This is a genomic window from Sphingobium sp. WCS2017Hpa-17 (assembly GCF_031843765.1).
Lineage (GTDB): Bacteria > Pseudomonadota > Alphaproteobacteria > Sphingomonadales > Sphingomonadaceae > Sphingobium.
Genome location: NZ_JAVTIV010000008.1, coordinates 1 through 110,947 on the forward strand (window position 1 = coordinate 1; position 110,947 = coordinate 110,947).

General features: G+C 63.8%; 120 protein-coding genes and 1 tRNA gene (1 of these 121 cut by a window edge). 72 read left to right on the plus strand and 49 right to left on the minus strand.

The features are described 5' to 3' along the window. Positions 1-184 precede the first annotated feature (184 nt). Positions 185-568 carry a polymer-forming cytoskeletal protein gene (locus RQH62_RS12890; protein ID WP_311269160.1) on the minus strand — a complete coding sequence of 128 codons (384 nt, stop codon included), beginning with the start codon at positions 566-568 and terminating at the stop codon, positions 185-187. After that, positions 549-1,718 (minus strand): M23 family metallopeptidase, encoded by a 1,170-nt coding sequence (locus tag RQH62_RS12895; RefSeq protein WP_311269161.1) that lies wholly within the window; start codon positions 1,716-1,718, stop codon positions 549-551. Before RQH62_RS12895 ends, RQH62_RS12890 begins: the two co-directional genes overlap by 20 nt. A 525-nt stretch (positions 1,719-2,243) precedes the next feature. Here RQH62_RS12895 and rpsL point away from each other — a divergent pair. The 29 genes from rpsL to RQH62_RS13040 all read left to right on the plus strand — a co-directional run bounded on the left by rpsL (position 2,244) and on the right by RQH62_RS13040 (position 21,180). Next, entirely contained in the window at positions 2,244-2,615 is a 372-nt protein-coding gene (gene rpsL / locus RQH62_RS12900) for a 30S ribosomal protein S12 (RefSeq protein ID WP_311269162.1), read from the plus strand. A 13-nt stretch (positions 2,616-2,628) separates the two neighbouring features. Next, the gene (gene rpsG / locus RQH62_RS12905) at positions 2,629-3,099 is read left to right on the plus strand and encodes a 30S ribosomal protein S7 (RefSeq protein ID WP_184269396.1); all 471 of its coding nucleotides are present in this window, start codon (positions 2,629-2,631) and stop codon (positions 3,097-3,099) included. Positions 3,100-3,259: 160 nt separating this feature from the next. Beyond that, complete coding sequence (fusA, locus tag RQH62_RS12910; protein WP_311269163.1) at positions 3,260-5,353, plus strand: elongation factor G; 2,094 nt, start codon at positions 3,260-3,262, stop codon at positions 5,351-5,353. A 137-nt stretch (positions 5,354-5,490) separates the two neighbouring features. Continuing rightward, on the plus strand, positions 5,491-6,681 hold the full coding sequence (gene tuf / locus RQH62_RS12915) for an elongation factor Tu (RefSeq protein ID WP_311269164.1): 1,191 nt from the start codon (positions 5,491-5,493) through the stop codon (positions 6,679-6,681). Between the two features lie 208 nt (positions 6,682-6,889). Further along, entirely contained in the window at positions 6,890-7,198 is a 309-nt protein-coding gene (rpsJ, locus tag RQH62_RS12920) for a 30S ribosomal protein S10 (protein ID WP_007686587.1), read from the plus strand. 288 nt (positions 7,199-7,486) lie between these two features. Beyond that, positions 7,487-8,236 carry a 50S ribosomal protein L3 gene (gene rplC / locus RQH62_RS12925; RefSeq protein WP_184269402.1) on the plus strand — a complete coding sequence of 250 codons (750 nt, stop codon included), beginning with the start codon at positions 7,487-7,489 and terminating at the stop codon, positions 8,234-8,236. A gap of 2 nt (positions 8,237-8,238) precedes the next feature. After that, positions 8,239-8,862 (plus strand): 50S ribosomal protein L4, encoded by a 624-nt coding sequence (gene rplD, locus RQH62_RS12930; protein WP_311269165.1) that lies wholly within the window; start codon positions 8,239-8,241, stop codon positions 8,860-8,862. Then, complete coding sequence (locus RQH62_RS12935; protein WP_184269406.1) at positions 8,855-9,169, plus strand: 50S ribosomal protein L23; 315 nt, start codon at positions 8,855-8,857, stop codon at positions 9,167-9,169. The genes rplD and RQH62_RS12935 overlap by 8 nt, the downstream gene beginning before the upstream one ends. An 11-nt stretch (positions 9,170-9,180) precedes the next feature. Next, entirely contained in the window at positions 9,181-10,017 is an 837-nt protein-coding gene (gene rplB, locus RQH62_RS12940; protein WP_311269166.1) for a 50S ribosomal protein L2, read from the plus strand. 5 nt (positions 10,018-10,022) lie between these two features. Next, positions 10,023-10,298 carry a 30S ribosomal protein S19 gene (rpsS, locus tag RQH62_RS12945; protein WP_056691701.1) on the plus strand — a complete coding sequence of 92 codons (276 nt, stop codon included), beginning with the start codon at positions 10,023-10,025 and terminating at the stop codon, positions 10,296-10,298. After that, entirely contained in the window at positions 10,298-10,684 is a 387-nt protein-coding gene (gene rplV / locus RQH62_RS12950; protein ID WP_184269412.1) for a 50S ribosomal protein L22, read from the plus strand. The genes rpsS and rplV overlap by 1 nt, the downstream gene beginning before the upstream one ends. A gap of 4 nt (positions 10,685-10,688) precedes the next feature. Next, entirely contained in the window at positions 10,689-11,384 is a 696-nt protein-coding gene (rpsC, locus tag RQH62_RS12955; RefSeq protein WP_184269414.1) for a 30S ribosomal protein S3, read from the plus strand. A gap of 21 nt (positions 11,385-11,405) precedes the next feature. After that, positions 11,406-11,837 carry a 50S ribosomal protein L16 gene (gene rplP, locus RQH62_RS12960; protein ID WP_179043900.1) on the plus strand — a complete coding sequence of 144 codons (432 nt, stop codon included), beginning with the start codon at positions 11,406-11,408 and terminating at the stop codon, positions 11,835-11,837. Positions 11,838-11,840: 3 nt separating this feature from the next. Further along, complete coding sequence (gene rpmC / locus RQH62_RS12965) at positions 11,841-12,044, plus strand: 50S ribosomal protein L29 (protein ID WP_007707894.1); 204 nt, start codon at positions 11,841-11,843, stop codon at positions 12,042-12,044. Between the two features lie 13 nt (positions 12,045-12,057). Continuing rightward, positions 12,058-12,321: a 30S ribosomal protein S17 gene (gene rpsQ, locus RQH62_RS12970; RefSeq protein ID WP_006960320.1), complete on the plus strand. Its 264-nt coding sequence runs from the start codon at positions 12,058-12,060 to the stop codon at positions 12,319-12,321. A gap of 166 nt (positions 12,322-12,487) precedes the next feature. Continuing rightward, positions 12,488-12,856: a 50S ribosomal protein L14 gene (rplN, locus tag RQH62_RS12975; protein WP_056691686.1), complete on the plus strand. Its 369-nt coding sequence runs from the start codon at positions 12,488-12,490 to the stop codon at positions 12,854-12,856. Next, positions 12,856-13,167 carry a 50S ribosomal protein L24 gene (rplX, locus tag RQH62_RS12980; RefSeq protein ID WP_311269168.1) on the plus strand — a complete coding sequence of 104 codons (312 nt, stop codon included), beginning with the start codon at positions 12,856-12,858 and terminating at the stop codon, positions 13,165-13,167. Before rplN ends, rplX begins: the two co-directional genes overlap by 1 nt. Next, positions 13,167-13,739 (plus strand): 50S ribosomal protein L5, encoded by a 573-nt coding sequence (rplE, locus tag RQH62_RS12985; protein ID WP_120250987.1) that lies wholly within the window; start codon positions 13,167-13,169, stop codon positions 13,737-13,739. Before rplX ends, rplE begins: the two co-directional genes overlap by 1 nt. Positions 13,740-13,791: 52 nt before the next feature. Further along, positions 13,792-14,097 (plus strand): 30S ribosomal protein S14, encoded by a 306-nt coding sequence (gene rpsN, locus RQH62_RS12990; RefSeq protein WP_007707881.1) that lies wholly within the window; start codon positions 13,792-13,794, stop codon positions 14,095-14,097. A 12-nt stretch (positions 14,098-14,109) separates the two neighbouring features. Then, positions 14,110-14,505: a 30S ribosomal protein S8 gene (gene rpsH / locus RQH62_RS12995; protein WP_311269169.1), complete on the plus strand. Its 396-nt coding sequence runs from the start codon at positions 14,110-14,112 to the stop codon at positions 14,503-14,505. Beyond that, on the plus strand, positions 14,505-15,038 hold the full coding sequence (rplF, locus tag RQH62_RS13000) for a 50S ribosomal protein L6 (RefSeq protein WP_311269170.1): 534 nt from the start codon (positions 14,505-14,507) through the stop codon (positions 15,036-15,038). The genes rpsH and rplF overlap by 1 nt, the downstream gene beginning before the upstream one ends. 1 nt (position 15,039) lies before the next feature. Continuing rightward, positions 15,040-15,405 carry a 50S ribosomal protein L18 gene (gene rplR, locus RQH62_RS13005; RefSeq protein ID WP_311269171.1) on the plus strand — a complete coding sequence of 122 codons (366 nt, stop codon included), beginning with the start codon at positions 15,040-15,042 and terminating at the stop codon, positions 15,403-15,405. A 2-nt stretch (positions 15,406-15,407) separates the two neighbouring features. Next, a complete protein-coding gene (gene rpsE, locus RQH62_RS13010) occupies positions 15,408-16,124 on the plus strand; it encodes a 30S ribosomal protein S5 (protein WP_184269425.1) in 717 nt (238 codons plus the stop codon). Between the two features lie 5 nt (positions 16,125-16,129). Next, positions 16,130-16,309 carry a 50S ribosomal protein L30 gene (gene rpmD / locus RQH62_RS13015; RefSeq protein ID WP_056691667.1) on the plus strand — a complete coding sequence of 60 codons (180 nt, stop codon included), beginning with the start codon at positions 16,130-16,132 and terminating at the stop codon, positions 16,307-16,309. Between the two features lie 355 nt (positions 16,310-16,664). Further along, a complete protein-coding gene (rplO, locus tag RQH62_RS13020) occupies positions 16,665-17,204 on the plus strand; it encodes a 50S ribosomal protein L15 (RefSeq protein ID WP_311269172.1) in 540 nt (179 codons plus the stop codon). A gap of 193 nt (positions 17,205-17,397) precedes the next feature. Then, positions 17,398-18,762, plus strand: a complete 1,365-nt coding sequence (gene secY, locus RQH62_RS13025; protein ID WP_184269429.1) for a preprotein translocase subunit SecY — start codon at positions 17,398-17,400, stop codon at positions 18,760-18,762. A 53-nt stretch (positions 18,763-18,815) separates the two neighbouring features. Then, positions 18,816-19,472, plus strand: a complete 657-nt coding sequence (locus tag RQH62_RS13030; RefSeq protein WP_311269173.1) for an adenylate kinase — start codon at positions 18,816-18,818, stop codon at positions 19,470-19,472. A gap of 34 nt (positions 19,473-19,506) precedes the next feature. Continuing rightward, positions 19,507-20,037, plus strand: coding sequence for an ATPase (locus RQH62_RS13035; RefSeq protein ID WP_311269174.1), 531 nt, complete (start codon positions 19,507-19,509; stop codon positions 20,035-20,037). Between the two features lie 105 nt (positions 20,038-20,142). Further along, a complete protein-coding gene (locus RQH62_RS13040; RefSeq protein ID WP_311269175.1) occupies positions 20,143-21,180 on the plus strand; it encodes an acyltransferase in 1,038 nt (345 codons plus the stop codon). Positions 21,181-21,240: 60 nt separating this feature from the next. Here RQH62_RS13040 and RQH62_RS13045 read toward each other — a convergent pair whose 3' ends face one another. After that, entirely contained in the window at positions 21,241-22,002 is a 762-nt protein-coding gene (locus RQH62_RS13045) for a CsgG/HfaB family protein (protein WP_311269176.1), read from the minus strand. A 186-nt stretch (positions 22,003-22,188) separates the two neighbouring features. On the opposite strand from RQH62_RS13045, the gene lepA reads away from it, so the two are divergent. The 3 genes from lepA to RQH62_RS13060 all read left to right on the plus strand — a co-directional run bounded on the left by lepA (position 22,189) and on the right by RQH62_RS13060 (position 24,911). Next, positions 22,189-23,997 carry a translation elongation factor 4 gene (lepA, locus tag RQH62_RS13050; protein WP_311269315.1) on the plus strand — a complete coding sequence of 603 codons (1,809 nt, stop codon included), beginning with the start codon at positions 22,189-22,191 and terminating at the stop codon, positions 23,995-23,997. A 5-nt stretch (positions 23,998-24,002) separates the two neighbouring features. Beyond that, positions 24,003-24,506, plus strand: coding sequence for a hypothetical protein (locus tag RQH62_RS13055; protein WP_311269177.1), 504 nt, complete (start codon positions 24,003-24,005; stop codon positions 24,504-24,506). Between the two features lie 69 nt (positions 24,507-24,575). Next, a complete protein-coding gene (locus tag RQH62_RS13060) occupies positions 24,576-24,911 on the plus strand; it encodes a DUF2322 family protein (protein ID WP_311269178.1) in 336 nt (111 codons plus the stop codon). Between the two features lie 28 nt (positions 24,912-24,939). On the opposite strand, the gene RQH62_RS13065 is transcribed toward RQH62_RS13060, so the two are convergent. Next, positions 24,940-25,491, minus strand: coding sequence for a nuclease (locus RQH62_RS13065; protein ID WP_311269179.1), 552 nt, complete (start codon positions 25,489-25,491; stop codon positions 24,940-24,942). Positions 25,492-25,632: 141 nt separating this feature from the next. Here RQH62_RS13065 and RQH62_RS13070 point away from each other — a divergent pair, with 141 nt between their 5' ends. Together RQH62_RS13070 and RQH62_RS13075 are read left to right on the plus strand one after the other, a co-directional pair. After that, on the plus strand, positions 25,633-26,019 hold the full coding sequence (locus RQH62_RS13070; RefSeq protein ID WP_311269180.1) for a PH domain-containing protein: 387 nt from the start codon (positions 25,633-25,635) through the stop codon (positions 26,017-26,019). A 179-nt stretch (positions 26,020-26,198) separates the two neighbouring features. Continuing rightward, positions 26,199-26,882: a hypothetical protein gene (locus RQH62_RS13075; RefSeq protein ID WP_311269316.1), complete on the plus strand. Its 684-nt coding sequence runs from the start codon at positions 26,199-26,201 to the stop codon at positions 26,880-26,882. Between the two features lie 44 nt (positions 26,883-26,926). Here RQH62_RS13075 and RQH62_RS13080 read toward each other — a convergent pair whose 3' ends face one another. Genes RQH62_RS13080 through RQH62_RS13090 form a run of 3 tightly spaced genes read right to left on the minus strand, consistent with a single transcriptional unit; the run spans position 26,927 to position 29,146 of the window. Then, on the minus strand, positions 26,927-27,466 hold the full coding sequence (locus RQH62_RS13080; protein ID WP_311269181.1) for a GDYXXLXY domain-containing protein: 540 nt from the start codon (positions 27,464-27,466) through the stop codon (positions 26,927-26,929). Next, a complete protein-coding gene (locus RQH62_RS13085) occupies positions 27,463-28,614 on the minus strand; it encodes a DUF2157 domain-containing protein (protein WP_311269182.1) in 1,152 nt (383 codons plus the stop codon). The genes RQH62_RS13080 and RQH62_RS13085 overlap by 4 nt, the downstream gene beginning before the upstream one ends. Positions 28,615-28,660: 46 nt before the next feature. Continuing rightward, positions 28,661-29,146, minus strand: a complete 486-nt coding sequence (locus RQH62_RS13090; RefSeq protein WP_405053548.1) for an Lrp/AsnC family transcriptional regulator — start codon at positions 29,144-29,146, stop codon at positions 28,661-28,663. A gap of 117 nt (positions 29,147-29,263) precedes the next feature. On the opposite strand from RQH62_RS13090, the gene RQH62_RS13095 reads away from it, so the two are divergent. From RQH62_RS13095 to RQH62_RS13130, 8 genes are all read left to right on the plus strand, one after another. After that, positions 29,264-30,208, plus strand: a complete 945-nt coding sequence (locus RQH62_RS13095) for a DMT family transporter (protein ID WP_311269317.1) — start codon at positions 29,264-29,266, stop codon at positions 30,206-30,208. Between the two features lie 71 nt (positions 30,209-30,279). Next, a complete protein-coding gene (gene crcB, locus RQH62_RS13100; RefSeq protein ID WP_311269183.1) occupies positions 30,280-30,666 on the plus strand; it encodes a fluoride efflux transporter CrcB in 387 nt (128 codons plus the stop codon). Continuing rightward, positions 30,663-32,051, plus strand: coding sequence for an RluA family pseudouridine synthase (locus RQH62_RS13105; protein WP_311269184.1), 1,389 nt, complete (start codon positions 30,663-30,665; stop codon positions 32,049-32,051). Before crcB ends, RQH62_RS13105 begins: the two co-directional genes overlap by 4 nt. Beyond that, positions 32,048-32,659 (plus strand): FMN-binding negative transcriptional regulator, encoded by a 612-nt coding sequence (locus tag RQH62_RS13110; protein WP_311269185.1) that lies wholly within the window; start codon positions 32,048-32,050, stop codon positions 32,657-32,659. Before RQH62_RS13105 ends, RQH62_RS13110 begins: the two co-directional genes overlap by 4 nt. Beyond that, positions 32,656-33,315, plus strand: coding sequence for an HAD-IA family hydrolase (locus tag RQH62_RS13115; RefSeq protein ID WP_311269186.1), 660 nt, complete (start codon positions 32,656-32,658; stop codon positions 33,313-33,315). Before RQH62_RS13110 ends, RQH62_RS13115 begins: the two co-directional genes overlap by 4 nt. Continuing rightward, entirely contained in the window at positions 33,312-33,569 is a 258-nt protein-coding gene (locus RQH62_RS13120; protein ID WP_311269187.1) for a hypothetical protein, read from the plus strand. Before RQH62_RS13115 ends, RQH62_RS13120 begins: the two co-directional genes overlap by 4 nt. Continuing rightward, on the plus strand, positions 33,566-34,261 hold the full coding sequence (locus RQH62_RS13125) for an ATP12 family protein (protein ID WP_311269188.1): 696 nt from the start codon (positions 33,566-33,568) through the stop codon (positions 34,259-34,261). Before RQH62_RS13120 ends, RQH62_RS13125 begins: the two co-directional genes overlap by 4 nt. Positions 34,262-34,406: 145 nt before the next feature. Continuing rightward, a complete protein-coding gene (locus RQH62_RS13130) occupies positions 34,407-35,141 on the plus strand; it encodes a hypothetical protein (protein WP_405053550.1) in 735 nt (244 codons plus the stop codon). Positions 35,142-35,182: 41 nt separating this feature from the next. On the opposite strand, the gene RQH62_RS13135 is transcribed toward RQH62_RS13130, so the two are convergent. From RQH62_RS13135 to RQH62_RS13145, 3 genes are read right to left on the minus strand one after another with little or no spacing between them, the layout of a single operon-like run. Beyond that, positions 35,183-35,860, minus strand: coding sequence for a murein L,D-transpeptidase catalytic domain family protein (locus tag RQH62_RS13135; protein ID WP_311269190.1), 678 nt, complete (start codon positions 35,858-35,860; stop codon positions 35,183-35,185). Between the two features lie 52 nt (positions 35,861-35,912). After that, positions 35,913-36,227: a hypothetical protein gene (locus tag RQH62_RS13140; protein WP_311269191.1), complete on the minus strand. Its 315-nt coding sequence runs from the start codon at positions 36,225-36,227 to the stop codon at positions 35,913-35,915. 7 nt (positions 36,228-36,234) lie between these two features. Further along, the gene (locus RQH62_RS13145; RefSeq protein WP_311269192.1) at positions 36,235-37,683 is read right to left on the minus strand and encodes a L,D-transpeptidase family protein; all 1,449 of its coding nucleotides are present in this window, start codon (positions 37,681-37,683) and stop codon (positions 36,235-36,237) included. Between the two features lie 57 nt (positions 37,684-37,740). On the opposite strand from RQH62_RS13145, the gene RQH62_RS13150 reads away from it, so the two are divergent. Both RQH62_RS13150 and RQH62_RS13155 read left to right on the plus strand, forming a co-directional pair. Further along, positions 37,741-38,637: a histone deacetylase gene (locus tag RQH62_RS13150; RefSeq protein WP_311269193.1), complete on the plus strand. Its 897-nt coding sequence runs from the start codon at positions 37,741-37,743 to the stop codon at positions 38,635-38,637. Positions 38,638-38,725: 88 nt separating this feature from the next. Beyond that, entirely contained in the window at positions 38,726-41,989 is a 3,264-nt protein-coding gene (locus RQH62_RS13155; protein ID WP_311269194.1) for a DUF3857 domain-containing protein, read from the plus strand. Here RQH62_RS13155 and RQH62_RS13160 read toward each other — a convergent pair whose 3' ends face one another. From RQH62_RS13160 to hisB, 8 genes are all read right to left on the minus strand, one after another. Beyond that, entirely contained in the window at positions 41,990-42,565 is a 576-nt protein-coding gene (locus tag RQH62_RS13160) for a hypothetical protein (RefSeq protein ID WP_311269195.1), read from the minus strand. Positions 42,566-42,636: 71 nt separating this feature from the next. Then, a complete protein-coding gene (locus RQH62_RS13165) occupies positions 42,637-42,957 on the minus strand; it encodes a phosphoribosyl-ATP diphosphatase (protein WP_311269196.1) in 321 nt (106 codons plus the stop codon). Between the two features lie 40 nt (positions 42,958-42,997). Continuing rightward, positions 42,998-43,282 (minus strand): PEP-CTERM sorting domain-containing protein, encoded by a 285-nt coding sequence (locus RQH62_RS13170; protein WP_311269197.1) that lies wholly within the window; start codon positions 43,280-43,282, stop codon positions 42,998-43,000. 174 nt (positions 43,283-43,456) lie between these two features. Beyond that, entirely contained in the window at positions 43,457-44,221 is a 765-nt protein-coding gene (gene hisF / locus RQH62_RS13175) for an imidazole glycerol phosphate synthase subunit HisF (protein ID WP_311269198.1), read from the minus strand. Positions 44,222-44,360: 139 nt separating this feature from the next. Next, on the minus strand, positions 44,361-45,098 hold the full coding sequence (gene hisA / locus RQH62_RS13180; RefSeq protein ID WP_311269199.1) for a 1-(5-phosphoribosyl)-5-[(5-phosphoribosylamino)methylideneamino]imidazole-4-carboxamide isomerase: 738 nt from the start codon (positions 45,096-45,098) through the stop codon (positions 44,361-44,363). A 27-nt stretch (positions 45,099-45,125) separates the two neighbouring features. Beyond that, a complete protein-coding gene (gene hisH, locus RQH62_RS13185) occupies positions 45,126-45,740 on the minus strand; it encodes an imidazole glycerol phosphate synthase subunit HisH (RefSeq protein ID WP_311269200.1) in 615 nt (204 codons plus the stop codon). Further along, on the minus strand, positions 45,737-46,027 hold the full coding sequence (locus tag RQH62_RS13190) for a YciI family protein (protein ID WP_311269201.1): 291 nt from the start codon (positions 46,025-46,027) through the stop codon (positions 45,737-45,739). Before RQH62_RS13190 ends, hisH begins: the two co-directional genes overlap by 4 nt. Positions 46,028-46,048: 21 nt before the next feature. Next, entirely contained in the window at positions 46,049-46,636 is a 588-nt protein-coding gene (gene hisB / locus RQH62_RS13195; RefSeq protein ID WP_311269202.1) for an imidazoleglycerol-phosphate dehydratase HisB, read from the minus strand. An 85-nt stretch (positions 46,637-46,721) separates the two neighbouring features. Between hisB and RQH62_RS13200 the strand changes: the two genes are divergently transcribed. From RQH62_RS13200 to gmk, 5 genes are all read left to right on the plus strand, one after another. After that, positions 46,722-47,198: a ClpXP protease specificity-enhancing factor SspB gene (locus tag RQH62_RS13200; protein ID WP_311269203.1), complete on the plus strand. Its 477-nt coding sequence runs from the start codon at positions 46,722-46,724 to the stop codon at positions 47,196-47,198. Between the two features lie 86 nt (positions 47,199-47,284). Then, positions 47,285-47,506: a hypothetical protein gene (locus tag RQH62_RS13205; protein WP_311269204.1), complete on the plus strand. Its 222-nt coding sequence runs from the start codon at positions 47,285-47,287 to the stop codon at positions 47,504-47,506. A 99-nt stretch (positions 47,507-47,605) separates the two neighbouring features. Continuing rightward, positions 47,606-48,991 carry a class II fumarate hydratase gene (gene fumC, locus RQH62_RS13210; RefSeq protein ID WP_311269205.1) on the plus strand — a complete coding sequence of 462 codons (1,386 nt, stop codon included), beginning with the start codon at positions 47,606-47,608 and terminating at the stop codon, positions 48,989-48,991. A 49-nt stretch (positions 48,992-49,040) separates the two neighbouring features. Then, a complete protein-coding gene (locus RQH62_RS13215; RefSeq protein ID WP_311269206.1) occupies positions 49,041-49,400 on the plus strand; it encodes a hypothetical protein in 360 nt (119 codons plus the stop codon). 52 nt (positions 49,401-49,452) lie between these two features. Continuing rightward, the gene (gene gmk, locus RQH62_RS13220; protein WP_311269207.1) at positions 49,453-50,118 is read left to right on the plus strand and encodes a guanylate kinase; all 666 of its coding nucleotides are present in this window, start codon (positions 49,453-49,455) and stop codon (positions 50,116-50,118) included. 49 nt (positions 50,119-50,167) lie between these two features. On the opposite strand, the gene RQH62_RS13225 is transcribed toward gmk, so the two are convergent. The 9 genes from RQH62_RS13225 to RQH62_RS13265 form a co-directional block, all read right to left on the minus strand. Continuing rightward, on the minus strand, positions 50,168-51,229 hold the full coding sequence (locus RQH62_RS13225; RefSeq protein WP_311269208.1) for an SAM-dependent methyltransferase: 1,062 nt from the start codon (positions 51,227-51,229) through the stop codon (positions 50,168-50,170). Then, on the minus strand, positions 51,222-52,088 hold the full coding sequence (gene lgt, locus RQH62_RS13230; RefSeq protein WP_311269209.1) for a prolipoprotein diacylglyceryl transferase: 867 nt from the start codon (positions 52,086-52,088) through the stop codon (positions 51,222-51,224). The genes RQH62_RS13225 and lgt overlap by 8 nt, the downstream gene beginning before the upstream one ends. A 589-nt stretch (positions 52,089-52,677) precedes the next feature. Next, a complete protein-coding gene (locus tag RQH62_RS13235; RefSeq protein WP_311269210.1) occupies positions 52,678-53,085 on the minus strand; it encodes a hypothetical protein in 408 nt (135 codons plus the stop codon). A gap of 125 nt (positions 53,086-53,210) precedes the next feature. Further along, entirely contained in the window at positions 53,211-53,732 is a 522-nt protein-coding gene (locus tag RQH62_RS13240; protein WP_311269211.1) for a sterol desaturase family protein, read from the minus strand. A 123-nt stretch (positions 53,733-53,855) separates the two neighbouring features. After that, entirely contained in the window at positions 53,856-54,617 is a 762-nt protein-coding gene (locus tag RQH62_RS13245) for a TorF family putative porin (protein ID WP_311269212.1), read from the minus strand. 258 nt (positions 54,618-54,875) lie between these two features. Beyond that, positions 54,876-56,129 (minus strand): mechanosensitive ion channel domain-containing protein, encoded by a 1,254-nt coding sequence (locus tag RQH62_RS13250; protein WP_311269213.1) that lies wholly within the window; start codon positions 56,127-56,129, stop codon positions 54,876-54,878. Positions 56,130-56,132: 3 nt separating this feature from the next. Next, a complete protein-coding gene (gene metC / locus RQH62_RS13255) occupies positions 56,133-57,347 on the minus strand; it encodes a cystathionine beta-lyase (protein ID WP_311269214.1) in 1,215 nt (404 codons plus the stop codon). Next, entirely contained in the window at positions 57,344-58,192 is an 849-nt protein-coding gene (locus RQH62_RS13260; protein WP_311269215.1) for a sulfurtransferase, read from the minus strand. Before RQH62_RS13260 ends, metC begins: the two co-directional genes overlap by 4 nt. A gap of 73 nt (positions 58,193-58,265) precedes the next feature. Further along, a complete protein-coding gene (locus RQH62_RS13265; protein ID WP_311269216.1) occupies positions 58,266-59,543 on the minus strand; it encodes a hypothetical protein in 1,278 nt (425 codons plus the stop codon). A gap of 88 nt (positions 59,544-59,631) precedes the next feature. Here RQH62_RS13265 and queF point away from each other — a divergent pair, with 88 nt between their 5' ends. The 3 genes from queF (at position 59,632) to RQH62_RS13280 (ending at position 63,252) form a co-directional block, all read left to right on the plus strand. Continuing rightward, entirely contained in the window at positions 59,632-60,093 is a 462-nt protein-coding gene (gene queF / locus RQH62_RS13270) for a preQ(1) synthase (RefSeq protein WP_311269217.1), read from the plus strand. A gap of 65 nt (positions 60,094-60,158) precedes the next feature. Continuing rightward, on the plus strand, positions 60,159-60,422 hold the full coding sequence (locus RQH62_RS13275) for a hypothetical protein (protein WP_311269218.1): 264 nt from the start codon (positions 60,159-60,161) through the stop codon (positions 60,420-60,422). Positions 60,423-60,600: 178 nt separating this feature from the next. Continuing rightward, positions 60,601-63,252: a M1 family metallopeptidase gene (locus RQH62_RS13280; RefSeq protein WP_311269219.1), complete on the plus strand. Its 2,652-nt coding sequence runs from the start codon at positions 60,601-60,603 to the stop codon at positions 63,250-63,252. Between the two features lie 39 nt (positions 63,253-63,291). On the opposite strand, the gene RQH62_RS13285 is transcribed toward RQH62_RS13280, so the two are convergent. The 7 genes from RQH62_RS13285 to hspQ form a co-directional block, all read right to left on the minus strand. After that, positions 63,292-64,611, minus strand: a complete 1,320-nt coding sequence (locus RQH62_RS13285; RefSeq protein ID WP_311269220.1) for an acetyl-CoA hydrolase/transferase C-terminal domain-containing protein — start codon at positions 64,609-64,611, stop codon at positions 63,292-63,294. A gap of 71 nt (positions 64,612-64,682) precedes the next feature. Then, entirely contained in the window at positions 64,683-65,756 is a 1,074-nt protein-coding gene (locus RQH62_RS13290) for a phytase (protein ID WP_311269221.1), read from the minus strand. Positions 65,757-65,764: 8 nt separating this feature from the next. Next, positions 65,765-67,162 (minus strand): metallophosphoesterase family protein, encoded by a 1,398-nt coding sequence (locus RQH62_RS13295; protein WP_311269318.1) that lies wholly within the window; start codon positions 67,160-67,162, stop codon positions 65,765-65,767. A 71-nt stretch (positions 67,163-67,233) separates the two neighbouring features. Then, positions 67,234-70,059 carry a TonB-dependent receptor gene (locus tag RQH62_RS13300; protein WP_311269222.1) on the minus strand — a complete coding sequence of 942 codons (2,826 nt, stop codon included), beginning with the start codon at positions 70,057-70,059 and terminating at the stop codon, positions 67,234-67,236. A 140-nt stretch (positions 70,060-70,199) separates the two neighbouring features. After that, on the minus strand, positions 70,200-72,137 hold the full coding sequence (locus tag RQH62_RS13305) for an OPT family oligopeptide transporter (RefSeq protein WP_311269319.1): 1,938 nt from the start codon (positions 72,135-72,137) through the stop codon (positions 70,200-70,202). 121 nt (positions 72,138-72,258) lie between these two features. Beyond that, positions 72,259-73,041, minus strand: coding sequence for a GDSL-type esterase/lipase family protein (locus tag RQH62_RS13310; protein WP_311269223.1), 783 nt, complete (start codon positions 73,039-73,041; stop codon positions 72,259-72,261). Next, positions 72,998-73,369, minus strand: coding sequence for a heat shock protein HspQ (gene hspQ, locus RQH62_RS13315; RefSeq protein ID WP_311269224.1), 372 nt, complete (start codon positions 73,367-73,369; stop codon positions 72,998-73,000). Before hspQ ends, RQH62_RS13310 begins: the two co-directional genes overlap by 44 nt. 136 nt (positions 73,370-73,505) lie before the next feature. Between hspQ and RQH62_RS13320 the strand changes: the two genes are divergently transcribed. The 6 genes from RQH62_RS13320 to RQH62_RS13345 all read left to right on the plus strand — a co-directional run bounded on the left by RQH62_RS13320 (position 73,506) and on the right by RQH62_RS13345 (position 81,513). Then, positions 73,506-73,595: transfer RNA gene (locus RQH62_RS13320), tRNA-Ser, on the plus strand. A 535-nt stretch (positions 73,596-74,130) separates the two neighbouring features. After that, positions 74,131-74,643, plus strand: coding sequence for a sigma-70 family RNA polymerase sigma factor (locus RQH62_RS13325; RefSeq protein WP_311269225.1), 513 nt, complete (start codon positions 74,131-74,133; stop codon positions 74,641-74,643). 2 nt (positions 74,644-74,645) lie between these two features. Further along, on the plus strand, positions 74,646-75,611 hold the full coding sequence (locus RQH62_RS13330) for a FecR domain-containing protein (RefSeq protein WP_311269226.1): 966 nt from the start codon (positions 74,646-74,648) through the stop codon (positions 75,609-75,611). 76 nt (positions 75,612-75,687) lie between these two features. Next, positions 75,688-78,054 (plus strand): TonB-dependent receptor domain-containing protein, encoded by a 2,367-nt coding sequence (locus RQH62_RS13335; protein WP_311269227.1) that lies wholly within the window; start codon positions 75,688-75,690, stop codon positions 78,052-78,054. Positions 78,055-78,165: 111 nt separating this feature from the next. Next, the gene (locus tag RQH62_RS13340) at positions 78,166-78,732 is read left to right on the plus strand and encodes a DUF1993 domain-containing protein (RefSeq protein WP_311269228.1); all 567 of its coding nucleotides are present in this window, start codon (positions 78,166-78,168) and stop codon (positions 78,730-78,732) included. Between the two features lie 240 nt (positions 78,733-78,972). After that, positions 78,973-81,513, plus strand: a complete 2,541-nt coding sequence (locus RQH62_RS13345) for a TonB-dependent receptor (protein ID WP_311269320.1) — start codon at positions 78,973-78,975, stop codon at positions 81,511-81,513. Positions 81,514-81,579: 66 nt separating this feature from the next. On the opposite strand, the gene RQH62_RS13350 is transcribed toward RQH62_RS13345, so the two are convergent. Together RQH62_RS13350 and RQH62_RS13355 are read right to left on the minus strand one after the other, a co-directional pair. Then, positions 81,580-82,920 (minus strand): ATP-binding protein, encoded by a 1,341-nt coding sequence (locus RQH62_RS13350; RefSeq protein ID WP_311269229.1) that lies wholly within the window; start codon positions 82,918-82,920, stop codon positions 81,580-81,582. Further along, positions 82,917-83,594 carry a response regulator transcription factor gene (locus tag RQH62_RS13355; RefSeq protein ID WP_311269230.1) on the minus strand — a complete coding sequence of 226 codons (678 nt, stop codon included), beginning with the start codon at positions 83,592-83,594 and terminating at the stop codon, positions 82,917-82,919. The genes RQH62_RS13350 and RQH62_RS13355 overlap by 4 nt, the downstream gene beginning before the upstream one ends. A 266-nt stretch (positions 83,595-83,860) precedes the next feature. Between RQH62_RS13355 and RQH62_RS13360 the strand changes: the two genes are divergently transcribed. The 7 genes from RQH62_RS13360 to RQH62_RS13390 all read left to right on the plus strand — a co-directional run bounded on the left by RQH62_RS13360 (position 83,861) and on the right by RQH62_RS13390 (position 90,446). Continuing rightward, entirely contained in the window at positions 83,861-86,149 is a 2,289-nt protein-coding gene (locus RQH62_RS13360; protein ID WP_311269231.1) for a TonB-dependent receptor domain-containing protein, read from the plus strand. 168 nt (positions 86,150-86,317) lie between these two features. Continuing rightward, positions 86,318-86,494, plus strand: coding sequence for a hypothetical protein (locus tag RQH62_RS13365; protein WP_311269232.1), 177 nt, complete (start codon positions 86,318-86,320; stop codon positions 86,492-86,494). Positions 86,495-86,559: 65 nt separating this feature from the next. After that, positions 86,560-87,153, plus strand: coding sequence for a nitroreductase family protein (locus RQH62_RS13370; RefSeq protein ID WP_311269233.1), 594 nt, complete (start codon positions 86,560-86,562; stop codon positions 87,151-87,153). Between the two features lie 123 nt (positions 87,154-87,276). Continuing rightward, positions 87,277-87,840: a LuxR C-terminal-related transcriptional regulator gene (locus RQH62_RS13375; protein WP_311269234.1), complete on the plus strand. Its 564-nt coding sequence runs from the start codon at positions 87,277-87,279 to the stop codon at positions 87,838-87,840. Positions 87,841-87,859: 19 nt separating this feature from the next. Then, positions 87,860-88,531 (plus strand): DUF969 domain-containing protein, encoded by a 672-nt coding sequence (locus tag RQH62_RS13380; RefSeq protein WP_311269321.1) that lies wholly within the window; start codon positions 87,860-87,862, stop codon positions 88,529-88,531. After that, a complete protein-coding gene (locus tag RQH62_RS13385) occupies positions 88,528-89,463 on the plus strand; it encodes a DUF979 domain-containing protein (protein WP_311269235.1) in 936 nt (311 codons plus the stop codon). The genes RQH62_RS13380 and RQH62_RS13385 overlap by 4 nt, the downstream gene beginning before the upstream one ends. Continuing rightward, positions 89,460-90,446 carry a DUF2891 domain-containing protein gene (locus RQH62_RS13390; RefSeq protein WP_311269236.1) on the plus strand — a complete coding sequence of 329 codons (987 nt, stop codon included), beginning with the start codon at positions 89,460-89,462 and terminating at the stop codon, positions 90,444-90,446. Before RQH62_RS13385 ends, RQH62_RS13390 begins: the two co-directional genes overlap by 4 nt. 3 nt (positions 90,447-90,449) lie before the next feature. On the opposite strand, the gene RQH62_RS13395 is transcribed toward RQH62_RS13390, so the two are convergent. The 9 genes from RQH62_RS13395 to RQH62_RS13435 all read right to left on the minus strand — a co-directional run bounded on the left by RQH62_RS13395 (position 90,450) and on the right by RQH62_RS13435 (position 98,819). Then, positions 90,450-91,172: a response regulator transcription factor gene (locus tag RQH62_RS13395; RefSeq protein WP_311269237.1), complete on the minus strand. Its 723-nt coding sequence runs from the start codon at positions 91,170-91,172 to the stop codon at positions 90,450-90,452. Next, positions 91,138-92,127: a sulfotransferase gene (locus RQH62_RS13400; RefSeq protein WP_311269238.1), complete on the minus strand. Its 990-nt coding sequence runs from the start codon at positions 92,125-92,127 to the stop codon at positions 91,138-91,140. The genes RQH62_RS13395 and RQH62_RS13400 overlap by 35 nt, the downstream gene beginning before the upstream one ends. Next, positions 92,127-93,275, minus strand: a complete 1,149-nt coding sequence (locus RQH62_RS13405) for a glycosyltransferase family 4 protein (protein WP_311269239.1) — start codon at positions 93,273-93,275, stop codon at positions 92,127-92,129. The genes RQH62_RS13400 and RQH62_RS13405 overlap by 1 nt, the downstream gene beginning before the upstream one ends. Then, positions 93,268-94,512 (minus strand): glycosyl transferase, encoded by a 1,245-nt coding sequence (locus tag RQH62_RS13410; RefSeq protein WP_311269240.1) that lies wholly within the window; start codon positions 94,510-94,512, stop codon positions 93,268-93,270. The genes RQH62_RS13405 and RQH62_RS13410 overlap by 8 nt, the downstream gene beginning before the upstream one ends. 216 nt (positions 94,513-94,728) lie before the next feature. Then, the gene (gene dapD, locus RQH62_RS13415) at positions 94,729-95,568 is read right to left on the minus strand and encodes a 2,3,4,5-tetrahydropyridine-2,6-dicarboxylate N-succinyltransferase (RefSeq protein ID WP_311269241.1); all 840 of its coding nucleotides are present in this window, start codon (positions 95,566-95,568) and stop codon (positions 94,729-94,731) included. After that, the gene (locus RQH62_RS13420; protein ID WP_311269242.1) at positions 95,565-96,236 is read right to left on the minus strand and encodes a pyrimidine 5'-nucleotidase; all 672 of its coding nucleotides are present in this window, start codon (positions 96,234-96,236) and stop codon (positions 95,565-95,567) included. The genes dapD and RQH62_RS13420 overlap by 4 nt, the downstream gene beginning before the upstream one ends. A gap of 41 nt (positions 96,237-96,277) precedes the next feature. Continuing rightward, complete coding sequence (locus RQH62_RS13425) at positions 96,278-96,766, minus strand: hypothetical protein (RefSeq protein ID WP_311269243.1); 489 nt, start codon at positions 96,764-96,766, stop codon at positions 96,278-96,280. Positions 96,767-96,868: 102 nt separating this feature from the next. Further along, on the minus strand, positions 96,869-97,744 hold the full coding sequence (locus RQH62_RS13430; RefSeq protein ID WP_311269244.1) for a TIGR00730 family Rossman fold protein: 876 nt from the start codon (positions 97,742-97,744) through the stop codon (positions 96,869-96,871). Between the two features lie 385 nt (positions 97,745-98,129). Next, positions 98,130-98,819 carry an extensin family protein gene (locus tag RQH62_RS13435; RefSeq protein ID WP_311269322.1) on the minus strand — a complete coding sequence of 230 codons (690 nt, stop codon included), beginning with the start codon at positions 98,817-98,819 and terminating at the stop codon, positions 98,130-98,132. A 162-nt stretch (positions 98,820-98,981) separates the two neighbouring features. On the opposite strand from RQH62_RS13435, the gene RQH62_RS13440 reads away from it, so the two are divergent. From RQH62_RS13440 to RQH62_RS13465, 6 genes are all read left to right on the plus strand, one after another. Beyond that, positions 98,982-100,142 (plus strand): phosphoserine transaminase, encoded by a 1,161-nt coding sequence (locus RQH62_RS13440; protein WP_311269245.1) that lies wholly within the window; start codon positions 98,982-98,984, stop codon positions 100,140-100,142. A gap of 106 nt (positions 100,143-100,248) precedes the next feature. Then, on the plus strand, positions 100,249-101,829 hold the full coding sequence (gene serA, locus RQH62_RS13445) for a phosphoglycerate dehydrogenase (protein ID WP_311269246.1): 1,581 nt from the start codon (positions 100,249-100,251) through the stop codon (positions 101,827-101,829). A gap of 155 nt (positions 101,830-101,984) precedes the next feature. Beyond that, the gene (locus RQH62_RS13450; protein ID WP_311269247.1) at positions 101,985-103,115 is read left to right on the plus strand and encodes an ATP phosphoribosyltransferase regulatory subunit; all 1,131 of its coding nucleotides are present in this window, start codon (positions 101,985-101,987) and stop codon (positions 103,113-103,115) included. Between the two features lie 135 nt (positions 103,116-103,250). After that, positions 103,251-104,540 carry an adenylosuccinate synthase gene (locus tag RQH62_RS13455; protein WP_311269248.1) on the plus strand — a complete coding sequence of 430 codons (1,290 nt, stop codon included), beginning with the start codon at positions 103,251-103,253 and terminating at the stop codon, positions 104,538-104,540. A 4-nt stretch (positions 104,541-104,544) separates the two neighbouring features. Continuing rightward, positions 104,545-104,727, plus strand: a complete 183-nt coding sequence (locus RQH62_RS13460) for a hypothetical protein (RefSeq protein WP_120251698.1) — start codon at positions 104,545-104,547, stop codon at positions 104,725-104,727. A 61-nt stretch (positions 104,728-104,788) separates the two neighbouring features. Next, entirely contained in the window at positions 104,789-105,358 is a 570-nt protein-coding gene (locus RQH62_RS13465) for an NADPH-dependent FMN reductase (RefSeq protein ID WP_311269249.1), read from the plus strand. Here the strand turns inward: RQH62_RS13465 and RQH62_RS13470 are convergent. Both RQH62_RS13470 and RQH62_RS13475 read right to left on the minus strand, forming a co-directional pair. Then, positions 105,321-105,947 carry a Pr6Pr family membrane protein gene (locus RQH62_RS13470; RefSeq protein WP_311269250.1) on the minus strand — a complete coding sequence of 209 codons (627 nt, stop codon included), beginning with the start codon at positions 105,945-105,947 and terminating at the stop codon, positions 105,321-105,323. The genes RQH62_RS13465 and RQH62_RS13470 overlap by 38 nt on opposite strands. Then, a complete protein-coding gene (locus tag RQH62_RS13475; RefSeq protein WP_311269251.1) occupies positions 105,944-107,257 on the minus strand; it encodes a dicarboxylate/amino acid:cation symporter in 1,314 nt (437 codons plus the stop codon). The genes RQH62_RS13470 and RQH62_RS13475 overlap by 4 nt, the downstream gene beginning before the upstream one ends. A 155-nt stretch (positions 107,258-107,412) precedes the next feature. Between RQH62_RS13475 and RQH62_RS13480 the strand changes: the two genes are divergently transcribed. After that, a complete protein-coding gene (locus RQH62_RS13480; RefSeq protein WP_311269252.1) occupies positions 107,413-108,297 on the plus strand; it encodes a bestrophin family ion channel in 885 nt (294 codons plus the stop codon). 64 nt (positions 108,298-108,361) lie between these two features. On the opposite strand, the gene RQH62_RS13485 is transcribed toward RQH62_RS13480, so the two are convergent. Together RQH62_RS13485 and RQH62_RS13490 are read right to left on the minus strand one after the other, a co-directional pair. Further along, positions 108,362-109,330, minus strand: a complete 969-nt coding sequence (locus RQH62_RS13485; RefSeq protein ID WP_311269253.1) for a transporter — start codon at positions 109,328-109,330, stop codon at positions 108,362-108,364. A gap of 63 nt (positions 109,331-109,393) precedes the next feature. Then, on the minus strand, positions 109,394-110,947 hold the 3' portion of the coding sequence (locus RQH62_RS13490; protein ID WP_311269254.1) for an inorganic phosphate transporter. The gene runs 63 nt beyond the window's last position; the window shows 1,554 of its 1,617 coding nt (coding positions 64-1,617); its start codon lies beyond the right edge, outside the window; it ends in the stop codon at positions 109,394-109,396.

A 110,947-nucleotide genomic window follows, 5' to 3' on the forward strand; every position in this document is an offset into this window, starting at 1 on the left:
GGCCCCCCCCCCCCCCCCCCCCCAAGTCCGTTCGCCCTGAGCGAAGTCGAAGGGCTGGGCCGACCGGAGGGAGGCACTTCGCTACGCTCAGCGGAGGGCTTCGACTTGCCAGAGGCAAGTTTATCCTGAGCGCCTGCCTTGGCAGGCAAGCGAAGGGCTCAGCCTGAACGGGGGCTGGAAAGGTTCAACCCGCGCTGTCGTTGGCGATCAGCTTGAGTTCGGCTGCCGGGGCGTCGCTGTCCTTGGGGCGGAAGCGGCCTTCGATGCGGCTGCCCGGTTCGATCGTGATCCGTTCGTAGACGACGTCGCCAGTGATGCGCGCACTGCTTTCCACCACCAGTTCGCCCGCCGTGATCGACCCGTCGACAAGGCCTGCGAGGCGGGCGCTCTGCGCGGTGACATGGCCGGTGATGCGGCTGTCCGGTCCCTGCACCAGAGCGGCGCAGCTGATGTCGCCATCGATCACGCCATCGACATGCAGGTCCACGCTCGCGGTCAGATTGCCGGCGATGCTGACATCGCCGCCGATCAGCGAGAAGGGGATGGACTTACCCCCGGTCGCGGACATCGGCGAAACGGGCCGTGGCGATTTGCTGGACTTGGAGAACATCTTTGCGGGCCTCCAGGAAGGGGCGGGGATTGACGGCCTGACCGTTCAGCCGGACCTCGAAATGGAGATGGGTGCCGGTCGAGCGGCCCGTCGAGCCCATGCGGCCGATCGTGTCGCCGCGTGCGATCTTCTGACCCACGCGGCTGGCGAAGCCGGACAGGTGCGCATAGCGGGTCATGATGCCGTTGCCATGTTCGACCTCGACTACATTGCCATAGCCCTGGCGCTGGCCGACATAGCTGACCTTGCCATCGGCCGCCGCGTTGATCGGCTGGCCGTAGCGGCCGGGAAAGTCCAGCCCGGCATGGAAGGCGGCATGGCCGTTGAACGGGTCGCGGCGATAGCCGTAGCTGCTGGTCAGCATCGGCGATCCGGTGGGCTGGCCTGAGGGGATGGTGAGCAGGCTGCGCTCCAGAAATTCCATGCGCGACATGGCGTCGGCCAGATCTTCCAGTTCGCCGGTCATCGCGCCCTTGTCGCCCTTCCACGGGACGAAGGGGCCGCCCTGCGCGCGGGCGGCGCTGCGGGCGAGGGTATCGGGATTGAGGCCGAAGCTGCGGATGGCAGCGGCGGCCTTGTCGGCGCGACGCTCGACCGCATGGGTCAGCAGCAGGGCGAAGCGGCGCTGGCGCTGTTCCAGCTTGACCAGCGGCGCGGCTTCCGGCGCCATGCTGATCTTGGTATCGAGCTTTTCAGTCCCGGCGGCTTTTGCGTTGGCCTTCTCTTCGCCGACCAGATCGGCGCCGGCGGCATTGCCGTCCTCCGCCCCGAAATGGGTCTTGTAGAGGTCGTCCATGAAGTCCTGGCGGGTCTTCAGATCCTCCGCCAATTCCTCGACCGACTGGCGATAACCTTCCACCTTGCTGGCGGCGCTGGCGACGGACTTGCCCTGCTGGGCGAGCGCGGCGCGCTGCTGTTCGACCGAGGCGCTGCTGGCAAGCATGGAGACGGTGACGCCAGCCCAGCCGATCAAGGCGGCAGACAGGGCGCCGGCCGCTGCGAGTTGCGCGCGGCGGGAAATACGGATGAATTTGACCTGGCCACCGGAGCGCAGGAAAATCTCCCGCTCAGGGCAGAGGGCGTTGATCCGGTCCCGAAGGCCGGCCATTCCCTTCTTCTTCTGATGCGACAATGCGACCCCGCGACTCTAAACAATGCTTCTTTTGCCCGCGGGGGCCGGTAGCAAAGCTTTGCCTTGCGCGCGAATCCGCAGCGGCGGACTCGTGACGAGTCGAAGGTCGAATGGGACGAAACGAGGATCGGGCGCGTTGGTTCCGTGCACATGACGGAATTTTTCACTTCTTCGCCATGGTTTGTCAGCTCTGAAGCGGCATCGTTTAGGGGCTGGAAATCAGCCATCCGACGCGGCGCCCAAGTCATGGGGCGGCTTGCTTGACCGGATCGGCGCGCATCGCTATAGGCGCGGCTGCCCAGCGGCCCGGACGTGGGGAGACTCGCTCTCTTTCCGTCTTTTTCGCCGGGCACTTTTTAGAGCTGAACATTGCCGGGTGCTCTTGCGGCTCCAGGGGGCTTATGCCCACCGGGGCCTTTGCTGTTTGGTCGAATCTCTCGTCCGAACGGTGCAAAACGCGGGGACGTCCAGGTAAAGTAACTGAAAAAGGTGAAGGGCTTCATGCCAACAATCAACCAGCTGGTCCGCAAGGGCCGCGAGCTGCAGAAGGCCAAGAGCAAGGTCCCTGCAATGGATGCGAACCCGCAAAAGCGCGGCGTTTGCACCCGCGTCTATACGACGACCCCGAAGAAGCCGAACTCGGCGCTTCGTAAGGTGGCGAAGGTGCGTCTGGTCAACCAGCGCGAAGTCATCACCTACATTCCGGGTGAAGGCCACAACCTTCAGGAACACAGCGTTGTGCTGATCCGTGGCGGCCGCGTACGCGATCTTCCCGGTGTGCGTTACCACGTACTGCGCGGCGTTCTGGATACCCAGGGCGTCAAGGATCGTAAGCAGAGCCGTTCGAAGTACGGCGCGAAGCGTCCGAAGTAAGGGAGACTAGAATATGTCACGTCGTCGTCGCCCCGAAAAGCGCATCATCCTGCCCGATCCCAAGTTCGGTGATATCGTGCTGTCGAAGTTCATGAACAGCATCATGCAGGACGGCAAGAAGGCCGTTGCCGAATCGATCGTCTATGGTGCCCTCGACACTGTCGAGACCCGCGCTAAGAAGGATCCGATCGGTCTGTTCCATGACGCGCTGAACAATGTGAAGCCCGGCATCGAAGTCCGCAGCCGCCGCGTCGGCGGTGCGACCTATCAGGTGCCTGTCGAAGTTCGTCCCGAACGTTCGCAGGCTCTGGCGATCCGCTGGCTGATCACGGCCGCGCGCAACCGCAGCGAAACCACGATGGCCGCGCGCCTGTCGGGTGAGCTGCTGGACGCCGCCAACAACCGCGGCAATGCCGTGAAGAAGCGCGAAGATACGCACCGCATGGCGGAAGCGAACCGCGCCTTCTCGCACTACCGCTGGTAATATCGGACGGGCGCCGTTTCGGTGCCCGTTTCGACATTCGGCACTCAAAATCGGTCCGTTCGCCATGGGTGGCTACCCATGGCGAACGGATTGGTTTAGGGGCCACGCCCAGAATTCACGAATCCCCTCACCGCCGGTGCGCCGGCAACGGAGAAGCATCATGGCCCGCAGCCATCCGCTCGAACATTATCGTAACTTCGGTATCATGGCGCATATCGACGCCGGCAAGACCACCACGACCGAGCGTATCCTTTATTACACCGGCAAGTCCTACAAGATCGGCGAAGTCCATGACGGCGCCGCGACCATGGACTGGATGGAGCAGGAGCAGGAACGTGGTATCACCATCACGTCGGCTGCGACGACCTGCGTGTGGAAGGCGGCTGAGGGCAAGGGCCCCGAGCATCGCCTGAACATCATCGACACCCCCGGCCACGTCGACTTCACCATCGAAGTCGAACGCTCGCTGCGCGTGCTCGACGGTGCGGTTGCCGCGTTCGACGGCGTTGCCGGCGTTGAGCCGCAGTCGGAAACCGTGTGGCGCCAGGCGGACAAGTACAAGGTTCCGCGGATGTGCTTCATCAACAAGCTCGACCGCACCGGTGCCAATTTCTATTATTGCGTGCAGACGATCATCGACCGTCTGGGCGCGACCCCGGCCGTCCTGTATCTGCCCATCGGCGCCGAAGCCGATTTCAAGGGCCTGGTCGACCTGGTCGAAAACCGTGCGATCATCTGGAAGGATGAAAGCCTGGGCGCCGAATTCTCCTATGAGGAAATTCCGGCCGACCTGGCGGACAAGGCTGCCGAATATCGCGAAAAGCTGATCGAACTCGCCGTCGAACAGGACGACGAGGCGATGGAAGCCTATCTGGAAGGCAATGAGCCCGACACCGCGACCCTCAAGAAGCTGATCCGCAAGGGGACGCTGGGTCAGGCCTTCGTGCCGGTGCTGTGCGGTTCGGCCTTCAAGAACAAGGGCGTTCAGCCGCTGCTCGACGCGGTCGTCGACTATCTGCCTTCGCCGCTCGACATTGAAGACGTGCAGGGCATCAATCCCGACACCGAACAGCCTGACAGCCGTGCGACCGCCGACGACGCGCCCTTCTCGGGCCTGGCGTTCAAGATCATGAACGATCCGTTCGTCGGTTCGCTCACCTTCCTGCGCGTCTATTCGGGCACCCTGACCAAGGGCACGTACCTGAACTCGGTCAAGGACAAGAAGGAAAAGATCGGCCGCATGCTGCTGATGCATGCGAACAGCCGTGAAGATATCGATGCGGCCTATGCCGGCGACATCGTCGCGCTGGCTGGCATGAAGGAAACCACCACCGGTGATACGCTGTGCGCCGAGCGCCAGCCGATCATTCTGGAGCGGATGGAATTCCCCGAGCCGGTCATCGAACTGTCGGTGGAACCCAAGACCAAGGCCGACCAGGAAAAGATGGGCGTCGCGCTCAATCGTCTGGCTGCCGAAGATCCTTCGTTCCGCGTGTCGACCGATCACGAATCGGGCCAGACCATCATCAAGGGCATGGGCGAACTTCACCTCGAAATCCTGGTCGACCGCATGAAGCGCGAGTTCAAGGTCGAGGCGAATGTCGGTGCGCCGCAGGTGGCCTATCGCGAATATCTCAAGAAGGCCGTCGACGTCGACTACACCCACAAGAAGCAGTCGGGCGGCACCGGCCAGTTCGGCCGCATCAAGGTGAAGTTGACGCCGGGTGAACGCGGCGCGGGCATCATCTTCAAGGATGAGATCAAGGGCGGCAATATTCCCAAGGAATATATCCCCGCCATTGAAAAGGGCATGCGCGAAACGGCGGCCACCGGCTCGCTGATCGGCTTCCCGATCATCGACTTCGAAATCAACCTGTACGACGGCGCCTATCATGACGTCGACTCGTCGGCGCTGGCTTTCGAAATCACCGGTCGTGCAGCGATGCGCGAAGCGGCCCAGAAGTCGGGCATTACCCTGCTTGAGCCGGTCATGAAGGTTGAAGTCGTGACCCCGGAAGAATATCTGGGCGACGTCATTGGCGACATGAACAGCCGTCGTGGCCAGATCCAGGGCACCGACACGCGCGGTAACGCACAGATCGTCGAGGCCATGGTGCCGCTGGCGAACATGTTCGGCTATGTGAACTCGCTGCGTTCCTTCACCCAGGGGCGTGCGAACTACTCGATGACCTTCTCGCATTATGACGAAGTGCCGCAGAATGTGGCGGACGAAGTCAAGGCGAAGATGGCCTGATGATTTTCCCGCGCCGAGCCGTGCAAGCGGCTCGGTTAGGGGCTGGTAATCTGTAAATTTGCTGCTATGGACGCGCCTTCGCGAGGCGCGGCCGAGCGGTCAGACCCAAGCTGATTTTGATTAGAAGGTAGGATAAAATGGCTAAGGCTAAGTTTGAGCGGAATAAGCCGCACTGCAACATCGGCACCATCGGTCACGTCGACCATGGCAAGACCTCGCTGACCGCAGCGATCACCAAGGTGCTGGCCGAAACCGGCGGCGCGACCTTCACGTCGTACGACAACATCGACAAGGCCCCCGAAGAGCGTGAGCGCGGCATCACCATTTCGACCGCCCACGTCGAATATGAAACCGAAGCCCGCCACTATGCGCACGTCGACTGCCCGGGTCACGCTGACTATGTGAAGAACATGATCACCGGTGCGGCCCAGATGGACGGCGCGATCCTGGTCGTTTCGGCCACCGACGGCCCGATGCCCCAGACCCGTGAGCACATCCTGCTCGCCCGTCAGGTTGGCGTTCCGCAGCTCGTCGTGTTCATGAACAAGGTCGATCTGGTCGACGACGCCGAAATCCTCGAGCTGGTCGAACTGGAAATCCGCGAGCTGCTCAGCAGCTACGATTTCGACGGCGACAACATTCCCGTCATCCCCGGTTCGGCCGTTGCCGCCCTTCAGGACAAGACGCCTGAAATCGGCCATGACGCCGTTCTCAAGCTGATGGCTGCCGTCGACAGCTTCATCCCGCAGCCGGAGCGTCCGGTTGACAAGCCCTTCCTGATGCCGATCGAAGACGTGTTCTCGATCTCGGGTCGTGGTACGGTCGTGACCGGCCGCGTCGAAACCGGCATCATCAAGGTTGGTGAAGAAGTCGAGATCGTCGGCCTCAAGAACACCACCAAGACCACTGTCACCGGCGTGGAAATGTTCCGCAAGCTGCTCGACGAAGGTCGTGCAGGCGACAACATCGGTGCCTTGGTGCGCGGCACGAAGCGTGAAGAAGTTGAGCGTGGTCAGGTTCTGGCCAAGCCCGGCACCATCACCCCGCACACCGAATTCGACGCCGAAGTGTACGTGCTGTCGAAGGAAGAAGGCGGCCGTCACACCCCGTTCTTCGCGAACTATCGTCCGCAGTTCTACTTCCGCACCACCGACGTGACCGGCGAAGTGATCCTGCCCGAAGGCACCGAAATGGTCATGCCTGGCGACAACGTGAAGCTCGGCATCAAGCTGATCGCCCCGATCGCCATGGATCCGGGTCTGCGCTTCGCCATCCGTGAAGGCGGTCGTACCGTCGGCGCAGGGGTTGTCGGCACGATCTCGAAGTAATATAGGACCGCAGCGGCGCGAATCGCCTGATTCGCGCCGCTGAGGATTTTAACCGCCCCGGATCGCCTTTCTCCGGCTCGCATGAGCTAGAAGGGTAGTTTGCGGGGCGGATATTTTTTGGTTGGCGCATTTTTGTAAATCATCGGCTGCTCCGGCTGATTTTTGAAAACGCGCTGCGTTTTGGCTCTTTCGCATCGGTACAGGAACTATGGACAGCAATATCCGCATTCGTCTCAAGGCGTTCGATCATCGCGTGCTCGATCAGGCGACCGGCGACATCGCCGACACCGCCCGCCGCACCGGCGCCCTCATCCGCGGTCCGATTCCCCTTCCGACGCGCATCGAAAAGTTCACGGTCAACCGTGGTCCGCACATCGACAAGAAGTCGCGCGAGCAGTTCGAAGTCCGCACCTACAAGCGTATGCTTGACATTGTGCAGCCGACGCCGCAGACGGTCGACGCGCTGATGAAGCTGGACCTCGCGGCCGGCGTCAACGTCGAAATCAAGCTGGCCTAAGCGCCGGCAAGTCCCTGCCTTCCATCGGAGGGCAGGGTATCGGGTATTTTGCCTCTCTCTTTTGGATGAGGCGGAAGCTCACACGACACAGGGATACCGCACGGCCTCTCCGGTAAACCGGACAGGCTCGTGGTTCTGGTCCTCCGTCGCCGTTCCCGAGAGGGGGTGGCATCCAACCCGGACGGGGTGATCTATAATTTGGGTTGGGCCGCGAAGCAGAGATGCTGAGCGGTTTTTTCGTTGGATACGCCCGCTGCTAAGGCGGGCCTCTATGTGGAGTAACAAGTGATGCGCACTGGCGTGATCGCAAAGAAAGTCGGGATGACCCGTCTGTTCCAGGAGGACGGACGTCATATTCCCGTTACGGTTCTGGCCCTTGAGGGCAATCAGGTCGTGGCACGCAAGGATGTCGACAGCGATGGCTATGTGGCCGTCCAGCTCGGTGCCGGCGTTGCCAAGGTGAAGAATGTCGCCAAGCCGCAGCGTGGCCACTTCGCCAAGGCCGAAGTCGAGCCGAAGGCTCGCCTGGTCGAATTCCGCGTCGCCGAGGATGCGCTCCTCGACGTCGGCGCCGAAATCGCCGCTGACCATTTCATCGCCGGCCAGCTGGTCGACGTTGCCGGTCATACCCAGGGTAAGGGTTTTGCCGGTGCCATGAAGCGCTGGGGCTTCGGCGGTATGCGCGCCACGCACGGCGTGTCGATCAGCCACCGTGCCCATGGTTCGACTGGTAACCGTCAGGATCCGGGTCGCGTCTTCAAGAACAAGAAGATGGCCGGCCACATGGGTGACCGCGAACGTACGCAGCAGAACCTCGAAATCGTCCGCACGGACGTCGAGCGTGGCCTGCTGTTCGTCAAGGGTTCGGTCCCCGGTGCCAAGGGCACCTGGCTGACCGTCAGCGACGCCGTCAAGGTGAAGCGCCCGGCCGACGCGCCGTACCCGGCCAGCCTGAAGGCTGCCGCCAACAGCAACACCGCTGCGGAAACGCCTGCTGAAGCAGCCGCTCCCGAAGCGACCGAAGGCCAGGAGGGCTAATCATGAAGGTCAATGTACAGACCCTCGACGCGCAGGCCGCCGGCGAACTGGAGCTGAATGACGACGTGTTCGGTCTGGAACCGCGCGCCGACATCCTGCACCGCGTCGTCACCTGGCAGCTCGAAAAGCGTCGTGGCACCGCCCGCGGTACTCGCGAGCGTTCCGACGTCGCCCGCACCGGCAAGAAGTTCGGTCGCCAGAAGGGCGGCGGTACCGCTCGTCACGGCGATCGCCGCGCTCCGATCTTCATCGGCGGTGGTAAGGCTCACGGTGCCCGCGTCCGCGACTTCAACCCCTCGCTGAACAAGAAGGTTCGCGCGCTGGGTCTGAAGATGGCGCTGTCTTCGAAGGTGAAGGCCGGCACGCTGACGATCATCGACAGCCTGGACGTCGCCGAAGGCAAGACCAAGGCGCTGGTCGCCAACCTGGCCAAGCTGAACCTGAACAAGGTGCTGTTCATCGACGGCGACGCCGTGAACGTCAGCTTCGCGAAGGCTTCGGCGAACATCATCGGCGTGGACCTGCTCCCTGCCGTTGGCGCCAATGTCTATGACATCCTGAAGGCCGACTCGCTGGTGCTCACCCGCGCCGCGGTCGAAAAGCTGGAGGCCCGTTTCAATGGCTAAGAAAGAAGCCGCGGTCGTTGCCAACCGTCATTATGACGTCGTTGTCGCCCCGCACATCACCGAGAAGTCGACTCTTCTCAGCGAAAACAATGCCGTGGTTTTCAAGGTTGCGGGCGATGCGTCCAAGCCGGAAATCAAGGCTGCCGTTGAAGCCCTGTTCGGCGTGACCGTGAAGGCGGTCAACACGCTGGTGCAGAAGGGCAAGGTCAAGCGCTGGAAGGGCAAGCCCTACAAGCGCAACGACGTCAAGAAGGCGATTGTCACGCTGGCCGAAGGCCAGTCGATCGACATCACCACCGGTATCTGAGGGCAGGATAGATGGCACTCAAGCACTATAACCCGACGAGCCCGGCCCAGCGTGGCCTGATCCTCGTCGACAAGTCCAGCCTGCACAAGGGCAAGCCCGTCAAGGCGCTGACCGAAGGCAAGCGCAAGACCGGTGGTCGTAACAACAAGGGTCATGTGACCTCGCGTGGTATCGGTGGCGGTCATAAGCAGCGCTATCGTATCATCGACTTCAAGCGTCGCTTGTGGGATGTCGAAGGTACGGTCGAGCGTCTGGAATATGACCCCAACCGCACCGCCTTCATCGCGCTGGTGAACTATCCCGACGGTACGCAGGCCTATATCATCGCGCCGCAGCGTCTTGCCCCCGGTGACAAGGTCATCGCCGGCAAGAAGACCGACGTGAAGCCGGGCAACGCGATGGAACTGGGTCAGATGCCGGTCGGCACGATCATCCACAACATCGAAATGAAGCCGGGCAAGGGCGCGCAGCTCTGCCGTTCGGCAGGCACCTATGCCCAGCTGGTCGGTCGCGACCGTGGCATGGTCATGGTGCGTCTGTCGTCGGGTGAGCAGCGCTACATCCGTTCGGACTGCATGGGCACCATTGGCGCCGTGTCGAACCCCGACAACGGCAACACCAATCTTGCCAAGGCTGGCCGCAACCGTTGGAACGGCATCCGCCCTCTGACGCGCGGTGTTGCGAAGAACCCGGTCGATCACCCGCATGGTGGTGGTGAAGGCCGGACCTCGGGCGGCCGTCATCCGGTTACCCCCTGGGGCAAGCCGACCAAGGGTGCACGCACCCGCCACAACAAGGCGACGGACAAGTTCATCATCCGTAGCCGCCACGCGAAGAAGAAGAGGTAAGCGAGATGGCTCGTTCCGTCTGGAAAGGTCCGTTCGTGGACCTCAGCCTTCTGAAGAAGGCGGAAGCCGCGCAGGACGCGGGTGGCCGTGCGCCGATCAAGACCTGGTCGCGTCGTTCCACCATCCTGCCGCAGTTCGTCGGCCTGACGTTCAGCGTCTATAACGGCCGTAAGCATGTTCCGGTTTCCGTGAACGAGGATATGGTGGGTCACAAGCTGGGCGAATTCGCCCCGACCCGCTTCTTCCCCGGCCACGCCGCCGACAAGAAGGGCAAGCGCTAATGAGCAAGCCTAAGGCACCCCGTCGCGTCGCCGACAATGAGGCTCTGGCCGTCGGCACGCAGATCCGTGGTTCGGCCCAGAAGCTGAACCTGGTTGCTACGCTGATCCGTGGCCGCAAGGTCGAAGACGCGCTGAACATCCTGACCTTCTCGAAGAAGGCCATGGCTGTCGACGTGCGCAAGGTGCTGGCTTCGGCCATCGCCAATGCGGAAAACAACCACAATCTCGACGTCGACTCGCTGGTCGTCGCGGAAGCATCGGTGGGCAAGAGCTTCACCCTGAAGCGCTTCCACGCTCGCGGCCGCGGCAAGTCGACCCGTATCCTCAAGCCCTTCAGCCGCGTGCGCATCGTCGTGCGTGAAGCTGGCGAAGAAGCGGAGGCGTAAGCACATGGGTCACAAGAGCAATCCGATCGGTCTGCGTCTCCAGATCAACCGTACCTGGGACAGCCGCTGGTTCGCCGAAGGCGCCGACTATGGTCGCCTGCTGCTGGAGGATCTCAAGATCCGCCAGTTCATCTTCAAGAACCTGCCGCAGGCAGCGATCTCGAAGGTGGTCATCGAGCGTCCGGCCAAGCTGTGCCGCGTGTCGATCTATGCCGCCCGTCCGGGCGTCATCATCGGCAAGAAGGGCGCGGACATCGAAAAGCTGCGTCGCAAGCTCGGCGCGCTGACGTCGTCCGACGTGTCGCTGAACATCGTCGAAATCCGCAAGCCGGAAATCGATTCGAAGCTCGTCGCACAGGGCATCGCTGACCAGCTGGAACGCCGCGTCGCTTTCCGTCGCGCCATGAAACGTGCGGTGCAGTCGGCCCTACGTCTGGGCGCCGAAGGCATCAAGATCACCTGCGGCGGCCGTCTGGGCGGCGCAGAGATCGCCCGCGTCGAATGGTATCGCGAAGGCCGCGTTCCGCTGCACACGCTGCGTGCGAACGTCGACTATGCCGAAGCCACGGCACACACCGCCTATGGCGTGTGCGGCATCAAGGTCTGGATCTTCAAGGGCGAAATCCTTGGTCACGATCCGATGGCCACCGACCGGCTGATGCTGGAGGCTCAGACCTCCGGCGTGCGCCCGGCGCGCTGAAGATAAGAAGGTAATAGCGTCATGCTGCAACCGAAGAAAATGAAGTTCCGCAAGACCTTCAAGGGTCGGATCAAGGGCGATGCCAAGGGTGGCTCGGCTTTGAACTTCGGCTCCTATGGTCTGAAGGCTCTGGAACCCGAGCGCGTCACCGCCCGCCAGATCGAAGCGGCCCGCCGTGCGATCACCCGCCACATCCGCCGTCAGGGCCGGTTGTGGATCCGCGTGTTCCCCGACGTGCCGGTTTCGAAGAAGCCTGCCGAAGTCCGTCAGGGTAAGGGTAAGGGTTCGGTCGAATATTGGGCTGCTCGCGTCAAGCCGGGCCGCATCCTGTTCGAACTGGACGGCGTGCCCGGTCCGCTCGCAGCAGAGGCCTTCTCGCGCGCCGCGATGAAGCTGCCCATCAAGACGAAGGTTGTCGCCCGCCTCGGCGACACCTCGCACCTGGAGGGTTAAGCCGTGGCTAACGTCGCAGACCTCAAGACCAAGACGGACGACGAACTGTCGACCGAACTCAACAACCTGAAGCGTGAGCAGTTCAATCTGCGCTTCCAGGCGGCCACCAACCAGCTGGAAAAGCCCAGCCGCGTGAAGGAAGTCCGTCGGTCGATCGCTCAGATCAAGACCCTGCAGACCGAGCGTAACCGCTCGGCTGCGAAGTAAAGGAAACTACACGATGCCCAAGCGCGTGCTGACGGGAACGGTGGTTTCCGACAAGACCGACAAGACGGTGGTGGTTCGTGTGGAGCGCAAGGTAAAGCATGCGCTCTACGGCAAGATCATCCGCCGCTCGAAGAAGTACCATGCCCATGACGAGGGCAATGTCTACAAGGAAGGCGAAACGGTCCGAATCGAAGAGACCGCTCCGATTTCCAAGCTGAAGACCTGGAAGGTCATCGAGCGCGTGGACACCCACAAGTCGCCGGAAACGGCTGCTTAAGGGCAGGCTCGCTGAGCCTTCGGTGAAAAATGCGGCGCGGGGCTGGCCTTTTCCTTCGGAAAGGGTTACAGGCCCGCGCTTCGCGTAGAGTCACCGGGCTCTAGGCAGATGAATTCGGAACCGCCGGGAATTGCCCCGGTAGGCCAAATAAGAAGGAACCGGATCTATGATCCAGATGCAATCCAATCTTGACGTCGCTGACAACAGCGGCGCCAAGCGCGTCCAGTGCATCAAGGTGCTGGGCGGCTCGAAGCGTCGCTTCGCTGGCGTGGGCGACATCATCGTCGTCTCGATCAAGGAAGCTGCGCCTCGTGGTAAGGTGAAGAAGGGTGACGTGCATCGTGCCGTCATCGTGCGTACCGCCAAGGATATCCGCCGTGCAGACGGTTCGGTCATCCGTTTCGACGGTAACGCCGCTGTGCTCATCAACAAGAACGAGGAGCCGATCGGCACCCGTATCTTTGGCCCGGTCGTTCGCGAGCTGCGCGCCAAGAAGCACATGAAGATCATCAGCCTTGCTCCCGAGGTGCTGTAATGAGCGCTGCTAAGATCAAGAAGGGCGACAAGGTCGTCGTCCTGGCTGGCAAGGACAAGGGCCGTACCGGCGCTGTTCTTCAGGTGATGCCGAAGGACGACAAGGTCCTGGTGGAAGGCATCAATGTGCATGCCAAGCATCGCAAGCCCGACCAGGCGAACCCGCAGGGTGGCATCGAGCGCAAGCCTGCGCCGCTCCACATTTCGAACGTCGCTGTCGCCGATACGGATGGCAAGCCGACCCGCGTCCGTTTCGAGGATCGCGACGGCAAGAAGGTCCGCGTCGCCGTCAAGTCCGGTGAGGTGCTGTAATGGCCGAGAAGTTTACGCCGCGCTCGAAGGCGCAGTATGACGCCGAAATCGTCAAGGCGATGACCGAGAAGTTCGGTTACAAGAACGTCATGGAAATCCCCCGGATCGAAAAGATCACGCTCAACATGGGCGTGGGCGAAGCGACCCAGGACAAGAAGAAGGTCACCTCGGCCGCCGAAGAGATGGAGCTGATCGCTGGTCAGAAGCCCGTCATCACCAAGGCGAAGAAGTCGATCGCGCAGTTCAAGCTGCGTGAAGGCATGCCGATCGGTGCGAAGGTCACGCTGCGTCGTGAGCGTATGTACGAGTTCGTTGATCGCCTGATCAACATCGCTCTGCCGCGCGTGCGCGACTTCCGTGGTCTGAACCCGAAGAGCTTCGATGGCCGTGGCAACTATGCCTTCGGTATCAAGGAGCAGATCATCTTCCCGGAGATCAGCTATGACCGCGTCGACAAGGTGCGCGGCATGGATATCATCGTGACCACCTCGGCGAAGACGGACGATGAAGCGCGCGAACTGCTGCGCCTCTTCGGCTTCCCCTTCCCGATTGAAGAGAAGCAGGCGGCCTAATTTAGGCCCCGCTTCTCTCCCAACGCTTAAGCTAAGGAAGAGAACTTAAGTCATGGCGAAACTGAGTTCGATCAACAAGAACGAGCGCCGCAAGAAGCTGGTGAAGAAATATGCCGGCCGTTATGCAAAGCTCAAGGCGATCGCGAATGATACCGCGGCCGATGACAGCGATCGTCTGATCGCGCGTCTGAAGATGGCGGAGATCCCCCGCAACGGCAATCCGACCCGCGTTCGGAACCGCTGCGAACTGACGGGGCGTCCCCGCGCTTACTACCGCAAATTCCGCCTCTGCCGCGTGCAGCTGCGTGATCTGGCCAACAAGGGCCTGATCCCCGGCGTCACCAAGTCGAGCTGGTAAGGATCATTTGAGATGGCATTGACCGATCCCCTGGGTGATATGCTCACCCGCATCCGCAACGGGCAGCAGGCGAAGAAGGACAGCGTTGTGTCCCCCGCTTCCAAGCTGCGCGCCCGCGTGCTCGACGTGCTCCAGCGTGAAGGCTACATTCGTGGCTATTCCGAAGAGCTGCTTGGCCAGCATCCTGGCCTGCGCATCGAGCTGAAATATTTCGAAGGTCAGCCGGCGATCAAGCATGTCGCCCGCGTGTCCAAGCCTGGCCGCCGCGTATATTCGGGTTCGAAGGAACTTCCGGTGATTCGCAACGGTCTGGGCATCACCATTGTCTCGACGCCTCGCGGCGTTCTGTCCGACGCCGAAGCGCGTGAGCAGAATGTCGGCGGCGAAGTGCTGGCGGAGGTGTTCTGATGAGCCGTACTGGTAAGAAGCCGGTTGCCGTCCCTGCGGGCGTCACTGCGGCCATCGCCGACGGTCAGCTGTCGGTAAAGGGGCCCAAGGGCACCCTGTCGCTGCCGCTGGCCGACGAAGTCACCTACAGCATCGAAGACGGTGTGATCGCGGTGAAGCCTGCCAATGACAGCAAGCGCGCTCGCGCTTTCTGGGGCATGCAGCGCACCCTGGTTGCCAACCTGATCACTGGCGTGACCGAAGGCTACACCAAGAAACTGCTGATCACCGGTGTCGGTTATCGCGCGGATGCCAAGGGCAAGGTTCTGAACCTGAAGCTCGGCTATTCGCATGACGTCGACTTCGACGTGCCGGAAGGTATCGAGATCAAGACCCCGGATAACACCACGGTCGAGATCAGCGGCATCGACAAGCAGAAGGTGGGTCAGGTTGCTGCCGAGATCCGCCGCTGGCGCAAGCCCGAACCCTATAAGGGCAAGGGTATCAAGTACGCCGGCGAGTTCATCTTCCGCAAGGAAGGGAAGAAGAAGTAAGATGGCAAAGCTTTCCCTCTTCGCGCGGCGTCGTCGCCGCGTTCGCACCGCGCTCAAGGCTGTTTCGGGCACCCGTCCGCGCCTCAGCGTCCATCGTTCGGGCCAGCATATCTATGCCCAGGTCATCGACGACGTCGCCGGCAAGACCGTCGCCGCCGCTTCGACCCTGGACAAGGAAGTCGGTTCGAAGGCTCTGGGCAAGACCGGCGCCTCGTCTGAAGCCGCTGCCGATGTCGGCAAGCGCGTCGCCGCTGCGGCGACCGCCGCTGGCATCACCAAGGTCGTGTTCGATCGTGGTGGCTTCCTGTTCCATGGCCGCGTCAAGGCGCTGGCCGATGCGGCCCGTGAAGCCGGGCTGGAGTTCTGATCATGGCTGACGAAAACACCAACGAAGTCGTCGCACCCGTTGAGGGTGGCGAAGGCGCACCGACCGAAGGTCGTGGTCCCGGCCGTGGCCGTGGCAACCGTGGCGGTGGCGATCGCAACCGTGGCGAGCGTGGCGGCCGTGGTCGTCGCGACGACCGTCGCGGCAACCGCGACGAGGAGCAGGGCGAAGAGCTGATCGAGAAGCTGGTTCACATCAACCGCGTCTCGAAGACCGTCAAGGGCGGTAAGCGCTTCGGTTTCGCTGCTCTGGTCGTCGTCGGCGATGGCAAGGGCCGTGCAGGCTTCGGTCATGGCAAGGCGCGCGAAGTGCCTGAAGCCATCAGCAAGGCGACGGCCGCTGCCAAGAAGGCAATGGTTCGCGTTCCGCTGAAGGAAGGCCGCACCCTGCATCATGACGGTCTCGGCCACTTCGGTGCCGGCAAGGTGACTGTCCGTTCGGCCCCGGCCGGTACGGGTATCATCGCCGGTGGTCCGATGCGCGCTGTGTTCGAAAGCCTCGGCGTCGCTGACGTCGTGACCAAGTCGAACGGCACGTCGAACCCCTATAACATGATCCGTGCGACCTTCGCGGCTCTGGTCGAACAGACCAGCCCGAAGTCGGTGGCGCAGCGCCGTGGCAAGAAGGTCGCCGACCTTCTGCGTCGCGGTGGCGCCTCGGCCGACGTCGCGCAGGCTGATGCCGAAGCGATTGCGGAGTAACTGACATGGCGAAGATCAAGATCAAGCAGATCGGTTCGCCGATCCGTCGCCCCGCCGACCAGAAGAAGATTCTGATCGGCCTGGGCCTTGGCAAGATGAACCGCGTGGTTGAGCTGGAAGACACGGCGGAAGTCCGCGGTGCCATCAAGAAGCTGCCCCACATGGTGGCAGTGGTCGAAGGCTAAGCCTTCCCACTTCTGAAAAACAGCAAAGGGCCGATTCGCGCAGGCGAATCGGCCCTTTCTGCGTTCAGCGGTGGGGGGAGGGCGCGCTGTCCTACATGGCTCGTGCCGGATATACTGCCTCCGTTTTCTTCGAGCGAAGTCGAGAATTGGCCAGGGCAACCCAAGTCGTTGAAACATAGTTTCCAACATTGGATACGGAATGTCGGAATCAGCGGGAAATGTGCGAAGTTAAGCGGCAATTGTCCGCCATCATCGCGCAGGGGCATCCGCCGCTTTAGGGGGTGACAAGCACCCCGCATCCCGCTATGGGCGCCGCTTCCATTCAGCGCGAACCAAGCGAAAGCGAGTGCACATCATGACTTTCAAGCTCAACGACATCAACGACAATGCTGGCGCCCGCAAGGGGCGCATGCGCGTAGGCCGCGGCATTGGCTCGGGCAAGGGCAAGACCGCCGGTCGCGGTCAGAAGGGTGCCAAGGCGCGCTCGGGCGTCAGCATCAACGGCTTTGAGGGTGGCCAGATGCCGCTCCACATGCGCATCCCGAAGCGCGGCTTCAACAACATCTTCGCGAACGACTATGCGATCGTGAACCTGGGCGCCGTGCAGAAGGCGATTGACGCCGGCAAGCTGGACGCCAACGCAACCATCGACCAGGCCGCTCTGAACGCCGCCAACCTGACCCGCGGTGGCAAGGACGGCGTCCGTCTGCTCGCCAAGGGTGAACTGACCGCCAAGGTCAGCTTCCTGGTCGCCGGCGCGTCGAAGAGTGCCGTCGAAGCCGTCGCAAAGGCGGGTGGCAAGGTCGACGTGATCGAAGTCGTTCCGGCTGCCGAGAAGGCCAAGGCGAAGAAGGGCACCACCCTCGCCGCCAAGAAGGCCGCTGCGAAGGCCTGATTTAAGGTCTGACAGTCTTGCAAGCATGACCCCGCTGCCCGATATGGGTCGGCGGGGTCTTGTGCATCGGGGGACGCTGTTTGTCGCATAAGCGGCAATTCCCGGTTCGACAGCGCCCCACCTCCCCGTTAAGGGGAATCCGATTCCGGCCCGGTTCGATATCCGGGCAAGAGTGATTTGAAGGGCAGCCACCATGGCATCGAGAGCCGACCAGCTCGCATCCAATCTCAGCCTCGCGAAGTTCAGCCAGGCGACCGACCTCAAGAAGCGCCTGTGGTTCACGCTGGGCGCCTTGATCGTCTTCCGTTTCCTCAGCTTCGTGCCGCTGCCCGGCGTCGATCCGACCGCCCTGTCGCAGCTGTACAGCCAGACCAACGGCGGCATCCTCGACATCTTCAACACCTTCTCGGGTGGGTCGCTGTCGCGCATGAGCCTGATCGCGCTGGGCGTTATGCCTTATATTACCGCGTCGATCGTGGTGCAGCTCGCCTCCAGCCTTTCGCCGCAGCTTGCGGCGATCAAGAAGGAAGGCGAAAGCGGCCGCAAGAAGATGAATCAGTGGACGCGCTACGGCACCGTCGGCCTGACCGCGGTGCAGGGCTATTTCATCGCCGTGGGCCTGGAGGGCTTCGGTGCCCAGCAGGGCATGCAGGCGGTGATCGAGCCGGGCCTGCTGTTCCGCCTGACCGCGGTCGTCTCGCTGATCGGCGGCACCATGTTCCTGATGTGGCTGGGTGAGCAGATCACCTCGCGCGGCATCGGCAACGGCGTGTCGCTCATCATCATGGCGGGCATCGTCGCCCAGTTGCCGGTGACGCTCAGCAACCTGTTCAAGTCGGGCAGCGAAGGCTCGATCTCGGGCCTGCTGATCTTCCTGGTCATGGTGATGGCTGTCGGCCTCATCCTTTTGATCTGCTTCATGGAGCGTGCCCAGCGCCGCGTCCTGATCCAGTATCCCAAGCGCCAGACGCGTCAGGGCCTGATGCAGGCGGATCGCAGCCATCTTCCGCTCAAGGTCAACACCGCTGGCGTGATCCCGCCGATCTTTGCGTCGTCGCTGCTGCTGATGCCGCTGACCATCTCGCAGTTCGCCGGTCAGACGGTCGCGGGTGAAAGCAAGTGGGGCGACTTCGTCCTGACGCTGAACCAGTATCTGTCGCATGGCAGCCCGGTCTATATGGGCCTTTATGGCCTCGGCATCGTCTTCTTCTGCTTCTTCTACACCGCCGTGGTGTTCAATCCGGAAGAGACGGCCGACAATCTGAAGCGCAATGGTGGCTTCATTCCCGGCATTCGTCCGGGCAAGAATACCGAAAATTATCTGGATTATGTGCTGACGCGCATCACCGTCATCGGCGCGGCCTATCTGGCCTTCATCTGCCTGGTGCCGGAATTCGCCATCGCGCGGGCGGGCATTCCCTTCTACCTTGGTGGGACTAGCCTGCTGATCGTCGTCAATGTTACGGTCGACACCGTGACCCAGATTCAGAGCCATCTGCTCGCCCATCAATATGGCGATCTGATCAAGAAGGCGAAGCTCAAGGGTCGACTGCGCTGAGGGGCGTTTCGAGACTCTGATTACAGCGCAACGAACAGGGGAGTATGCGCGCAATGAATATCATTCTGCTTGGCCCTCCGGGTGCCGGGAAAGGTACCCAGGCGACTCGGCTGGTTGACGATCGTGGCATGGTGCAGCTGTCGACAGGGGACATGCTGCGCGCGGCGGTAAAGGCGGGAACACCCGTCGGTCTTCAGGCCAAGGCGCTGATGGAATCGGGTGCGCTGGTGCCCGACGAAGTCGTGTCGGGTATCATCGGCGAGGCGCTCGACGCGCTGGCACCGGATACCGGCGTGATCTTTGACGGCTATCCCCGGACGGAGGCGCAGGCCCATTCGCTCGATACGATTTTGGGCGACCGCAACCGCACGCTCGACCATGTGATCGAACTGGAAGTGGACGAGGACGCGCTGGTCGAGCGCATCACTGGCCGCTTCACCTGCGCCAGCTGTGGCGCGGGCTATCATGACACGTTCAAGACCCCCAAGGTCGAGGGCGAGTGCGACAAGTGCCACGGGCATGAGTTCAAGCGCCGCCCGGACGACAATGAGGAAACGGTGCGCACGCGCATGGCCGAATATCGCGCCAAGACGGCGCCGATCCTGCCGATCTATGAATCGCGGGACATCGTGGCGCGGGTGGACGGCATGGCGGACATGAACGACGTGACCGTCGCGATTGCCGCCATCTTGGACGGCGACGCGGCCTGAGCTAGTCTCCCTGCCCTAAGCGGGGAGGGGTGACATGCGCAGGATTGGACTATTGGCATGGGCTGGTGCGGCGATGGCTGTGCCGGCCCATGCTGCTGTTACGGCTAGTAGCGACGCGGGTTTCGTAACGGAAAGCAGCGTGGAGATCGCGACCGATGCGGCGACTGTCTATGCCTTGCTGATCGTGCCGGGGCGCTGGTGGAGCGACAGTCATACTTATAGCGGCGATTCGGCGAACATGGCGATCGATGCGCGGGCGGGCGGCTGTTTCTGCGAAGCGCTGCCGGCGCAGCAGGGATCGGTCGAACATGCCCGCGTCGTCCAGGCCATGCCGGGCAAGCGGCTGCGCCTGTCCGGCGCGCTGGGGCCGTTGCAGGCCGACGCAGCCGTCGGCACGCTGGATCTGGTCATCACGCCAGCGGGGAAGGGCGTGAAGGTCGCCATGACCTATGTGGTGGGCGGCTATCTGCGCGGTGAAGCGGCGGCCATCGCACCGGTGGTCGATCAGGTGCTGGCCGAACAGTTGCACGGGCTGAAGCGCGCCGCCGAAAGGCCGCCGTCCTGAACTGGCACGCCGCCGGAAAGAAAGCAGCAAAGAAAAAGCACGGCCAACCGGGACGTTAACCACGATCATAACGGATTCGTTGCTCCGTTGTTGCTATAGGGGGCCATGGTTGGATCATCCCGTGGCCGTTTGACGGAATTGGACGCTTTGCGGGGCATCGGCGCGCTGTGCGTGCTGATCTTCCATTATTCCACGCGCTTCCACGAATTGTTTCCGCAGGCGAGCCATGTGCCCTTCAGCTTTCCGGGCGGCAATTATCGCGTCCTGCTGTTTTTCACCATTTCGGGCTTCGCGATCTTCTTCACGCTGGATCGCATCCGCACGGTCGCCGATTTCGTGGTCAATCGTTTTGCCCGGCTCTATCCCGCCTATCTGGTGGCAATGCTGCTGACGCTGTCGATCGAATATCTGGCCCATGCGACCCAGTTGCTGATCGGACCGGTCGCGATTTTCGCCAATTTCACCATGTTGCAGGGCTTTGCCTTCATGCCGGAGGTGGACGGCGCCTATTGGACGCTGACGGTGGAGATCGCCTTCTATTTCTGCATGATTGCGATGTGGAAGTTCGTCGGCATCCGGCGGCTGGAGCCGATGCTGATCCTGTGGCTGGCGGCGCGCTGGCTCTACTGGCTGTGGCCCGACATGCCCGAACGGATCGTGATGCTGCTGGTGCTGCGCTACACGCCCTTCTTCGTCATCGGGATGCTGGCCTATCGGGTCTGGTCGGGACAGCGGACGTTGCGGCAGCAAATTCCCTATGCAGCGCTCGCCCTGCTCTCGATCGCGACGATGGAGACATGGGACGTGACCGTCGTGGGATGCGTGCTGGTGGCGAGCTTCGTGGCGCTGATCCACGGCCATCTGCGCTTCCTCAGCCTTCGGCCGCTCGTCTGGCTGGGCGGGATCAGCTACAGCTTTTACCTGATCCACCAGCATGTCGGTTTCGTCGTGATGCTGGAGTTCGCCAAGGCAGGCTACAGCCCCTGGATCGGTTTCGCCGCCGCTTTCTTGGTGGCGTTGACGCTGGGCACAGCGATCAACCGGCTGGTGGAACGTCCGGCGGGTGAAGCGATCATCAGCTGGTGGAAGCGCCGGCGCGAGACGCGGCTGGTGCCGATCGACATCGCGCCGAGTCAGGGCTGATACGAAAAAGGGCGCCGCCGTCACCGGCCGCGCCCTTTTCCTGATCGGATAGAGATTGCTTTACTGGGCGACCGGCGCCGCAGCGGCCGCATTTTCAGGCAGGCCGCCCATTTGCGTGACCATCTTCGTGTAAGCGTCGAGATAGGCCAGCACGATCACCTGACCGATATCCGTGTTCTGATAGCCGCCGCCGCCGACCGCCGCGAGGCCGCCCATCCAGCCAAGGCCGCCGCCACCGCCGAAGCTGAGGTCCGACTTGCGGAAATAGCCCTCGGCCATCACTTCTTCCTCGGTCGTGCGCGCGTTCACCACGGACAGCATGACATTGGCCTCGCTCTTCTTGATCGAGATGCCGCCGGCCAGCGCGCCCAGCGTGCGCCCGCCCAGGAAACCGCCGACCAGACCGCCGATGGCATTGCCACCGCTATTCTTGTTGGTGGTCACGATGTCGGGCTGAATGAAATAGTCGGCCGCTTTCACCTGACCCTTGCCCAGATTGGAGCCGGCCTGCAATTCGCCGGAATCCGCCATGGCGCGTTCCATGTTGCGGCTGGCCATCGATCGGCCGCGATTGACGATGCCGAAGCAGCCGGACTGCTGCACGAACAGCTTGATGATCGCTTCGGGGCTGCCCAGGTTCAGTTCGCGCCACCACTGATTATCCGGCTCGACGATGGCGACGGTGCCAAGGCGCTTGGTGCAGCGCGGGATTTCCATCTGCTTCTTGGTCTGGGCCTGACGACCCGACGAACCCTTGTCTGCCGCCATCGCCTGCGGTGCAACCATGGCCAGGCACGCAGCCGCCATGGTCAGCTTTGTCATTCCACGCATTTCAAGAACCCCGTTTGTTGCTTGAGTTTGAAAATCGTTGCCCCGTTCCTGCGAATAGATATCACAGGGGTCAATCGCTTCCAAGCAAAGCGGTGCGCAAATGACGGGCTTTGTCATGGAATCCGGCCTGTGCGCGATCCTGCTGACAGCGCGGCGAATCGCTGCTATCGGGCGCCGATGACCGATCTGTCCCACATCCGTAATTTTTCGATCATTGCGCATATCGACCATGGCAAATCGACGCTGGCCGACCGCCTGATCCAACGCACCGGCGGCCTGACCGACCGTGAGATGAGCGCCCAAGTCCTGGACAATATGGACATCGAAAAGGAGCGCGGCATCACCATCAAGGCGCAGACGGTGCGCCTCGACTATACCGCCAAAAATGGCGAAACCTATGAGCTGAACCTCATGGACACGCCGGGCCATGTCGACTTCGCCTATGAAGTGTCGCGCAGTCTGGCCGCGTGCGAGGGCGCGCTGCTGGTCGTGGACGCGGCGCAGGGCGTGGAAGCGCAGACGCTGGCGAACGTCTATCAGTCGATCGAGCATGATCATGAGATCGTGCCGGTGCTGAACAAGATCGACCTGCCCGCCGCCGAACCGGAAAAGGTGCGCAAGGAAATCGAGGACGTCATCGGCCTCGATGCGTCGGAAGCCGTGCTGGCCAGCGCCAAGTCCGGCATCGGCATCGACGATATCCTGGAAGCCGTCGTCAACAAGATCCCGCCGCCCAAAGGCGATCGCAATGCGCCGCTGGAAGCGATGCTGGTCGACAGCTGGTACGACCCTTATCTGGGTGTCGTCATCCTCGTCCGCGTGATCAATGGCGTCATCAAAAAGGGGCAGGCGATCAAGTTCATGATCGGCGGCACCGAACATCTGATCGACCGCGTCGGCTGCATGCGACCCAAGATCGAACAGCTGCCCGAACTGGCGGCTGGTGAAATCGGCTTCATCACCGCGCAGATCAAGGAAATCGCCCAGACCCGCGTCGGTGATACCATCACCACGGTGAAGAATGGGGCGACGACGCCGCTGCCGGGCTTCAAGGAAGTGCAGCCGGTGGTGTTCTGCGGCCTGTTCCCGGTCGATGCGAACGACTTCGACAAGCTGCGCGATTCGATCAGCAAGCTGCGCCTCAACGACGCCAGCTTCTCCTTCGAGATGGAAAGCAGCGCCGCGCTTGGCTTCGGCTTCCGCTGCGGCTTCCTGGGTCTGCTCCATCTGGAGATTATTCAGGAGCGGCTGACGCGCGAATATGACCTCGACCTCATCACCACCGCGCCGTCGGTGGTGTACAAGATCCAGCTCACTTATGGCGCGGGCGAGATCGAGCTGCACAATCCGGCCGACATGCCCGACCCGACCAAGATCGACGAGATCGAGGAGCCGTGGATCGAGGCGATCATCTATTGCCCCGACGAGTATCTCGGTTCGATCCTGAAACTCTGCCAGGACCGGCGCGGCATCCAGAAGAACCTGACCTATGTCGGCGGTCGCGCGCAGGTGACCTATGAACTGCCGCTCAACGAAGTGGTCTTCGACTTCTACGATCGCCTGAAGAGCATCAGCCGCGGCTATGCCAGCTTCGACTATCATCAGATCGGCTATCGCGAGGGCGATCTGGTCAAGATGAGCATCATGGTCAATTCAGAGCCGGTCGATGCGCTGAGCATGATCGTCCATCGCGGCACCGCGGAATCGCGCGGTCGCGGCATGTGCGAGCGGCTGAAGGATCTGATCCCCCGCCATTTGTTCAAGATACCGATTCAGGCAGCGATCGGCGGCAAGGTGATCGCGCGTGAGACGATCGCGGCGATGCGCAAGGATGTGACCGCCAAATGCTATGGCGGCGACATCAGCCGCAAGAAGAAGCTGCTCGACAAGCAGAAGGAAGGCAAGAAGCGCATGCGTGAATATGGCAGCGTCCAGATTCCGCAGGAAGCGTTCATCGCCGCGCTGCGCATGGGCGACGAAAGCTGACCGGCATGAGCGACCGCTGCGCAGCCATTGCGGGGCAGGTCGCTCACATCCAGCGCGCCGCCGCGTTTCTGTCCAACGGCATGTCGCTGGGCCTCTGTCCCGATGCGGCCACGCGCCGCCGCGATGCCATGCCGGCAAAGCTGATCGGCAACGGCCTGCGCGAACTGGACCTGTTCCTGACCGATCTGATCGTGGAAGCGGGACGGGTCGATCGGCTGGGTGCGACGGCGGGACGCGATCCCGGCATCCATCCGGGGCGCCGCATCTTCAGCGCAGCAGAGGCGTGGCGGCGCACCGGGCCGCAACTGGGGCTGGCGGTGGAAAGCCGCGCCCGCCTGCGCCAGATGCGTGCGGCGCAGAACCGCCAATGTTTCGGCCAGTTGCGCGGCGATGGCGCGGAAGTGGCGATGCAGCGCGCCTGCGCCGATTATGCGCGGCTGGCCGGCGATGTGCTGGCGGCCGTCAGGGGAAGGGCGATGTCCGCGCGGCACCAGTCGGCGGGCATATGATGGCGGATATGTTCGGAAGCTGTTAGAGGCCCGCGCCCAGACGATTCATAGACAGGAAAGAGACGGGCGATGATTCAACCGGGGACGAGCTTCAAGGATAATCTGGCGCAACTGCCGTCGATCGAGGGCGTGGCGCGGATAGACCTGTTCGACCCCGTTGGCGCACTGGTCGCCAGCATCGAGAACCAGCCGGGCAAGCAGGGATCGCTGGCGGTTTACCATTATCTGGCGGGGGCATTTGGCGCATTGGATGCCGACGCTGCCGATCATGGGCTGGCGCTGTTCGCCGAACATGTGCCAGACGCCCGCAACCGTCCGGGTGCACATCCCAATGTCGATCGCTTGCTTGCGATCGTGGCAGATGGCGAGTCTTTGTCGATCCAGGTCGTTGCCGCCGACCAGTGACGAGTGGTGCTGGGCGTGGGCTTTGCGCTCAGCCCTTGCACCAGTCGATCGGCTTACCCGACCAGGGTTTGGCATGGCCCTTCAGGACCATGAGCTGGCCGAGCGAGACGTTGTCGCGCAGCAGGATGCGGGCGGACGGGTTAGGATCTGCGGCGTCCGGCACGGCATCGAATGCGCCGCCGTTCATCATTGCCAGCAAGGCGGCGCGGCCTTTGCGGGCGCGCTCCGCTTCCTGCGGACAGTGTGCGTCGATTGCGCTGGGGACGCTGATGTCGGCGATGTGATAGCGCTGGCCACGCCAAGCATAGGCATCGGCACCAAGTACGCAGGCATCGCCCTTGCTATCATCGCACAGGGCGAATTCGTCCGTAATGCTGGTGGTTGTAGCGGTTGTCTTGCCCGCTTCGTCGGTGGCTGGAAGTAGCTGCCCAAACACTATCGCACCGCCGATCGCCAGCGCCAGGGCGCCGAACAGCATGCCGATCGGCACCACGCGTGCGCGCTTTTCCTGCTTCTCGTTCAGCCAGCTACCCGTCTCGTCCGGGGTGCGATCGCCGACATCATAGAGGTTTCGTGCCATGATCCGTCCCAATTGGAGCGAATGCTTTAACAGTGCTTATGGAAAATTTCGGTTAACCAGCCTGCGCGGCGTCATCTGCGTGCGGCTTGACGGGCGCGCCGGGCCATGGTGAAGTCTGCGCGCTGTAGCGAGGGAGACGGCGTGAGCGACATCTGGCTATATGACGAGCATCCCGCCATGTTTCGGGCGCACCCTTTCCTGTTCCTGCTGCTGCTGGTTTCGGTGGTGGGTATCATCGCCATCGGTATCTGGTGGGTGCTGCACAAGGGCGAGCGACTGGCGCTGAGCGAGCGGGAGGTGCTGCTGGAGCGCGGGCTGCTGGCCAAGCAGCGGACCGAGATCGCGCTGACCAGCATAAGGTCAGTGCGGATCACCCAGACATTGGGCCAGCGCATCTTCGGCGTCGGCCATGTCGAGCTGTTCAGTGCGGGCGACATCGCCGAGATTGCGATCAAGAATATGCCGCGGCCCGACCGCATTCGCGCGATTGCCGCTGCGCGCAATGTCGATCTGTTGCCGCAACGATAGCGGAAAAGATAAGCTAATTCGTTCAGGCCCTTGACTTGGGCCGATAAATTTCAACGATAGGGTTAACAAGGGAGGGGCCGAAGAGCCCCATATTCGCAAGAGGACGCCATGTCAGGAACGTCCGTTCACATCGGGGTGAACGGCGGAAAAAGGGGTCGTCCATGGTTGGCTTGCGAGTGATGCCGTCTTTGCCGGATCTGACGGCCGAGCAGCGCGCCGATATACGGCAGGCCTGCGGTTTTGCCTGTGTGCGCTGCGGCGTGACCATCTATCGTTATCTCGGGCTGCCGGACGGGCCGGGGGCCACGTTGCTCTGTCCGACCTGTCACGGGCTGGTCGAAGAAGGGCGGCTGACCACCACGCAGGTGCAGAGTTTCCACGCCAATCCGGTGGTACGCCAGCGCCATTTTGCGCGCGACCGGCTGCCCTTTTCGGCGGAACTACCGCAGTTGATCGTGGGAGGATCTCGGTTGCTGCGCGATACGCCGATCCCGATCACGTTGGAAGGCGAGCCGATCCTGATCTTTGCGCCGCCGCGCCGGATGAACGGGGCGACCCGGATCAGCGTGCGGCTGGGATCGCCCGATGGCGTCGCGACCCAGATCATCGACGGCAATGAATGGAAGCCGACCGACGGTAGTTGGCATTTCCTGCTGCGCGGCGATCGCTACAGCATGATGGCGGCGCGGGGCGACGGGCTGGCGGTGCTGCGGATCGTCGCGCGCAACAGGATCGCGGTGGAGCATCTGCGCACCACCATCAACGGTCGCCGGCTGGAAGTGACACCCGACTGGCTGGAGATCGACGGCAAGCGCTATGTCGACAAGATCGGCAGCGGGACGTTGATCGGGCTGGAGCTTTAAGAGCATTTTGCCGTTATCTGGTCCAGATGGCGGCTCGCAATGCTTCAAGGTGTCAGGCGCGGCCGGCGGCGAAATTCCATTGCGATCGGGCGCAGCATGCCATCCGGGCGCACCCTAACGCGGATCAATCCCTGTACATCGGGATCGGCCAGTTTGCGGGATAGAACCAGCGCCTCCGATTGTGAGGCATAGAAGATGCCAGTGTCGAGGCCGCGTATCTCGCGCCTTGTGCCGAGCGTGCCGCGCAGGATGATGGCGCAGTGCTTCTCCACGGCCGGATCGGGGCTGCCCGACAGGGGCCAGACCGCACGGATATGGGGCGCGCTGCCGGTGATGCAGAGCGCGTCGGCCTCGCCGGGCGTCACGGCACTCTCCGTCTGCTGCTGCGGCGAAGTCGGCCAGTCATAGCGATATTGGACATAATGACCGCGCAGCAGGTCGCGCGGGTCATAGCCCTGAATCGGAATCAGCCAGTCCTGCCCCTGTTGCGCCTGACGGTGGGTGACGGCCCAACTGGCGGCCAAAGCAGCGAGCGGCAGCAGCAATGCGGCGGTGAGCGTCAGGCGGGTGCGACGGGGCGTCATGCGGCGTCTCCCCGCGCTGGGGCGTAGCGGCGCGACAGGCGGATCGTCGCCCAGGCGACCAGCATGGCGAACAGGCCGGACAGGATCAGGCCGACGCCGCTGCCCAGCAGGTCGTCGTTCAGCTCGAAGCTCAGGATGATGATGCGCAGCGCCACCATCGCCACGCCAAGCTGGAACAAGCGACGCCAGCCGGCATGGATAGCGGCGGCCGCGACTGCGCCCCAGAGCAGGCAAAAGAGCAGGCTGCTGATCCAGGCGCGGGCGGCACCATGACCATTGGGCAACAGTGCCTGAATCAGGTGCAGGGCGGCTGCGACCAGCAGCAGCGCGGCGGTCGCGCGGCCGGACGCGGTGCGCCGGGCATAAGCGATGGCGGATGCGGCGGCGATCAGGGCGATGCTGTGGATCAGCGCGCTGCCGGGGCGAAGGCTGCCGTCGCCATCCCAACCATGGAGCAGAATGACAAGGCTGAGGCCGATGAAGATCGTCGCAACGGCCATCTGTTCCAGCAGGCGCCAGAAGGCCGGCCGGTCGCTCCGGCTGCGCAGAAGGGCAGCGGCGCCAGCGACCAGCATCGGCGGGCAGGCGATCAGGCCCCAATAAAGCCAGGGGCGTTCCGTCCGGCCGAATAGCGACCAGATATGGCCATGATCCTCCGCATGGGCCCACATCGTGCCGAGCAGGCCGGCCATCCACAGGCCGGCGACAGGCCAGCCGCGCCCGAACAGCAGCAGGAGCGGGGAGAAAAGCAGCAGCCAGGCGAGCAGCGGCTGCCAGAGCGGCGAACTGGTCTGGTAGACCTGCCCCAGATGACCGAAGAAGGTGAGGCCCAGCACCGCGCCGACGAAGAGCAGCGCATCATGCACCTGATCATGCATCCGGCCCTTGGGCAGGCTCCACCCAGTCCATGCCGCCAGCGCGATCATCAGCAGCATGTGGATGGCAAGCCGCGTCGTGCCGGGGATAGCTTCCCAATTGGCGGCGATCAGCGAAACGAGGCCAAGCCCGATCGTCAGCGCGCCCAGCCCCACGATCGCCCACACGCCGATCGGCCGGCTATGCGCCGCTTCCCATGCGCTGATCCGGCTGGCGGTGGCGGGGTCGATCAGTCCCGCCGCCTGCCACGCCCTGAGTTTCCGCTCCGACATGATGGCAGACTAGCCGGCCTGGGCCAAAGGGCAATGGATTGTTGGTTCAGGGGATGACCAGTTCCATCCCCGCCTTGACCCGGCTGAGCGCCAGATAGCTGTGATAGCTGGCCACCGCTGCATTCTCCGCGAACAGGCGGCGGGTGGTCGCTTCATAGCTGCGCATGTCGGGCGCGACGATGACCATGATGAAACTGCGGCCGCCGGTGACATAATAGCATTGCTGAACATCGGGATCGGCGCGGAACAGCGCCTTGGCCCGATCGACGGTCGCCGCCTTCTCATCGACTAGATTGACCTCCACGATCGACGTGACGCCAAGGCCCACGGCATCAGGGTCGACGATCGCGGCGTTCGCGGCGATCACGCCGCTGCTTTCCATCGCGGCGATCCGGCGCTGCACGGCCGCAGTGGACAGGTTCACCGCCTCGGCAATTGCGCGCTGCGGCGTCCGGTTGTCGCGCTGGATGATTCGCAGGATCGCCCGATCAAATGGATCGAGGCCGCGCGGTGGATGGGCTAAAATGGGCATGGCTGAGTAATTGTTGCATTTATATGCCCAATCAAGAGCATTTTTCCCGCTGTAATGATGATATTTATCGAGATGTCGAAGGCAGTCGGGGATGGACGCAGCGTGGTGAGCGGACGAATGGATGGCGGAAGGCTGGCGGGCGTCCTGTTCGGCATGGGCGCGGGTGCGCTGTGGGGGCTGGTGTTCCTGGCACCGGAGGTGATCCGTGGCTTCAGCCCGCTGGAACAGGCGGTCGGCCGCTATCTGGCTTATGGCGCCATGTCCGCGTTGCTGGTCGCGCCGCGCTGGCGCAGCCTGATGGGGTTGATGACGCCGCGCATCCTGTGGGCGCTGGCCTGGCTCGCGCTGACGGGCAACCTCTTTTATTATGTGTTGCTGGCCAGTGCGGTGCAGATGGGCGGGATCGCCATGACCTCGCTCGTCGTCGGCTTCCTGCCGGTCGCAGTGACCATCATCGGCAGCCGGGAGGCAGGCGCGGTGCCGTTGCGCCAACTGGCGCCTTCGCTGCTGCTCTGCATTGCGGGCGCACTCTGTATCGGCTGGCAGGCGATCGTGATGCCCGGCACGGGGCCGGTCGCGGCCCGGCTGATCGGCTTTTTCTGCGCGATCGGCGCGCTCATATCCTGGACCGCCTTTGCCATCGGCAATAATCACTGGTTGCGCCGGTTGGGGGATATGCCGGCACAGGACTGGAACTTCCTGATCGGTCTGGCGACCGGCGTGCAGGCACTGCTGTTCCTGCCGGTCGTTTTCCTGCTGGGCATGGGGCAGCATGATGCGGGCGCCTGGGGCCAGTTTGCCATGGTCACCATCGCCGTCGCCCTGCTCGCATCCATCGTCGGCAACATGCTTTGGAACCGCATGAGCCGGCTGCTGCCGCTGACCATGGTGGGACAGATGATCCTGTTCGAAACCGGCTTTGCGCTGATCTACGGCTTTCTGTGGGAACAGCGGTTGCCGACCTTGCTGGAAAGCGCCGCCTTCGCACTGGTGGTGGCCAGCGTCATCAGCTGCATCGCCGTCCATCGGCGCCCGGCTGCAGATGTGACGGCGACTATCTGACCCCACATCCGAACGGAAAGAGGGGTATTGCGACCTTTCCCCTTTGGCGGAATCGCTATAGGGCGGGTTTCATGACCAACATGTTTCTTGTGATGGGCGGCGGTGCGCTAGGCACGCTGGCGCGCTATCTGACCGGTCGGCTGGCGGGGCAATTGATGCCCGGCGCGGCCTGGCCCTGGGGTACTTTTGCCGTGAACCTGATCGGCGGCTTCGCCATGGGGCTGCTCGCCGGCTGGCTGGCGCGCGGCAGTGCCGCATCGGGCGAGCCGATCCGCCTGCTGCTCGGCGTCGGCGTGCTCGGCGGCTTCACCACTTTCTCCGCCTTCAGCCTGGAAACCATGCTGATGATCGAGCGTGGCCAGGGCGCGCTCGCCATGAGCTATGCGGTGGCATCGGTGATCGGCGCGGTCGGCGCGCTGGCGCTGGGCCTCACCGTCATGCGGAGTGCAGTGGCATGAAGGGGCGTCCTCCAGCCAAGACCGGTGGCGCTGGGTCGCGCGGCGGCAAGCCTGCGGGCAAAGCGCCTTCCGGTAAGGGGCCTTCGGGTAGCCGGCCTTCGGACCGCAAGCCCGGCGATCGCAAAACCGGCGCTCCGTCGGGCCGTGGCAAGCCCGCCGGCCCGCGCAAGGACGGCAAGCCAGCCTTCAAGCCCAAGGCGCCTGCCGCCGCGAAATCGGCTGCCGCCAAGCCCGTGGTGGCCGCGCCCGCAAAGCCGGCCAAGCCCAACCCGGCCAAGGGCGTTTCGCTCGACGTGCGGCAATATCGGGTGCAGGCCGACGATGACGGCATCCGGCTCGACCGCTGGTTCCAGCGGCATTTGCCCGATGTCGGCTTCAACCTGGTGTCGCGCTGGTCGCGCACCGGCCAGTTGCGCGTCGATGGCGCCCGCGCCGCGCCGGGCGACCGCATCGCTGAAGGCCAGATGATCCGCGTGCCCCCGGCCGAAGCCAAGCCGGAGGCAGCCGAGCGCCCCAAGCGTGTTCGTGTGATCGACCTGACCCCGGACGAGATCGCCTATGTTCAGGAGATGGTGATCCATCGGGACGAACAGGCGATCGTCATCAACAAGCCCCCCGGCCTCGCCACCCAAGGCGGCACCAAGACCGACGAGCATGTCGACAAGCTGCTCGACGGCCTGCTGTTCGACGCCGAATCGCGGCCCAAGCTGGTGCATCGGCTGGACAAGGACACGTCTGGCGCGCTGCTGCTGGCGCGGTCCAGCCGCTCCGCCGCGCATTTCGCCAAGGCTTTCTCCAGCCGCACCGCGCGCAAGGTCTATTGGGCGCTGGTGATCGGCGTGCCGTCGATCAATGATGGCATGATCGAACTGCCGCTCGCCAAGCAGCCGGGCACTGGCGGCGAGAAGATGCACGTCGATGAGGAAGAGGGCCTGCCCGCCCGTACCCGTTATCGCGTGATCGAACGGGCCGGCAACCGTGCCGCCTGGGTCGAACTGCAACCCTATACCGGCCGCACCCATCAGTTGCGCGTGCATCTGGCGGCGATTGGCTTTCCGATCGTGGGCGACGGCAAATATGGCGGCAAGGACGCATTCCTGTCCGGCACGATCAGCCGCAAGATGCACTTGCATGCGCGCCGCATCCGGGTGGATCATCCCGATGGCGGGCGTGTGGATGTGATGGCCGACCTGCCGACGCATTTCGCCAACAGCCTTCAGGAACTGGGCTTCGACCTGAAGCTGGGCGACATGCCGCTGGACGACGAGATCGACCGGACCCCGACCCGCGAAGATGAAAAGAAATTCGCGCGGCAACATGCCAAGCAGGTGCGCAAGGAGCGCAAGGGCGAGCGTCGGTCGCGGGGCAGCACGAAGAAGGGATGACGCCGGGCGCCCCCTATAGCTGGCGCGACGAGGCGGCGATCCGCGCCTTCGTGGCGCAGGCGGGCTTCGGCCTGCTCTGCGTTGCGGCGCCGGACAAGGTGCATGTCGTCCATCTGCCGCTCGTCTGGCTGGATGAGCGGCAGATCGGGGTGCATATCCATCGCGCCAATCCGATCGTCCGGCATCTGGAGGGGCGGGACGCGCTGATCGTTGTCACTGGCCCCCATGGCTATGTCAGCCCCGACTGGTACGGCCTGCCCGACAAGGTGCCGACCTGGAACTATCTGTCCGCCGAATTGCGCGGGCCGATGGCGCGGCTGGATGAGGCGGCCACCATCGCCCAGATCGATGCGCTGAGCGACGATCAGGAAGCGCGGCTAGCGCCGAAGCCGGTGTGGACCCGTGGCAAGATGGGGCCGGGCCAGTTCGACCGACTGCTTGGCGGCCTGATCGGCTTTTCTATGCAGGTGGAAATGATGCAGGGCACCGCCAAGCTGGGCCAGGACAAGCCCGAAGCGGCGCGTATCGGCGTGGCCGATGCGCTGGACGGGGGCGGCAACGGCGAACTGGCGGCGCTGATGCGCGCGACGGTGCCGGAGGCGGCATGAGCAACAGGCTGGTCGTCTTCGATTGCGACGGTACGCTGGTCGACAGCCAGCATAGCATCTGCACCGCCATGGTGCGCGCGTTCGAGGATGTGAAGCTGCCGCCGCCTGAGCGGCTGGCGATCCTGGCGGCGGTCGGCTTGTCGCTGCCGGTCGCGATGGCGCGGCTGCTGCCCGATGCGGAGGCCGATTTCCACGATCATCTGGCCGATCGCTATAAGCTGGCGTTTCAGGCGATGCGGCGGGAACAGGGCGTGCAGGAACCGCTCTATCCCGGCATCGCGGAACTGGTGCAGGAACTGGACGGGGCCGGATGGCTGCTGGGCGTGGCCACCGGCAAGTCGGACCGGGGCCTTAACCTGTGCCTCACCCATCATGGCATATTGGACCGGTTCGTGACGCTCCAGACCGCCGACCGTCATCCGTCGAAGCCGCATCCATCGATGCTGTTGACCGCCATGGCGGAGGCGGGGGCGAAACCGGACACGACCGTGATGATCGGCGATACCAGTTTCGACATCGACATGGGCCGGGCCGCCGGCGTGCGCAGCATCGGCGTCGCCTGGGGCTATCATCTGCCCGACGAACTGATCGCGGCGGGTGCGCATGCCGTAGCCATGGACAGCTGGGAATTGCGCGGCCATATCGACGCGCCATGACCGACCTTCCACCGCCACCCCCGCCCAATCCCGAGTCCGTCGCGCGTCAGCGCCATTTCGCGATCGGTCTGTTCCGCCTGTCGGGCGCCTTCATCGTCATGTTCGGCTTCCTTGCCATCATGCAGCGCTTTTCCTGGGTGCAGGGGGACAAGGCGAAGGCATTCGGCGCGATCATGGTCGTCACCGGCCTGTTCCAGTTCATCATCGTCCCGCGCCTGCTGCTGGCGCTGTTCCGCCAGAGGCCGCCGCAATGAAGCGTTTCTATACCGATGTGACCGTGATTGCGGAGCAGGGCGGCTTCGCCATCCGGCTGGACGGCCGGCCGGTCCGCACCCCGGCGCGCGCGGCGCTGACTTTGCCCACGGCTGCGCTCGCCGAAGCGATCGCGCAGGAATGGCGGGCGCAGGGCGAGACGGTCGATCCTGCGTCCATGCCGATGACCGGCCTTGCCAACGCCGCGATCGACCATGTCGTACCCGACCCGGCTACCTTTGCCGAGGGGGTGGCCCGCTATGCGCAGTCCGACCTGCTCTGCTATCGTGCCGATGGCCCGGATACGCTGGTCGCGCGACAGGCGGCGGCGTGGGGGCCTTTGCTCGACTGGGCGCGAGGCCGCTATGATGTGACCTTTGCGGTGACGCAGGGGATCATCCCCGTGCCCCAGCCGGAAGAGACGCTGGCCCGGCTGGGCGCGGCGATCGCGGCGATCGCGCCCTTCATCCTCACCGGCCTGTCGACGCTCGTGACGCTCAGCGGCTCGCTGGTCTGCGGGCTTGCGGTGGTGGACGGCGGCCATGATGTCGGTGCCATCTGGCAGGCGGCCGAGATAGACGAAGCCTGGCAGGTCGAACAATGGGGCGAGGATGCGGAGGCTGCCGCGCGCAGCGTTCGCCGCGCCGACGACTTCGCCACTGCCGCCGCTTTCTGCGCGCTTAGCCGGGGCTGAACCGGAAATGGGTGGAACCGGGCGGCGTTTCGTTCATTCTGCCGCCAGCACGGGCAGTCTATGTCCGGCGCACCATATCGATGCAACGCTATAGGAGACCGAGACCTTGGCCTCGACGTTCGCAAAATCCGTTATTGCGGCCATGATGGCCGTATCCGCCCCGGTCCTTGCCCAGCAGGTGCCGGACGCCCCGCCGCCCGAGGCACCCCCGATCGAGGAAACAGCCCCTGCGGCCAAAGCCCCGGTTGCGCGGGAGCTGACGTCTGCGGAAATTGCCGCCTTCAATAAGGCCGTGACCGACTTCACCGCTGGCCAGACCGCGCAGCAGAAGGGCGACAATGCCACGGCCGTCGCCAAATATGACGCGGCGCTGCCGGCAATCCGCACCGCTGCGGAGGCGGATCCGTCGAAGACCGACAATGTCAATTTCCTCGCCAACGCCCTCTACGCGCAGGCCGCCGCCTATGGCGCGCTTGGGCAGATGGATCGGGTCATCCCCCTCTATGACGAATCGGTGCCCTATTGGCGCAAGGTTGTGGCGGCCAAGCCGACCGATGTCGCCAGCCGCAACATTCTGGCCGGTATCCTGATCCAGTTGGGCAATCAGAATCTGCGCGACCATGACCGGGGCGGTGCCGATCCCTTTTTCGAGGAGGCACTGACGCTGGCGCGCCAGACGGTTACGGAGCAGCCCGGCGACGCAGCGTCGAAGAACATTCTTCTCGCCGCTCTGGTCGGCGCCAGCCAGACCGGCACCGAAGAGGGCATTCGCGACGAAGCGATCAGCATGGGCCAGTCGATGATCGCCGACGGATCGATCGACGCGGTCAACAGGCCGCAGATCGAAACGATGACAGGCGCCCCCGCGACCGAGGGGTAAGCGACGGAAATCCTCCCCAAGCCTGCTTGGGGAGGAAGGGATCAGCCATTGCCGATCTTGTCGGCGTAGAGCATCCGACCCGGTCCCAGCAGGCCCAGCACCTGCGGCACGATATGCGGCGCGACGGCAAAGCAGCCCTCCGAGCGACCGCATTTTCCCCAGGCGGCGACATGGTCCTCGCTCACATAATCGGCGCCATGGATGACAATGGCACGCGATTCGGCATTGCTGTTCTGCGGGTCGAGGCCCAGCAGGCGCATCGAGCGGCCATGCTGGCCGAAATACATGTCGCCCGTCTTGAATGCGCCGGATGAACTGGCCAGCGAGTTGAACTCGTTGGAGAAGCTGTGCAGCCAGCCCGAATGGGCGGGGTCGGACCCGCGACCATGGGACACCAGATAGCTACTGGTCTGCCCGCCGATCAGGTCGACGATATGCATGCGCGGGTTTTTCGACGGCGCGTCGAAATCGACGATCGCCAGCCGATCGCGCAGCTCGAAATGATGGGCGTGATTGTCGAGTGCCGCCTTCGCGCGCTCCAGCAGCGCGGCATAAGGTTTTTGCGCCACGGCGCGCGGCGCGGCCGGAACCGTGGGAACCGACGCCGGCGTCACGGGTTCAGGGCCTGTCACCGGAAGCGCGGCACGGCCCATGCTGTCCGACAGAAACGAAAAGGCGAGTCCGCTTAAAGCGAACTTCGTAAAATTGCGGCGATCCATGGTCGCAATATAGCAAAGTCGACGCCCCGGTCCAAGACCGGGGCGCGCGGTCTTATTCGCCCGTCTTGCTCGCTTCGTCCGCAGGCTGGCTCTGTTCGCCGCCTTCCGGCAAACGCGCCGTCATGCCGCTGGCTTCGGCATCATCCAGAATCTGCTGTTGTTCCGACACCTTGGGCGGTGCTGCGACCGGAGTCGCGGCCGCATTATTCTGCACTTCGGGCAGCGGTGCTTCGGGTTCCTCGACGATCACATTCTCGACCGGCGGTTCGACCAGATTGTTGGTGGCGTCGGGCGCCGGCTCTTCCTTCTTGCCGCAAGCGGCGAGGGCAAGGGCACCGGCGAGGGCGATGAAAGCGATCTTGCGCATGGGGATGTCAGTCCTTGGATGCGAGGTTGGGGGAGGGGGCAGCGGTGGGATCGACGCGGCGGCTCGACGCCTCGATCTTCTGCGCGAGCAGCTTGTCCCAGCCATAGGGGTCGGCGCGGAAGCTGACCGTGCCATTATTGCCGGCAAAGGCCGTCCAGTAGAGCAGATAGACCGCGACCTGGCTGGGCAACGATACGCGCTGCGTCTTGCCCTCGTCGATCAGCGTCTGGATCTGGCCGTTCAGGTTCGGGTCGGCGGCAACCATCTGCTCGGCCAGCGCGACGGGCTTTTCCAGACGGATGCAGCCATGGCTGGCCAGCCGGTCATAGCTGGAGAATTTCCCGCGCGACGGGGTGTCGTGCAGATAGACGGCGAAAGGGTTGTTGAAATCAAACTTCAACCGGCCGAGCGCGCTGCCCGGACCCGCCGGCTGAACGATTCGCTCGCCGCCCTCGGGCGTCTTGATGATCTTGTACCCCTGCCTGGCCAAAGTCGCGCGCCCCTTGGGGAACAACTCCCGCTTGGCGATCGACATCGGCACGTTCCATGGCGGATTGACGACGATCGAATGGATGCTGGACGTCAGCATCGGCGTCTGATTGTCCGGGCTGCCGGTGACGGCGCGCATCGAACTCACCGGCTGGTCGCCCTCGAACACGGTCAGCACGGCGGCGGCGATATTCACCTGCACGCGATTGACCGGCAGGCTGCGCGGCATCCAGCGCCAGCGCTCCATATTGGCCATGATCGCAGCGATGCGATCGTCCACGCCGACATTGAGCGCCTCCAGCGTCCGTGCGCCAAGCGCGCCGGTCGGCTCCAGCCCATAGCGACGCTGGGCGCGCTGGATCACGTCGACCAGCTTCTCGTCCTGCGTGACGGCGGGGTCTTCCAGCGCGATGCGCGCGCGCACCACATCGGGCGCGGAGCCAGCGGTCAGCGTCGGCCAGCCGCCCTTGTCCCGGATTGCCTCATATTTGGCGAGGCCCTTGCGCAGCGTGTCATAGCCGGCCCAGGGCGGCGTCAGCCCGGCGGACCATTGCGCCAGCCGATCCTCGCTCACCGCCTTGGCCAGGCCGGGGCGCGGGTCGAAGGCGGCGGGACGCAACGCCCAGATATTGAGGAAGTCGGCGGTATCGACCCGTCCGGTGCTCAGCGCCTTGGCCCGGTCGAGCAGGGCATTGACCAGCGCGTCGCCCTTCAGCGGACCGCTGGCCTTCTGCCGCGCCATCAGCCCCTGTGCCGCGCCACTCTTCAGCCAGTCATTGGCCCATGCCTCCTGCGTCGGCGACAGCGCCGGAATCGGCACAGGAGGTGGGGGCGCGGGGATGGGCTGCACTGTCGGCGCCGGCAAAGTGGGCGCCACGGCAGGCGGCGGCGTCTGCGCGGCGATCGGCAGGGCGGTAAGGCTGGCGATCGCCAGCAGCGGGAAACGGATCATCGTGGGACGGTTCATGCTGGACCAGATAGCGCAAAGCAACCTAGGTGGGAATCGCGATAGCGGGAAAAGATCATGCTGCACGTTGTTCACCATCCCGCCTATGTCTCCCCTGCAACACCGGGCAGCCGATTTCGTTTCGACAAATATGGATTGGTGATGGACGCATTGCGTGAAACCGCCGTGCCTTTCCAAAGTGTTGAACCTGAACCGATGGACCGCATCTGGATTGATGGGGTCCACGATCCGGCCTATGTCGACGAAGTGCTGACCCTGACCGTCCCGCCGGAAAAAGCGCGCCGGATCGGCTTTCCGGTGACGGATCGGGTCATGCGCCGATCTCTGTTGTCGCCGGGCGGCACATGGTTGGCGGCGAAACTGGCCATGATCCATGGCTATGCGGCTAATGCGGCGGGCGGCAGCCATCATGCACTGGCCGACACCGGCGCTGGCTATTGCGTCTTCAACGACCTTGCCATCGCCGCCAACCGCCTGATCGTGGAGGGGGACGCTGCGCGCATCCTGATCCTTGATCTCGACGTGCATCAGGGGGACGGTACCGCATCGTTGATGGCCGGGCGCGGGGACATCTTCACCCTGTCGATCCACGCGGAAAAGAATTTCCCGGTACGCAAGGCGCGTTCGACGCTCGATATCGGGCTGGAGGACGGCACCGGCGACGATGCCTATCTGGCGACACTGGCGGATGTGCTGCCGCGCGTACTGGATGATTTCGCGCCAGACCTCATCCTCTACCAGGCCGGTGTCGATCCCCATGCCGAAGATCGGTTGGGCCGGTTGACGCTGACCGACGCCGGGCTGGATGCGCGCGACCGCTATGTCATGCGACAGGCGCGGGGGCGGGGTGTGCCCGTCGCCAGCACCATGGGCGGCGGCTATGGCGATGATCGAATGGCCGTCGCCCGTCGCCATGCCGCCTGCATGATCCGGATGGCGCAAGAGGCTGCCTAAGCCCTTGCAAAGTGGCGCGGACATTGGGATCAATGGCCATTCGGCACAGGCCCCTGGGGACGGGACCATTCATGCCGAACGGGGGGTTATGAAAAAAGTTGCCATTCTGCTTGCCGCCACCAGCCTGTCTACCTTTGGCGCACAGGCGGCCGACAAGCCGATTCTTGCACCCGCTCCGGCCTGGGTGGTGGAACCGGGCGCCCTGCCCGAACCGGCAAAGGAGAGCGAAGCGCCGATCGAGCTTCTGCGATCGGACCAGCAGGTGAAGTTGGAGAAGGGTCGCCAGACAGTCTATTCCGACGTGGCGATGCGGATCGGTACGCCGCAGGGGCTCGCGGCCGGCAACATCTCGCTTCCCTGGCGTCCGGAAACCGACGATCTTACCGTCCATAGCCTTGTTATCCGCCGCGGCGATCAGGCGATCGATGTCCTTGCCAGCCAGAGTTTCACAGTCATGCGCCGTGAACAGAATCTGGAAAGCGCGACGCTTGACGGGGTGCTGACCGCCAATATCCAACCCGAAGGGTTGCAGGTCGGCGATATCGTGGAATTCGCCATTTCGATCAGTTCATCCGACCCCACGATGCAGGGGCATGTCGAACAGATAGCCGGTGCCTGGAACGTCATGCCGGTAAGGCAGGCACGGCTGAGGATGCAATGGCCTGCCAGCCTGCCTACACGTTTGCAAGCCAAGGCCATGCCGACGGTCAAGCCGGTGCGCAAGGGCGACATGATGAGTGTCGATTACGCGCTTGGTGCGATCGAACCGATCATTGCGCCCAAGGGCGCCCCGGCGCGTTACGCCATGGGCCGCTATGTCGAAATGACGGACTTTGCCTCCTGGACTGACCTAGGTGCGCTGCTGGCGCCACTCTATGACAAGGCATCGGTGTTGCCGACGCAGGGCGCTGTGCGGGCCGAACTGGACAGGATCGCGACGCTCTCCGCCGACCCGAAGGTTCGCGCCGAAGCTGCGCTGGCGCTGGTGCAGGACCGGGTACGTTATGTTGCGCTGGCGATGGGGACCGGCGGACTGGTTCCGGCCGACGCAGAAACGACATGGTCGCGGCGCTATGGTGATTGCAAGGGCAAGACCGCTCTGTTGTTGGGACTGCTGCACGGCCTGGGGATTGCTGCCGAGCCGGTCGCGGTCAACGTGCAGATGGGCGACGGCATCGATCAACGGCTGCCGATGGTCGGCCTGTTCAACCATGTGCTGGTTCGCGCGACGATTGGTGGGAAAAGCTATTGGCTGGATGGCACGCGGACCGGCGATACCAGCTTGGACCGCATTGCCGTGCCGGACTTCGGCTGGGGTTTGCCGTTGACGGCGAAGGGGGCAGCTTTGGTGCGCATGATTCCGACACCGCTCGATATTCCGGGCGAATCCGTGTCGATCACTATCGATGCGACTGCCGGGTTGACCATAGCTGCCCCCTTCAAGGTCGAAACGGTCATGACCGGCGACAGTGCTATCGCGACGAAGACGGCAATCGCCAGCCTGACCGGTGCGGCGCGCGACGATGCACTGCGACGCTATTGGAAAGGGCAATATGACTTCGTCGAGGTGACATCGACCAGCGCAACCTTCGATCCCAAGACTGGCGAGCAGCGGTTGGCGATGGAGGGGCTGGCCAAGATGGACTGGGACGATGGCTGGTATCAGACGGATGGTACGCGGGTCGGTTACAAGGCTGATTTCAGCCGCGATGCCACGCAGGACCAGAAGGCTCCCTTCGCCGTTGCCTATCCCTATTATAATCGCATGAGCGAGAAGATCCTGCTGCCGCCCGGCTTTGCCGGCAAGGCGGGTGCGGATAATGCGGAGGTGGATGAGACAGCCGGAGGCATTGCCTACAAGCGCACGGCCAAGCTGGAGGGCAATGTCTTCCTGATCGAAAAGAGCGAGCGCAGTCTGATTCCGGAATTTCCCGCAAGCGAGGCTCCGGTTGCGCAGGCTGCGTTGCGGCGGTTGGCGGACAAGACCGTTTATCTGCGGCGGCCCGCAAATTATCGCCTGACCGAGAAGGAATTGGCGGCGATAAACACGGGTACGCCCGACAGTGCCAAGGCCTATTTCGAACGCGGCCGCGCACGAATGGACAATAGCCAGTTCGATCTGGCGATCGAAGACTTTGGCAAGGCGCTCGAACAGGAGCCCAAGGATGAATGGGCGCTCGCCAATCGCGGAATCAGCCGGGTATGGGTGGGTGATGAAGCAGGCGCCAAAGCCGATCTGGATGCCGTCGCGGCGATCAACTCCAAGAACCCGGTCGTGCCGCGGGCCCGTGGATTGCTGGCCGAACGCAAGGGGGACTGGGCGGCTGCGATCACGGCCTACGGCCAGTCCATCGCACTGGACGATCAGAACGGTTTCGCACTGGGGCACCGGGCGATCGCCCATCGCGCGGTGGGCAACGACCAGGAGGCGCTGGCCGATGCCGGGGCCGCGCTCAAGCTGGATCCGCGCTGGACCGACCTTTATCTGATGCGCGCAACGATATTGCGTAGCCAGGGTGATGTCGATGCTGGCATCAAGGAAGCCGGCGCGCTGGAAAGCGCGATGGCGGACAATGGCTATGCGCAGGTGGCTGCGGCCAATATTTACCATAAATTCGGCAAATGGGATATGGCGCTGAAGGCGTATGACCGGGCGATTGCGATTAAGCCGGAGGCCTATATCTATCTCAATCGTGGCGAACGCAGGCCGAAATCTGACGCGGCCGGTCGTCGCGCCGACTATGCCGAAGCGCTGCGGCTGGACCCGGAGGATGCGAGCAATTGGGCGGTCGGTGCCGACCTGCAACTGGAAAGCGGGGATGCGAAGGGGGCGGTCCAGTCCTATGACAAGGCTATTGCCAAATTCCCGGATGATGTTGCCCTTTTGACCGGGCGAGGTCTGGCGTACGACCAACTTGGCAATCGGGCAGCAGCAGAAAAGGATTTCGCCAGCGCCCGTGCCAAGGCGTCGCAACCGGTGCGGCTGAACAATATTTGCTGGAAGAAAGCGACCACCAGAGGTGCGGCGCAGGCCGTGTTGGAGTCGGCGCTGCTCGATTGCGATGCGGCGATCAAGCAAGCACAGGATGCTGCCGCTTTCATTGACAGCCGGGCGCTGGTGTTGCTGCGCCTCGGGCGACTGGACGATGCCATCCGTGATTATGACAAGGTGCTGACCAAATCGGTTCGTTTTCCCACAGCCCTTTATGGTCGGGCGCTTGCCTGGGCAGGAAAAGGGGACAAGGCTAAGGCGGAGGCTGACCGCGAAGAGGCCGTCAGGCTGGACGGTGAGGTGGCAGGCGAATTTGCTGACTATGGGCTTCCCTGGCCGGCTGAAGCGCGTCGAGACTGATTAATGCAGCGTGTCGGTCGCCGCCGTGGCGACCGGCGCCTTGCTCTCCATCAGTTTCGCCGCGATCAGGCCGGCGGCGGCCAGCGCCACGAAATCGCTGAAGGCGAGGTAGAGGATATAGGCCCAAGGCGCATGGTTGAACACGGCCTGGCCGACATGCAGCCACAGCACGGCCGCCAGCGCGAACAGGATCGAGATCCGCGCCCGGCTGACAAAATCACTGAGAGCGAAGCGCAGGGCCAGCGCGATGATGACACCCACGACCAGCGACAGAATCAGCCCGCCGATCAGTGCGCTGCCGTCCATCACCGGGAAGCCGGTGGCATTATAGAAGATTTGTGCCACCGGGCCGCGTCCATAAAGGACGGTGCCTTGCGCAGTCGCCGGGTCGGGAATGATGTAAACACCGGTGCCGGTCGGAGTGAGCGCCTGCGCCATGGCGGCTTGCAGATTGGCGCTGGCCTGATCGCCCGCGCGGCTGAGGGCGAGGGCTGAGAGCGGCGTGCCCCAGAAAATGAAGCCGGTGATGAACATGGCGAGGCCGCCCAGCAGACCCCCGATCACTGTACGAACCATATGCCTCCCCCTTTCCCGTCACGATCTTGCAGCCTCAACGCGGGAGCGGTGATATATGTCCGTTCGTGTCGTCAGTCTTTGGGGCGGGCGGCCTTTTCGGCGATGCCGGATACGCCTTCGCGCCGGTCCAGTTCGTCCAGCACGGCATCGAACGGCACGTCCATGTCGGTCAGCAGCATCATCAGGTGAAAGATCAGGTCGGCGCTCTCGCCGACGATTTCGCTGCGATCGTCTGCCATAGCGGCAATCACGGTTTCGACCGCTTCCTCGCCGACCTTCTGCGCGATCTTGGCGCGGCCTCTGGCGGCCAGTTTGGCGACATAGGATGTCGAAGGATCGGCACTCCGCCGCTGGCGGATGGTCTGTTCGAGGGTTTGAAGGGTCGCGCGCATGGAAGCGCATCAAGCGCCGCGCGCGCGACCCGTCAATCGATTATTTGCGCTTGCGGCCTGCAAGGAACATACGACCGGCCAGAACGGCCGCGCCCATGCCGAACAGCGCCATCTGTTCCGGTTCGGGCACCGGGGTCGGCGTGCCGCCCGAGGAGCCGCCGCTGCTGGTGGTGCCGCCGCTGGTCGAACCGCCGGTGCTGCCGCCGCTGGACGATCCACCACACTTGCCGAACCAGCACCAGAAGGTGGCGTTGGCAGGCGCCGGGACAGCCAGGCCCATCAGGCTGGCCGATCCGGCAACGAGAAGAAGTTTGCTGATTTTCATATTCGTCACCCTGTTTCGAAAAGAACATATCGTTCTGAAACGACCCTGTCCTTACCTAAGCAGGTTGCATGCCAATTCTGCCAAGTGACGCATTTCCGGGATTGTCCGACGAGATTGTCGCTGATGGAATATGGTTAATGTCAATTAACCCGACATGTTCGAGCAGCGTAAACCTTAATGGCTGCGCACCGGGATATTCGCGGCTGCCAAAGCCTGATGCGCCTCAGCAATCGTGTGTTGACCGAAGTGAAATATGGAGGCTGCCAGCACGGCGCTGGCATGACCCTGGACCACGCCTTCGACCAGATGGTCGAGCATGCCGACGCCGCCGCTCGCGATCACCGGCACCGACACGGCATCGGCAATGGCGCGGGTGAGGGCGAGGTCATAGCCCTGCTTCGTGCCGTCCCCATCCATCGAGGTGACGAGCAGTTCCCCAGCGCCAAGGTTAGCGAGGCGCAGAGCATGCTCCAGCGCGTCGATGCCGGTCGGCTTGCGGCCGCCATGGGTGAAGATTTCCCAGCGATTGTCGCCCACGCGCCGGGCATCGACCGATCCGACGATGCACTGACTGCCGAAGCGGTCGGCGATATCGGCGACCAGTTCGGGCCGCAGCACCGCCGCGCTGTTGACCGCGACCTTGTCGGCTCCAGCCAGCAACAGCGCGCGCGCATCCTCTGGCGTGCGCACGCCGCCGCCCACGGTCACCGGCATGAAGCAGACTTCGGCGGTGCGGCGCACCACGTCCAATATGGTACCACGCGCCTCATGGGTGGCGGTGATGTCGAGGAAGCAGAGTTCGTCCGCCCCGGCCGCATCGTAAAGCTTGGCCTGCTCTACCGGATCGCCTGCGTCCTTGAGATCGACGAAATTGACGCCTTTCACCACGCGACCATTGGCAACGTCGAGGCAGGGGATGACACGGGTGCGGACGGTCATTGAAACAGGCTCCCAGATCCGTTCGGTTCGAGCCCTTCGACTGACTGCTTGCAGCAGTCGCTCAGGACAGGCTTGTCGAGAACCCGCGCGCAACGGTTCTCGACAAGCTCGAACCGAACGGGGAGGAGTGTGATGTGTATCAAGCAGCCGCCTGCGCCACCGCCAGCGCGGTCTTGAGGTCCAGCCGCCCGTCATACAGCGCGCGGCCGGTGATGACGCCTTCGATCCCGTCATCGGCATGCAGGCTCAAGATACGGATGTCCGCGATCCCCGCCACGCCGCCGCTGGCGATCACCGGCATGTCAGTAGCGCGGGCCAAATCGACGGTCGCGTCGATATTCACGCCTTTCAGCAGCCCGTCGCGGCCGACATCGGTGAAGAGCAGGCTGACGACGCCCGCATCCTCGAACCGGCGGGCCAGATCGATGACCGGCATGTCGCTCTTTTCCGCCCAGCCATCGGTCGCGACGAAGCCGTCGCGCGCATCGACCGCGACGACGATGCCGCCAGGAAAGTCGCGCGCCGCCGCCTTGACGAAGGCCGGGTCTTTCAGCGCCGCCGTGCCGATCACGATGCGCGATACGCCGAGGTCGAACCAGCGCTCCACCGACTCGCGATTGCGGATGCCGCCGCCCAGTTGGACATGGCCGGGAAAGGCCTCCACGATCGCCTCGACCGCTGCGGCATTAACCGCATGGCCGGCAAAGCTGCCGTCCAGATCGACGACATGCAGATGTTGCGCGCCGCTTTCCGCGAACAGCAGCGCCTGCGCGGCAGGATTGTCGCCATAGACGGTGGCGCGGTCCATATCGCCTTCGGCCAGGCGCACGACCTGGCCGCCTTTGAGGTCGATGGCGGGAAAGACGATCAGGGACATGGGATCAACCTTTGCGCGAACGGAGGCTCAGGGCCGCCAGTCGAGGAAACGGGACAGGAAGGACAGGCCATAGCGCTGGCTCTTTTCCGGGTGGAACTGGCAACCGATGATGGTGTCGCGCGCGACTGCGGCGACCAGTGGCCCGCCATGGTCGGTCACGGCGGCGATATGCGCCGGATCGGCGGCTTCATAATGATAGCTATGCAGGAAATAGGCCTCACCCGCCTCGATCAGAGGCGGCGTGCCGTTGAGCACCACATCGTTCCAGCCCATATGCGGTACCTTCACGGCGGGGTCGGTCGGCTCGACCAGCCGTACCGTGCCGGGTATCCAGCCCAGCCCTTCATGCCGGCCGAATTCTTCGCCCGCATCGGCCAGCAACTGCATGCCCACGCATACGCCAAGGAAAGGGATGCCGCGTCCGTTCACGGCCTCGTTCATCGCGTCCACCATGCCGGGGATCGCCACCAGCGCATCGCGGCACGCGCGAAAGGCGCCCACGCCCGGCAGGACGATCCGGTCGGCCTTCGCTACGACATCGGCATCGGCGGTGATGACAACAGTCTCCGCACCCGCCTTGCGCAGGGCATTATGCACCGAATGGAGGTTGCCCGCGCCATAGTCGATCAGGGCAATGGTCATGCCAGCAGGCTCTCCAGACTGACGCCGGCGGCCGCGCGCACCGGATGGAACTCGATGACCTCTGCCGTTGCTGCGCCATTCAGCACGAACGGATCAGTCGCGGCCAACCGCTCGATCTCGACCCGCTCGCCCCGCGCCAGCAATATGCCACCGGTGCGCGGTTCGCGCCGCCCGGCCAGCAGCAGCCAGCCGTCTGCGATTCCCTGATCCAGCCACGCCCGATGATCCGCCAGATGCCCGTCCAGCACTTCGATCGAAGCGGTATAGGTGAGCGCGATGACGAACATGGAATGACCTTTCGGTAAGTCTTACAGGATGCCCTTGGTCGATGGGATCGCGTCCGCCTTGCGCGGGTCGATCTCCACCGCCTGCCGCAGCGCGCGGGCCAGGCCCTTGAACGCGCTTTCGACGATATGATGGTTGTTGCTGCCATAAAGCAGCTCGATATGCAGCGTGATGCCGGCCGCCTGCGCGAAGCTGTGGAAGAAATGTTCCACCATCTCCGTGTCCCATTCGCCGATCTTGGTGACGGTGAAGGGCAGCTTGCACACCAGCCAGGGGCGGCCCGAAATGTCGAGCGCCACGCGGCTCAGCGTTTCGTCCATCGGCGAATAGACGCTGCCATAGCGGCTGATGCCGCGCTTGTCGGCCAGCGCCTTGGCCACCGCTTCGCCGATAGCGATCGCGGTATCCTCGGTTGTGTGATGCTGGTCGACATGCAGGTCACCAACGGTCTTGACGGTCATGTCGATCAGCGAGTGGCGCGACAGCTGTTCGATCATATGATCGAAAAAGCCGATGCCGGTCGACACCGTATAGAGGCCAGTCCCGTCGAGGTTGACGGTGACGTCGATCTGGGTTTCCGCTGTGTTGCGGTGAATCTCGGCCGTGCGCATGGCCGCCCTATAGCGCCTGTCGCCATTCATGCAATCTGTCAGGACGGGGTTGACCCTCCGATTCGTGCCGCTAGGACATTGGGCCATGAGTGAAGACCTGCCCGACAGCCTGATTCCCTATGACGAAATCGTGCAGGAGGCCCTGCGCGCAGTCGTCGGCCGCGTGCTGGGCGAAGTGCAGCAGTCCGGCGGCCTGCCGGGCGCGCATCATTTCTACATCACCTTCAAGACGAGCGCGCCGGGCGTCGATATTCCCAAGCATCTGGTGGAACGATTCCCGGATGAGATGACCATCGTCCTCCAGAATAAATATTGGGATCTGAAGGTTCAGAGCGATCTGTTCCAGGTCAGCCTGACCTTCAATCAGGTCGCGGCGCAACTGACCATTCCCTTCTCGGCGATCACCGCCTTCGTCGATCCGGCGGTCAATTTCGCCCTTCAGTTTCAGGTGGCGGCGGACGAACTGCCCGAACCCCATGACGAGGCCGAAAATGACGGCCCGCAGGTGACGAGCGAAGATGGCTCGAACGTCGTGACGGTGGACTTCGGCAAGAAGAAATGACCCGGACCTCCTAGGATAAGGGAGGTTTTCTGGTACAATGGGGCCTGACGGCGCTGGTCGGGCTGCCCCTGTCCTTCATTTTGTTCATGGCGCCGCTCGGTCTTGGTTTCTCGCCAATCTGGTCGGAGGAAACAAGCCGTGCGGCGGTGTTGCGCATTGTCGTATTTGGCGCTCTTGTTTCCCCCTATCTCTTCTGGATCGCCATGATGCTGGCTTGGCCGCTGCATTTGCGGGGTAAGGACTGGGCGATGGATGTGGCGCTCTGGCTTCTTGCCATCCAGTTTCTGGGCTTCCTCTTTTTGCTGTGAACCGTTCCGGCTCTTGTCTGGCAAACAGAGCTTGGATTTTTCGCCCGCCGCCCTACATCGGAACCAGTTTTGCGATTGATTCTTAACTGGGAGTCCTGAATGTCCGCTACCCGCACCGAAACCGACAGCATTGGCGCCATCGAGGTTCCGGCCGACGCCTATTGGGGCGCGCAGACGCAGCGCAGTATCGAGAATTTTCCCTTTGGCCTGACGGAGCAAATGCCGATCGGCATCGTCCATGCGCAGGCGATCGTGAAGCAGGCGGCGGCGCGCGTGAACGGAAAGCATGGGCTGAACGGCAAGATCGTCGCTGCGATCGAGGATGCTGCCCAGACCATCGTGTCGGGCCGGCTGGACGACCAGTTTCCGCTCGTCATCTGGCAGACGGGGTCGGGCACGCAGACCAACATGAACGTCAATGAAGTGATCGCCGGCTTTGCCAATGAGCAGCTGGCCGGCACGCGCGGTGGCAAGGCGCCGGTGCATCCCAACGACCATGTGAATATGAGCCAGTCGTCCAACGACAGCTTTCCGACCGCGCTGCATGTCGCGACCGTGATTGCGACTCGCGACCGGCTGATCCCGGCGCTGGAAAAGCTGACCGGCGCGCTGACCGCGAAGGCGGAAAGCTGGAGCCATATCGTCAAGATCGGCCGCACCCATACGCAGGATGCGACGCCGCTGACGCTGGGGCAGGAATTTTCCGGTTATGCGGCGCAGCTTGTCAGCGGCCGGGCGCGGGTCGAGGGAGCGCTCAATGGCAATATCCGCAAGCTGGCGATCGGCGGCACGGCGGTCGGCACCGGCCTCAACGCGCCGGACGGCTGGGCGGACGATATGGTCGCGGCGATCAGCGACATTGCCGGCACCGATTTTGAAAGCGCGCCCAACAAGTTCGAGCAGCTGGCGGCCAAGGATGGGCTGGTCTTCTTCTCCGGCGCGCTCAACACGCTGGCGGTGTCGCTGACCAAGATCGCCAACGATATCCGTTTTCTGGGGTCGGGCCCGCGATCGGGGCTGGGCGAGCTGGACCTTCCGGCCAATGAGCCGGGCAGCTCGATCATGCCGGGCAAGGTCAATCCGACCCAGTGCGAATCGCTGACCATGGTGGCCGCGCAGGTGATCGGCAATCATCAGGCAGTGACGGTCGGCGGCATGCAGGGGCATTTCGAGCTGAACGTGTTCATGCCGCTGATCGGCGCCAATGTGCTGCGCTCCATCCATCTGCTTAGCGTCGGCATGGAAAGCTTCGCCGAACGCTGCGTCGATGGGCTGATCGCCAATGAAGCGCGGATCGCCGAACTGGTCGACCGGTCGCTGATGCTGGTGACCGCGCTGGCACCGGAGATCGGCTATGACAATGCCGCCGCCATCGCCAAGCATGCGCACAAGAAGGGGCAGACGCTGAAGGAAGCCGGCCTGGAACTTGGCCTTGTGGACGAACCGACCTTCGACCGGCTGGTTCGCCCGGAAAATATGGTCTGATCCAGATCAACATGGCGGAACCGGCGGGGCTGCGGTACATTAATCCTCTATGAAGAGGAAAACGCCCACTCCCGCCGCACCGCTGGTGACGATCCGTCCGCCGAAAAAGGCCGGACTGCTGCGAAAGGCGGCCCGTGTCGGGGCCACAGTCGTCGCCGCGCGGGTCGCGGCGGCCACTGGCAAGAAGGGTGTGTTCGGTCTGCTCGCCGGGGCAGGGGCCAAGCGGATCATCATGCGCTATCCCGCTGGCGCCCTGTTCGTGACCGGCGCCTATATGGCGGGCAAGCTGTATGAAGCAAAGCGGGAGGTGGATCGCAAGAAGGCGATCAAGCTGCTGCCCGACAAGAGTGGCGAGCCAGATCCGGCGGCGCCTATTCCGATCGAAAGCGCCCGCAAGGTTCAGGGATAGCACAAGGGCATAGCCCTCTTGCAAAAGCGCTGCGGCGGAGGCACTAGCGGCCATGGCCGACAGCATCCCCACAGAGACTCCGGATTTCAAGCGCCGGGGCGTGCTTTTCGTACTGTCCTCGCCCTCCGGCGCGGGCAAATCCACCATCGCGCGTAAGCTGCTGGCGGCGGAAACCGACCTGTCCATGTCGGTATCCGCGACGACGCGGCCGATGCGGCCGGGTGAGGTTGACGGCAAGGATTATCATTTCGTCGATCTGGAAGAATTTCGCCGCATGACGGCGGACCATGAATTTCTGGAATGGGCGCATGTCTTTGGCCAGCGTTACGGCACGCCGCGCGCGCCCGTGGAGGCGATGCTGAAGTCGGGCAAGGACGTCCTGTTCGACATCGATTGGCAGGGTGCGCAGCAGTTGCATCAGATTGCCGGTGGCGATGTCGTGCGTATCTTCATCCTGCCGCCGTCGATGGAAGAACTGGAACGCCGCCTGCGTGGACGCGCGACCGACAGCAACGAAGTCATCGAGGGGCGCATGGCCCGTGCCGCGGGCGAGATCGCGCATTGGGACGGCTATGATTATGTGTTGTGCAACGTTGATGCGGAGGCCTGTTTTCAGCAGGTCAGGACCATCCTGCATGCCGAACGGATGAAGCGCAGCCGCCAGACCGGCCTGATCGGCTTCATCCGCAGGCTCGGCCGCTATCATCAGGAAGATTGAGGGCGTTCCCATCCGTCCATCGTGCCCGTGAAGCGCACGAATAGGACAGCTATTTCGCGAACCCTGCCGGGTCGGCCCAGTCGGGATGGGTCCAGGCCATCGCCTTGAACAATGTCCCCATTTCCGCCTCGTCGGTCAGGCGGTGGCGGGCGGTTTCCACTTCGTTCGCGCGTGCCGGGGCGGTGGTGGCAAGCTGGGCTGCGCGGGCGTCGATGCCCAATTGTTGCAGGAAGGCGCCCTGGCCGACCGGGCCATGGACGCGCAGGCCGGCCTGCCGCGCCATATTGCCCAACACGGTGAAATCAACATGGGTGGTCAGGTCCACTTCGCCCGGATCGGTGAAGGGGTCGGCGAACTGGTGCGCCTTCACCGCCTGCAACGTGTCGCCCAGCGCCGGGCCTTCATAGCCATAGTCGATGATGATCGCCGCGCCGCCCTGCTTGGCGATGCGGTGGGCGAGGGCATAGGCGATGCCAGCGCCGATGATGGGGGATTCCAGGATCGCGCCTTCCGGTGCTTCGACCGCGAACGGAGGCAGGCCCGATTCGATCCGGCGATAGCCCGGCACGGCGAGGAAGCGGCCCTCCGCCTCCCGGCTGACGACGACGCGCTCGCGCCATTCGTCACCGACGCGGATGCACTGGCGCACCGGCAGCGCATCGAAAAATTCATTGGCGACGACCAGCAGCGGGCCGGTTTCGGGCAGGTCGTCGATCGTATCGTGATGGACGACATGAGGCAACAAGGCGCGCTGCCGTTCCCGCAGGGTGGGGCTGGTTTCGACGAGGTGGAGATGGGGCGCCAGCGCGGCGCGCTCCATGGCACGGATCGCGTCGGATGCCAGTGTGCCGCGCCCTGGCCCCAATTCGACATAGGTTGGATCGGGGCGACGGCCCGATCGCATCCAGACGTCGGCCAGCGCCAGCCCTACCAGTTCGCCGAACATCTGGCTGATTTCCGGCGCAGTGGTGAAATCGCCGTCCGTGCCCAACGGGTCGCGGGTGGCGTAATAATGCTGGTTCGCTTCGCCGATATAATGGGCGACCGAGATCGGGCCGCCCGAGGCGATCTGGCCGGCGAGGCGCCGGGCCAGAGCGGGTTGTTCAGGCAACACTGCTGGTCCCGGCCACCGGCTCGACGCGCAGGCGGCGACCCTTGGCAGTGACGATCAGATAGAGGCCGCCCAGGATCATCGGCACGCAGAGCCACTGGCCCATGTGCAGACCGGTGCGCGCGGCAAACTCCATCAACTGGGCGTCTGCCTCGCGGAAATATTCCACGCCGAAGCGGAAACAGCCATAGCCGAAGACGAAGATGCCCACGAGCATGCCCGGCTTGTAGCGGGCGTTCGTCTTCCAGAAGGCGAAGGCGAGGATGAGGAAGAGGACAATGCCCTCCAGCGCGGCTTCATACAGCTGGCTGGGGTGGCGGGCGAAGGGGCCGCCGGTCGGGAAGACCATCGCCCAGGGGACGTCGGTTTCCTTGCCCCAAAGTTCGCCATTCACGAAATTGGCGAGCCGGCCGAAGAACAGGCCGAAGGGCACGACGCAGGCGACATAGTCATGGATGCGCAGCCAGCTGAGCTTTTCCTTGCGCGCCATGTAGAGGATGCCGAGCGACACGCCCGCCGCGCCGCCATGGAAGGACATGCCGCCATTCCACAGTTTGAAGATGTCCAGCGGATGCTGGAGAATTTCGGGCTGGTAGAAGATCACATAGGCCAGCCGTCCGCCGATGATGATACCCAGCGTCGCATAGAAGATCATGTCGTCGGCATGGCGCCGCGCCATCGGCGATCCGGGCTGATCGACCAGTTTGAGCAGATACCAGTAGCCGATCAGGATGCCGGCCAGATAGGCGAGGCTGTACCATTTCAGCGTGAAGAAGCCCAGATTCAGGGCCACGGGGTCCAGCCCGAGATCTTTGAATTGAATGGCGCCCGAAGCGGCGGCGGCGATATCCAGGATCAAAATGGCGTCCTTCTGGGAATTGGATTGCGGACATAGAACAAGCGCGCGGCAAGATGAAGGGGAAGGTGAGGGAGGGGCGCGGATTTGACGGGGAAAGCGGGCTTCAGGGTCACGACAGGGTCATGCCGGGGTCACGCCGCTGAAGTTCACACCGTTGATGGGGCGTGTTTCGGGGCGGATCTGGACGAAATGCGCCTGCCGCGCGCCCGAGACGCGTCTGTGATGCGCCGGCTGGGTCAGGAGTGCGCGTCGCCTGGGTCATGAGGATGCGCCATCAAAGTCACACGCGCGCGTCACCGGCGCGTCGCTTCGAGTGAGTGGGCGCGGTAGTGTGAGGGGGATGGGCAGGATCATCCGGCAGGATAGATCAGAGAAAATCCTATTAGGAAAGTTTTTCGGGTGGTGGGATCCGGATGTTCCGGAAGCGGCCAGATGCGGACGGAAATTTTCCCTGAAAGGGGAGGAATGGTAACATCCGATAACGACCAAACGCAGACACTCGATCATTGCCGTCCACATCCTGAAACCCGCCGCTCATCAAAATGGCAGGTCGAACGCCGAATAGCTAAATCTGGTGGATAGCTGCCATTTAGCCACTGGATAGAGCAGCAACCTGTTGAGCCTTTAACAAGTTGCTGCCGGAAATAAACACTCGCAGCTTGCCTTCATAGGGCACATCATTCCGCTGAAATGGAACATCAGCCGCTTCAAGCATGGCTTCGAATTTTGCGACGCTCTCGGTGTCAGTAAACGTTTTTAGGTGGTAGATTCGCATTGACACGATCTGAAGGAAGGCTCGCGATGCTTCGCCTTCATCTGAAGTCTTGGCATATGTCGCGATCTCTTGGCCCCGTTCGACTTCGAAAACCCGCCAGCCGCTTCCAGACTTTTCCAACCGCAAATCATAGACAGCAACACGAGTTACTTCGTCACAGGTCAGAAATTGCGAGTAGCCGGCATTTTTGAGGTAGTGCCTTAGTTGATCGATGGTCTCCATAGCTTGTGATACCGTCGGCGCGAATGTCTGCAAATGGACGAATTTTGCCAAACGATTTTTCTTCGCGCAGCATCAGCTATGGTCGATTATTTCCTCCAAACCAGACCGTCTCCAATCCACCCAAATCAGACCTTCGCGCCCGCATCCTGTCGCCCTTTGGCGGCGCGCACGCCTTGGCGGTTGCGGTCGGCCAGTTTGCGTTTCAGGTCGGCGGGGTGGGGGGCGATCAGGAAGCCGAAGCTGACCGTGCCCTCTTTCGTTTCGACCGCGTGGTGCAGGCGATGGGCCTGAACGATGCGCTTCATGTAACGGGAGCGGGCGACATAGCGGTGGCGCACCCGCTGATGCACGATGATGTCGTGGAAACCGAGATAGATGGCGCCATAAGCGGCCACGCCCGCGCCAACCGCCGTCGCCCAATTGCCCCAGCCCCATTGCACGCCGCCCAGCAGCAGCAGGATGGAGGGCATGGCGAAGATCACGAAATAGAGATCGTTCGCTTCGAAGAAGCCGATGCGGGGGCGGTGGTGGCTGGCGTGGAGGAACCAGCCGGGGCCGTGCATTACCCAGCGGTGCATGACATAGGCAAAGCCCTCCATCGCGGCGACCGTGGCGACGAAGAGCAGCAGGAGGATGATAGGCGACATCGTACCACTATAGGGCGGCCGGGGCGGGGTGGCGACCCCGTAAAGGTCCGGAATGTGCGATGCAAAAAGGGCCGCGATCCCATGCGAGGTCGCGGCCCGGTTCACCCCCGAAAGGATATGGGATCAGAAGGACGCGGTCAGCGATCCGACTACACCGGCCTTGCTGATATTATGGCCGGCCGCCGTGTAGGAGGATTTGTCGGTATCGACATAGGACACGCCGAAGGTCAGGTGATTCCAGGTGTAGGTCGCGCCGATATTCCAGTCGGTATATTCGTCACCGATGGTCAGGTAGCTGGGACCGAAGCTGTGGCCCAGATGCGCCGACACGCCCAGCGGGGTGTTGGGGATGGAGGCGGACAGGTCGCCTGCGACATAGAGGCTGTCTTCCTTGCCATTGCCGACGCTCAGCGCCTTCGCCTTGGGCGCGTAGTTGACGGTCAGCTTGGCGGTGGCGGGGCCAAACGTGCCCTTGACCGAGGCATAGGGCTCGACAAAATCGGTGTTCTGGCCGGCATTGCCCGGATAGTAATAATAGAGGACGCCGACGTCGATCGTGGCGGCGCCGACGGTGGTCGAATAGCCGCCGATCAGGTCGAGTTCCTGATCCGATCCGGCCGCGACATATTCGTCGATCGAACTGCCCCAGACGGAAGCATAGAAGCCCGACGCATGGCTGACGGTGATGCCGCCTTGCAGCGCGAATTTCTTGTTGGTCTGCGAAATGCCGCGGAAGCGATAGTCGGTGACGACGGCCGCATTGCCGGTGACGGTGATCTCGGGCGTGGGCTCTTCCTGGGCCATGGCCGGCATGGCGACGAGCGCGCTGACGAGAGCGAAGGCCGAAAAAATGGGGGCCGAGAGGCCGATGATGGACTTACGCATGGGATTCCCCTTGATGGTGGTCTGCGATCGTCCCGCCTGCGTCCAGGCGCCCGCCTCTATGCTTCCCCCGCTCGGGATGGGCCGGCTGCCTCAACGCCTTTCGATGTGCCTTCACGCGCTGCGCTGCACAAGAATTTATTGCCTCAAGATGTCTTTTGCTTCTGTAATGTTGCTGGACTGCAACAAAATACAGTCGCGCTCACATATGAGTGCGGCCGCCATCGCTACCGAAAACGCGTATTTGCGTGGGTTCTGACGTTAAGGCTGCTTGTAATCCGGCGCCTGATGGATGACGCGCTGCGGATAGGGAATGGCGATGTCATGGTCGCGGAACAACTGCCAGACGCGGCCCAGCACGTCCGACTTCACATTGCCGACGCCGCCTTCGGGATCGCTGATCCAGACGAGGATATCATGTTCGACGCGGCTTTCCCCGAAGCTGGTAAGCCAGACATTGGGCTTGGGATTGCGCAGCACGCGCGGGCTTTCCTGCGCCGCCTGAAGCATGAGTTGCTGGGCGAGTTTCAGGTCGCTGTCGAAAGCAATGCCGACCGGGATGCGGACGCGGACGTTGCGGTCGGAATAGGACCAGTTCTCAACCTCCTGCGTCATCAGATTCTCGTTGGGAATCAGATGTTCCTTGCCGTCGCGGGTGATGACGGACACGGCGCGCACGCCGATCTTGTTCACCCAGCCGAAACTGTCGCCCACGACGATGACGTCGCCCGGCTTGATCGAGCGGTCCATCAGCAGGATGATGCCGGCGATCAGGTTGCCGAAGGTCTTTTGCAGGCCGAAGCCGATGGCGAGGCCCAGCGCGCCGGAGAAGACGGCGAAGGCAGTGAGGTCGATCGAGAGCAGGTCGACGCCGATGAAGAAGGCCGCGACGATGACGGTGATGGCGGCGAGCTTCTGCGCCAGCAATTTCTGCGTCGGGTCGAAACCGTCGGCCTGCTGAATCGAGCGGCCGATGACCCGGTTGGCGAGGCGAACGGCGGCGAACAAAGCGACGCAGGTAGCGGCGATCGACAGCAGGCCGAGCAGGGTGATGCGGCGCTTGCCGAGGTTCATGCCGATGCCGTCGAGCATTTCGCTGACCGGCGCGATGCCCCCGCCGCTGCCGGAGACGATCAGGATGAAGAGGATGAGGGCGAGCGGCGCCACCGCCCAGCGCGGCATGGCCAGACCCTTCAGGATATGGATGGACAGCAGCGCGACCGCGCCACCCAGAGTGATGCCGAGGACGAGATGGCCGAGCGCATCCTTGGGAAAGAAGGGCAGAGCGAGCGTCAGGAGCAGCGCGGCGGCGCCATGGCGCACGATGGCGCGGACATGGCCGGCCATCGCATCGCCCAGCGGTGGCAGGCGGCGACGGATGCGCACGGCCGCCAGTCGGGCAAAGCCCCAGGCGGCGGCATAGAGAAGGATGGACAGAGCCAGCGCGATCAGCGGCTGGACGATATCAGGATCGCCCGGCAGCAGGGTGATCAGGTCGGACAATGCCGGCCCCATGCCCTAGCTTCCGTCCCGGACGGCGCGGAAGCGGGCGAGGCCGGCGTCGAGATCGGCGATCAGGTCGGCCGGGTCTTCGAGGCCGATATGCAGGCGGATGGCCGGACCTTCCGCGTCCCAACGGGTGGCGCTGCGGTAACGGGCCGGGTCGATGGGGAGGGCCAGGCTTTCGAAGCCGCCCCAACTATAGCCGATGCCGAAATGGGCGAGGCCGTCGATCAGTGCGGCGCGGGCGGCTTCGCCGCCGCCCTTCAGGATGAAGCTGAACAGGCCGGTGGAGCCGCTGAAATCACGCTGCCACAGGCCATGGCCGGGGCAGTCGGGGAGCGCCGGGTGGAGGACGCGGGCGACGTCGGGCTGATCCTTCAGCCAATGGGCGATGGCCAGTGCGCTGTCCTGATGCTGTTTCAGGCGGACGCCGAGTGTGCGCAGCCCGCGTGAGGCGAGCCAGGCATCGTCGGGGCTGGTCATCTGGCCGAAGAGATAGGCGGTCTGGCGGATCTTAGCGAACCAGTGGGCGGTCGCGGTGACGCTGCCCATCATCACGTCGCTATGGCCGACGATATATTTGGTGCAGGCGAGGATGGCGATGTCGACGCCGTGTGCCATGGCCGGGAAGTAGAGCGGGGTCGCCCAGGTATTGTCGAGCAGAGTGACGATATCGTTCGTCTTTGCCCAGGCGGTGATGGCGGGGATATCCTGCACTTCGAAGGTCAGGCTGCCGGGGCTTTCCAGAAAGATCGCACGGATCGGACCATCGGCAAGATAGACATCGAGTTGGACAGCAGTCGGGTCATAATAAATCGTTTCGACACCGTAACTTTTTAGCATCTGTTCGCAGAAATTGCGGGTCGGGTCATAGGCGCTGTCGACCATCAGCAGCCGGTCGCCGGGCCTCAGCACCGCCATCAGCGCGCAGGCGATTGCCGCGACGCCCGAGGGGTAGAGCATCGTGCCCTCCGCCCCCGGCTCCATTTCGGTGAGCGCGTCGGCGAGGGACCAGGCAGTCGGCGTACCCTTGCGCCCGTAGAAAAGGCGTTCATGCGTGCTGCTGCCCGCCGCCTTCCGCAGATGGGCGACATCGTCATAGAGGATGGTGGAGGCGCGCCAGACCGGGGGGCTGACGATGCCGCCGGGTTGGCCGGGCATACCGGTCCATTCCGGCTTGCGGCCGGCCTGCGCGAGTTTTGTGAGAGGTTTGCGCGTGTCTTCGGTCATGCGGCGGGGCCTGTCGCTTTCGGTGTAGCAGGATCGAAGCCCCATTCGGACCAGCTGCCGTCATAGAGGGCGACATCGGTCTTCCCCAGCGATTCCAGCCCGGCGAGGATGATCGCGGCGGTCACGCCGCTGCCGCAGGTGGTGATGATAGGACGGTCGAAATCGGTGCCCGCGTCCGTCAGCAGGCGGCGCAGTTCGTCACCTTGCTTCATGCTGTTGTCGGTAGCGAAGAAGGCGGAGGAGGGGATGTTGCGGCTGCCGGGAATATGGCCGGACGCCATGCCGGGGCGCGGTTCGGCTTCCGCGCCGGTGAAGCGGCCGGCACCGCGCGCGTCGAGCAGTTGCGCGTCGCCGCTGTCGAGATTGGCGAGAATGTCGGCCTTGCTACGCACCTGTGTGCGGTCGAGCCGGGCGACGGCGTTGCCGGGGGCGATGACGGGCACGCCGCTGCCGGTCGGGCGCCCCTCCGCGACCCATTTGGGCAGGCCGCCGTCGAGGATCGCGGCAGAAGCGCCGAGGCCATAGACGCGCATCATGAACCAGCCGCGCGCGGCGCTGTGGGTCGGGCTGTTGTCATAGACGATGATGCGGCTGTCGGCGTTCACGCTCAGCGCCTGCATGCGCTGCGTCATCAGATCGTCGGGTGGCAACTGGCCCGGCACCGGGTCTTGCGGATCGTTGAGCGTCGGCAGGTCCAGAAAGACCGCGCCGGGAATATGGGCGGATTCAAATTCGGCGCGGGCATCGCGCTGCGTGCCGGGCAGGAACAGGCTGGCGTCAAGGATGACGAGGTCGGGCGCGCCCAGTTGGCCGGCCAGCCAGTCGGTGGAAACGAAGATGGTCATGCGGCTCCCTTCGGCCTTCATACTGCCTGTCGGGTTAGTAGTAGGGTGCCGGGCCGGGGCTGGGAAGGGGGCTTCAGGCTGGCGTCAGTTCGGCGGCGGCGCGGGCGGCGGGGCGGCGATACTGGCGCGGCCCCTGATCAAGGCGCAACGGTGCGAGCCGGGCAGCTGGCGGTTCCTGTTCCTGCCCGACGATGAAGGCGCGGGCGGTGCGGCCCTGACCGACCGGTTGGCCGGCCTCCGCGTCCCAGCGATAGGCGGCATCGAAGGCAGCGAGCGGGATGAGCAGGCTACGCTGGCCCATTTCGACCGGAACGATCTCGTCAGTGGACAGGCGCAGTTCGCCACTCAGCTGGATCGTCTCGCCGGGCTGAATCGCCACCGCGCTGTGCAGTGGCAGGCCGTCTTGTCCGGTAAAGAAGCCCTGGAGCACTGCCTGTTGCTGTGCACCGCCATTGCCGAGCATGCCGCGGATCAGCACATCCTGCGCCGGGCGGTCGCCGCGATTGTGCAGGATCAAGGCATAGCTGATCGTCACGCCCATCAGCGAATAGCGGGCCTGGCCCACGGCCATGTCCATGTCGATCCACGGGCGGTCGGTCGCGGCGGCAGGGACTGCGGCGGGGACGTGCAGGGTTTCGGCAGGGTCGGGTGCGGGCGGCGGTGGGACGGCTGCCTTGGGCTTGGCGACAGGTGTGGGCGTGCGGGCCGGGGTGGGTGCTTCGTCCCGCAATGCGGGCGGCCGTCGGCGCAGCAGGATAAGGCCGGCCAGCACGACCAGCGCCGCGACGATGGCGGCTATGATCCAAGGCAGGCTGATGCCTTCTTCGGCTGGCGCGCTGGTGGTGGCTGGTGCGGGTTCCGGGCTGTCGACCGCATTGGCGGCGGGGGCCGGGAGTGGCTGCGCGGGTGGGGCGACCGGCGTGCTGCTGTTGGCGGCGGCATTGTCCGCTTCGATCGGGGCCGGCTCGGCCGGCGCTGGCGTCACGGGCGCGGGGCGCGTCTGGGCGGGCGGCGTCGGGGTCGAGCGCTCGGCAGGGCGAGTCGGGCGGGGTTCGGCTGGCGGTGTTGCCTGTGTCGGGCGCGGGCGGCTGGTCTGCGGCACGGGCGTTGGCTGCACCGTGGCAGGCGGCGGCGTGACCGTGGGCGCGACGACAGGTGGCGTCGCGCGGGGTATCACCGGATCGCGATAGACGTTGAGTTCCGGTCCCTGCCGATTGGGATCGGGCGCCGGCGCACTACCCGTCGGCGGCAACTGGAAACCGCCGGCCGGGGTATCGGCCTGCTGGGCATGGACAGGCGCAGCCAGCATCAGCGGCGCGGCGAAGAGCAACGGACGAATATGAGACCCCATGGCCCAGCCAAGGCACAAGAATGGCTGAACCGCAAGTGAACAATGCGAAAGGCTGACATCAGCCGTGCGATCGCGTAGATGGCCGGTCATGACCGACCTTCCTACGACTCCGCTGCATCTGGGCCAGACCAGTGCGCTGCCCGCCAGCCCCGAACAGGCCGTGCTGGACTATGTGCCCAATCCGCGCCCCGGTAAGCCCTATCTGGTGCGCTTTACCGCGCCGGAATTCACCTCGCTCTGTCCGGTGACCGGCCAGCCCGACTTCGCCCATCTGGTGATCGACTATGCTCCGGCCGAGACGATCGTGGAGTCGAAGTCGCTGAAGCTGTTCCTGGGGGCTTTCCGCAACCATGCCGCCTTTCATGAGGATTGCACCGTGGGCATCGGCCAGCGCCTGTTCGACGAGATGAAGCCGGTGTGGCTGCGTATCGGCGGCTATTGGTATCCGCGCGGCGGCATCCCGATCGACGTCTTCTGGCAATCCGATGTGCCGCCGTCAGGCTTGTGGCTGCCGGCGCAGGATGTGCCGGGGTACAGAGGGCGGGGATAAATTTGCGCTCTCGTTCACGATATTGGTTTGGCGGCATTCCTGTCGTAGTGCTCGCACTTCTGGGAATGTGGATCGTGACTAATTCTCTTCGCTTGGGCGCCGCTCAGGATGCTATCGAAGCTGTCGGTCGCGGTGAATATCAGACCAGAATTGCGTTCGGCCATTTTCTGTCAGCCTGCCCATTCGACCCGGTGACGGTGGAGTTCTGGGCGAATTGGGTCAATCAAGGTGAACGCCAAGGATATGTATGCGGTGGCGTACTGTTCCCTGCCCGTTTACATATCGTCCCATTCGATAATGGGTCGAATGGCGCATTTGATCACGGCTGACGATTCCGACATTCGCGTGGAAGTATCCTGTCTGACGAACGGCCGACAGGGTTCGACCAACGACATAGGCTATCGGAGAGTTCACTTGACCCGTGCAGCCAAACGGCCGATCCGACGTTCATGTGGCGCGTGATACTATCTCATGTCGCTTTCAAGACGTGTCGGAGTCTGAAACCCTATGTCCTTCAAGAAAATCCTGCCGCTGCTGATCGCGGCTGCCCCGGTCGCACTGGCGACGCCCGCATTGGCCCAGCCGGCCGCGCCCGCCGGCCCCGCCGCCGGGATCACGACGCAGCTTCCGCGCGGCGCGGCGCCCAGCCATTATGCGATCGAGGTGACGCCTGACGCCGCGAACCTGAAGTTTAGCGGCAAGGTGACGATCGATGTCACCGTCGCGACGGCGCTGCCGGCGCTGGTGCTGAACGCGGCGGACCTGACCGTCTCCACAGTCACGCTGACGCCCGCGAACGGCAAAGCCATCACCGGCACGGCGAAGGTCGATGCCGATGCGCAGACGGTCAGCTTCGATTTCGGCAAGCCGGTCGCGCCGGGGACGTACAAGCTGGACGTCGTCTACACGGGCATCATCAACCAGCAGGCCAATGGCCTGTTCGCGCTTGACTATACCGACAATGCGGGGGCGGCGAAGCGCGCGCTCTTCACCCAGTTCGAAGCGCCCGATGCCCGCCGCTTCGTGCCGAGCTTCGACGAACCAAGCTACAAGGCAACCTTCGACCTGTCGGCAATCGTCCCGGCGGATCAACTGGCGGTCGGCAACATGCCGGTCAAGGCAAGCAAGGATCTGGGCGGCGGCAAGAAGCTGGTGACGTTTGGCACCAGCCCCAAAATGTCGTCCTACCTGCTCTTCTTCGGCCTTGGCGAGCTGGACCGCGCGACCAAGATGGCGGGCAACACCGAAGTCGGGGTCATTACCGGCAAGGGTAATACGGGGAAGGCGCAACTGGCGCTCGATGCGTCGGCGGCGATCCTGCCCTATTATAACGATTATTTCGGCGTGCCCTTCCCGCTGCCCAAGCTCGACAATGTCGCCGGGCCGGGCCAGAGCCAGTTTTTCAGTGCGATGGAAAATTGGGGCGCGATCTTCACCTTCGAACGCACTTTGCTGGTCGATCCGCGCTTCACCTCGGAAGAAACCAAGCGGACCATCTACGAAGTCGCGGCCCATGAAATGGCGCACCAGTGGTTCGGCGATCTCGTCACCATGGCCTGGTGGGACGATCTGTGGCTGAATGAAGGCTTCGCCAGCTGGATGGCGACGAAGGTCACCGACAAGCTCAACCCCGAATGGGAAACTTTGCTGTCGCGCGTCGACGGGCGTGAGCGGGCGATGAGTCTCGATGCGCTCAAGACCACGCACCCGGTGGTGCAGAAAATCCATACGGTCGATGAAGTGAATCAGGCGTTCGACGCCATCACCTACCAGAAGGGCGAGGCCGTCATCACCATGCTGGAAGGCTATGCCGGCGAGGATGTGTGGAAGGCGGGCATCCAGTCCTATATGAAGGCCCATGCCTATGGGAACACCGTGACCGACGACCTGTGGAAGGCGGTCGAGGGTGCGGGGGCCAAGGGGCTGGTCAGCATCGCGCATGATTTTACCAGCAAGCCCGGCATTCCGTTGGTCAAGGTCGAAAGCGCCGTCTGTCAGGGCGGCAGCACCGTGCTGACGCTGAGCCAGAGCGAATATAGCCGCGACGCCAGAGACAAGGCGCCGCAAAGCTGGAACGTGCCGGTGAAGGCGCAGACGATGGGCGGTGAAGCGCAGCGCCTGATCCTGACCGGTGGCAAGGGGCAGATCACGCTGCCGGGCTGCGGCGCCTATGTCATCAATGCGGGACAGACGGGCTATTATCGCTCGCTCTATCCGGCGGCCAATGTGAAGGCTCTGGCCAAGGGCTTTGGCAATCTTGCGAGCATCGACCAGACCGGCCTGCTGGCGGATAATTTCCAGCTGGCGCTGGGTGGCTATCAGCCGATCGGCCTCGCGCTCGATCTTGTGGACGCGGTGCCGGCCAATGGTAGCCCCGCCGTGCTGGCCGAGGTGCCGTCCTATCTCAAGAGCAGCTATGACATGCTGGAGGGCGATGCCGCCGGGCGGTCGAAGGTTGCGGCCTATACGGCCAAGAAGCTGAACCCGGCGCTGGCCGCCATCGGCTATGATGCCAAGGCAGGCGAAGGGCCGCAGGTACCGGTGCTGCGCACCAGCCTTGTGTCCACGCTGGGCAGCATGGGCGACAAGGCGGTGGTGGCGGAAGCCAATAAGCGCTTCGCTGCGTTGGCGAGCAATCCGACGGCGCTCGACGGGCCGCTGCGCAATGTGTGGCTGGGCATCATCGCGGAAAATGCCGATCAGGCGACGTGGGACAAGCTGCGAGCGATGGCGAAGGGCGCGCAGAGCGACCTGGAGAAGAGCACCGTCTATGCGCTGTTGGGCAAGGCGAAGGACGAGAAATTGAGCGCGCAGGCGCTCGACCTCGCTTTGACCGACGAGCCGGGCAAGACGACCAGCGCGGCGATCATCAGTCAGGTGGGCGCAGCGCACCCGATGCAGGCGGTCGATTATGTGCTGGCGCACAAGGCGCAATATGAGGCGCTGATCGACGTATCGGCGCGCAGCCAAGCGCTGGCCCGTCTGGGCGGCGGATCGGCCGATCCGGTGATGGTGACCAAGCTGGACGCCTATGCGACCCAATATCTGACGCCGGACTCGCGCAAGGTGGTGGATCGCTCCATCGCCGCGATCCAGACGCGGATTGAGACGCGTGGCCGGCTGAAGGCGCCGACGGCGGCGTGGTTCGCAAAGAAATAAGCAACGGGATGGGCGGCTGGAAAGGCCGCCCTTCTTGATTCAGGCCAGGATGCGCCGTTCGCGGGCGGCGCGTTCCAGATTCTCGCGGAAATCGGGGTGGGCGATGGCGATGAGGGCGCGGGCACGCTCGGCCAGCGACTTGCCCTTCATGTCGGCCCAGCCATATTCCGTGACGACGATATGCGTGTCGGTGCGCGGCGTCGTCACCGGCCCGTCGAGCCAGGGGACGATGCGCGAAATCCTGCCCTTCGCCGCTGTGGAATGGCAGGCGATGATCGACCGGCCGCCCTTCGACGCATAGGCGCCGCGCACGAAATCGAGCTGGCCACCGGTGCCGCTATATTGGCGCCCGTTCATATATTCCGAATTGCACGCGCCGCTCAGGTCCATCTGGATCGTCGCATTGACCGACAGCACCCGGTCGTTCTGCGCGATGATATGGGGGGCGTTTACATGCTCGACCGGATGGGCGGCGACGGCCCCATTGTCATGGATGAAGTCGTAGAGCGACTGGTCGCCCATGGCGAAGGTGAACACCGATTTCCCCGGATGCAGCGCCTTGGCACTATTGTCGACCACGCCCGCGCGGATCAGGCTGACGAGGCCGGGGGTCAGCAATTCGGTGTGGATGCCCAGATGCTTGTGTCCCATCAGCGCGGCGCAGACCGCATCGGGCACTGCGCCGATCCCCATTTGCAGGCAGGCGCCATCCTCCACCATGGCCGCGATGATGGCGCCGATGGCATCGTCGGTGGCGTTGCGGGGCAGGGCGGGCACCTGACAGAGCGGGACATGGTTTTCGACCAGCGCCGTGACGTCCGACACATGGATCATGCAGTCGCCATGGACATAGGGCATGGCCGGGTTCACCTCCATGATCAGCCGCGCGCCGCTGCGCGCGAGCGCCAGCGCATAGTCGGCGTCCGTTCCCAGACTGAAACAGCCATTGGCGTCCATATTGGACACGGTGGTGATGAAGGTATCGGCGCCGACATGATCGGTCAGCATGCGGGGGATCTGGTGGAACTGGACCGGCAGCACGTCCAGAAGCGGTCCCTCTGCGTCGAGGCGCGCGGCGTCGGCGGCGCGCTCTATGCCGCCATGAAACAGGCTGACATGGCGGATGTGGTCGGCAAGGTCGGGGGACAGGATCGGCGCAGCCGACGTGGCGGGCGGTAGCATGGTGTAAATGCTGGCGTCGCGCAGGTCGCCGGCGCTGACCCGGTCGGCGAGCGCGGTAGCCAGCGCAGGCGGGAAACTGACGGCGAGGCCGGTGGCGATCTTTGCGCCGTTCGATATCAGCGCGACGGCCTGCTCCGCCGTCATCCGTTTTGCGTTATAGGTCGCCTTGATGGTCATGCCCTCTCCATGGCTCTTTCCAGCCTTGTCGCGCGGCGACGCGGAGAGGGCAATCCACCATTAGTGGGACGTCAGCGCGGCAGGCCCAGCGCCTTGACGATATCGTCCCAGGCGACCAGCTTGAAATTCTGGGCGGCCGCGGCGTTATGGCCGTCCTGCGCGATGAACAGCCCGCCGGGATAGGCCGGGCCGAAATCGCCGAGCATCAATTCGATACCGTCAGTTTCTTCCGATCCGCCGATGGCCCCATCGACCACGCGGAAGCGGCCGACATAGCTATCGTCGCTGATCCGGTAGGCGACATAGGCATTGTCGCCCTGGCTGGACACGAGGACATAGCCGTCCTTTTCACCGATCGGCGCGATGGCGACGCCTTCGGCATCCATGACGAGATTCTTGCCATCCGCCGCCGCGATCTTCGTCGGCGTGGTGGCACCGGTCGCGCGCGCATCGAACCGCCACAGGCCGACATCTTCCTCCGCCACATAGAGGATGCCGGTGCGATCATCCACGGCGCAGCCTTCCGACTGGGTGCCGAGTTTCATGGTGCGCACGATCTTGCCCGTGGGCGCTGCGTCCGATGCATCGAGCGCGACCTGATGGATCGTGCCGTCCTTGAGCACGATGAAGGCATAGGTGGCCTCCGGCGCCTGATACAGGCAGATGCCATAGGCTTCACCCTTGCCGGCATCGACCTTGCCCAGAGCGCTGATCCTGGCGGTGGCGGGGTCGAGGCGGAACAGGGCGAGTTTGGCGTTCAGCACGTCGTTGCGGTCGCTGGCGACGACGAGGATGCCGTTGTTGCCATTGATTACCACGCCGTCGCGCAGATCGACATTATTGACCCGGCCCGCGTCGAGAAAGTCGCGGGTCTTGCCGTCCAGGCCATAGACATAGAGGCCGGCCTTCTTGTCGGTGCCGACGATCAGGCTTTGCGCAGGATTGGCGGCGTTGCGCCAGATCGCCGGATCATCCGCCGCATCGGCATTGGGCGTGCCGACCGGCGCGGTTTCGCCGCGCGCGGTAACGTTGACCGCCGGGGTCGCGTTGGCGATGCGGACGGCGACCGGGACTTCCTGTTCTGCGGTGGCGCAGGCAGCAAGTGCAAGCAGGCTGGTCATGGAAAGGGCGAAACGCGTCATCATGCTGATCCTCACTTGCCGCGCGCGACGCATTTGCCGCCGTCCGGGCCGATATTGCCGGTACAGGTGCGTACCGCGATGGTGGGTTCGCTCGTATCGGTCAGGTGATTGCCATCGGCGCGCTTTTCCAGATCGAAGCCGTCATACAGCTTGCCCGATGCGGTGAATGTGCGGAATTTCAGGCGATCGCCATCCACATCCACGACCTGATAGAGTTCGGTCGCTTCGGCTGTCTTGTCCGGCTGGGTACGGGCGCGATCGTTGAGGCCGTACATTTTCGAGCCGGTGACGGAGACGAGATAGACAGGCCCTTGGATCGCGCCGTCCTTGCGTGCCTGTGCGGAGGCTTCACGGCCTGCTTCGGAGGTCAGGCGGCTGTAGCAATGATCATGGCCTTGCAGCACCAGATCGACCTTGCGCTTGTCGAAGACAGGCTTCCACGCGGCTTTGACTTCCGCCGTGTCCTGCGGGCGGGCGCAGGTGAAGACGGGCTGGTGGAACAGCACGACATTCCATTTCGCCTTGCTGGAGGCGAGCGTGGCGTCCAGCCATTTCGTCTGTTGCGTCATGGTGCCCAGATCGATGGCCGAGGTGCCATCGAGGATGATGAAGCGCACGCCCTGATAATCGACGTAATAGGTGGTCTTCAGGCCCGGCACGCCATTGTCCGGCAACGCGAATTGCAGCGGGAAATAGGGACCAAGCTGGCGGCTTTCCTTGCCATCGGGCAGCGTCACGTCGACATATTCATGATTGCCGGTCGCGGGCAGTTGCGGGACGATCGACCAGTTATAGCCGGCTGCCTGATTGAATTCGCCCCATTCGTCGTCATGGTCGAGATCGTCGCGTTGCGCGGCGAGGTCGCCGGCATGGGCGACCAGTTCGATCCCGCCATTGGCGTGGAATGCCTGACGGATGACGCGGCTGGCATAGGTCAATATGCCGTTCTGGATATCGCCCAGATAGAGGAAGCGGAAGGGCTTCGCCTCAGCCGCCGCCGTGCGGAATTGCAGCCATTCGCTCCAGCCCGCGCTGCCCTTCAGCCGATAGGCATAAACGGTGTCGGGCGTGAGATTGTCGAAGCGGATCTGGTGATAGAGGGCCGGGCCATTGGCGCTGTCCTTTGCGGTGCCAGCGGGACCGCTGATGGTCGTCGCCTTTTCCTCCAGCGTGGGACCATCGACGGAGATGGCGATCTGCGCCTCGCTGGCGGTCTGGGCCGCGTCGGTACGGTAGGCGACCGCCATGCCGCGCGACGGATCGGCGGCGGGGGTCAGCATGATGCGGTCGGGCAGATTGCGCGCCGCATAGGGCGTGCCGGTCGAGCGTGGGATGGGCGGCGTGGCGGGTTGTGCTGCCAGCGGGGCGGCGCTCGCCATCAGAAGTGTGGCGATGGACAGTCGAAGCATCATGGCCTCCGTAAAACGGGACTTGCCGGCCGCGCAAGGGCGCGACCGGCAAGCAGGGAAATGGACAGGGATCAGAAGCTGGCGGTGACGCCGAACTTCGCGGTCCAGTTATATTCCTCGAACTGCAACAGGCGCTTGCCGCCGGCATAGTTCTGATAGGCGAAATAGGGTTCGTTGCCGACGTTGATCCATTCCGCGAACACCCGCACGCCCGGTGCGAGGCGATATTTGGCGCTCAGGTCGATCTGGAAATGATTGTCGACATAGCGGTCTTCTTCCGGCTTGCCGCCGACTTCGTCCAGATATTTGTCGCGATAGGTGCCCGCCGCGCGCAGCGAGATCGGACCCTTTTCATAGCCCAGGACGAGGTTGAACGTATTCTTGGACGAGGACATCAGCGGAATGATGCGCGGATCGGCGATGTCGCCGTCGGTCAGCACCGTGCCCTTGGCATCGGTATAGGTGTAGTTGGCGTTGACCAGCAGGCCGTCGAACGGTGCGGGCAGGAAGCTCATCACCTGGCTGTAGGAGACTTCGAAGCCCTTCACCTTGGCCTTGTCGCCGTTGATGAAGCTGGTCAGTTCCGAATATTCGACGCCATAGAGCGTGCCGCTGGTCCGGGTGCGCTGTTCGACGACGAAGTCCTTGATCGACTTCCAGAAGAAGCCGCCGGTCAGCGCGGCATTGGTGCCGAAATACCATTCGGCCGACAGGTCGGCGTTCCAGGCACGATAGGGGTTGAGCGCCGGGTTGCCGGTTTCGGCTTCCAGATCCTCATTGATGGTGAAGCGCGGCGTCAGGCTCGACAGGTTCGGACGGACCAGGCTCTTATAGACGCCGGCACGCAGCACGACGTTGCGGACCGGTTCATAGCGCACGGTCAAGCTGGGCAGCCAGTCGGTATAGTTGCGCACGAAGCGGTTGGGCGTGACGAAGACGGTGTCCTCGGTCAGTTCCGTGCCCTGATATTCTGCGCCTTCTTCCAGGAACTGGGTCAGCTTGGCGCGGATGTCGTTGCGCGTCTGCTCCATGCGGACGCCGCCGATGATGCGCAGCTTGTCGCTGTCCCAACGGCCCATCAGGTAGGTGGCGAGGATATCTTCCTTCACCGAATAGTCGGACGAGTTGGAATTGATCGCCGTATCGATCGGGTTCAGCTCGAAATTGTCGCGATTATCGTTGAAGAAATCGGTCGGGCCGGTGTGGCTGGGCAGCGGCAGGATATCCTGGATGCGGTAGGTCTGGCCGCCCAGAACGTCCGCCAGCGTATAGTCGCCGTCGTAGCCGTCATAGGTGACTGCATCGAGATTGTAGCTCTTCTTGCGCCAGCGCGCCTTCATGCCGGCCTGCACGGTGAAGGTGCCGGCGTCCGATGCGAAGGCGCGGGAAATGTCGCCCTTGATCGCATATTCGCGGTCGCGCGAGTCCGACAGGACGGTCTGTTCCAGCTCGTTGAAGGCATAGCTGGTAGGATCGTAGAAGGCGTCCGCGCCGCTGCCGCTGACGGTGAAGGTCGGCTTGCGCGGATTGGCATAGTTGAAGCCTACGGTCAGGTCGTCGCCTTCGCGGAACCGGGCGCGGAAGCGGGTCGGGTCGACCGAGCCGTTCTCACGCTCGCTGGCTTCCGACCAGCTGCCCGAATAGGTCATTTTCCACGGGCCGGTGTTGGTTTCGCCACCCAGCGTCAGCGACTTGATCTTCTGCTTTTCGAACCGGTCCTTCATGCGGCGGCGCACTTGAATCTCGCCGTCTTCCGATGAGAATTCCGCACTGGTCGCGGTCGAGGCGTTGGGCGCTTCGTCCATGATCAGGATCACGTCGCCGCGATATTCCTGGTCCTCGAACTGGCTGTAGATGCCGCGCGCATAGAGCTTGGTCGTGTCGGTCGCCAGCCAGTCGAGGCTGAGCGTCCCGCCGATCCGCTTCCGTTCTACATCATAGTCGCGATACTGGACTTCGGCGGCATAGGCGTTGCCATTGTCGTCCGTGGCCCAGTCGGTCGCTTCGATATTGTCGCTTTCGAACTTGCGCTTGTAATAGCTGGCGCCGCCCGCGATGCCCAGCCGATCGGTCAGGCGGGTCGAAAAGTCGAAGCTGCCCTTGGGCGTCAGCGCGTCGGCGAACTCGTTATAGCTGCCCTCCAGCTTGACCGAATAAAGATCCTTCTTGCGGTCGAAGGCGCTGGTCGTGTTGATTTCGATCGAGGCGCCGATCGTGTCGCCGTCCATGTCGGGCGTCAGCGACTTCTTGATTTCGATCGATTCGATCAGTTCGGACGGGATGACGTCCAGCGCGACCTGGCGCGTGTCGCTTTCCGGCGCCGGCAGGCGGGTGCCGTTGATCGACGCGGCGTTGAGCGAGGGGTCAAGGCCACGGACCGACACGAAGCGGCCTTCGCCCTGATCGTTCAGAATGTTGACGCCGGGCAGGCGACGCAGCGATTCAGCAACGTTCTGGTCGGGGAACTGGCCGATGGCGTCGCGGGTCAGGACACTTTCGACGCCGTCCGCCGCGCGCTGGCGAGACAGGGCCGAAGCCTGATTAGCGACCTGACCGACGACGATGATCGAGCTGTCGATGTCGGAACCGATGCGGATGTCGGCATCGATGTCGCCGCTGGCCGGAACGACCACGGTGGTGCGAACCGGATCGGCGCCGACATAGCGGGCTTCGATCGTGTAGGTGCCGGGGGCGACGTCGGGGAAGCGGTAGGAGCCGTCACGGCCGGCTTCGGCGACGCGGCCATTTTCGACGATGCGCAGCTGGGTGGACTGGAGCGCGCGGGTGCCGGTGCCGTCGGAGACGGTGCCGGTGATGGTGCCGGCAAGGGCGGCGGCCGGCGTGGCAAGCGCGATGACGATGGCGGCGCGGCTGACGCCACGGAGGATGCGACTCATGATGGACTCCCTGTTGGCGAGGGGGTCCATCCGCATAAGCTGCGACGCCCCCATCGCTTCGGGGCGCCACTGCGGGTCTTTCCTTACAGCTTCATGCCGTTTTCGTTACATATTCGTGAAATGGCGCTTGTTACAAAATATTACAAAGGGTCGGAGGCCCAGCGCTTGAGGCGCGCATAGAGCCCTGCGATCACGCCGGCGAACACCAGGATGGCGAGCGGCACGGACCAGTGATTTTCGGCCACCAGCGCCAGCGGTGCGTCGCTGTCGGTGCTGGCGACGATGCCGGCGAAGGCAACGCCGAACAGGCTTTCGCCAACGATGAAGCCGGTCGCCATCAATACGCCCATGCGCTCGGCAAATTCCGGGTTCGCCTGACGCAGCGCCCAGCGATTGTAGAGATGGCCGACCAGCGCGCCGACCGGGATCAGCAGCGTCAGCGCCATCGGCAGATAGATGCCCATGCCGACCGCGAGCGGGGGCAGGCGCAGCTTGCCGGACTTGCCCAGCAATTCGTCGATCGCGATCACCACCACGCCGATGCCGGCGCCGATGCCGATCAGCTTCCAGTCGAGGTCGCCGCCCAGCACACCCTTGGCCAGTGCGGAGATCAGCGCGGCCTGCGGCGCGGGCAGGGCGTTGGGGCCGGCACCCGGTGCGCCGGCGAAACCGAAGGCGCTGTTCAGCAGGTCGAGTACGGGCGGGATCACCAGCGCGCCGAACAACACGCCCAGGATCAGGGCGATCTGCTGCTTCCAGGGCGTCGCGCCGACCAGCTGGCCGGTCTTGAGATCCTGCAAATTGTCGTTCGAGATGGTCGCGATGCCGAAGATGATGGCGGTGGTGAACAGCGCATAGGCGATCAGCGCCTGCGTCTGCGAAGGATCGCCATGGCCCGACCCGTAGATCGCCGCCAGCAGCAGCGACGCGCCCAGCACAGCGAGGATACCGACGCCCGAAATCGGGCTGTTCGACGCGCCGATCAGACCTGCCATATAGCCGCAGACCGACGCGATGACGATGCCGGCGACCAGCACATAGGCCAGTGTCAGGCCGATCACCGGTACCGGATTGGCGGCGATCGGGCCACCCTGTGCAAAGACCCAGAGCAGGATGCCGATGGGCAGCAGCGCGGCAAGGATGGTGCCGCCGACGATGCCGATCGGCAGGTCGCGCTCGGTAATGTCGAGGCTGGCGGCATTGCCGGACTTGCGCGCGGCATTGGCAACCAGCGCGGACCGGATGCCGCTGACGATGGGGCCAAGGATCTTGAGCAGGGTCCAGATCGCCGCGATGCCGATCGTGCCGGCACCGATGAAGCGCGCCTTCATACGGAAAGCGGTGCCGACGATGTCGGACAGTTCAGCGCCGGTCGGCAGCGGCGAGGTGAGATAAGGGACGAGGCCGACCCAGCTGATCAGCAGGCCGATGAACATGGCGACGCCCACCGACAGGCCGACCAGATGGCCGACGCCGATCAGCGCCATGGAGAAGCTGGTGGAGACGGATGTCGCACCCGCGCCGAACTTGAAGAAAGTGGCGGCTTCCTCGGCCAGGATGCGGGTCTTGGCAATGATGGAGAAGCTGGCGGCGGCGACCGCGCTGGCGACGATGGCAGCGAGGCCGCGCTTATTTTCTTCGAGGCCCTCGCGCGAACCGGCACCGACCTTCAGCACTTCGGCGGCGGCGACGCCTTCGGGATAGGGCAGATCCGATCCGGTGACGAGCGCACGGCGCAGCGGCACCGAATACATCACGCCCAATATGCCGCCCAGCGCGATGGTGCAGGCGGAAAGCCAATAAGGGAAACCCTGCCACCAGCCGATGATGACGAGCCCCGGCAGCACGAAGATGATCGCCGAGAGCGTGCCAGCAGCCGACGCGATGGTCTGGACGATGTTGTTTTCCAGGATCGTACCGGTCGCGAACAGGCGCAGCACCGCCATGGAGATGACGGCGGCGGGGATCGAGGTCGCGAAGGTCAGGCCGATCTTCAGTCCCAGATAGACGTTCGCCGCCGTGAAGACGAGGGTGATGAGCGCGCCGAGTATGACCCCGCGCAGCGTCAGTTCGGCCATGGCGTGGGTTTGCGCACCCTGGCCTTTTGCGTCCGTCATCTCTCTCAATCCTTGGCTTGGCAGCTTCTATCAAACGGCTGGTAATAATCTTGCTTGGGCTTGGATCAATCGGAAAGTGGAATCAGGAGGCGTTTCGCGCCGTCGTGGCCGGAGGCAGATGGTCCAGCCAGTTGTCGACCAGGCTCGTCCAGCGCTGATAGCCGCGCGCATTCATATGTAATCCGTCAGGTCTGAAGAGCGAGGCATCGGGCAGGCCGTCGCTGGCCAGCAGCACCGTGCCGACATCCAGATAGTCGAACCCGTCCGCCTTCGACCGTGCGGCGATGGCGACGTTGACCTGCGCCATCCTGGGCCGCAATGTCCAGCGGATCGGGCTGGGTTTCAGCGACAGCCAGGCGATCGAAGCGCGCGGATAGTCGGCCCGCAATTTCCTGAGCAGCGTCAATATATCGCGCGACACGGCCTCGGGCGACGTGCCGGCGGCCAGATCATTCTCGCCGACATAGACGACCACCGACCGGGGCGGAACGGGCGGCAGCAGTCGCTTGTAATAATGTAGCACATGGGCCGTGGTGGCGCCGCCAAAGCCGCGATTGACCGTACCGATATCATGGAAGCTGCCCGCTATGTCCCAGAGACGTATGCTGGAACTGCCCAGAAACAGGGTCGCGTCGCGCACCGGCAATCCGGCGCTATTCGCCTTGGCGAAGGCCTCTATTTCCCGCGAGAAGGGGAAAGTCGGATCGGCATTCGGGGCAGCAGCGACGGGTGCAGGCGCAGGGGCGGCCACCGCGACCGCCGGCGCTGCGTAAGCGCACAGCAGCGCGGCCGGCGCCTTCCACCAACCGGCGGCCATCGCCTTAATGGCGGTGGAGCGGGCGCAGATTATATTTGCCGTCCGCATAGCTGCCGAACATGCCGGTGATGGCGGGGTGATCGACCGGCTCGTCGCTGTCATCGGCCGCCAGATTCTGTTGGCTGACATAGGCGACATAGCTGGATTCGCCATTTTCGGCGAGCAGGTGATAGAAAGGCTGCTGCTTGTCGGGCCGGGCATGTTCGGGGATCGCTTCATACCATTGCTCGCTGTTGGCGAAGACCGGATCGATATCGAACACGACGCCACGGAAGCCGAACATGCGGTGCTTGACCACATCGCCGATGCTGAAGCGGGCATGGACGATCGGCGGGGCGGTGATGCCGGTGCCGGAAATCTGAATCGTGTCTCTCATGTGACCAATTTAGGAGCCTGCCCGGCGGACACAAGAAAAATACCGGAAAGACCGCTTGGCAAGTGCGAAATCATTCGCTAATGGCCGCCCCTCGACCGGGAACGCAGCGCTTTCAACAGCCTGCCGGACCTTCTGCGGAGAGGTGGCAGAGTGGTCGAATGTACCGCACTCGAAATGCGGCGTGCCCTAGCGGGTACCGTGGGTTCGAATCCCACCCTCTCCGCCACTTACTTTTCTCAATAGATGTCATATCGCCTCGAAAAGCGCAGAAATGCGTTATTTCTTGCGCGCCTTCATTCTCGTTCTCTCTTCCTTGTGAAAGATCGAACGATCTGGGGCATCAATTTGCGTGAATATAGTCTTCCTTCACCCACCGGCCATAGAAGTTGCCGCTGGACCGCGATCTCTGAGCGGTTATGATCTAAACCTGACATTATTGCAGCGATCTACGGTTGCCCCTGGACCGGTCTGGCAGTTAACAAGTGTCAGTACGCACCAGATAAGGGCGACGCTCCGGCGTCGCCTTTTTTGTGATTGCTTGACCGGACAGGCGGCCTGCTGATCTTTTCCTTTGGCTTTCTGGCGATAGACGGATCATGCTGATAATATGATCGGCTGCTGCTGTGCCGCCGTCGCGACAAAGTGGCGCTTAGGCAGGATTGTCGGTGTTTGACACTTCGTCGTTCGATACTCCTCATATCACAATTGATAATCATTATCATTTCCTGTAGCTGATCCGCAGAGGTCATCCGGAGACGATCGTGAGCAGCGCAGTCGCACCATCTGCGATCGGCCAACTATATGCCGACCATCATCATTGGTTGGTGCGCTGGCTACAGGCGCGGACGCGATGCCCGCATTGGGCGCTGGACGTATCGCAGGAGACATTCTGCCGGCTGATCGAGAAGGGATTGCCGTCCCCTCTGCGTGACGCACGATCCTATCTGGCCGTGGTCGCACGGCGGTTGCTGGTCGATGATATCCGGCGGCGGGATCTGGAGCAGGCGCTGGCGGATGCGGCGGCTCTGCTGGGCGGGCATGTGGAGGAACTGACGCCGGACCGGATCGTCGAGGCGGTGCAGATGCTCGAAGGGCTGATGGCGCTTCTGGCGGGACTGCCTGCGGATGTGCGCGAAGCCTTTCTGCTGCGCCGGGTGGATCGTCTTGGCCATGCCGAGATCGCCGCGCGTCTTGGCATCAGCGACCGTACCGTCAAGCGTCATGTCGCCCGCGCCTATACGCTCTGCTACGTCCTCGCTTTCGGCGAGGATTGACCATGGCCGCCGGGACAGCCCCGACCCCCGCCATGATTGGCCGGGCCGCGCAATGGGCGGCCGAACTGGACGGGGACGATGTAACCGCCGCCCGGCGCGCGGCCTGCGAATCCTGGTGCGCGCAGGATGCACGGCACCGGCTGGCGTTCGAGCGGATGCGCGCGCTGGACCAGCGGTTCGCCGACATGGGGCCGGTCGAGCGGACGGCCCTGTCCAGAGCCGCCCGGCGTCGTGCGAAGCCCCGGACCATGGCGGCCGGCCTTGCGACGCTGTTGTTGCTGATCGGGGCGGTCTGGCTGGCTGGCCACAGCCTGTTGGGGCGGCAATATTTTCCCGACCTGCGCACCGCGCCCGGCGATTTGCGCGAACTCGCGCTGGAGGACGGGTCGCGCTTGCATGTCGATACCGACACGGCGCTGTCGCGTGCGCTGACGGGGGACGAAAGGCGGGTCAGCCTGTTCCGCGGGCGTTTGATGGCACAGGTTGCCCGCGATCCGGCCCGGCCGTTCGTCGTGGAAACGACCGATGGGACGGCCACGGCGCTGGGCACGCGCTTCAGCGTCGCGCGCGATGCCAGCGGCACGATCGTCACCGTGATCGAATCGCGCGTGCGGGCCTGCGCGACGGCATGGACGCGGCAGGCCTGCATCGACCTGGGCGCCGGCGACCGGGCGCGGCTGTCGGATGGCGTGGTAGAGCGGCTGCCCGCTGTCGATGGCGAGCACGCCTCCGCCTGGAGCAAGGGCTGGCTGGAGGCCGACGATATGCCGCTGGTCGCGGTATTGGCGGAACTCAATCGCTATCGTGCGCGCCCGATCCGTTTCGATCCCGCCGCTCTGGCCGGCATCCACATCACCGGCAGCTATCCCCTGCGCGAGAGCGACCGGGCGCTGGCCGCCATCGCCGCGACCAGTGGCCTGTGGATCAGCCAGTCGGGCGAGGATCGCATGATTTCGCGCGATCCGTGATTTTTTGCCGGAGCCCTGTCCCTTTTCCCGTCCGGCGTCCGTCCCCGTTGCGACCATCGCATCAAACGGGGGATTTATGACCATCATTCAGGCTTCATCGCTGCGCGTGCTGGCGCTGTGCCTGGCGGCCGGGCAGGCGCTGCCGGTCGCAGCACAGGCGCAGGCCGCCACCACGCAGCAATTTGACATCGCCGCCGGCCCGCTGGGGGCCGCCATCGCCCGGCTTGGCCGGCAGGCGGGCATCGTGGTTGCGGTCGATCCGGCTCTCGTGCGTGGCAAGCAGTCGAAGGGGCTGCGCGGCGCCTATGCGGCGGAGCAGGCGCTGGGGCGGCTGCTCGCGCCGGCGGGCCTGCGCGCGCAGGCGGATGGTCGCGGCGGCTATCGCGTCCTGGGCGCCCCGGCGACGCCTGTCGCCACCCGCGCCGCCTATCAGCCGGCCTCCGCCAGCCATGCGGCGGTGCCGGCTCCGGCGCCGCTGGATGACGGCTATGCCGATGCCGCCATCACCGTCGTCGGCGCACTGACCGACGTGGAGATTGACGAGAAGCAGATCGAATTTCGTCAAGCCAGCACGCTGTCCGACCTGTTCCGGCAGGTGCCTTCCGTAACGGTCGGGGGATCGCTGGGCATCGCGCAGAAAATCTATGTGCGCGGCCTGGAAGACAGCATGCTCAACGTCACCGTCGACGGGGCGCCGCAACGCGGCACGTTGTTCCACCATATCGGCCGGGTCTCGATCGAGCCGGAACTGCTCAAGACGGTCGACGTCAAGGCCGGGTCGGGCGAAGCGACGTCGGGCTTCGGCGCGATCGGTGGCGCCATACGGTTCCAGACCCGCGATGCGGACGACCTGCTGCTGCCCGGCCAGAGCGTGGGCGGCATGGCCAAGGCGGGCTGGTTTTCCAATGACGGGTATAAGCTGAGCGCGACCCTCTATGGCAAGCTGGTCGGCGACATCGGCATCATCGGCTCCTATACCTATGTCGACCGCGACAATATGGACGATGGCGACGGCAACCCACTATATGGCACGGCGGCCACGCAGAAGCTGGGCTTCGTCAAGGTCGGCGGCGATCTGGGTGGCGGGCACCGCCTGTCGCTCAGCTATGAGCAGCGCGACGAGAAGGCGTCCTTCGGCCAGCGTCCCAACTGGCCGGTGCTGGCCGGCGACCCGCTGTTCCCCGCCAAGGGCAAGCGCCAGACGGCCACGCTCAACTATGGCTTTTCGCCGGCGGATGGCATCGACCTGGAAGCGACCGGTTACTGGACGCGGTCGCGCTTCATCCAGGATCGTTATGATCGCTGGGGGCTTTATGGCGCGACGATCCGCTCGGCCGGATTCGATGCGCGTGCCCGTTTCCGGCAGGCCGGCCACGACCTGATCGTCGGCGCGGAATATCGCAATGACAAGGTCGTCAGCCAGTATCTGGAGGATGTCAGCGTCTGGGGCGATTGGGCATGGGACGCCTCGGTTGGCCGCTTCGAGGAAAAGGGCACCGTGCTGGGCCTCTACGCGCAGGATCACTGGACTATCCTTGATCCGCTGACGCTGAGCTACGGTCTGCGCTACGACGCCTATGACCTTACGCAGGTCACCTATCGCGATGGCGCACACAGCGACGGATTGAGCTGGAACGCTGGTCTGCGCTACGAGATTTTCGACGGACTGGCGCTCAGCGGCAGCTTTGCCGAGGCGTTTCGCGGCAAGGAGATTGGCGACGCCTTCACCCTGGAGCGGCGTCCCGGCCGCATCTCGCTCCAGCCCGGCCTGCGGCCCGAACGGGTCGACAATATCGAGGCGGGCGCCTCGTTCGAGCGGGGCGGGCTCAAACTGTCGGCGGTCTGGTATGACATGCGGATCAAGGATGTAATCCTGGACCAGATCGGTAATGGCCCTGCTCCGCAGGCCCCCAATTATCATGAAAATGTCGGCCGGTTCAAAGCCAAGGGCGTGGAACTGCGCGCCGGCTATGCCACCGGGCCTTTCTCGATCGACGCCTATTTCAACCATTATCGCTCGCGCCTGAACGGCGACATGATCGAGGGCTATGAACATATCGGCCTTGGCACATCGGTCGGTGACAACTGGAATGTGACCGCCGGTTACAAGCCTTCGCCATCGCTCGGCTTCGAGGTGAGCGTCACCCATTATAACGACCTCAACAATATCGAGGTGCTTCAGCGCAATGTCGAGATCGGCTGGGCGGACACGACGCAGTTCGTGGACAAGCCTGGCTATACGGTGGTCGATATCTTCGGCCGCTGGCAGCCGTTCAGGACGGAGCGGCTGACTCTGCTGGCCGGCGTGTATAATTTGTTCGACATCAATTATCGCGCCCATGCCAGCGTCGCCGACTATACCGCCATCCCCGATTTCGAGGGCGTGGTCGGCGTGCGCGACCCGGGCCGCGACATTCGCCTGACGGCCTCCATACGCTTCTGACCATGGGCGGTGCGGCGCTGGCAGCGATGCTTCTGTATCGGTGTCGGCGCTTGCTCCATGGCGCCGGGCCGTGCATGTCCGCCGCAGCATGGGCGAAACGGAAAGACCATCATGACGCTGACAGACATTCTAGTACCGACCTATGTCCAGATGCTGGGCGCGCTCTCGGCCTGGCTCGGCAAGGTTGATGAGGCGGGGCCGGGGGACGAGGCGCAGGCGATCATGACTGCCCGGCTCGCACCCGACATGTTTCCGCTATCGACCCAGATACGCTTTGCTTGCGTACAGGCGCAGGAAGGGTTGTTCCGGTTGCGGCAGGAGGCATTTCCGCCATCGGTGGCCGTGTTGCTGGAAGAGGGGCGTCATGCCGACATGCAGCCTGGCACCATCGCCGATGCGCGTGCCCGGATTGCGGAGACCATCGCTATCGTGGAGGCCTCTGCAACGGACGCGCCCGTCCTCGATCCGGCGACACCCATCGCGCACAGCCTGCCGCAGGGCATGATATTCGACCTGACCGCCGAACAATATGTTCGCGACTGGACGCTGCCGCAATTTTATTTTCATGTCATGACCGCCTATGCGATCCTGCGCGCCCAGGGTGTCGATCTGGGTAAGGCCGATTATGTCGCGCACATGTTTCCCTATCTGCGTCCGGGTACTCTGCCAACGCAGTGAGTCGATTGTCCGGGCGCCCGTCTACTGGCATCGGACGGCGCCCGGTTCGGGACAGACAAAATTTCCCGCGCTTGGGCCGTATGCAATAAGTTACGTAATTCCATGCGCTTGGAAACAATATGACATGAAAATGAAGATCGTCCGCCCGGACTGTCTTCAATCTTAAATCTTACTGTCTTGATGACGCCATATCAGCCCCTCCGTGAACAGAATCAAATCACAAAGGGGTTGAATTTCATGATGTTAAACCGATTCGTCCGGGCGACTCTGCTTGCCGGCTCCGCGATGGCGAGCCTGGCCGCGCCGACCGCCTTCGCCCAGACCGCGACGCCTGATGCCACCGCCGCCGCCGAAACGCCCGGCGACGCCGGCCTCGGCGAAATCGTCGTTACCGCGACCAAGCGTGAAACCAATCTTCAGGAAACGCCGATCTCCATGGCGGTGATGAGCACGGAGGCGCTCAAGGATCGCCACGTCACCAGCCTTTATGATCTGGCCGACGGCGCCGTACCGTCGCTGCGCATCGCCACCTTCGAGGCGCGCCAGTCCGCGCTCACCATCGGCATTCGCGGCATCGTGCCGCTCGACGCCAACCAGCCTGCCCGCGAACAGGGCGTCGGCATTTATGTCGACGGCGTCTATATGGGCCGCCAGCATGGCCTGAACGCCGCGCTGTTCGATATCGAGCGCGTCGAAGTGCTCAAGGGGCCGCAGGGCACGCTGTTCGGCCGCAATACTGAAGGCGGCGCGCTCAGCATCGTTTCCAAGGCGCCGACCGGCGAATGGGGTGGCCGCGTGGAAGCGGGCGCCGGCAATTATGGCGGCCGCACCGCCAATGCCCATATCAACCTGCCTTCCATCGCCGGCTTCTCGATCAAGCTGGACGGCGTGATCCAGCATCAGGACGCCACCACCAAGAACCCGATGGAGGGTCAGGCCGGCTGGAACTATTATAACCGCAAGGGGATGCGGGCGGCCGTCCGCTGGCAGCCGACCAGCAATATTACCAACGACTTCTCCTATGATGTCGCGAAGGACGAGAATACGCCCTTCTACAGCCAGTTGCTGAACTACAACCCCAATGGTTGCGGCACTGGCACCCAGGCATCGCAGCCCGCCTGCACCCTGCCCGGCACCGCCTACACCAACCTGACCGGCGGTCCGGTCAAGCCGCTGTTGCCCGGTGTCACCGTGAACGGCAGCAGCCGGATGAGCGAAGCCGATATCGGCGTGCCGCAGCAGGTCAGCGTCGACAAGACCCATGGCTTCACCAACTCGCTGAAATGGGAAATCTCGCCACAGATCGAACTGCGCTCCATCACCGCATGGCGTGGCGTGGATGCGACCCAGTGGGACAATAGCGGTGGCGCTCACCGTCCGCCGCTGGTGAACCTGGGCCTTGGCACAACGACCAGCGCCTGCACCGCGGCCGCGCCCTGCGCCTTCAGCCGCTACAGTCTGGCCGACCTGCGCCAGCGCCAGTTCAGCCAGGAATTCCAGGCGGTCGGCACGTTCGGCAATATCGATTATGTCGCGGGCCTGTTCTATTTCAACGAACATGTCAGCGATGACGCCGCGACCCCCAGTTCGATGGGCGCGGTCGCCACCTACACCAACGGCATCGTCACCGGCGCCGACTATGTCACCATTCCTTTCTGCACCGCCTCCACCCCCGCCTTCGTCGGCTCGGCGGTCAATGGCTGCTCGATCGACCGTGCTTCGGAAGTCTGGTCGAAAAGCTATGCCGGCTATGGCCAGCTGACCTGGAACGCCACCGATGCGCTGCACATCACCGTGGGCGGACGCTACACGCATGACGAGAAGAAGGGCGTGCTGCACTATTCGCGCAATGTGAATTACGACACCAACCCGCCTGCTGCCAGCGTCGGCTACAAGCCGCTCGACGCCAGCTGGAACCGCTTCAACCCGATGGCGACTATCGCCTATGACGTCAGCGACGACCTGCACGTCTATGCTAAATATGCGACCGGCTATCGCGCCGGCGGCGCCAGCTCGCGCACGTCCAATTATCAGGCGTTTGATCCTGAAGATGTGAAGTCCTATGAAGTCGGCCTGAAGTCGGACTTCTGGAACAACCGCGCCCGGTTCAACCTGGCCGGCTACATCATGGATCGCAAGGACAGCCAGGTGGACATCAGCTCCATCCAGTTCGTCGGCACCAGCAGCTTCAACAACCTCGTCACGATCAACGCGCCGGGCACCACCAAGATTCGCGGGATCGAGGCGGACCTGACGCTGAACCCGGTCGAAGGGCTGACGCTGAACGCTTCCTACGCCTATACCTACACCAAGATCCCGCCGGTGCTGATCACCGCTACGGATACGTCGGGCGCATCGACCAGCGTCTATCAGAACTTCTACATCGTGTTCACGCCACGCAACGCCGCGAGCGGATCGATCGACTATGCCGTGCCGGTCGGTGGCGGTGACACGAAGCTGAAGTTCCACTTCGACGGCAATTATTCGCAGGCGACGCAAGCCTTCGACCAGTTTGCCACCAAGAATGACAGCTCGCTGATCTTCAATGGCCGCATCTCGCTGGCGGATATCGAGGCCGGCAATGGCCGCAACCTGACGCTCAGCCTGTGGGGCCGCAACCTGTTCAACGAACAATATGTGTTCCGCCGCGATCCGTCGAACAGCCTGCCGGCCGCCCCGACCAGCAGCGTGTCCACGGGCAGCATCGCCAATGTGCTGGGTGACTATGGCAACTTCAACGCACCACGCACCTACGGCGTGGAAGCCAGCTTCAAATTCTGATCCTGTACTGAAGCAATAATTGGCCGGCGTGATGCTTTCTGCATCACGCCGGTTTTTTCTTGCCCGTCAAAGGGGCAGGGTCAGGACGATCCGCAGGCCCGGCGTGGCATCCTCCAGCGACAGGCTGCCATGATGCAGCCGGGCGATGGCGTCGGCCAGCGGCAGGCCAAGGCCATGGCCGCTGCGCGACCGGCTCTTGTCGAGCCGGCCGAACCGCCGCATCACCAGCGAACGCTGCGCCGGTGCGATGCCGGGGCCGTTGTCGGCGACGGTCAGGAAGATGGCATCGGCCCGCTGCGCCACGGTGACGCTGATATGCGTGCCCTCCGGCGTGTGGCGGATGGCGTTTTCTATGAGGTTGAGCAGCATCTGCGACAGCAACTGGCGATCGCCGGTCATCTGTCCCCGGCCGCTCACTTGCAGGATGATCGGCTGCTGCCGCTCGTCGGCCAGCGGTTGGGCCATCTCGACCATGTCGCGAGCCAGTTGATCGATATCGAGCTGCTGGAACCCCGCCCGCCGCGATCCGCTCTCTATTTCCGCGATCCGCAGCATCGCGCCGAACATGGCCAGCAGTTCGTCGGCCTGCGCGGTCGCGCGTTGCAGGCTCTCACGGACCGGTGCAGCCTCGTCCTTTCGCTCGATCAGCGTCAGTTCGTTGCGCAGCTTCGCCAGCGGCGTCCGCAATTCATGCGATATGTCGTTCGACACGTTCCGGATTTCCGCCATCAGCATGTTCATCCGGTCGAGCATATGATTGAAGGCAGCGGCCTGCTGGTCGAACTCCCCGCCATCGCCCAGCAAAGGCACGCGGCGCGACAGATCGCCTTCGACGATCGACTCCGCAGTTCTCCGCATCTGTTCGATCCGTTCGCCGATCAGCCGGCGGAACAGTAGCAGGCCGATCAGTACGACGCAGATGATGGCACCGAAGCCGGCAACATAGATGCGCTGGCGGACCGCGAAATAATCGTCGATCGGCTCGGTTTCGGCAAAGACCGCCAGCCGCACGCCCCGACCCAGATCGCGGACCAGCACTCGCCCGGCGCTCAGCCCCTCGATCCGGTCGCGCCGGTCGAGCGAGGAAAAGCCCAGCGGCAGCGGCCGGGAAAAGCGGACATTGCCAGCGATCGGGTGGCCCTGCGCGTCGGTCAGCAACATGCCAAGGTCGGCGGTGTCGCGCTGCTGCGCCATCTGGCTGATCCGCTCCTGCCATTCCGTCTGGTCGAAATCCGCGCCGATCGGGGCGATGGCATGGCTTTCCGCCTCGACCCGTTCGTCCACCAGTGCGTTGATCATCGACAGCGTGGCGAAGAAGGTGCCCAGACCTGCCGCCGTGGTGACCAGCAGGAACAGGGCGAGAAAGGCGATGGTCAGCCCGCGCAGCGATTGGAAGCGCCGGATCATGTGCGGAGGGAATAGCCCATGCCGCGCTGCGTATTGATCGGGTCGTCGCCATGCTCCAGCAGCTTCACCCGCAAATGCCGGATGTGCGCCTCGACGATGTTGGTCGTGGGCGCGAAATCATGGCCCCATATGCGCTCGATCAGCATCGGCCGGGTGACGACCGTGCCGGCATGGCGCGCCAGTTCCAGCAGCAGCTTGAACTCCGTCTGCGACAGGTTGAGCGGCCGTCCGTCGCGCCAGGCGCGCAGCCGCGACGGGCTGATCACGATATCGCCGGCGCTGATCGTGTCCGATGGGCTGTCATTCACCCGGCGCGCGCGGACCAATGCGTTGATGCGGGCATTCAGTTCCAGCGGATCGACCGGTTTTACGACATAATCGTCGGCGCCCGCCTCGAACCCTTCCACCTTGTCGAAAATCTGGCCCAGCGCGGTCAGCATTAGCACCGGCACATTCATCCCGCCTTCGCGCAACTGGCGCAGCACGGTAATGCCGTCCACCGATGGCATCATCCAGTCTAGAATGATGATGTCGAACGACCGCTGGCCCACGATCGCCAGCGCGGACAGGCCGTCGTCGGCCGTCTGCACATCATGGCCGAACTGGGACAATTGTTCGACCAGTTGCCGTTGCAGATGCTTGTCGTCCTCGACCAGCAGGACTTGCATGTTCATGGGGGCAGGGCGTCCGGTTGCAGGGATAGGAAGGGCGGCAGGAATAGCCCGATACGGCGGTCATGGCCATCCGGCGCGACGATTGCGCAGCATTTTCAGCGGGCGGCATGACCGCCCTTCTGTTGCGGGATTGCCACAGCCCGACGCTTTGCGATCAGTCGCTGTGACTAAGCAACATTATGTCACAATAAGGACATGATCGAACCCTAGCCGCCGCGCCCATGGAGGCCGTTGGCCTTTGCAAGACAAGATTATGGGGTACGACTTTGTCCAAGACACTCTTCACCCGGTCGGCACTGATGCTGACCGCCGCGCTCGGCGCCCTGACGACGGCGCATGTCGCCTATGCGCAGGACGCCGCCGCCGCCGACCAGCTGGACGAAATCGTCGTCACCGCCGAACGCCGCTCGGAAAACCTTCAGAAGGTGCCCGTATCGGTCGGCGTCGTGCAGGGCGATGCGCTGCGCAACCTGACCGCCGGCGGCGGCGACATTCTGGAACTCGCGGCCCGCGTGCCCGGCCTTTATGCCGAAACCACCACCGGCCGCATCTTCCCGCGCTTCTACATTCGCGGCCTGGGCAATATCGACTTCTATCTCGGCGCGTCGCAGCCGGTGTCGATCATCCAGGACGATGTCGTGCTGGAGCATGTCGTGCTGAAGTCGAACCCGGTGTTCGACGTCAATCAGGTGGAAGTGCTGCGCGGCCCGCAGGGTTCGCTCTTTGGCCGCAACACCACGGCGGGCATCATCAAGTTCGACACCATCCGTCCCTCGATGGATTGGGAAGGTCGCGCGCAGGCCAGCTATGGCAGCTATAACACGGTCACCTTCGACGGCGGCATTGGCGGCCCGATCGTCGCGGACAAGCTCGCATTCCGCGTCTCGGCCCTCTACCAGCACCGCGACGACTGGGTCGACAACACTTATGAAGGCCCCAGCGCCGATGGTACCGTCTCCCCCAAGAAGGACGCGATGGGCGGCTATAATGAGAAGGACGTGCGCCTTCAGCTGCTGATGACGCCGACCGAAAATGTCTCGATGCTGACCAGCGTCCATGCCCGCGACTATGACGGCACATCGACCATCTTCCACCGCGCGGGCCTCACCAAGGGCAGCAACAGCGTGGCGGGCGAGCCCCGCTCGAAGATCGCCCTCGACGAAGCGATGAACAACCCGCAGGCCTACAAGACCTACGGCGCGTCGGAAAATATCGCGATCGACATGGGTGCGGTCACGCTGACCTCGATCACTGCCTATGAAACCACCAGCGGTTACAGCCGTGGCGATACGGACGGCGGCGCGGGCGCCGACTATCCGGTGGCTGGCGTGGCGAACGGATTCGGCCAGAGCCAGGGCAATGTCCGCGACCTCGACCAGCTGACGCAGGAAGTGCGGTTGGCCAGCAACGGCGACGGCGCGTTCAAGTGGCAGGTCGGCGGCATGTATTTCGACAGCCGCGACACCACCGACTTCTACCAGCGCGCCTATTTCCTGACGACGGCTGCGCATAACCCCAACAACTGGGTGCGTCTGCGCAACAAGAATGAAAGCTGGGGCCTGTTCGGTCAGGCGAGCTATGAAGTCGTCCCCGGCCTGACCATCACCGCCGGCGGCCGCTACACCAAGGATACGAAGGAAACCCGTCTCGTCCGCGCGACTGCTAATGCGGCGGGCGTCTCCACTTATGCCGGTCGTCGCTATGTGAAGCTGACCGGCAAGGAACCCAGCTGGGACGTCAGCGCCCTCTATGAAGTCAGCCCCGAAGTCAGCCTCTATGCCCGCGTCGCGCGCGGCTTCCGTGGCCCGACCATTCAGGGCCGCTCGGCTGTCTTCAACAGCGACTTCACCACGGCGGATTCGGAAACGATCATGTCCTATGAAGGCGGCATCAAGACCAGCCTGCTGGGCAACCGCCTGCGCTTCAACCTGTCGGGCTTCGCCTGGAAGGTGAAGGATATCCAGCTCAACGGCAACGACGTGAACGGCAATGGCGTCCTGTTCAACGCCGACGCGGCCAAGGCCTATGGTCTGGAAGCCGATCTGGAAGCCCGTCCGTTCGAAAACCTCACCCTGTCCGCCGGACTCAGCCTGCTGCACAGCGAAATCAACGACAAGAATGTCTATGCGCAGGTCTGCACGCTGAACGGGGTGGTGGTCTGCACGGTGGAAGATCCGACCGTCACCAATTCGCGCGGCGTCTTCGCCCAGATCGACGGCAACCCGCTGCCCAACGCGCCGAAATATACGGCCAACTTCGCGGCTCGCTACGACGTGCCGCTGGGCAATGGCGGCAAGCTCTTCGCGGCGACCGACTGGAACATTCAGGGCTACACCAACTTCGTCCTCTACAAGACGAAGGAGTTCTACTCGAAGGGCGACTTCGAGGGCGGCCTGAAGATCGGCTACACCGCCCCGGACGGCAAATATGAGATCGCCGCCTTCGCTCGCAACATCACCGGCGAGAAGAATATGAAGGGCGTGATCGAAAACTATATGGCGCCGGTGTTCAACGAACCCCGCATCATCGGCGTGTCTTTGAGCGGCAAGCTGTAACGATCAGGAAAGGGCGCGGCCGGTCACGGTTCGCGCCCTTTTCATGTCATAGCGCGTAGCGGCGTCCGGTCCCGCCGCAAATTTTTCTGTCCTGTCGATCAGCATTGCTTGTAAGACGCTTCTCTATAACATCGGTAGATAAGCCGCATGAGTCGGCGCGGAGCATCTATGCAGGACAGGCAGGAGCAGGGTGAGGCCGATGGCCTGTTCGGGCGCTGGCGCGCGCGATTGGCGCAGGCTCTGTTGCGCGAACCGTCGGTCGTGCTGATCGAGCGGGATGCCGATGCGCTGTTCGGCCTGATCGATCCTACGGAACAACCCCAGGCCCGCGAAACGGTCAACTGACCCCCTCGCACGCGCTGGCGATCGCCTACATAGGCGCTTCACCTTTCATTTTTTCAGGAGATAGCATGGCCACCAATCCCCGCGCCACGACGCGTGCCGTCGATAGCCTGTTCCTCGACCGCTGGTCGCCCCGTGCGTTCGACAGTTCGGCCATCCCGCAGGCGGACCTCTACACCATCTTTGACGCCGCGCGCTGGGCGCCGTCGGCCTTCAACTATCAGCCCTGGCGCTTCCTCTACGCCCATCGCGACGATGCGGATTGGCAGCGTTTCCTGGAATTACTGCTGCCCTTTAACCAAAGCTGGGTGAAGAATGCCGGCACGATTGTCTTCATCCTGTCCGACACGCTGATGGCCGCGCCCGGATCGGACGATTTCAAGCCGTCGCACAGCCACAGCTTCGATGCGGGCGCAGCCTGGGCGCTGCTGGCGTTGCAGGCGACGCGACTGGGCTATCACACCCATGGCATGACCGGCGTAGATTTCGACAGGGCGCGGGCCGAACTGGCCGTGCCGGAGCGTTTCCGGATCGAGGCAGCGGTGGCGATCGGGCGTCAGGGCGACAAGTCGGTCCTGCCCGAAGCGCTTCAGGCGCGCGAAGAGCCGAGCGATCGCAAGCCGATCGAAAGCTTTGCCCATCAGGGCAATTTCGCGGGCTGACCTGTTGAAATCATTCCCTCGCCTTGCGGTGCGGGGGTGAATTGGGCACCATGACGGGGGGCATCGCTATAGCGATGCCCCCCGTTTGTCATCGAGTGCCTATTTTTCATGCCCTTTTCCGAAATGATCGCTGGAAGCGCCGTTGCGGCCGTCGTCACCAATCCTCGCCTGCCCGATAATCCGATCGTCGCCTGCAACGATGCCTTCGTTATGCTGACCGGTTATCCGCAGGATGAGGTGATCGGCCGCAATTGCCGTTTCCTGTCCGGCGCCGATACCGAGGCGGCGGGGACGCAGGCGATCCGTACCGCCCTGGCCGAGCGGCGGCCGGTGCTGGTCGAACTGCTCAACTATCGCAAGGACGGGACGGGCTTTCGCAATGCGGTGATGATCGCGCCGATCTTCGGCCCGGACGGCACCTTAGACTGGTATCTGGGGTCGCAGGTGGCGGTCGAGGACGCAGGGGCGGCGCGCAGCGAGGAAGCCGCAGCGCTGATCACGACGCTGACCGATCGCCAGCGCGCGGTGCTGACCGGCATGGCGGAGGGTCAACTCAACAAGCAAATCGCCTTCGACCTGGGCCTGACCGAGCGGACGGTGAAGATGCACCGCGCGGCCATGCTGCGGGCGCTGGGCGCGCGCACGGCGGCCGACGCCATCCGCATCGCCATCGAAGCAGGGCTTTGACGATGAAGCGGGGGTGCGGCTGATGGTATTGCTGGGCATCGCCATCATCGTGGCGGGCTTCCTGCTGCGCTTCCATCCGCTGTTGGTGATCCTTGCCTCGGCGATCGTCACGGGTCTGGCGGCGGGGCTGGACCCGCTGGCGATCCTCGCGGCCTTCGGCAAGGCGTTCAACGATGCCCGCTATGTCAGCATCATCTGGATCGTGCTGCCGGTCGTCGGCCTGCTGGAGGCGAACGGGTTGCAGGAGCGCGCGCGCGGCCTGATCGCGAAGATGCGCGGGGCGACGGTTGGCCGTTTCCTGACCTTTTACCTGATCCTGCGGCAGATGCTGGCCGCTGTCGGCCTCACCTCCGTTGCCGGCCATCCCCAGACCGTCCGCCCGCTGGTTGCGCCGATCGCCGAGGCGGCGGCCGAGCGTCAGGCGGGCGATCTGAAAGAGGCGGAGCGCGAAGAGATCAAGGCCTGGGCCGCGGCGACCGACAATATCGGCCTGTTCTTTGGCGAGGATATCTTCCTCGCCATCGGTTCTATCCTGCTCATCAAGGGGCTGCTGGAACAATATGGCATCAATCTGGAGCCGTTGCAGCTGTCGGTCTGGGCGATCCCCACCGCGGTCGCGGCGCTGCTGATTCACGGGTTCCGCCTGTGGCGCCTCGATCGAAGGCTGGCGCGGAAGCGGGGACAGCCATGATCACGCTGCACTGGGTCTACGCGCTGGCCGGCGCGGTGTTCGCCGCCTTCGCCCTGCTGGGTGCGCGCGATCGGGATAACCCCCGCCGCTGGACGACCGCCGCCTTCTGGGCCTTGCTGGCGACCTCCATGTGGGCAGGCGACAGGCTGGGCGACCTTGGCAATGGCGTGCTGGTGCTGGGATTGATCGCACTCGGCGCGCTCGGCCTTGGCCGGGGCGATGGCGTGGTGCCGCCGGAGCAGCGGCAGGCGCGCGCCAACCGCTTCGGCAACCGCCTCTTTGCCATCGCGCTTATCATTCCGGTGACCGCACTGGCCGGCACCTTCCTGTTCAAGGCTGCGCCGGACTGGTTCGATGCGAAGCAGGCGACGCTGATCGCGCTGGCGCTGGGGGTGCTGATCGCGATGACGGCCGGATGCCTGTGGCTGCGCGCCGGGGCGCTGGTGCCGTTGCAGCAGGGGCGGCGGCTGATGGACTGTATTGGTTGGGCTGCGATCCTGCCGCAGATGCTGGCCAGCCTCGGCGCGGTCTTCGCGCTGGCTGGCGTGGGCGATGTGGTGGGCGGCATCGTGCAACAGGCGATCCCGCAGGGCAGCCTGCTGGGCGCGGTGATCGCTTATGCCCTTGGCATGGCGCTCTTCACCATGATCATGGGCAATGCCTTTGCCGCCTTCCCGGTGATGACAGCGGCGATCGGCGTGCCCCTGCTCATCCGCACCTATCATGGCGATCCGGCGGTGGTGTGCGCCATCGGCATGCTGGCGGGCTTCTGCGGCACGCTCATGACCCCCATGGCCGCCAATTTCAATCTCGTCCCCGCTGCCCTGCTCGAACTCAAGGACAAGCATGGCGTGATCAAGCGGCAGGTCGGCACTGCGCTGCCGCTGCTGATCGTCAACATCGCTCTTATTTACTGGCTGGCCTTTCGATGACGCTTCTGACGCAAGATATCGGCGAAAATTTCGCTGCGCTGACCCTGTCCCATCTTGGACGTGAATATCCCTACAAGATGGATCTGGTCATGGGTGGGCCGGAGGATGCCCGGCCGCCGCAGGACCATCACCCGATCTTCCACGGCAGTTTCGACTGGCATAGCTGCGTCCATGGCTGGTGGCAGGTGATGCGGCTGAAGCGCCTGTTTCCCGCACTGGCGCAGGGCGATGCGATCCGGGCGCGCGGCGACGCGATGCTGGTGCCGGACAAGGTGGCGGGCGAACTGGCCTATTTGCATCGGCCGCTCAGCGCCGGGTTCGAACGGCCCTATGGCTGGGCCTGGGCGCTGGCGCTGCATCAGGAACTGGCGTTGCATGACGCGCCCTGGGCCGATGCCTTCGCGCCGCTGGCCGAGGCGTTCGCCGCGCGCTTCCATGCTTTCTTGCCCAAATTGACCTATCCTCTGCGCGTCGGCACCCATTTCAACATCGCTTTCGCGCTGATCCTGACGCTGGGCTGGGCGCAGACGCGCGATCCCGCGCTGGTGGCGCTAATCCGGGACAAGGCGATCGGCTGGTTCGGGCAGGATCGTGCCTGTCAGGCGTGGGAACCGGGTGGCGACGAATTTCTCTCACCCGCTCTGTGCGAGGCGCTGCTGATGAGCCGCCTGCTGGATCGCGCAGACTTTGCCGACTGGTTCCACGCCTTCCTGCCGGACCTTGCGCGCGGCGAGCCTGCGACGCTGTTCACGCCCGCCACGGTGTCCGACCGCAGCGATGGCAAGATCGCGCATCTCGACGGCCTGAACCTCAGCCGCGCCTGGTGCTGGCGCGGAATCGCCGCCGCGCTGGGACCGGGCGCTATCGCCGATCTGGCGGAGAAGGCGGCGCGTGTCCATCTCGACGCCAGCCTGCCCCATGTCGCGGGTGATTATATGGGCGAACATTGGCTCGCTACCTTCGCCCTGCTGGCGCTGGAATAGCGCCTAATTGCTGACGGTGTGGACGAACATATAGCCTTCGTTGCGGATGGTGCGGATGACCGGGCCTTTGAGGCCGCAGGCCGATAGTTTCCGCCGCAGTCGGCATAGCTGCACGTCGATCGACCGGTCATAATGGTCGCTGGTCGCGCCATAGACCCGGTCGAGCAGGTGGGTGCGGTCCAATACCTGACGCGGATGCTCGATGAAGACGCGCAGCAACTGGAACTCGCCGTCCGACAGGGCGATGGGCATACCGACCGGGTTGAACAGCTGGCCGGTGGTCATGTCCACGCGCCAGCCCTCGAAGGATGCGACGCTGCGGGCGACAGGCGCCTGCACCGCCCGCGCCGATCCCGTGCGGCCGCGCAGGGCAGCCCGGATGCGGGCCAGCAGTTCGCGCGGATTGGCCGGTTTGCTCAGGCAATCTTCCGCTCCCAGCTCCAGCGCGGCGATCCGGTCCGCATCGCTACAGGCGGCGCTGTGGACGATCACCGGCAGGCGGCGTTCGATCGCCAGTTCGTGTAGCAGCGCGGCGCCCTGACCCGGGGCGACGGCGGGGTCGAGTACCACCAGCGCATATTCCTCCTGCGCCAGCCGCTCGCGCATCTGGAGGGCAGAGGCGGCGCCGGCGACATGCAGGCCGTAGCGCGCGAAATTATCCGCCAGTTGGCCGATCTGGGTGGCGTCATCGTCAACGATGAGCAGGCGACTGAGCATGACCGTCATATCCACAAGGACGCTGCCGCCAGCGCAGAACCGTCCCGTCCGCGTCATCATTGCGCGCCTGCCATTGCAGTCGTGCTGCCAGCAGTCGCTCGCCGGGGCTGAAGTGGCTGTGCAGCCGTGCGATCAGAGCATCGTCGAGCAGGTCGTGCGTACCCAGCGGTCGGCCGAACCGTCCCGACCCGTTGGCGCGGCGCAGCAGGCGACGGCTAAGCCCGTACCAGCCGGGAATATGGACCAGCCAGCTTTTGTCGGCCACGGCGCGGCGGGTGAACAGGTTCATCGCCCGCGCCAGCCATAGCAAAGGCAGGCTGAGAGAAGGATTGCGCGCACCCCAGTCGATATGGGACAGGTCGACATCCAGTCCGAAGCGTGCCGCATAGGCGGCAGCAAACCCGCGCGGGTCGGCACGAAAATCCTCATAGCGGAAGACATGGACCCGGTCCGGCCCGAACAGCCCGTCATAATGGGCTATCAGCCGGATATAGTCGAAATGATCGAGCCTGAAGCCCGGCGCTTCGTCCCGTTCCGGCGCCACCGGACTGAGTCGGTCGCGGCCGAACAGATAGCGGCGCAGGCCGAAGGTGCCGCCGCCCTTCACATATTGCAGCCAGGCGGAGACGATCGCGGACAGCGGATCGCGCACGAAGATGACGATCTGCGCATTCGGCAGGGTGCGCAGGATGCGATCGGCGATATCCTTGGACAGGTTGCCGGCAAGGCCGCCATTATGCAGGCCGCCGGTCAGATTTTCCTCGCACAGGATCGTCCGTTCGTGAACCTCGCCCAGATGTGCCCGCGCCTCCGCCGGATCGAAATGCAGCGCGCCCGGCGCGAGGAAGGCCGCCCGGACGGTCGCGCGGGGGATGTAGCGGCGATTGCGCACCATCGGGTAGAAGCGATCCTGAAACCAGGTCGTGCCGGTCTTGTGATAGCCGATATGGACGATTGGACCCATCAGGCGGCCTCGGCCAGTAGCGCAGCCGGGTCGGGCAGGGCAGCGGGTGCTTCGCCAAGGCACAGGCGGCAATGCCGGTCCCAGGACAGATTGTCGCTCGCCCAGACGCGCGCCCGGTCGCCGATGCGGCGGCACAATGCGGGGTCGGACACCAGCAGGTCGATGACGGCGCGGATGGCATCGACCGACCGGCCGTCGACGACGAAGCCGGTCACGCCATCCTGTACGAACTCCGCCGGCCCTCCGTCCTGACCGACGATGCAGACCAGTCCTTGTGCCATGGCATCGGCAATGGACAGGCCGAAGCCTTCCACTTCCGCACCATCATCCAGCGCAATCTGGGGGTGGAGGAAGATATCGGCGCCGGCATAGGCGGCCGACAATTCCTCGGCCGGGACAAAACCGGCCATGGTCACGCTGTTGTCCAGGCCACAATGGCGGATCGTCTCGCGCACCCGCACCGAATCGACGCCACGGCCGATGATGACATGGCGCAGATGCGCGCCGGCCTGCACGCTGCCGGCGATTGCCCGCACGGCCGCTGCGACATTCTTGCGCGCGACCAGCCGGCAGACGGTCAGCAACTGGGCTGCGCCATCCCCTTGCGCGAAGCGGGTTGGCTGGCGTTCGGCAGGGACGCGAACGCCGTTCCATGCGGTGACGGTGCGATCGGCCAGATGGGGTAGACGGTCGAGCAACAATATACGGGTGACGTCGCTGACCGCGACGATCCGCCGGGCGCGCTTCAGCGTCAGGCGCAGTAGCAGCAGCGCCAACCCTCGCGGGCGGCCCACTTCCCGGCCATGGATGGTGACGACCAGCGGTCGGGGAAAGAGCAGGGCGGGCAGCGCCGCGCGCCAGGTGCAGGCGTGGATCAGCGCGGGGCGATTGCCCTTTACCCAGGCGGCCAGCATGGCGCGGAACAGCCGCCAATAGACCGCCAGCATAGACGCCGCGCCGACGTCGATCAGTTCCACGCCTTCCTGTTGCTCACGGCGTGGGCCGGCCGAGCTTTTGGCAAAGATGGTGACGTGGCGACCCTGCGTCGCATAGGCGTTGGCCACTTCGCGGGCATAGGTCTGCACCCCGCCTTCGTCGGGCGCATAGACGCGGGCAACGAGCCAGATGGACGATATCTTGTCAGGCATGGGCGGCCAATTCCAGTCTAGGGAGGCCGTCTAAGGCCGGGCGCGCAGCCGTCTGGCTGCGTTGGAGATAGTGGGACAGGGCGCGGGCGGCGCGCATGCCGGCGCTACTTGCCGAGTGGGCGTCCAGATTGCCGAAGGTGCGCGCGACGCCCTGCCGTTGCGCATCGACATAGGCGGCATGGTCGGCGATCGCCGCCGCCGCTGCATCGGTGATGCCCCGCGTGCTCGCCAGCACTGGGCCATAATGCCAGTGGCCATAGCTGCGATCCTCCTGCCAGTCGGCGCGATGGCCGTTCAGGAACAGGCAGGGGCGGGGGCGGGCGAGATATTCGTAGATCTGGCTCGACACATCACCCAGATAGAGCGAGGCCATATGGACATAGCGCATGTCGATGCTGGCCCGGCTGCCCAGGTCGACATGGATATGGGGCAGGCTGGCGAGGTCGGCCAGCTGCCGCTCCATCGCCGCCCGTTTCCGTCGATTGTCGAACAGGCGGACATGGGGCGCGACGATCAGGTTGAACCGGTCGTCCCGTGCGAACTGGTGAATGACGTCTTCCCCCATGGTCGGCCAGGACGAGAGTTTCGGCGAGAAATGCGGATTGTAGAGGATGACCGGCCGATCCTGCGCAAACAGCCGGTTTCGGCCGTCCTGCGGGCGGGTCAGGTCGAATTTATTATAGCCGCTGATCGCATAATGGCCTTCGCGGATCAGCCCTTCGTCCAGCATCCGCCGCCGTTGCTTTTCGCCCGCCAGCAGCACGAAGTCGAACTGGGCGATGCGCCGGTCATAACCGACCGCCCGGTCGCCCGCGCCATGACAGCTATGGATGAAGCGGGTTTTTGACAGGCCGAGCCGCTTGAGCAGCAGCGATGTGCGTTCCGGCACGACGATCGCGTCATACTCGGCGAGTTGGCGCCGCGCGGCGATCAGGCTGGCGATCTTGGGCGGGATGGTAGCGCCGGTCAGGCCGGCCAGCGCATCGAGCCAGCGGCCGCCGCAGCGCAGGAAGCGGATCGGGCCAGCACCCTGCGTCGTGGCGATATCGCGCGCCAGCGCCAGATGATCGTCGGTCGCGGCCATGACGTCCACGGCAAAGCCGGGATCGCGCGACAGGGCGATCGCAATCGGCAGTGCGTGGAAAAGCTGGTGAATCTGGGCGTTGAAGAAAAAGCACAGCCGCTGCGGCTGGGCCAGCGTTGCGGCGTCGCTCCGGTCGAACCAGTCGCGTCCCATGATAATCTCCGTTCGAGCAGACCCGAACGGCGCAATGGGACATGATTATCGCGAGGGAATTTCAGAGTGCGTCAGCGCGAAAAGCGCCTGCAACAAAGCGGTCATCTACCGCCACACTAGCCCCTCCCCTTCAGGAGAGGGGCAGCGAGACTTGCCCGCACCTTGGGCGGGCTTAGTCGCAGCGGGATGGGGTTAAGCCACCCCGCTTACGGAAGATCAGTCGCGCAGCAGTTCGTTGATGCCGGTCTTGGACCGCGTCTGCGCATCCACGCGCTTGACGATCACGGCGCAATAGAGGCTGGGGCCGGGCGTGCCGTCGGGCAGGGGCTTGCCGGGCAGCGAACCGGGAACGACGACCGAATAGGGCGGCACTTCGCCGATGAACACTTCGCCGGTTGCGCGGTCCACGATCTTGGTCGACATGCCGATGAACACGCCCATCGACAGCACCGAACCCTTGCCGATGCGCACGCCTTCCACGACTTCGGACCGGGCGCCGATGAAGCAGTCATCCTCGATGATGACCGGATCGGCCTGAAGCGGTTCCAGCACGCCGCCGATGCCGACGCCGCCCGACAGATGGACATTCTTGCCGATCTGGGCGCAGCTGCCCACCGTCACCCAGGTGTCGACCATCGTGCCTTCATCGACGAATGCGCCGATGTTGACGAAGCTGGGCATCAGGATGACGTTCTTCGCGATATGCGCGCCGGCGCGGGCGAAGCTGCCCGGCACGGCGCGGAAACCGGCGGCGCGGAAGGCCGCTTCGTCCCAGCCGGCGAACTTGCTCGGCACCTTGTCCCACCAATGGCCCGCGCCCGGACCATTGTCGATCATGGCATTGTCGTTCAGGCGGAAGCTGAGCAGCACGGCCTTCTTCGCCCACTGGTTGACCTGCCAGCCTTCCGCAGTCGGCTCGGCCACGCGCAGTTCGCCGCTGTCCAGCAGCGCCAGCGCCTTGTCGACGGCCTGGCGGACTTCGCCCTGGGTCTGGAGATTGACGCTGGCGCGGTCTTCCCACGCGGCGTCGATGGTGGCGATCAAATCTTGGCTCATGCTTTTGTCCCCAGAATATCGGCCAGAAATGGCGTCAGATGGTCGGTTTCGAAATCGATGAAATCGGGATGATGGTCATGATCGCCGGCTTCGGAGCCATTATTGACCCAGATGGTCGTCATGCCGATCGCCTTGGCGGGCGACAAGTTGCGCGCCATATCCTCGAAGAAGGCGGCGCGGGTCGGATCGACGCTGTGCACGCGGCATAGTTCCGCATAGCCCGACGGATCGGGCTTCGGAATATATTGGCAGGCATGGATGTCGTGGATCAGTTCGAACGCACCGGTCAGGCCCAGCCTGTCCAGCACGCGGCCGGCATAGGCGGCGTCGCCATTGGTGAAGATCAGGCGGCGGCCGGGCAGGGCGGCGATATGGGCGTTAAGCGCCGGGTCGACCTCCAGCCGTTCCATCGAGATGTCGTGGACATAATCGAGGAAGGTGCGTGGTTCGATGCCATGATGATGCATCAGCCCCGACAGCGTCGTGCCATGCTCCAGAAAATAGCGCTTCTGCGTCTGTTTCGCGATGACCGGGTCGCAACCCAGCAAGCCCTGGATATATTCGCCCATCTTCACGTCGATCAGCGCGAACAGGTCCGCCTTCGCCGGATAGAGCGTATTGTCCAGATCGAAGATCCATGTGTCGACATGGTCGAGGTCCGCGCGCATGGCCGCGCCCTAAAGCGGTCAGCGGTTCAGGGCAAGTCCGCTCACCCGGGACAATCGCCCAGCCGCCGATAGTCGTGCCGCCATGTGGCGGCCGGCACCTTGCCGGGAACTGCCGGGGTCTTGACCGACACCACCCAATGTTCCTCCCGGCCACTGCGCACAATTTCGCCGGGAATATCGGCCGCCGGTGCCGTTACGCCCAGTTCGGGAATGCGGATCGACGGGCAGTTCAGGGTGAAGGCCGCCTTGCTGAAGGAATCCAGCCCTATGCTGATCGGGCATGTCTGTTCGTTCGGCCCGGCTGCGAGCGATTCCCGGATCATTGCCTGCAATTGCGCGGCGGAGATGCAGGCGCGTTCCTGCCGGTCGGGCGCTGCCGGGTTTTTTGGGATCGTGGTGAAGCTGTGCGTCCAGAGGCCCGGCTTCACATCGCGCAATATCGTCAGTTTCGAAAGGTCGGCGGGACCGGGTGCGGCTGCGATCAACCCGCAGGCCATGGCCAATAGTGCAGCGCGCTTTGTCCAGTTCATGCCGTCTCCTCTGATCCTTTGGCGATCAGGGATGGCATGGACGGATGACATCGCCAAAGCCATGGCGCACCATCCGTCCCCATTTTGCGGCAACTGGGCCGATCAGCAGCCGGGTGCTTCGCCGTCCTGATAAAAGGCCCGCACGGCATCCCACGCATCCTGCGCGCTTTCGACCCAGGTCAGCAAGTTGAGGTCGCTGTGCGAAATCACGCCTTCGTCGGCCAGCGCCTCGAAATCGATGACGCGGGTCCAGAAATCTTTGCCGAACAGCAGGATCGGGATCGGCTTCATCTTGCCGGTCTGAATGAGGGTCAGCAGTTCGAACATTTCGTCGAACGTACCGAACCCGCCGGGGAAGACGGCAAGGGCGCGGGCGCGCAGCAGGAAGTGCATCTTGCGCAGCGCGAAATAGTGGAACTGGAAGCTGAGTTCCGGCGTGACATAGGGGTTGGGCGCCTGCTCGTGCGGCAGGACGATGTTCATGCCGATGGTGGTCTGGCCGACATCCTGCGCCCCGCGATTGGCCGCTTCCATGATCGAGGGGCCGCCGCCCGAACAGACGACGAAGTGACGGCATCCGGCATCGTTCACCGGATATTCGGCGGCGATCCGTGCCAGCTTGCGCGCTTCCTCATAATAGCGGGCCTTGGCGCCCAGGCTTTCGGCGATGCGCTTCTGTTCGGGCGTGGTCGCGGCGTCGATCCGCGCCTGCACCTGATCCGGCTCGGGAATGCGCGCTGATCCGTAGAAGACGAAGGTCGATTCGATCTTCGCCTCATCCATCAGCAACTGGGGTTTCAGCAGTTCAAGCTGGAAGCGCACGGGGCGCAGGTCTTCGCGCAGCAGGAAGTCGGTATCCTGGAAGGCGAGCTTATAGGCGGCGCTCTGCGTCTGGGGGGTGCCAAGCTGCTTCTTGGCGTCATGGGCCTCTTCGCGGGCCGGGCGGAATTTGCGTTCTTCGATTTCTTTTTTCGTCATTTGCACCAACTTAGTGTCGGGCAGTGACAAAACCAAGTCCGCATCCGCGCCAATGCGGTAATAGGATCGTAGCGGCTTAACTTCGCACATTTCCCGCTGATCGTGAAATGATGTTGCGTGAGCATGATCCTATCGGAAAGTCAGATGTCTGCACCGGCTGTCGGCCCGATTATCGCATCGTTGGCCAGTGTAGGACAGGCCGGTTTGGGTGGTTTCTTGCCATTCCCCTCTCGCTTGCGGGAGGGGCAGCGAGACTTGCGCGCGCAGCGCGTTAGTCGCAGCGGGGTGGGCTCTCGCGACGTCCAGCCCACCCCCTAGCCCCCTCCCGTAAACGGGAGGGGGAATATGTCCGCTTCTGCCCGGATACCGCCATTGCAGCATCGCTTTAACGGCAAAACCCTCCACGCCCGCCCATGTCGAAATGGAAATGGTCGTGATGGGCAGCGTTGTAATCCGGGCTGAGCACCGTGTTGAACCGCTTGCACGCGCTGGCATGGACGATTTTCAGGAACTGGCGCGTCTGGCGGTCGCCGTCCCAATCCTTCTGGATGCTGATTCGCCGGCCGTCGGACAGGACGAAGGCGGATACGTCGATCGCATTGCTGTGCGCATGTTCGGACAGCTTGCCGCTACCCGCGATCGGCCGGCAATTATAGGTGCCGAACGTCTCGATCTTCTCGATCTCCGCGCCGAAGATCACGCGGGCGGCGGGCTGAACGCCGAACTTTGCCCAGGCCGCGAAATTGGCGGCGAGGTTGCAGGTGATCGCGCCAATGCCCGTCGTCGGCACGCCGATGTCGATCAATTTGACGCTGTTTACCGCGCTGCATCCGCCGCCGAAATTTCGGTCGGGCAGGGGGGTGAAGGCCACCGCCTGCGACTGAAGCTTGGCAAAACATTGGCGCGTTTCCATGGCCGGTTGCGCTGGCGCGCGGACGGGTGGCGGGGGCTTGGGCGCGGTCGCCACGCGGCCGCGCGGGACCAGATCGCCGCTACAGGCGCTCAGCATGATTGCACAGGCGGCGGCCAGGGCCGCGCCGCGCAGAAAACCTGTTTCTGTCACCCGCTCTTCCATGAATCGGATGTTTACCATCGCGAATCTTTACGAAAGTTAACCGCCCTTTTCGCCTCGTCGCATTTCCACAAACGGCTTGACTCTTTTTTCGCGGACATTAGTGCGGCCGACGGGCCACGCGGTCCCAACGCCGCGCGTGCTCTCTGTAAGGAGAAGCATTACATGACTGATTTGACTGCCGTCGACGCCACCATTGCGCCTGTCGCAAAGCCCGTAACCCGTCCGGCCCGCCCCTTTTTCTCTTCCGGTCCCTGCGCCAAGCCTCCGGGCTGGGATGCCGCCAAGCTGGCCACTGAGTCGCTCGGCCGTTCGCATCGCGCCAAGATCGGCAAGACCCGCCTTGCCTACAGCATCGACCTGATGCGTGAGCTGCTGAACCTGCCCGACACCCACCGCATCGGCATCGTGCCCGGTTCCGACACCGGCGCGTTCGAGATGGCGATGTGGACCATGCTGGGCGCTCGCCCGGTCACGACGTTGGCCTGGGAGAGCTTCGGCGAGGGCTGGGTGACGGACGCTGCCAAGCAGCTGAAGCTCGACCCCACTGTCATTCGCGCCGATTATGGCCAACTGCCCGACCTGACGACCGTCGATTTCAGCACCGACGTATTGTTCACCTGGAACGGCACCACCTCTGGCGTGCGCGTGCCGAACGCCGACTGGATTCCGGCCGACCGTGAAGGCCTGACCTTCGCCGACGCGACCAGTGCCGTGTTCGCTTATGACATCGACTGGGCGAAGATCGACGTCGCCACCTTCTCCTGGCAGAAGGTGCTGGGCGGTGAGGGCGGCCATGGCGTGCTGATCCTTGGCCCACGCGCCGTGGAGCGTCTGGAAACCCACACCCCCGCATGGCCGCTGCCCAAAGTGTTCCGCCTGATGGCGAAGGGCAAGCTGGCCGAAGGCGTGTTCAAGGGCGAAACCATCAACACGCCGTCCATGCTGGCCGTGGAAGATGCGATATTTGCCCTCGAATGGGGTAAGTCGCTGGGCGGCTCGGCCGGCCTGATCGCGCGCAGCGATGCCAATGCGGCCGCGCTGGGTAAGATCGTCGCGGAACGGGATTGGTTGGGCCATCTCGCCGTCGATGAAGCGTCGCGGTCGAAGACCAGCGTCTGCCTGACTGTCGAGGGTGCCGACGAAGCCTTCATCAAGGCCTTCGCCGCCCTCCTCGAAAAGGAAGGCGCCGCCTATGACGTCGCGGGCTATCGCGACGCCCCGGCCGGCCTGCGCATCTGGTGCGGCGCGACTGTCGAAACGGCGGATATCGAAGCGCTCGGTCCGTGGCTCGACTGGGCCTATGCGACCGTGAAGGCTGCTTAATCCATTTACGTCACCCCAGCGAAAGCTGGGGTCTCACTTCCCTTAAGAATAAGAGAGATCCCAGCTTTCGCTGGGATGACGTCTCATAGATTCAAGGATCAAATCCATGCCCAAAGTCCTTATTTCCGACAAGATGGACCCCCGCGCCGCCGCAATCTTCAAGGAGCGCGGCGTCGAAGTCGACGTCATCACCGGCAAGACCCCCGAAGAACTGATCGCCATCATCGGCGACTATGATGGCCTCGCGATCCGTTCGTCCACCAAGGTTACCAAGGAAATCCTGGACGCCGCGACCAACCTGAAGGTCATCGGCCGTGCCGGCATCGGCGTCGACAATGTCGACATCCCCTACGCCTCGTCCAAGGGCGTGATCGTGATGAACACGCCGTTCGGCAACTCCATCACCACCGCCGAACATGCCATCGCGCTGATGTTCGCGCTTGCTCGCCAGTTGCCCGAGGCGAACGCGCAGACGCAGCAGGGTCTGTGGCCCAAGAACGGCTTCATGGGCGTGGAAGTCACCGGCAAGACGCTGGGCCTGATCGGTGCCGGCAATATCGGTTCGATCGTCGCCACCCGCGCGCTGGGCCTTAAGATGAAGGTCGTCGCTTTCGATCCCTTCCTGACGCCGGAACGCGCCATCGAAATGGGTGTGGAAAAGGCCGATCTGGATACGTTGCTGGCGAAGGCCGACTTCATCACGCTGCACACGCCGCTGACCGACCAGACCCGCAACATTCTGTCGAAGGAAAATCTGGCCAAGACCAAGAAGGGCGTGCGCATCATCAACTGTGCGCGTGGTGGCCTGATCGACGAGGCTGCGCTGAAGGACGCGCTGGATTCGGGTCAGGTGGCGGGCGCCGCGCTCGACGTGTTCCAGACCGAACCGGCCAAGGAATCGCCGCTGTTCGGTACGCCCAACTTCATCTGTACCCCGCATCTGGGCGCGTCGACCGACGAAGCGCAGGTCAATGTGGCGTTGCAGGTTGCCGATCAGCTGTCCGACTATCTGCTGGACGGCGGCATCACCAATGCGCTGAACGTTCCCAGCCTGTCCGCCGAGGAAGCGCCCAAGCTCAAGCCCTATATGGCGCTGGCGGAAAAGCTGGGCAGCCTTATCGGTCAGTTGGAAGGCGACCAGATCAGCGGCGTTGCCGTCGAAGTTGAAGGCCATGCCGCCGAACTGAACCAGAAGCCCATCACCGCCGCCGTTCTCGCCGGCCTGATGCGCGTCTATTCGGACACGGTGAACATGGTCAACGCGCCCTTCCTGGCGAAGGAACGCGGCCTGGACGTTCGCGAAGTGCGCCACGACCGCGAAGGCGATTACCAGACGCTGGTGCGCGTCACCGTCACCACCGAAAATGGCGACAAGTCGGTTGCCGGCACGCTGTTCGGCCACGCCCAGCCGCGTCTGGTCGAACTGTTCGGCATCAAGGTGGAAGCCGATCTGGACGGCACGATGCTCTATATCGTCAACCAGGACGCACCGGGCTTCATCGGTCGCCTGGGGTCGAAGCTGGGCGAATCGGACGTCAATATCGGCACCTTCCATCTTGGCCGTCGCAATCAGGGCGGCGAAGCCGTGCTGCTGTTGTCGGTCGACGGCACCGTCACCGAACCGCTGCGCTGGGAAATCTGCAACCTCACCGGCGTGAAGCAGGTGAAGCTGCTGCGTTTCGCATAACAGCTTACAAATTCCGTTCGTGCTGAGTAGAGGCTGAGCCTGTCGAAGCCTCGCATCGAAGCATCCTTCGATACGCCATTTCGACTTCGCTCAATGGCTACTCAGGACGAACGGAGGCTGGATAAGATAGCATTATCCGCTAAAGGGCCTGTCCCATGACCATGATCCCGCCCAGCCTCTTGCCCGAAGGCCTTTCCGACCGCCTGCCGCCGCAGGCCGAAGCCTCCGCGCGTCTGGCGCGCCGCGTGCTCGATACGGTGGCGACCCATGGTTATGAGCGGGTCATGCCGCCGCTCGCGGAGTTCGAGGATACGCTGACCCAGCGGTTGAAGTCGATGCGCGCGCAGGATCTGGTCCGCGCGGTCGATCCGGTGTCGCAGCGCAGCCTCGCCTTCCGCCCGGACATGACCGCGCAGGTCGGCCGTATCGCCGCCACACGCCTGCGTGCTGCGCCGCGCCCGCTGCGCCTGTCCTATGCCGGCCCGGTCATCCGCCAGAAGGCGAGCCAGCTCCGCCCCGAGCGCGAGAAGATGCAATTGGGCGCCGAACTGATCGGCAGCGACAGTGCCGCTGCCGCGGTCGAGATCGTCAATATCGCGATCGAGGCGTTGCAGGCCGCCGGCGTCACCGGCATCACCATCGACTTCACTTTGCCCGATCTGATCGACGCGCTGGCCGCCGGCCCGCTGCCGCTCGCGGCCAATGAGGTGGAGGCTGTGCGCACCGAGCTGGACGCCAAGGATGCCGGCGCACTGGCCGCGATCAGCCCGGCCGCCGCCGCTTATCTGCCGCTCATCGAAGCGACCGGCCCCTTTCACGCGGCGATGGAACAGCTGGAAGCGTTCAGCGCCAGCGTCGGCGGCGCGATCGACAGCCGCATCGCGGGCCTGCGCGCCATCGCCAGGCCGATCGGCTGGGACATCACCCTGACGCTCGATCCGACCGAACGGCATGGATTCGAATTTCAGAACTGGTTCGGCTTCTCCATCTTTGCCGAGGGATTCATCGGCGAAATCGGCCGTGGCGGCAGCTATGCCATCGCCCGCGCCGATGGCGCGGACGAGCCGGCCATGGGATTCTCGCTCTATCCCGATCCGCTGATCGACGCCGGGTTCGGCGGCGAAAGCCCCAAGCGCCTGTTCCTGCCGCTCGGCCATGATGCCGACCGCGCCGCAGAGTTGCGAGCGGAGGGATGGCACACTGTCGCCGCGCTGGCGGATGGTGAGGACGGCGCGGCCCAGCGTTGCTCGCACTGGCTGGATGGCGCGGAGCCGCGCGCCTATTGACTTGACTTCATCGGGGCAGCGCGGCTAACCCGCGCCCCGCATCAAGGGCGCACCACGCGCCCCATTATCCCACCGGCATGCCGAGTCCCGTCGAAGGGCATGGCCGGTCCGCTCGGCGGGCGGAGGACTGTATCTGTGGCAAATGTGACCGTGATCGGCGCTCAGTGGGGCGACGAAGGCAAAGGCAAGATCGTCGACTGGCTATCGGAACGTGCCGACGTTGTCGCCCGTTTCCAGGGCGGGCATAATGCCGGCCATACGCTGGTCGTGGGTGAGAAGGTCTACAAGCTGTCGTTGCTGCCGTCGGGCATCGTGCGCGGCACGCTGTCTGTCATCGGCAATGGCGTGGTGCTCGACCCCTGGCATTTCCGTGATGAGGTCGCCAAGCTGAAGGGGCAGGGGGTCGAGATTAACCCCGGCAACCTCCAGATCGCCGAAACCTGCCCGCTGATCCTGCCCTTCCACCGCGACCTTGACGGCTTGCGCGAAGACGCGAGCGGAGCCGGCAAGATCGGCACCACCCGCCGCGGCATCGGCCCGGCTTATGAAGACAAGGTCGGCCGCCGCGCCATCCGCGTATGCGACCTCGCCCATCTGGACGACCTCGACCTTCAGATCGACCGGCTGACCGCCCATCATGACGCGCTGCGGGCTGGTTTCGGCGAAGCGCCGATCGACCGCGTTCAGCTGATGGCGGACCTGACCGAAATCGCCGCCTTCATCCTGCCCTTCGTGAAGCCTGTCTGGCTGACGCTGAACAAGGCGAAGGCGGCGGGCCAGCGCATCCTGTTCGAAGGTGCGCAGGGCACGCTGCTCGATATCGACCATGGCACCTATCCCTTCGTCACCTCGTCCAACACGGTGGCGGGCACGGCGGCGAGCGGCACCGGCCTTGGCCCCAATGCGGCGGGCTTCGTGCTGGGCATCGTCAAGGCCTACACCACCCGCGTCGGCTCCGGCCCGTTCCCGACCGAACTGGATGATGCCACCGGCCAACGGCTGGGCGAACGCGGCCATGAGTTCGGCACCGTCACCGGCCGCAAGCGCCGCTGCGGCTGGTTCGACGCGGTGCTGGTGCGCCAGTCGGTCGCTGTGTCGGGCGTGACCGGCATTGCGCTGACCAAGCTGGACGTGCTGGACGGCTTCGACACGCTGAAAATCTGCGTCGGCTACAAGATCGGCGACCAGACGTTCGATTATCTGCCCGCCCATGCGCAGGATCAGGCGAAGGCCGAGCCGATCTACGAGGATATCGAAGGCTGGCAGGACACCACCGCCGGCGCCCGTAGCTGGGCCGAACTGCCGGCGCAGGCGATCAAATATATCCGCCGGATCGAAGAGCTGATCGGTTGCCCGGTCACGCTGGTTTCCACGTCGCCCGAGCGCGAGGACACCATCCTCGTCCGCGACCCCTTCGCGGATTAAGAACATGGCAGGCGATCGCTTCGAACGGCACAAGCAGCCCTGGACTCAGGATGAGATTCAGAAGCTGCACACGCTGGCCAAGAAGGGCATGGCGCTGAAGGCGATCGCCAAGGCGCTGACCCGCAGCGAGGAGTCGACCAAGGCCCGCGCAAAGGAAGACGGGCTGAACATCGCCAAGCTGCGGTAAGAGTGGACGTTGCCGGGCGCCGGTGCGACAAGCCTTCCCATCACAACAGGAAAGGCTTCGCATGGCGCTCGACATCCTCGTCCTCTATGGTTCCTATCGGCGCGGCCGGCTTGGCATCCGGCTGGCCGACTATCTGATCCGGGGTTTTGAGGGGCTGGGCCACAAGGCCGAACTGGTCGATGCCAAGGCGGTCGATCTGCCGATGCTCGATCTGCGCTACAGCGACTATCCTGCCGGCGAAGCACCGGCCGTCATGGCGAAACTGGCCGACCGTCTTTCCGCTGCCGACGCCTTCGTCTTCGTCGCGGGCGAATATAATCGGGGCATGCAGCCGGGCCTCAAGAATCTGGTCGATCATTATCTCAAGGAATTTGATCGTCGCCCCGCTGCCATTGCCAGTTATTCGGCGGGCCGCTTCGCCGGCGTCAACAGCCATGCCGACTGGACGGTGACGCTGTCGGCCATGGGGATGGCGATCGTGCCGGAGCGGCTGAGCGTGGGCCAGATCGGCCAGACGCTGGATGAGCAGGCGCAGCCGCAGGGCGAAGGCGGGGCTGCTTTGGAGCGGGGTTTCGCCGGTTTTGCGAAAAACCTTATCTGGTGGGGCGAAGCCGCGAAGGCCGCCCGCTGAACCGCCCGTCGATCCAGACCAGCGCATAGCCCGCCAGCACGAAGCCGATCGCGATCAGCAGCGCGTTGATCACGACCTGCCCCATCCCCAGCTTCGCGACATTGATGAACGGATAGGCATAATGGCCCTCTGCCAGCCCGCGCAGCAGGGCATAGGGCAGATAGGCCGCCGGAAATATCGCCCAGATCCACGGATCGCGACGTCCCAGCCGCCCCTTGCGGGCGAAGGCGATCCACCAGAGCGGCGCCAGCAGCGGCGTCACCTTGTGCAGCAGCGTGTCGGCCAGCAACGCGCAACCACTGAGCGACAGCAGGCCGCGTAGCAGCAGGCCGTAGATGATGCCGACCAGCAGGATCGCGAGCAGCACGCCGCCCAGCCAGCGCGGCGTCACCCGCCGGCCAACCGCCACTGCGCCGAAGGTCAGCGCCACTACACCATTGGTCAGGATGGTGAAGAAGCGCAGCAATATCCACAGCGTTTCCGTCGCCGATCCGGTTTGCGCCATCGTTGCACGATACTGGATCGTCAGCCCCGCTAACGCGGTCAGCGCCACGACAGCCGCGCCGACTCGTCCCACTGTTCCCGTCACGCCTGCCCGGCCTCCCGCCCGTCATCCTCACCTGCGGAGATCACCGTAGCAGCGACCAGATCGCCCGTCACGTTGAGCGCGGTGCGGCACATGTCGAGGAAACGGTCGACGCCCAGCACCAGCCCGATCCCCTCTGGCGGCACGCCGACCATGCCGAGGATCATCGCCACCACCGGCAGCGATCCCGCCGGCACGCCAGCCGTCCCAACGCCGCCCAATATGCAGACCAGCATCACCATCAACTGCTGCGTCAGGCTGAGGTCCACGCCGAAAAATTGCGCGAGGAAGATGACGGTGATGCCTTCGAACATCGCGGTGCCATTCTGATTGGCGGTGGCGCCGATGGTCAGGACGAAACGCGATATGCGGCGGGGCAAATGCAGCTTCTCCTCCGCCACGCGGATGGCGGTGGGCAGGGTCGCGTTGGAGGAGGCGGTGGCGAAGGCCATGACGCTGGCCTCCTGCACTGCTGCGAAGAAACGCAGCGGCGACCGACGCGCGATGAAGGCGATCAGCAGCGAATAGACCCCGAACATCTGGAGCGCGAGCGCCAGCAACACCACGCCGACATAGGCGGACAGGCGGATGAGCAGATCCCAGCCAAACTGCGCGGCAAGGTTGAACATGAAGCAGGCGATGGCAATCGGAGCGAGGCGGATGACGATGCCCATCAGCCGCATCGTCACTTCGAACAATCCCTCCATCGCGCTCAGCAGCAGTTGCGTTTCCTTCGTCTGCACCAGCACCAGCCCGATGCCGAAGAAGAGGGCGAAGCCCATCACCGCCAATATGTCGTTGCCAGCCATCGCCGCGATGATGTTGTCGGGAATGATGGCCAGCACCGCTTCCACCCCGGTAGGCGTGTCGCCGCCCCGGTTGAGAATCGCTTTCGCCCCTTGCCCGGCATCCGCCAGCAACGCCTGCGCCTGCGCAGGATCGACCCCGGCGCCCGGCCGCAACAGGTTAACCAGAACCAGGCTCAGCACCACCGCGATGCCCGACACGACCAGCGTGTAGACAAGGGTACGCAAGCCCACCCGGCGCAGCGATCGCAACTCGCCCATTTCGGCAATGCCCACGATCAGCGCCGACACCAGCAGCGGTATGACCAGCATGAACAGCAGCCGCAGGAAGACCTGCCCGATCGGCCCGGTGACATAGGTGGTGACGCCATCGACCCAGCGCGCGTCGGGTGCCGCCATATAGACGATCAGGCCCGCGACCAGCCCGATGAGAAAGCCGGCCAGCATCTGCCACTGGAGCGACAGGGCCGCTTTCTTCTGGCCGGCGTCGGCCGCGTCGCTGGTCATGCCTGTCTCCTATTGCCCCGCCGCCTGTTCGATTGTTGTTCAACGACCTGCAACTGTGCAGGTTGCAGTCGCAGCAATGTTTCGTTTCGCTATGGCATCAACGGAGCATTTGCGGGCCATTAGGCGTTGCGCCGGTTCATGATCAGGAGTTTTGCATGATAGTCGATGCCGTTCCCAGCATGCGCCGGATCGCTTCCGAAGTGTGGAAGCCGCTGACCGCGCTGTTCGTCTGGGACTGCGCCGTGACGATCGCTTATTATGTGCTGCCGTTCAAGGCGCCCTCGCTGCCGCTGACCATCTTCGGTTCGGCGCTGGCGCTGTTTCTGGGTTTCCGGTCGAACAGCAGTTACCAGCGCTGGTGGGAAGGGCGCGTCTTGTGGGGCGCGATGATCAACGCCTCGCGCAGTCTGTCACGCGCCACCCGCAATTTCCTGCCGGACCCGGAGGCCAAGGATCTGAAGCGTGAGATCGTCAAGCGGCAGATCGCCTATGTGAATGCGCTGCGTTGCCAGTTGCGGCGCCAGCCGATCGGCGAGGATGTTACCGGCTTTCTGCGTGAAGAGGACAAGGGCAAGGCGCTGGCCCGCAGCAACCCAGCCAACGGCCTGCTCGACAGCACCGGTCGCCGGATCGACATGGCGCGGCGCGAAGGCTGGATCGACACCATCCAGCAGAGCCAGATGGAGGCCGTGCTGGTCGATATCGCCAATGCGCAGGGCGGCATGGAGCGGCTGAAGAACACGCCCTTGCCCTATCAATATCGCTTCATCCCGACCGCCTTCACCCATCTCTTCTGTATCCTGCTGCCGATCGGGCTGGTCGAATCGCTGGGCTTCGCCACGCCGCTCGGGTCGACGGTGGCGGGCTTTATGTTCATGTCGGTGCTGCGGATCGGCGACGACCTGACCGATCCCTTTGCCGACAGCGTGCATGACGTGCCGCTGACTGCCATGTGCCGCACGATCGAGATCGACTTGCTCCAGTCGATCGGTGATCCCGCGCCCGAACCTGTTGCGCCGGTACGCGGGGTGCTATGGTAAATTAGAGTCCTTTGTTTTCCGCATTTTGCGAGCCGTCATCTGTTCCAGATGACTTCAAAATGCTCTAGCGGCGCATGAATCCCATCTGCCGCAGCAACCAGTAAGTCACGCCCGCCGCGCTACCGGCGATCAGGGTCGCGACCAATGTGCCGTGCGGCCCGTCGGCCAGCGGCATCCCGCCGGTGTTCATGCCGAACAGGCCGGTCACCAGCGTCGCGGGCAGCATCAGCGCAGTGATGATGGACAGGATGTAGAGATTCTGGTTAGTGCGCTGTGCCGCCTGAATATCCACCTCGTCGCGCAGCAGGCGCAACTGGCCCTGCACACCCAATATGTCGGCGTCGATCGCCTGCAATCGCTGCGCCAGCTTCTCCACCGTGGGCAGCAGCGCTGCGGGCAGTTCCTCATCCTCCTCCAGCCGCTGGAACACGCCGCGCATGCCGGTCAGCAGCCGGTGAATCTGGGCGAGGCGACGGCGGATGCGCATCAGGTCTCGCGGTTCGGGTGGATGATGGCCGTCGAGAAAGGCGTCTTCGGCACCCTGTACGTCATGGCTGAGCGTGCGGGCGATCTCCGCGATATTGGCGGTGATCGCGCCGACCAGCAGATCCAGCGCCTGCGCCGGGCCATTGACCGTCGCGCCGCCGCCGCGCTCCAGCCGGCTGCGCGCGATATCGGCCGACCGCAGCGGATGCAGCCGCGTCGTCAGCATCAATGTCGGCGTCAGCGCGATGCGCAGCGCGCCGACCCGCTCGGTATCGGCGACGTCGAAGTCGCGCTCGAAATCATGCAGCACGCAGCCCACGCTATCCCCGTCCACCAGCGCGCGCTGGTGCGTATCGGGCGCCAGCAGCAGGTCGCATATCTGCGGAGAGAATTGATCGGACGCCGAAATCCATTGCCGCGTGCCATGGTCGGCCAGGTTCAGGTGCAGCCAGCGGAACCGGCCGCCCGTATCGGAATCGCAACGGGCGACGGGGCTGATGCCGCCGTCGCCCGCAAAGTCGAGACCCCAGATAAGACCAGGCCCCATGCCCTGTCCGGGCACGGGAACCTGAAAAAGGGGTGTCTGCTCGTTTGTCGTATGCCGCTCCCGTCAGAAAATCTGGGAAAAGAGCATGTAGAGGCCGCCCGCCAGCGCGATCGACACCGGCAGGGTCAGCACCCAGGCCATCAGCAGGTTGCGGATGGTGCTCATTTGCAGGCCCGACCGGTTGGCCGCCATCGTGCCGGCGACACCGGACGAGAGGACATGGGTGGTCGACACCGGCAGGCCCAGATGGTCCGCGCCGAAAATGGTGCCCATCGCGACCAGTTCGGCCGAGGCACCCTGCGCATAGGTGAGGTGCGACTTGCCGATCTTCTCGCCAACGGTGACGACGATCCGCTTCCAGCCGACCATGGTGCCCAGGCCGAGCGCGAAGGCGACCGCGACCTTCACCCAGGTCGGGATGAAGCGGGTGCCGGCATCCAGCGACTTCTTGTAGGTGGCCAGCGTTTCATTGCTGGCGGCGGACAACTGCGCTTCCTTGTCCTTGCCGAGGCGCTTGATCGCTTCGGAGGCCATATACATGTCGTTGCGGATATTGCTGACGGCGGCAGCCGGCACCTGCGCCAGCGAGCCATATTCACCGACCTGCCGATCGACGTCGCGGATCACAGTCGCGAGCGCGGGGATGGTGGCGTCCGACAGTTTCTTGTCGGCAATATAGGTGGTGACGGCCTTGCGCGCGGCGACGATGTCGCTGCCTCCGGCCGGGACGGCGCCCAGCACATTGGCGGCGGCGACGCTGTTCTGGTGGAATTCGACCGTATAGCGTTCCGGTACGGCGCGGTTCAGCGCATAGGCGGTGGGCACGGTGCCGATCAGGATCAGCATGATGAGGCCCATGCCCTTCTGACCGTCATTGGAACCATGAGCGAAGCTGACGCCGGTGCAGGTGAAGATCAGCAGCGCGCGGATCCACAGCGGCGGCGGCACGCCATCCTTGGGTTCCTGATACAGTTCTTCCTTGCGGATCAAGACCTTCATGGCGATGAACAGCAGGGCGGCGACACCAAAGCCGATCAGCGGCGACACCAGCAGCGCCTGGCCGATTTCCGTGGCCTTGCTCCAGTCGACACCGGCTGTGCCGCTCTTGCCGTGCATCATCGCATTGGCGACGCCGACGCCGATGATCGACCCGATCAGTGTGTGCGACGAGGAGGAGGGGATGCCCAGCCACCAGGTGGCAAGGTTCCACAGGATCGCCGCGATCAGCAGCGCGAACACCATGGCGAAGCCGGCATTGGAGCCGACTTGCAGGATCAGTTCGACCGGCAGCAGCGACACGATGCCGAAAGCGACGGCACCGGTGGACAGCAGCACGCCCAGGAAATTGAAGAAACCCGACCAGACTACCGCGACATTGGCGGGCATGGCGTTGGTGTAGATCACCGTCGCGACCGCATTGGCCGTGTCGTGGAAGCCGTTCACGAATTCGAAGCCCAGCGCGATCAGCAGGGCGATGAACAGCAGGATGAAGGGCAGGTAGGTGGTTGCCTGCACCCCGGCCGAACTGGCGTCGGCATAGATGCTGTAGGCGACATAGATCAGGGCGGTCAGGATGGCGGCGCCGAAGCCGATGGTGCCGACCAGCCCCAGTCCCTT

Bases quoted from the DNA above. Each gene is read 5' to 3' on its own strand.
- RQH62_RS13105 (WP_311269184.1), top strand. From the start codon at position 30,663: ATGAAGGGGCGTCCTCCAGCCAAGACCGGTGGCGCTGGGTCGCGCGGC.
- rplB (WP_311269166.1), top strand. From the start codon at position 9,181: ATGGCACTCAAGCACTATAACCCGACGAGCCCGGCCCAGCGTGGCCTG.
- RQH62_RS13400 (WP_311269238.1), bottom strand. From the start codon at position 92,127: ATGGGTCCAATCGTCCATATCGGCTATCACAAGACCGGCACGACCTGG.
- RQH62_RS13465 (WP_311269249.1), top strand. From the start codon at position 104,789: ATGGCGCTCGACATCCTCGTCCTCTATGGTTCCTATCGGCGCGGCCGG.
- crcB (WP_311269183.1), top strand. From the start codon at position 30,280: ATGACCAACATGTTTCTTGTGATGGGCGGCGGTGCGCTAGGCACGCTG.
- rplE (WP_120250987.1), top strand. From the start codon at position 13,167: ATGGCCGAGAAGTTTACGCCGCGCTCGAAGGCGCAGTATGACGCCGAA.
- queF (WP_311269217.1), top strand. From the start codon at position 59,632: ATGACCGACCTTCCTACGACTCCGCTGCATCTGGGCCAGACCAGTGCG.
- RQH62_RS13085 (WP_311269182.1), bottom strand. From the start codon at position 28,614: ATGTCGGAGCGGAAACTCAGGGCGTGGCAGGCGGCGGGACTGATCGAC.
- RQH62_RS13285 (WP_311269220.1), bottom strand. From the start codon at position 64,611: ATGACCATCAAGGCGACCTATAACGCAAAACGGATGACGGCGGAGCAG.
- RQH62_RS13120 (WP_311269187.1), top strand. From the start codon at position 33,312: ATGACCGACCTTCCACCGCCACCCCCGCCCAATCCCGAGTCCGTCGCG.
- RQH62_RS13160 (WP_311269195.1), bottom strand. From the start codon at position 42,565: ATGGTTCGTACAGTGATCGGGGGTCTGCTGGGCGGCCTCGCCATGTTC.
- RQH62_RS13035 (WP_311269174.1), top strand. From the start codon at position 19,507: ATGCGCAGGATTGGACTATTGGCATGGGCTGGTGCGGCGATGGCTGTG.
- RQH62_RS12890 (WP_311269160.1), bottom strand. From the start codon at position 568: ATGTCCGCGACCGGGGGTAAGTCCATCCCCTTCTCGCTGATCGGCGGC.
- RQH62_RS13365 (WP_311269232.1), top strand. From the start codon at position 86,318: ATGCAGGACAGGCAGGAGCAGGGTGAGGCCGATGGCCTGTTCGGGCGC.
- tuf (WP_311269164.1), top strand. From the start codon at position 5,491: ATGGCTAAGGCTAAGTTTGAGCGGAATAAGCCGCACTGCAACATCGGC.
- RQH62_RS13405 (WP_311269239.1), bottom strand. From the start codon at position 93,275: ATGCCTGACAAGATATCGTCCATCTGGCTCGTTGCCCGCGTCTATGCG.
- rpsQ (WP_006960320.1), top strand. From the start codon at position 12,058: ATGCCCAAGCGCGTGCTGACGGGAACGGTGGTTTCCGACAAGACCGAC.
- rplO (WP_311269172.1), top strand. From the start codon at position 16,665: ATGACTTTCAAGCTCAACGACATCAACGACAATGCTGGCGCCCGCAAG.
- rplP (WP_179043900.1), top strand. From the start codon at position 11,406: ATGCTGCAACCGAAGAAAATGAAGTTCCGCAAGACCTTCAAGGGTCGG.
- RQH62_RS13265 (WP_311269216.1), bottom strand. From the start codon at position 59,543: ATGGGGTCTCATATTCGTCCGTTGCTCTTCGCCGCGCCGCTGATGCTG.
- fusA (WP_311269163.1), top strand. From the start codon at position 3,260: ATGGCCCGCAGCCATCCGCTCGAACATTATCGTAACTTCGGTATCATG.
- RQH62_RS13135 (WP_311269190.1), bottom strand. From the start codon at position 35,860: ATGGATCGCCGCAATTTTACGAAGTTCGCTTTAAGCGGACTCGCCTTT.
- RQH62_RS13355 (WP_311269230.1), bottom strand. From the start codon at position 83,594: ATGAACATGCAAGTCCTGCTGGTCGAGGACGACAAGCATCTGCAACGG.
- RQH62_RS13300 (WP_311269222.1), bottom strand. From the start codon at position 70,059: ATGAGTCGCATCCTCCGTGGCGTCAGCCGCGCCGCCATCGTCATCGCG.
- secY (WP_184269429.1), top strand. From the start codon at position 17,398: ATGGCATCGAGAGCCGACCAGCTCGCATCCAATCTCAGCCTCGCGAAG.
- RQH62_RS13130 (WP_405053550.1), top strand. From the start codon at position 34,407: ATGGCCGTATCCGCCCCGGTCCTTGCCCAGCAGGTGCCGGACGCCCCG.
- RQH62_RS13480 (WP_311269252.1), top strand. From the start codon at position 107,413: ATGATAGTCGATGCCGTTCCCAGCATGCGCCGGATCGCTTCCGAAGTG.
- RQH62_RS13440 (WP_311269245.1), top strand. From the start codon at position 98,982: ATGACTGATTTGACTGCCGTCGACGCCACCATTGCGCCTGTCGCAAAG.
- RQH62_RS13030 (WP_311269173.1), top strand. From the start codon at position 18,816: ATGAATATCATTCTGCTTGGCCCTCCGGGTGCCGGGAAAGGTACCCAG.
- fumC (WP_311269205.1), top strand. From the start codon at position 47,606: ATGTCCGCTACCCGCACCGAAACCGACAGCATTGGCGCCATCGAGGTT.
- RQH62_RS13040 (WP_311269175.1), top strand. From the start codon at position 20,143: ATGGTTGGATCATCCCGTGGCCGTTTGACGGAATTGGACGCTTTGCGG.
- dapD (WP_311269241.1), bottom strand. From the start codon at position 95,568: ATGAGCCAAGATTTGATCGCCACCATCGACGCCGCGTGGGAAGACCGC.
- hisA (WP_311269199.1), bottom strand. From the start codon at position 45,098: ATGTCCCTGATCGTCTTTCCCGCCATCGACCTCAAAGGCGGCCAGGTC.
- RQH62_RS13145 (WP_311269192.1), bottom strand. From the start codon at position 37,683: ATGAACCGTCCCACGATGATCCGTTTCCCGCTGCTGGCGATCGCCAGC.
- rpsN (WP_007707881.1), top strand. From the start codon at position 13,792: ATGGCGAAACTGAGTTCGATCAACAAGAACGAGCGCCGCAAGAAGCTG.
- RQH62_RS13430 (WP_311269244.1), bottom strand. From the start codon at position 97,744: ATGACGAAAAAAGAAATCGAAGAACGCAAATTCCGCCCGGCCCGCGAA.
- RQH62_RS13410 (WP_311269240.1), bottom strand. From the start codon at position 94,512: ATGGGACGCGACTGGTTCGACCGGAGCGACGCCGCAACGCTGGCCCAG.
- RQH62_RS13450 (WP_311269247.1), top strand. From the start codon at position 101,985: ATGACCATGATCCCGCCCAGCCTCTTGCCCGAAGGCCTTTCCGACCGC.
- RQH62_RS13275 (WP_311269218.1), top strand. From the start codon at position 60,159: ATGTGGATCGTGACTAATTCTCTTCGCTTGGGCGCCGCTCAGGATGCT.
- RQH62_RS12895 (WP_311269161.1), bottom strand. From the start codon at position 1,718: ATGGCCGGCCTTCGGGACCGGATCAACGCCCTCTGCCCTGAGCGGGAG.
- rpsL (WP_311269162.1), top strand. From the start codon at position 2,244: ATGCCAACAATCAACCAGCTGGTCCGCAAGGGCCGCGAGCTGCAGAAG.
- RQH62_RS13350 (WP_311269229.1), bottom strand. From the start codon at position 82,920: ATGATCCGGCGCTTCCAATCGCTGCGCGGGCTGACCATCGCCTTTCTC.
- rplN (WP_056691686.1), top strand. From the start codon at position 12,488: ATGATCCAGATGCAATCCAATCTTGACGTCGCTGACAACAGCGGCGCC.
- rplR (WP_311269171.1), top strand. From the start codon at position 15,040: ATGGCAAAGCTTTCCCTCTTCGCGCGGCGTCGTCGCCGCGTTCGCACC.
- rpsJ (WP_007686587.1), top strand. From the start codon at position 6,890: ATGGACAGCAATATCCGCATTCGTCTCAAGGCGTTCGATCATCGCGTG.
- hisF (WP_311269198.1), bottom strand. From the start codon at position 44,221: ATGACCGTCCGCACCCGTGTCATCCCCTGCCTCGACGTTGCCAATGGT.
- RQH62_RS13055 (WP_311269177.1), top strand. From the start codon at position 24,003: ATGAGCGACCGCTGCGCAGCCATTGCGGGGCAGGTCGCTCACATCCAG.
- rplD (WP_311269165.1), top strand. From the start codon at position 8,239: ATGAAGGTCAATGTACAGACCCTCGACGCGCAGGCCGCCGGCGAACTG.
- RQH62_RS13425 (WP_311269243.1), bottom strand. From the start codon at position 96,766: ATGAACTGGACAAAGCGCGCTGCACTATTGGCCATGGCCTGCGGGTTG.
- RQH62_RS13345 (WP_311269320.1), top strand. From the start codon at position 78,973: ATGTTAAACCGATTCGTCCGGGCGACTCTGCTTGCCGGCTCCGCGATG.
- gmk (WP_311269207.1), top strand. From the start codon at position 49,453: ATGGCCGACAGCATCCCCACAGAGACTCCGGATTTCAAGCGCCGGGGC.
- serA (WP_311269246.1), top strand. From the start codon at position 100,249: ATGCCCAAAGTCCTTATTTCCGACAAGATGGACCCCCGCGCCGCCGCA.
- rpsC (WP_184269414.1), top strand. From the start codon at position 10,689: ATGGGTCACAAGAGCAATCCGATCGGTCTGCGTCTCCAGATCAACCGT.
- RQH62_RS13330 (WP_311269226.1), top strand. From the start codon at position 74,646: ATGGCCGCCGGGACAGCCCCGACCCCCGCCATGATTGGCCGGGCCGCG.
- RQH62_RS13370 (WP_311269233.1), top strand. From the start codon at position 86,560: ATGGCCACCAATCCCCGCGCCACGACGCGTGCCGTCGATAGCCTGTTC.
- RQH62_RS13045 (WP_311269176.1), bottom strand. From the start codon at position 22,002: ATGACAAAGCTGACCATGGCGGCTGCGTGCCTGGCCATGGTTGCACCG.
- RQH62_RS13065 (WP_311269179.1), bottom strand. From the start codon at position 25,491: ATGGCACGAAACCTCTATGATGTCGGCGATCGCACCCCGGACGAGACG.
- RQH62_RS13215 (WP_311269206.1), top strand. From the start codon at position 49,041: ATGAAGAGGAAAACGCCCACTCCCGCCGCACCGCTGGTGACGATCCGT.
- RQH62_RS13475 (WP_311269251.1), bottom strand. From the start codon at position 107,257: ATGACCAGCGACGCGGCCGACGCCGGCCAGAAGAAAGCGGCCCTGTCG.
- RQH62_RS13150 (WP_311269193.1), top strand. From the start codon at position 37,741: ATGCTGCACGTTGTTCACCATCCCGCCTATGTCTCCCCTGCAACACCG.
- RQH62_RS13155 (WP_311269194.1), top strand. From the start codon at position 38,726: ATGAAAAAAGTTGCCATTCTGCTTGCCGCCACCAGCCTGTCTACCTTT.
- RQH62_RS13260 (WP_311269215.1), bottom strand. From the start codon at position 58,192: ATGACCATCTTCGTTTCCACCGACTGGCTGGCCGGCCAACTGGGCGCG.
- RQH62_RS13305 (WP_311269319.1), bottom strand. From the start codon at position 72,137: ATGGCCGAACTGACGCTGCGCGGGGTCATACTCGGCGCGCTCATCACC.
- RQH62_RS13235 (WP_311269210.1), bottom strand. From the start codon at position 53,085: ATGGAGACCATCGATCAACTAAGGCACTACCTCAAAAATGCCGGCTAC.
- RQH62_RS13375 (WP_311269234.1), top strand. From the start codon at position 87,277: ATGATCGCTGGAAGCGCCGTTGCGGCCGTCGTCACCAATCCTCGCCTG.
- rplV (WP_184269412.1), top strand. From the start codon at position 10,298: ATGAGCAAGCCTAAGGCACCCCGTCGCGTCGCCGACAATGAGGCTCTG.
- RQH62_RS13140 (WP_311269191.1), bottom strand. From the start codon at position 36,227: ATGCGCAAGATCGCTTTCATCGCCCTCGCCGGTGCCCTTGCCCTCGCC.
- RQH62_RS13115 (WP_311269186.1), top strand. From the start codon at position 32,656: ATGAGCAACAGGCTGGTCGTCTTCGATTGCGACGGTACGCTGGTCGAC.
- RQH62_RS13125 (WP_311269188.1), top strand. From the start codon at position 33,566: ATGAAGCGTTTCTATACCGATGTGACCGTGATTGCGGAGCAGGGCGGC.
- RQH62_RS13250 (WP_311269213.1), bottom strand. From the start codon at position 56,129: ATGGGGCCGGCATTGTCCGACCTGATCACCCTGCTGCCGGGCGATCCT.
- lepA (WP_311269315.1), top strand. From the start codon at position 22,189: ATGACCGATCTGTCCCACATCCGTAATTTTTCGATCATTGCGCATATC.
- RQH62_RS13170 (WP_311269197.1), bottom strand. From the start codon at position 43,282: ATGAAAATCAGCAAACTTCTTCTCGTTGCCGGATCGGCCAGCCTGATG.
- RQH62_RS13295 (WP_311269318.1), bottom strand. From the start codon at position 67,162: ATGCTTCGACTGTCCATCGCCACACTTCTGATGGCGAGCGCCGCCCCG.
- rpsH (WP_311269169.1), top strand. From the start codon at position 14,110: ATGGCATTGACCGATCCCCTGGGTGATATGCTCACCCGCATCCGCAAC.
- RQH62_RS13090 (WP_405053548.1), bottom strand. From the start codon at position 29,146: ATGCCCATTTTAGCCCATCCACCGCGCGGCCTCGATCCATTTGATCGG.
- RQH62_RS13395 (WP_311269237.1), bottom strand. From the start codon at position 91,172: ATGACGGTCATGCTCAGTCGCCTGCTCATCGTTGACGATGACGCCACC.
- rpsG (WP_184269396.1), top strand. From the start codon at position 2,629: ATGTCACGTCGTCGTCGCCCCGAAAAGCGCATCATCCTGCCCGATCCC.
- RQH62_RS13190 (WP_311269201.1), bottom strand. From the start codon at position 46,027: ATGTTCGTCATCGCGCTCACCTATACCGCTTCGATCGAAGTGCTGGAC.
- RQH62_RS13165 (WP_311269196.1), bottom strand. From the start codon at position 42,957: ATGCGCGCGACCCTTCAAACCCTCGAACAGACCATCCGCCAGCGGCGG.
- RQH62_RS13280 (WP_311269219.1), top strand. From the start codon at position 60,601: ATGTCCTTCAAGAAAATCCTGCCGCTGCTGATCGCGGCTGCCCCGGTC.
- RQH62_RS13240 (WP_311269211.1), bottom strand. From the start codon at position 53,732: ATGTCGCCTATCATCCTCCTGCTGCTCTTCGTCGCCACGGTCGCCGCG.
- RQH62_RS13390 (WP_311269236.1), top strand. From the start codon at position 89,460: ATGACGCTTCTGACGCAAGATATCGGCGAAAATTTCGCTGCGCTGACC.
- RQH62_RS13435 (WP_311269322.1), bottom strand. From the start codon at position 98,819: ATGGAAGAGCGGGTGACAGAAACAGGTTTTCTGCGCGGCGCGGCCCTG.
- RQH62_RS13290 (WP_311269221.1), bottom strand. From the start codon at position 65,756: ATGATGACGCGTTTCGCCCTTTCCATGACCAGCCTGCTTGCACTTGCT.
- hisB (WP_311269202.1), bottom strand. From the start codon at position 46,636: ATGCGCACGGCCGAGATTCACCGCAACACAGCGGAAACCCAGATCGAC.
- rplF (WP_311269170.1), top strand. From the start codon at position 14,505: ATGAGCCGTACTGGTAAGAAGCCGGTTGCCGTCCCTGCGGGCGTCACT.
- RQH62_RS12935 (WP_184269406.1), top strand. From the start codon at position 8,855: ATGGCTAAGAAAGAAGCCGCGGTCGTTGCCAACCGTCATTATGACGTC.
- rplX (WP_311269168.1), top strand. From the start codon at position 12,856: ATGAGCGCTGCTAAGATCAAGAAGGGCGACAAGGTCGTCGTCCTGGCT.
- rpsE (WP_184269425.1), top strand. From the start codon at position 15,408: ATGGCTGACGAAAACACCAACGAAGTCGTCGCACCCGTTGAGGGTGGC.
- RQH62_RS13460 (WP_120251698.1), top strand. From the start codon at position 104,545: ATGGCAGGCGATCGCTTCGAACGGCACAAGCAGCCCTGGACTCAGGAT.
- RQH62_RS13340 (WP_311269228.1), top strand. From the start codon at position 78,166: ATGACGCTGACAGACATTCTAGTACCGACCTATGTCCAGATGCTGGGC.
- RQH62_RS13420 (WP_311269242.1), bottom strand. From the start codon at position 96,236: ATGCGCGCGGACCTCGACCATGTCGACACATGGATCTTCGATCTGGAC.
- metC (WP_311269214.1), bottom strand. From the start codon at position 57,347: ATGACCGAAGACACGCGCAAACCTCTCACAAAACTCGCGCAGGCCGGC.
- rplC (WP_184269402.1), top strand. From the start codon at position 7,487: ATGCGCACTGGCGTGATCGCAAAGAAAGTCGGGATGACCCGTCTGTTC.
- RQH62_RS13385 (WP_311269235.1), top strand. From the start codon at position 88,528: ATGATCACGCTGCACTGGGTCTACGCGCTGGCCGGCGCGGTGTTCGCC.
- RQH62_RS13075 (WP_311269316.1), top strand. From the start codon at position 26,199: ATGCCGTCTTTGCCGGATCTGACGGCCGAGCAGCGCGCCGATATACGG.
- RQH62_RS13095 (WP_311269317.1), top strand. From the start codon at position 29,264: ATGGATGGCGGAAGGCTGGCGGGCGTCCTGTTCGGCATGGGCGCGGGT.
- RQH62_RS13200 (WP_311269203.1), top strand. From the start codon at position 46,722: ATGAGTGAAGACCTGCCCGACAGCCTGATTCCCTATGACGAAATCGTG.
- rpsS (WP_056691701.1), top strand. From the start codon at position 10,023: ATGGCTCGTTCCGTCTGGAAAGGTCCGTTCGTGGACCTCAGCCTTCTG.
- rpmD (WP_056691667.1), top strand. From the start codon at position 16,130: ATGGCGAAGATCAAGATCAAGCAGATCGGTTCGCCGATCCGTCGCCCC.
- RQH62_RS13060 (WP_311269178.1), top strand. From the start codon at position 24,576: ATGATTCAACCGGGGACGAGCTTCAAGGATAATCTGGCGCAACTGCCG.
- hisH (WP_311269200.1), bottom strand. From the start codon at position 45,740: ATGACCATTGCCCTGATCGACTATGGCGCGGGCAACCTCCATTCGGTG.
- RQH62_RS13335 (WP_311269227.1), top strand. From the start codon at position 75,688: ATGACCATCATTCAGGCTTCATCGCTGCGCGTGCTGGCGCTGTGCCTG.
- RQH62_RS13110 (WP_311269185.1), top strand. From the start codon at position 32,048: ATGACGCCGGGCGCCCCCTATAGCTGGCGCGACGAGGCGGCGATCCGC.
- RQH62_RS13485 (WP_311269253.1), bottom strand. From the start codon at position 109,330: ATGGGGCCTGGTCTTATCTGGGGTCTCGACTTTGCGGGCGACGGCGGC.
- RQH62_RS13245 (WP_311269212.1), bottom strand. From the start codon at position 54,617: ATGCGTAAGTCCATCATCGGCCTCTCGGCCCCCATTTTTTCGGCCTTC.
- hspQ (WP_311269224.1), bottom strand. From the start codon at position 73,369: ATGAGAGACACGATTCAGATTTCCGGCACCGGCATCACCGCCCCGCCG.
- RQH62_RS13205 (WP_311269204.1), top strand. From the start codon at position 47,285: ATGGCGCCGCTCGGTCTTGGTTTCTCGCCAATCTGGTCGGAGGAAACA.
- RQH62_RS13310 (WP_311269223.1), bottom strand. From the start codon at position 73,041: ATGCGGACGGCAAATATAATCTGCGCCCGCTCCACCGCCATTAAGGCG.
- RQH62_RS13080 (WP_311269181.1), bottom strand. From the start codon at position 27,466: ATGACGCCCCGTCGCACCCGCCTGACGCTCACCGCCGCATTGCTGCTG.